This is a genomic window from Flavobacterium sp. Arc2 (assembly GCF_041431385.1).
Classification (GTDB): domain Bacteria; phylum Bacteroidota; class Bacteroidia; order Flavobacteriales; family Flavobacteriaceae; genus Flavobacterium.
On record NZ_JASMRH010000012.1, the window covers coordinates 1 to 115,343 of the forward strand.

General features: G+C 33.8%; 105 protein-coding genes, 1 tRNA gene and 2 pseudogenes (1 of these 108 running past the window's edge). 47 read left to right on the forward strand and 61 right to left on the reverse strand.

Annotated elements, in window-relative coordinates:
- Positions 1-84 precede the first annotated feature (84 nt).
- On the reverse strand, positions 85-516 hold the full coding sequence (locus QO182_RS09770) for a peptidylprolyl isomerase (RefSeq protein WP_371541933.1): 432 nt from the start codon (positions 514-516) through the stop codon (positions 85-87).
- A 597-nt stretch (positions 517-1,113) separates the two neighbouring features.
- Here QO182_RS09770 and QO182_RS09775 point away from each other — a divergent pair.
- The 11 genes from QO182_RS09775 to QO182_RS09825 all read left to right on the forward strand — a co-directional run bounded on the left by QO182_RS09775 (position 1,114) and on the right by QO182_RS09825 (position 13,371).
- Positions 1,114-2,481, forward strand: coding sequence for an NAD-dependent succinate-semialdehyde dehydrogenase (locus QO182_RS09775; RefSeq protein WP_371541931.1), 1,368 nt, complete (start codon positions 1,114-1,116; stop codon positions 2,479-2,481).
- 626 nt (positions 2,482-3,107) lie between these two features.
- A complete protein-coding gene (locus QO182_RS09780) occupies positions 3,108-3,782 on the forward strand; it encodes an NAD(P)H-dependent oxidoreductase (RefSeq protein WP_371541929.1) in 675 nt (224 codons plus the stop codon).
- Between the two features lie 90 nt (positions 3,783-3,872).
- Entirely contained in the window at positions 3,873-4,880 is a 1,008-nt protein-coding gene (locus QO182_RS09785; RefSeq protein WP_371561270.1) for a zinc-binding alcohol dehydrogenase family protein, read from the forward strand.
- Between the two features lie 129 nt (positions 4,881-5,009).
- Complete coding sequence (locus QO182_RS09790) at positions 5,010-5,261, forward strand: hypothetical protein (protein ID WP_371561271.1); 252 nt, start codon at positions 5,010-5,012, stop codon at positions 5,259-5,261.
- 12 nt (positions 5,262-5,273) lie between these two features.
- Complete coding sequence (locus QO182_RS09795; RefSeq protein WP_371561492.1) at positions 5,274-5,447, forward strand: hypothetical protein; 174 nt, start codon at positions 5,274-5,276, stop codon at positions 5,445-5,447.
- A 404-nt stretch (positions 5,448-5,851) separates the two neighbouring features.
- Positions 5,852-6,946 (forward strand): alkene reductase, encoded by a 1,095-nt coding sequence (locus tag QO182_RS09800; protein WP_371561272.1) that lies wholly within the window; start codon positions 5,852-5,854, stop codon positions 6,944-6,946.
- A gap of 123 nt (positions 6,947-7,069) precedes the next feature.
- Positions 7,070-8,125, forward strand: coding sequence for an NAD(P)-dependent alcohol dehydrogenase (locus QO182_RS09805; RefSeq protein WP_371541917.1), 1,056 nt, complete (start codon positions 7,070-7,072; stop codon positions 8,123-8,125).
- 740 nt (positions 8,126-8,865) lie between these two features.
- The gene (locus QO182_RS09810; protein ID WP_371561274.1) at positions 8,866-10,305 is read left to right on the forward strand and encodes a circularly permuted type 2 ATP-grasp protein; all 1,440 of its coding nucleotides are present in this window, start codon (positions 8,866-8,868) and stop codon (positions 10,303-10,305) included.
- 13 nt (positions 10,306-10,318) lie between these two features.
- Positions 10,319-11,284: an alpha-E domain-containing protein gene (locus QO182_RS09815; protein WP_371561276.1), complete on the forward strand. Its 966-nt coding sequence runs from the start codon at positions 10,319-10,321 to the stop codon at positions 11,282-11,284.
- A 157-nt stretch (positions 11,285-11,441) separates the two neighbouring features.
- Positions 11,442-12,287 (forward strand): transglutaminase N-terminal domain-containing protein, encoded by an 846-nt coding sequence (locus tag QO182_RS09820; protein ID WP_371561278.1) that lies wholly within the window; start codon positions 11,442-11,444, stop codon positions 12,285-12,287.
- Between the two features lie 40 nt (positions 12,288-12,327).
- Positions 12,328-13,371, forward strand: coding sequence for a putative zinc-binding metallopeptidase (locus tag QO182_RS09825; RefSeq protein ID WP_371561280.1), 1,044 nt, complete (start codon positions 12,328-12,330; stop codon positions 13,369-13,371).
- A 302-nt stretch (positions 13,372-13,673) separates the two neighbouring features.
- On the opposite strand, the gene QO182_RS09830 is transcribed toward QO182_RS09825, so the two are convergent.
- Positions 13,674-14,606 carry a sterol desaturase family protein gene (locus tag QO182_RS09830; protein WP_371561281.1) on the reverse strand — a complete coding sequence of 311 codons (933 nt, stop codon included), beginning with the start codon at positions 14,604-14,606 and terminating at the stop codon, positions 13,674-13,676.
- Between the two features lie 598 nt (positions 14,607-15,204).
- Between QO182_RS09830 and QO182_RS09835 the strand changes: the two genes are divergently transcribed.
- Positions 15,205-17,121: a DUF294 nucleotidyltransferase-like domain-containing protein gene (locus tag QO182_RS09835; protein WP_371561283.1), complete on the forward strand. Its 1,917-nt coding sequence runs from the start codon at positions 15,205-15,207 to the stop codon at positions 17,119-17,121.
- Between the two features lie 2 nt (positions 17,122-17,123).
- Positions 17,124-17,720: a PolC-type DNA polymerase III gene (locus QO182_RS09840; RefSeq protein ID WP_371541896.1), complete on the forward strand. Its 597-nt coding sequence runs from the start codon at positions 17,124-17,126 to the stop codon at positions 17,718-17,720.
- A gap of 99 nt (positions 17,721-17,819) precedes the next feature.
- Here QO182_RS09840 and QO182_RS09845 read toward each other — a convergent pair whose 3' ends face one another.
- From QO182_RS09845 to QO182_RS09910, 14 genes are all read right to left on the reverse strand, one after another.
- Complete coding sequence (locus tag QO182_RS09845) at positions 17,820-18,311, reverse strand: 4'-phosphopantetheinyl transferase superfamily protein (protein ID WP_371561285.1); 492 nt, start codon at positions 18,309-18,311, stop codon at positions 17,820-17,822.
- Positions 18,308-18,562 (reverse strand): acyl carrier protein, encoded by a 255-nt coding sequence (locus QO182_RS09850; RefSeq protein WP_371541890.1) that lies wholly within the window; start codon positions 18,560-18,562, stop codon positions 18,308-18,310. The genes QO182_RS09845 and QO182_RS09850 overlap by 4 nt, the downstream gene beginning before the upstream one ends.
- 10 nt (positions 18,563-18,572) lie before the next feature.
- On the reverse strand, positions 18,573-19,847 hold the full coding sequence (locus tag QO182_RS09855; protein ID WP_371561287.1) for a beta-ketoacyl synthase: 1,275 nt from the start codon (positions 19,845-19,847) through the stop codon (positions 18,573-18,575).
- Positions 19,848-19,969: 122 nt separating this feature from the next.
- Positions 19,970-20,398, reverse strand: coding sequence for a 3-hydroxyacyl-ACP dehydratase FabZ family protein (locus QO182_RS09860; protein WP_371561495.1), 429 nt, complete (start codon positions 20,396-20,398; stop codon positions 19,970-19,972).
- Positions 20,399-20,418: 20 nt separating this feature from the next.
- Entirely contained in the window at positions 20,419-21,471 is a 1,053-nt protein-coding gene (locus QO182_RS09865) for a type III polyketide synthase (protein WP_371561289.1), read from the reverse strand.
- The gene (locus QO182_RS09870) at positions 21,468-22,181 is read right to left on the reverse strand and encodes a methyltransferase domain-containing protein (protein WP_371561291.1); all 714 of its coding nucleotides are present in this window, start codon (positions 22,179-22,181) and stop codon (positions 21,468-21,470) included. The genes QO182_RS09865 and QO182_RS09870 overlap by 4 nt, the downstream gene beginning before the upstream one ends.
- Before the next feature lie 6 nt (positions 22,182-22,187).
- Positions 22,188-23,315: an NAD(P)/FAD-dependent oxidoreductase gene (locus QO182_RS09875; protein ID WP_371561293.1), complete on the reverse strand. Its 1,128-nt coding sequence runs from the start codon at positions 23,313-23,315 to the stop codon at positions 22,188-22,190.
- A 105-nt stretch (positions 23,316-23,420) separates the two neighbouring features.
- A complete protein-coding gene (gene acs, locus QO182_RS09880) occupies positions 23,421-25,328 on the reverse strand; it encodes an acetate--CoA ligase (RefSeq protein ID WP_371541872.1) in 1,908 nt (635 codons plus the stop codon).
- Positions 25,329-25,853: 525 nt separating this feature from the next.
- Positions 25,854-27,323 (reverse strand): ketol-acid reductoisomerase, encoded by a 1,470-nt coding sequence (gene ilvC, locus QO182_RS09885; RefSeq protein ID WP_371561296.1) that lies wholly within the window; start codon positions 27,321-27,323, stop codon positions 25,854-25,856.
- 10 nt (positions 27,324-27,333) lie between these two features.
- Positions 27,334-27,861 (reverse strand): acetolactate synthase small subunit, encoded by a 528-nt coding sequence (ilvN, locus tag QO182_RS09890; protein WP_371541868.1) that lies wholly within the window; start codon positions 27,859-27,861, stop codon positions 27,334-27,336.
- Positions 27,862-27,865: 4 nt separating this feature from the next.
- Positions 27,866-29,560 carry a biosynthetic-type acetolactate synthase large subunit gene (gene ilvB / locus QO182_RS09895; RefSeq protein ID WP_371541866.1) on the reverse strand — a complete coding sequence of 565 codons (1,695 nt, stop codon included), beginning with the start codon at positions 29,558-29,560 and terminating at the stop codon, positions 27,866-27,868.
- Positions 29,561-29,601: 41 nt separating this feature from the next.
- Positions 29,602-31,275, reverse strand: a complete 1,674-nt coding sequence (gene ilvD / locus QO182_RS09900) for a dihydroxy-acid dehydratase (protein WP_371541863.1) — start codon at positions 31,273-31,275, stop codon at positions 29,602-29,604.
- A 38-nt stretch (positions 31,276-31,313) separates the two neighbouring features.
- Complete coding sequence (leuB, locus tag QO182_RS09905) at positions 31,314-32,438, reverse strand: 3-isopropylmalate dehydrogenase (RefSeq protein ID WP_371541860.1); 1,125 nt, start codon at positions 32,436-32,438, stop codon at positions 31,314-31,316.
- A 12-nt stretch (positions 32,439-32,450) separates the two neighbouring features.
- The gene (locus QO182_RS09910) at positions 32,451-33,626 is read right to left on the reverse strand and encodes a 2-isopropylmalate synthase (protein WP_371541857.1); all 1,176 of its coding nucleotides are present in this window, start codon (positions 33,624-33,626) and stop codon (positions 32,451-32,453) included.
- 154 nt (positions 33,627-33,780) lie between these two features.
- Here QO182_RS09910 and QO182_RS09915 point away from each other — a divergent pair, with 154 nt between their 5' ends.
- Complete coding sequence (locus tag QO182_RS09915; RefSeq protein ID WP_371541854.1) at positions 33,781-35,325, forward strand: hypothetical protein; 1,545 nt, start codon at positions 33,781-33,783, stop codon at positions 35,323-35,325.
- A 58-nt stretch (positions 35,326-35,383) separates the two neighbouring features.
- On the opposite strand, the gene QO182_RS09920 is transcribed toward QO182_RS09915, so the two are convergent.
- The 3 genes from QO182_RS09920 to QO182_RS09930 all read right to left on the reverse strand — a co-directional run bounded on the left by QO182_RS09920 (position 35,384) and on the right by QO182_RS09930 (position 36,599).
- Complete coding sequence (locus QO182_RS09920; protein WP_371541851.1) at positions 35,384-35,608, reverse strand: hypothetical protein; 225 nt, start codon at positions 35,606-35,608, stop codon at positions 35,384-35,386.
- A 104-nt stretch (positions 35,609-35,712) separates the two neighbouring features.
- On the reverse strand, positions 35,713-36,003 hold the full coding sequence (locus QO182_RS09925) for a putative quinol monooxygenase (protein WP_371541848.1): 291 nt from the start codon (positions 36,001-36,003) through the stop codon (positions 35,713-35,715).
- 2 nt (positions 36,004-36,005) lie between these two features.
- On the reverse strand, positions 36,006-36,599 hold the full coding sequence (locus tag QO182_RS09930) for an NAD(P)H-dependent oxidoreductase (RefSeq protein WP_371561298.1): 594 nt from the start codon (positions 36,597-36,599) through the stop codon (positions 36,006-36,008).
- Positions 36,600-36,693: 94 nt separating this feature from the next.
- On the opposite strand from QO182_RS09930, the gene QO182_RS09935 reads away from it, so the two are divergent.
- The gene (locus QO182_RS09935; RefSeq protein WP_371561301.1) at positions 36,694-37,584 is read left to right on the forward strand and encodes a LysR family transcriptional regulator; all 891 of its coding nucleotides are present in this window, start codon (positions 36,694-36,696) and stop codon (positions 37,582-37,584) included.
- Positions 37,585-38,079: 495 nt separating this feature from the next.
- Here QO182_RS09935 and QO182_RS09940 read toward each other — a convergent pair whose 3' ends face one another.
- From QO182_RS09940 to QO182_RS09995, 12 genes are all read right to left on the reverse strand, one after another.
- Positions 38,080-38,706, reverse strand: a complete 627-nt coding sequence (locus QO182_RS09940) for a hypothetical protein (protein WP_371561304.1) — start codon at positions 38,704-38,706, stop codon at positions 38,080-38,082.
- A 308-nt stretch (positions 38,707-39,014) separates the two neighbouring features.
- Positions 39,015-39,146: a hypothetical protein gene (locus QO182_RS09945; protein ID WP_371561306.1), complete on the reverse strand. Its 132-nt coding sequence runs from the start codon at positions 39,144-39,146 to the stop codon at positions 39,015-39,017.
- Positions 39,147-39,192: 46 nt separating this feature from the next.
- Positions 39,193-40,059, reverse strand: a complete 867-nt coding sequence (locus tag QO182_RS09950) for a tyrosine-type recombinase/integrase (RefSeq protein ID WP_371561309.1) — start codon at positions 40,057-40,059, stop codon at positions 39,193-39,195.
- Positions 40,060-40,067: 8 nt separating this feature from the next.
- Positions 40,068-40,985 (reverse strand): tyrosine-type recombinase/integrase, encoded by a 918-nt coding sequence (locus QO182_RS09955; protein WP_371561311.1) that lies wholly within the window; start codon positions 40,983-40,985, stop codon positions 40,068-40,070.
- Positions 40,986-41,096: 111 nt separating this feature from the next.
- Positions 41,097-42,776, reverse strand: a complete 1,680-nt coding sequence (locus QO182_RS09960; protein WP_371561314.1) for a hypothetical protein — start codon at positions 42,774-42,776, stop codon at positions 41,097-41,099.
- Positions 42,777-42,780: 4 nt separating this feature from the next.
- A complete protein-coding gene (locus QO182_RS09965; protein ID WP_371561316.1) occupies positions 42,781-43,344 on the reverse strand; it encodes a hypothetical protein in 564 nt (187 codons plus the stop codon).
- 414 nt (positions 43,345-43,758) lie between these two features.
- The gene (locus tag QO182_RS09970; RefSeq protein WP_371561317.1) at positions 43,759-44,436 is read right to left on the reverse strand and encodes a recombinase family protein; all 678 of its coding nucleotides are present in this window, start codon (positions 44,434-44,436) and stop codon (positions 43,759-43,761) included.
- Positions 44,437-44,720: 284 nt separating this feature from the next.
- Complete coding sequence (locus QO182_RS09975; protein ID WP_371561319.1) at positions 44,721-45,365, reverse strand: hypothetical protein; 645 nt, start codon at positions 45,363-45,365, stop codon at positions 44,721-44,723.
- A 485-nt stretch (positions 45,366-45,850) separates the two neighbouring features.
- A complete protein-coding gene (locus QO182_RS09980) occupies positions 45,851-46,375 on the reverse strand; it encodes a hypothetical protein (RefSeq protein ID WP_371561322.1) in 525 nt (174 codons plus the stop codon).
- Between the two features lie 14 nt (positions 46,376-46,389).
- Complete coding sequence (locus QO182_RS09985; protein ID WP_371561498.1) at positions 46,390-47,220, reverse strand: RHS repeat domain-containing protein; 831 nt, start codon at positions 47,218-47,220, stop codon at positions 46,390-46,392.
- A gap of 48 nt (positions 47,221-47,268) precedes the next feature.
- Positions 47,269-49,017 carry a DUF885 domain-containing protein gene (locus tag QO182_RS09990; RefSeq protein ID WP_371561324.1) on the reverse strand — a complete coding sequence of 583 codons (1,749 nt, stop codon included), beginning with the start codon at positions 49,015-49,017 and terminating at the stop codon, positions 47,269-47,271.
- A gap of 68 nt (positions 49,018-49,085) precedes the next feature.
- Positions 49,086-51,062 (reverse strand): thiamine pyrophosphate-dependent enzyme, encoded by a 1,977-nt coding sequence (locus tag QO182_RS09995; protein ID WP_371561327.1) that lies wholly within the window; start codon positions 51,060-51,062, stop codon positions 49,086-49,088.
- Positions 51,063-51,235: 173 nt separating this feature from the next.
- On the opposite strand from QO182_RS09995, the gene QO182_RS10000 reads away from it, so the two are divergent.
- From QO182_RS10000 to QO182_RS10025, 6 genes and pseudogenes are all read left to right on the forward strand, one after another.
- Positions 51,236-52,186: an isopenicillin N synthase family dioxygenase gene (locus QO182_RS10000; protein WP_371541835.1), complete on the forward strand. Its 951-nt coding sequence runs from the start codon at positions 51,236-51,238 to the stop codon at positions 52,184-52,186.
- Between the two features lie 171 nt (positions 52,187-52,357).
- The gene (locus QO182_RS10005) at positions 52,358-52,741 is read left to right on the forward strand and encodes a GxxExxY protein (RefSeq protein WP_371561330.1); all 384 of its coding nucleotides are present in this window, start codon (positions 52,358-52,360) and stop codon (positions 52,739-52,741) included.
- Positions 52,742-52,980: 239 nt separating this feature from the next.
- Positions 52,981-53,310: a translation initiation factor gene (locus QO182_RS10010; RefSeq protein WP_371561332.1), complete on the forward strand. Its 330-nt coding sequence runs from the start codon at positions 52,981-52,983 to the stop codon at positions 53,308-53,310.
- 148 nt (positions 53,311-53,458) lie between these two features.
- A complete protein-coding gene (locus QO182_RS10015) occupies positions 53,459-54,328 on the forward strand; it encodes a nucleoside phosphorylase (protein WP_371561335.1) in 870 nt (289 codons plus the stop codon).
- A 132-nt stretch (positions 54,329-54,460) separates the two neighbouring features.
- Positions 54,461-54,991 (forward strand): GNAT family N-acetyltransferase, encoded by a 531-nt coding sequence (locus QO182_RS10020; protein WP_371561338.1) that lies wholly within the window; start codon positions 54,461-54,463, stop codon positions 54,989-54,991.
- A 24-nt stretch (positions 54,992-55,015) separates the two neighbouring features.
- Positions 55,016-55,108 (forward strand): annotated as a pseudogene (locus QO182_RS10025) (ABC transporter substrate-binding protein); the annotation flags it as partial.
- A 231-nt stretch (positions 55,109-55,339) separates the two neighbouring features.
- Here the strand turns inward: QO182_RS10025 and QO182_RS10030 are convergent.
- The gene (locus tag QO182_RS10030) at positions 55,340-56,146 is read right to left on the reverse strand and encodes an AraC family transcriptional regulator (protein ID WP_371561340.1); all 807 of its coding nucleotides are present in this window, start codon (positions 56,144-56,146) and stop codon (positions 55,340-55,342) included.
- A gap of 170 nt (positions 56,147-56,316) precedes the next feature.
- On the opposite strand from QO182_RS10030, the gene QO182_RS10035 reads away from it, so the two are divergent.
- The 3 genes from QO182_RS10035 to QO182_RS10045 all read left to right on the forward strand — a co-directional run bounded on the left by QO182_RS10035 (position 56,317) and on the right by QO182_RS10045 (position 59,755).
- On the forward strand, positions 56,317-57,834 hold the full coding sequence (locus QO182_RS10035; RefSeq protein ID WP_371561343.1) for a succinate CoA transferase: 1,518 nt from the start codon (positions 56,317-56,319) through the stop codon (positions 57,832-57,834).
- Between the two features lie 114 nt (positions 57,835-57,948).
- Positions 57,949-58,800 (forward strand): substrate-binding domain-containing protein, encoded by an 852-nt coding sequence (locus tag QO182_RS10040; RefSeq protein ID WP_371561347.1) that lies wholly within the window; start codon positions 57,949-57,951, stop codon positions 58,798-58,800.
- A gap of 22 nt (positions 58,801-58,822) precedes the next feature.
- A complete protein-coding gene (locus QO182_RS10045) occupies positions 58,823-59,755 on the forward strand; it encodes a transglutaminase (protein WP_371561349.1) in 933 nt (310 codons plus the stop codon).
- Between the two features lie 6 nt (positions 59,756-59,761).
- Here QO182_RS10045 and QO182_RS10050 read toward each other — a convergent pair whose 3' ends face one another.
- On the reverse strand, positions 59,762-60,763 hold the full coding sequence (locus QO182_RS10050; protein ID WP_371561352.1) for an LLM class flavin-dependent oxidoreductase: 1,002 nt from the start codon (positions 60,761-60,763) through the stop codon (positions 59,762-59,764).
- Positions 60,764-60,930: 167 nt separating this feature from the next.
- Between QO182_RS10050 and QO182_RS10055 the strand changes: the two genes are divergently transcribed.
- The gene (locus QO182_RS10055) at positions 60,931-63,189 is read left to right on the forward strand and encodes an acyl-CoA dehydrogenase (RefSeq protein WP_371561354.1); all 2,259 of its coding nucleotides are present in this window, start codon (positions 60,931-60,933) and stop codon (positions 63,187-63,189) included.
- Between the two features lie 66 nt (positions 63,190-63,255).
- Here QO182_RS10055 and QO182_RS10060 read toward each other — a convergent pair whose 3' ends face one another.
- Positions 63,256-64,173: a bestrophin family protein gene (locus QO182_RS10060; RefSeq protein WP_371561356.1), complete on the reverse strand. Its 918-nt coding sequence runs from the start codon at positions 64,171-64,173 to the stop codon at positions 63,256-63,258.
- A gap of 337 nt (positions 64,174-64,510) precedes the next feature.
- Between QO182_RS10060 and QO182_RS10065 the strand changes: the two genes are divergently transcribed.
- The 3 genes from QO182_RS10065 to QO182_RS10075 are packed head-to-tail and all read left to right on the forward strand — an operon-like array spanning position 64,511 to position 69,408.
- Positions 64,511-65,578, forward strand: coding sequence for a mechanosensitive ion channel family protein (locus QO182_RS10065; protein ID WP_371561358.1), 1,068 nt, complete (start codon positions 64,511-64,513; stop codon positions 65,576-65,578).
- Positions 65,571-68,336 (forward strand): PAS domain S-box protein, encoded by a 2,766-nt coding sequence (locus tag QO182_RS10070; protein WP_371561361.1) that lies wholly within the window; start codon positions 65,571-65,573, stop codon positions 68,334-68,336. The genes QO182_RS10065 and QO182_RS10070 overlap by 8 nt, the downstream gene beginning before the upstream one ends.
- 1 nt (position 68,337) lies before the next feature.
- Entirely contained in the window at positions 68,338-69,408 is a 1,071-nt protein-coding gene (locus tag QO182_RS10075) for a response regulator (RefSeq protein WP_371561364.1), read from the forward strand.
- A 160-nt stretch (positions 69,409-69,568) separates the two neighbouring features.
- Here QO182_RS10075 and ligD read toward each other — a convergent pair whose 3' ends face one another.
- Positions 69,569-70,474 carry a non-homologous end-joining DNA ligase gene (gene ligD / locus QO182_RS10080; RefSeq protein WP_371561367.1) on the reverse strand — a complete coding sequence of 302 codons (906 nt, stop codon included), beginning with the start codon at positions 70,472-70,474 and terminating at the stop codon, positions 69,569-69,571.
- 276 nt (positions 70,475-70,750) lie between these two features.
- Here ligD and QO182_RS10085 point away from each other — a divergent pair, with 276 nt between their 5' ends.
- Together QO182_RS10085 and QO182_RS10090 are read left to right on the forward strand one after the other, a co-directional pair.
- Entirely contained in the window at positions 70,751-71,524 is a 774-nt protein-coding gene (locus tag QO182_RS10085) for a sigma-70 family RNA polymerase sigma factor (RefSeq protein WP_371561370.1), read from the forward strand.
- A 200-nt stretch (positions 71,525-71,724) separates the two neighbouring features.
- Positions 71,725-72,084, forward strand: coding sequence for a hypothetical protein (locus QO182_RS10090; RefSeq protein ID WP_371561373.1), 360 nt, complete (start codon positions 71,725-71,727; stop codon positions 72,082-72,084).
- A gap of 14 nt (positions 72,085-72,098) precedes the next feature.
- Here the strand turns inward: QO182_RS10090 and QO182_RS10095 are convergent, their stop codons facing one another.
- From QO182_RS10095 to QO182_RS10175, 17 genes are all read right to left on the reverse strand, one after another.
- Positions 72,099-72,863: an exodeoxyribonuclease III gene (locus QO182_RS10095; RefSeq protein ID WP_371561375.1), complete on the reverse strand. Its 765-nt coding sequence runs from the start codon at positions 72,861-72,863 to the stop codon at positions 72,099-72,101.
- A 92-nt stretch (positions 72,864-72,955) separates the two neighbouring features.
- A complete protein-coding gene (locus tag QO182_RS10100) occupies positions 72,956-73,588 on the reverse strand; it encodes an NAD(P)H-dependent oxidoreductase (protein WP_371561378.1) in 633 nt (210 codons plus the stop codon).
- 124 nt (positions 73,589-73,712) lie between these two features.
- Positions 73,713-74,609: a 3-hydroxyacyl-CoA dehydrogenase gene (locus QO182_RS10105; RefSeq protein ID WP_371561381.1), complete on the reverse strand. Its 897-nt coding sequence runs from the start codon at positions 74,607-74,609 to the stop codon at positions 73,713-73,715.
- Positions 74,610-74,862: 253 nt separating this feature from the next.
- Positions 74,863-75,516 carry a BON domain-containing protein gene (locus tag QO182_RS10110; protein WP_371561384.1) on the reverse strand — a complete coding sequence of 218 codons (654 nt, stop codon included), beginning with the start codon at positions 75,514-75,516 and terminating at the stop codon, positions 74,863-74,865.
- A 585-nt stretch (positions 75,517-76,101) separates the two neighbouring features.
- Complete coding sequence (locus QO182_RS10115) at positions 76,102-76,578, reverse strand: Dps family protein (RefSeq protein ID WP_371561387.1); 477 nt, start codon at positions 76,576-76,578, stop codon at positions 76,102-76,104.
- Positions 76,579-76,645: 67 nt separating this feature from the next.
- Positions 76,646-77,287: a DUF2238 domain-containing protein gene (locus QO182_RS10120; protein WP_371561390.1), complete on the reverse strand. Its 642-nt coding sequence runs from the start codon at positions 77,285-77,287 to the stop codon at positions 76,646-76,648.
- A gap of 141 nt (positions 77,288-77,428) precedes the next feature.
- Positions 77,429-77,944, reverse strand: a complete 516-nt coding sequence (locus QO182_RS10125) for a DsbA family protein (RefSeq protein ID WP_371561391.1) — start codon at positions 77,942-77,944, stop codon at positions 77,429-77,431.
- An 11-nt stretch (positions 77,945-77,955) separates the two neighbouring features.
- Complete coding sequence (locus QO182_RS10130; RefSeq protein WP_371561394.1) at positions 77,956-78,414, reverse strand: redoxin domain-containing protein; 459 nt, start codon at positions 78,412-78,414, stop codon at positions 77,956-77,958.
- A 277-nt stretch (positions 78,415-78,691) separates the two neighbouring features.
- Positions 78,692-80,284, reverse strand: a complete 1,593-nt coding sequence (locus QO182_RS10135; RefSeq protein WP_371561398.1) for an oleate hydratase — start codon at positions 80,282-80,284, stop codon at positions 78,692-78,694.
- Positions 80,285-80,316: 32 nt separating this feature from the next.
- Positions 80,317-80,892, reverse strand: a complete 576-nt coding sequence (locus tag QO182_RS10140; RefSeq protein ID WP_371561401.1) for an HdeD family acid-resistance protein — start codon at positions 80,890-80,892, stop codon at positions 80,317-80,319.
- Between the two features lie 12 nt (positions 80,893-80,904).
- Positions 80,905-81,405: a hypothetical protein gene (locus QO182_RS10145; protein ID WP_371561404.1), complete on the reverse strand. Its 501-nt coding sequence runs from the start codon at positions 81,403-81,405 to the stop codon at positions 80,905-80,907.
- A 12-nt stretch (positions 81,406-81,417) separates the two neighbouring features.
- Positions 81,418-82,128: a 2,3-diphosphoglycerate-dependent phosphoglycerate mutase gene (locus QO182_RS10150; RefSeq protein WP_371561407.1), complete on the reverse strand. Its 711-nt coding sequence runs from the start codon at positions 82,126-82,128 to the stop codon at positions 81,418-81,420.
- Positions 82,129-82,152: 24 nt separating this feature from the next.
- Complete coding sequence (locus QO182_RS10155) at positions 82,153-82,971, reverse strand: hypothetical protein (RefSeq protein WP_371561410.1); 819 nt, start codon at positions 82,969-82,971, stop codon at positions 82,153-82,155.
- Between the two features lie 35 nt (positions 82,972-83,006).
- Positions 83,007-84,608 carry an oleate hydratase gene (locus QO182_RS10160; protein WP_371561411.1) on the reverse strand — a complete coding sequence of 534 codons (1,602 nt, stop codon included), beginning with the start codon at positions 84,606-84,608 and terminating at the stop codon, positions 83,007-83,009.
- 647 nt (positions 84,609-85,255) lie between these two features.
- Positions 85,256-85,642: a hypothetical protein gene (locus QO182_RS10165; protein ID WP_371561414.1), complete on the reverse strand. Its 387-nt coding sequence runs from the start codon at positions 85,640-85,642 to the stop codon at positions 85,256-85,258.
- A gap of 142 nt (positions 85,643-85,784) precedes the next feature.
- Complete coding sequence (locus QO182_RS10170) at positions 85,785-86,135, reverse strand: carboxymuconolactone decarboxylase family protein (RefSeq protein ID WP_371561417.1); 351 nt, start codon at positions 86,133-86,135, stop codon at positions 85,785-85,787.
- A 415-nt stretch (positions 86,136-86,550) separates the two neighbouring features.
- Positions 86,551-86,625 (reverse strand) — tRNA-Val (locus QO182_RS10175).
- Positions 86,626-86,844: 219 nt separating this feature from the next.
- Here QO182_RS10175 and QO182_RS10180 point away from each other — a divergent pair.
- A complete protein-coding gene (locus QO182_RS10180; protein WP_371561420.1) occupies positions 86,845-88,632 on the forward strand; it encodes an ABC transporter ATP-binding protein in 1,788 nt (595 codons plus the stop codon).
- Positions 88,633-88,646: 14 nt separating this feature from the next.
- Positions 88,647-89,969: a porin gene (locus QO182_RS10185; RefSeq protein ID WP_371561423.1), complete on the forward strand. Its 1,323-nt coding sequence runs from the start codon at positions 88,647-88,649 to the stop codon at positions 89,967-89,969.
- A 72-nt stretch (positions 89,970-90,041) separates the two neighbouring features.
- Here the strand turns inward: QO182_RS10185 and QO182_RS10190 are convergent, their stop codons facing one another.
- Entirely contained in the window at positions 90,042-91,211 is a 1,170-nt protein-coding gene (locus QO182_RS10190) for a proline dehydrogenase family protein (protein ID WP_371536694.1), read from the reverse strand.
- A 595-nt stretch (positions 91,212-91,806) separates the two neighbouring features.
- On the opposite strand from QO182_RS10190, the gene aroB reads away from it, so the two are divergent.
- From aroB to QO182_RS10220, 6 genes are all read left to right on the forward strand, one after another.
- Complete coding sequence (aroB, locus tag QO182_RS10195; protein WP_371536697.1) at positions 91,807-92,874, forward strand: 3-dehydroquinate synthase; 1,068 nt, start codon at positions 91,807-91,809, stop codon at positions 92,872-92,874.
- A gap of 291 nt (positions 92,875-93,165) precedes the next feature.
- Positions 93,166-94,566, forward strand: coding sequence for an arginine decarboxylase (locus tag QO182_RS10200; protein ID WP_371536699.1), 1,401 nt, complete (start codon positions 93,166-93,168; stop codon positions 94,564-94,566).
- Positions 94,567-94,658: 92 nt separating this feature from the next.
- Positions 94,659-95,630: a deoxyhypusine synthase family protein gene (locus tag QO182_RS10205; RefSeq protein ID WP_371536702.1), complete on the forward strand. Its 972-nt coding sequence runs from the start codon at positions 94,659-94,661 to the stop codon at positions 95,628-95,630.
- Between the two features lie 9 nt (positions 95,631-95,639).
- Positions 95,640-96,041: a DNA primase gene (locus QO182_RS10210; protein ID WP_371561426.1), complete on the forward strand. Its 402-nt coding sequence runs from the start codon at positions 95,640-95,642 to the stop codon at positions 96,039-96,041.
- A 117-nt stretch (positions 96,042-96,158) separates the two neighbouring features.
- Positions 96,159-98,273: a DNA helicase RecQ gene (gene recQ, locus QO182_RS10215; protein ID WP_371561429.1), complete on the forward strand. Its 2,115-nt coding sequence runs from the start codon at positions 96,159-96,161 to the stop codon at positions 98,271-98,273.
- A gap of 8 nt (positions 98,274-98,281) precedes the next feature.
- Positions 98,282-98,758, forward strand: coding sequence for a DNA-deoxyinosine glycosylase (locus QO182_RS10220; RefSeq protein ID WP_371561432.1), 477 nt, complete (start codon positions 98,282-98,284; stop codon positions 98,756-98,758).
- 1 nt (position 98,759) lies between these two features.
- Here QO182_RS10220 and QO182_RS10225 read toward each other — a convergent pair whose 3' ends face one another.
- From QO182_RS10225 to QO182_RS10240, 4 genes are all read right to left on the reverse strand, one after another.
- On the reverse strand, positions 98,760-99,275 hold the full coding sequence (locus QO182_RS10225; protein WP_371536715.1) for a DinB family protein: 516 nt from the start codon (positions 99,273-99,275) through the stop codon (positions 98,760-98,762).
- 12 nt (positions 99,276-99,287) lie between these two features.
- On the reverse strand, positions 99,288-101,873 hold the full coding sequence (locus QO182_RS10230; protein ID WP_371561434.1) for a phosphoenolpyruvate carboxylase: 2,586 nt from the start codon (positions 101,871-101,873) through the stop codon (positions 99,288-99,290).
- A gap of 99 nt (positions 101,874-101,972) precedes the next feature.
- Positions 101,973-102,452 (reverse strand): Lrp/AsnC family transcriptional regulator, encoded by a 480-nt coding sequence (locus QO182_RS10235; RefSeq protein WP_007139244.1) that lies wholly within the window; start codon positions 102,450-102,452, stop codon positions 101,973-101,975.
- Positions 102,453-102,530: 78 nt separating this feature from the next.
- The gene (locus QO182_RS10240; RefSeq protein ID WP_371561437.1) at positions 102,531-103,685 is read right to left on the reverse strand and encodes a M14 metallopeptidase family protein; all 1,155 of its coding nucleotides are present in this window, start codon (positions 103,683-103,685) and stop codon (positions 102,531-102,533) included.
- A gap of 311 nt (positions 103,686-103,996) precedes the next feature.
- Here QO182_RS10240 and QO182_RS10245 point away from each other — a divergent pair, with 311 nt between their 5' ends.
- A complete protein-coding gene (locus tag QO182_RS10245; RefSeq protein ID WP_371561440.1) occupies positions 103,997-104,473 on the forward strand; it encodes a helix-turn-helix domain-containing protein in 477 nt (158 codons plus the stop codon).
- A 67-nt stretch (positions 104,474-104,540) separates the two neighbouring features.
- Here the strand turns inward: QO182_RS10245 and QO182_RS10250 are convergent, their stop codons facing one another.
- Positions 104,541-105,092: a 1-acyl-sn-glycerol-3-phosphate acyltransferase gene (locus QO182_RS10250; protein ID WP_371536724.1), complete on the reverse strand. Its 552-nt coding sequence runs from the start codon at positions 105,090-105,092 to the stop codon at positions 104,541-104,543.
- A 62-nt stretch (positions 105,093-105,154) separates the two neighbouring features.
- Here QO182_RS10250 and QO182_RS10255 point away from each other — a divergent pair, with 62 nt between their 5' ends.
- Positions 105,155-105,820, forward strand: coding sequence for a spermidine synthase (locus tag QO182_RS10255; protein WP_371561442.1), 666 nt, complete (start codon positions 105,155-105,157; stop codon positions 105,818-105,820).
- A gap of 85 nt (positions 105,821-105,905) precedes the next feature.
- Positions 105,906-106,616 carry a potassium channel family protein gene (locus tag QO182_RS10260; RefSeq protein WP_371561445.1) on the forward strand — a complete coding sequence of 237 codons (711 nt, stop codon included), beginning with the start codon at positions 105,906-105,908 and terminating at the stop codon, positions 106,614-106,616.
- A 1-nt stretch (position 106,617) separates the two neighbouring features.
- Here the strand turns inward: QO182_RS10260 and kdsB are convergent, their stop codons facing one another.
- Entirely contained in the window at positions 106,618-107,343 is a 726-nt protein-coding gene (gene kdsB / locus QO182_RS10265; protein ID WP_371561448.1) for a 3-deoxy-manno-octulosonate cytidylyltransferase, read from the reverse strand.
- A 540-nt stretch (positions 107,344-107,883) separates the two neighbouring features.
- On the opposite strand from kdsB, the gene QO182_RS10270 reads away from it, so the two are divergent.
- From QO182_RS10270 to pgl, 6 genes are all read left to right on the forward strand, one after another.
- Positions 107,884-108,771 carry a helix-turn-helix transcriptional regulator gene (locus QO182_RS10270; RefSeq protein WP_371561451.1) on the forward strand — a complete coding sequence of 296 codons (888 nt, stop codon included), beginning with the start codon at positions 107,884-107,886 and terminating at the stop codon, positions 108,769-108,771.
- A 285-nt stretch (positions 108,772-109,056) separates the two neighbouring features.
- A complete protein-coding gene (gene hxlB / locus QO182_RS10275; protein ID WP_371561453.1) occupies positions 109,057-109,623 on the forward strand; it encodes a 6-phospho-3-hexuloisomerase in 567 nt (188 codons plus the stop codon).
- A 38-nt stretch (positions 109,624-109,661) separates the two neighbouring features.
- On the forward strand, positions 109,662-110,303 hold the full coding sequence (gene hxlA, locus QO182_RS10280) for a 3-hexulose-6-phosphate synthase (RefSeq protein ID WP_371561456.1): 642 nt from the start codon (positions 109,662-109,664) through the stop codon (positions 110,301-110,303).
- Positions 110,304-110,382: 79 nt separating this feature from the next.
- On the forward strand, positions 110,383-111,789 hold the full coding sequence (gndA, locus tag QO182_RS10285) for an NADP-dependent phosphogluconate dehydrogenase (protein ID WP_371536740.1): 1,407 nt from the start codon (positions 110,383-110,385) through the stop codon (positions 111,787-111,789).
- A gap of 17 nt (positions 111,790-111,806) precedes the next feature.
- Positions 111,807-113,327: a glucose-6-phosphate dehydrogenase gene (gene zwf, locus QO182_RS10290; protein WP_371561459.1), complete on the forward strand. Its 1,521-nt coding sequence runs from the start codon at positions 111,807-111,809 to the stop codon at positions 113,325-113,327.
- Between the two features lie 16 nt (positions 113,328-113,343).
- On the forward strand, positions 113,344-114,063 hold the full coding sequence (gene pgl / locus QO182_RS10295) for a 6-phosphogluconolactonase (protein ID WP_371561462.1): 720 nt from the start codon (positions 113,344-113,346) through the stop codon (positions 114,061-114,063).
- Between the two features lie 134 nt (positions 114,064-114,197).
- Here pgl and QO182_RS10300 read toward each other — a convergent pair.
- Both QO182_RS10300 and QO182_RS10305 read right to left on the reverse strand, forming a co-directional pair.
- A pseudogene (locus QO182_RS10300) lies at positions 114,198-114,602 on the reverse strand (dioxygenase); the annotation flags it as partial.
- Positions 114,603-114,670: 68 nt separating this feature from the next.
- Positions 114,671-115,343, reverse strand: the 3' end of a protein-coding gene (locus QO182_RS10305) for an ATP-dependent RecD-like DNA helicase (RefSeq protein WP_371561465.1). 749 nt of this gene lie beyond the right edge of the window; only the last 673 of its 1,422 coding nucleotides appear in the window; its start codon lies off the right edge, out of view; the stop codon is at positions 114,671-114,673.

A 115,343-nucleotide genomic window follows, 5' to 3' on the forward strand; every position in this document is an offset into this window, starting at 1 on the left:
TTTGAAAAAAGGGTTCAACTTTAATTAAAAAGGCAAACCCCTATTTTTTTAACTTACACACTTTACGGGACAGTGTCGTTTTTCTTATCCTTGAATATCAACTACTTCAAGATCAAAAATCAACTCTTTTCCTGCTAAAGGATGATTACCGTCAATTACGATAGTCGCTTCTTTAACTTCAACGATTAGTAAATTCATTTCGTTTCCATCAGAAGATTTAGAAACAAGTCCCATTCCAATTTCAGGTGTAATATCTTCAGGAAGCTGGCTTTTATCTACTTCTTGAATTAAATCTTCGCGAGATTCACCGTAAGCATCCTCTTTTGAAATTGTAATTGTTTTTTTCTCATTTAATTTCATATCGATTAGCCCTTTTTCAAATCCGGGAATCAATTTTCCTTGTCCTAAAGTAAACTCTAAAGGTTCTTTTCCTTCTGAAGTATCAAAAACTTGACCATCTGATAACTTTCCTACGTAATGTACCTTAACTGTGTTATTCTCTCTAACTTGAATCATAAAATTTTTTTTTAATTTTAAAAAATACAATTTGCGTAATTTTTACCCTCTTCGTATTTATATTTAAACTTACGTTTTCTTATGCGCCAAAACCACGCCAAAGAACCTATAAAGAGAAATACTTTGGAATAAAGACCAATTTGACAACTTATTCTTCTATAAACAAGTAAATAAACAACGATTTGTGAATTATATTGCCATTTTTTAACTCTAAAGCGGTCTCTAGAATTCCATAAAAAGCATGACAGTCCTGACAGTACTTCGATATTCAGTCTCTAATTACTCTGTATGTTCAACCTTTGGCCTCGATTTATGCTTATGATTACTTTATCATCTCGACCTTAGGTTACGCGTCATTAATTTATAATTTATAGCAAACAATAATAAAATTTTAAATTGTCTAGCTGACAGATCACAAGCAATTGTCGAATTTATTCTATGAAACGAGACTACAGAACAAAACGACTAAGTATTTCGTAGCAAAAAGGCATAAGAACTATCCTAAATTAAACCAAATGCGAATAATTTTTGCCTGCCTTTTTAGTACTTTTATACTTTATGCTAACAAAAAGCAGTAAAGACTTAAAAACAGAAACAATGGCAAAGACTATAAGCATCAATCCGGCAACGGGAGAAAAAATAGGGGAATATGACCGAATTACAAGTAGTGAAGCACTCGAAATAATTGCAGCGTCAAAAAAGGAATATCATCTTTGGAAACAAAAATCATTTGAGGAACGTGCTACATTTATGTATGCATTAGCTGATATCCTTGATGAAAACAACGAAGAATATGCACAACTGGCAACCCAAGAAATGGGTAAAGTAATTGGACAGTCCCGCAAAGAGATTGAAAAATGCGCTTGGATTTGTCGATATTATGCAGAAAATGCAAGTAGCTTATTAGCTAATGAAACCGTAAAAACAGAGGCGACAAAAAGTTATGTAACCTTTCAGCCCATTGGAGTGATTCTAGCCGTAATGCCATGGAATTTTCCGTTCTATCAGGCCATTCGCTTTGCTATTCCGGCTTTAATGGCAGGAAACACCGGAGTTTTAAAACACGCTTCTAATGTTCAAGGGTGTGCCTTTGCGATTGAAGATGCTTTTATTAAGGCAGGATTTCCAAAAGGGGTTTTTATGAATTTAAATATTGATGCCAAAGAGGTAAAAACAGTAATCGAAGATAAAAATATTGCAGCCATTACACTTACTGGAAGCGACGCTGCTGGACGTTCGATTGCCTCAATTGCAGGACAAAACTTAAAGAAAACGGTAATGGAACTGGGAGGGAGTGATGCCTATATTATTCTGGACGACGTAGATCTCGAAGAAGCAACTGATTTAGCTACTTTGGGCCGACTACAAAACAATGGGCAAACCTGTATTGCAGCAAAAAGATTTGTTGTTCTGGATGAAATATATGACGAATTTCTAGCATTATTTACTAAGAAAATGAAAGCGGCTAAAATGGGCGAGCCCACTAGTGAAGATTCCTATTACGGGCCAATGGCAAGGATAGATTTAAGAGATGAATTGCACGAACAGCTAAAGAAGACTATAGAACAAGGAGGCCGTTTGGTTCTTGGAGGAGTAATCCCCGAAGGAAAAGGGGCTTATTATCCTGCAAGCATATTGGGTGATCTAACACCTGGGATGGAAGCTTTTGATAACGAATTATTTGGTCCTGTAGCCTCCGTAATTCGAGCAAAAGATGATGCACATGCTGTTGAACTAGCAAACAATTCTCAATTTGGTTTGGGTTCTGGCGTGTTAACAAAAAATAGAGAACGCGGAGAAAAATTGGCATTACAACTGGAAGCAGGAAGCAGTTTTGTAAATAAATTGGTGGTTTCTGATCCAAGATTACCTTTTGGCGGTATTAAAAATAGTGGTTACGGAAGAGAATTAGCTGCTTATGGAATTCGTGAGTTTGTGAATACAAAAACGATTTGGATTGACTAAAAGTAAAATATTAAACAATAATTTTTATAAATTTTTGAATCTGTGGCAAAAAAAAAGTTGTCTTTCACAGATTTAGGGCTCAGTAAATAGTACTTCCCTTCTACATTGTCAATAGAACGCTTATATTAGGCATTATAGGAGGGAGGGCTTAGTTGTTTTCAAATAGAACCTGGAAACAAATCAATTACTAGCACAAGCAGTACGTTTTAAAAGCAAATACTCCCCCTTCATTTTTAAACTCCCCAATCGATTTACCCACATAGGATTTAAACGCTTTCGATAGAGGACTCACATCTGTAGAGCCCCATTCATCAGCGATTTCAGTGATCGTATTGTGTACCTACATCGTCCTTTACTAAAACCAGTTCAAAAAAATCATTTCTAACCGGGCGCTGTTTCCATTCTGTTAATTCTACCTATTGTATTACAAAAGGTTTATAAACTTCTAAAGCTCCATAATAATGTTGTTTTGGAGTAAAACTATATAATAATCATTAACAAAGGCTATATCAAAGTATAAAAACCTTTAAAAGTACATAAATTGCCTTTTTTATTACCTTAAAAGAACTGTGTTCTGGCTTTATCTTTGCACCCAGATAAATAAAACAACTTTTAACAAATAGAACATGAGCACACCAAACATCGCAAAACAAGATATTATCAACGCATTCAACTTTAGACATGCTACTAAAGAATTTGACGCTACTAAAATTATTTCAGATGATGACATTAAATTTATCTTAGAAACAGCACGATTATCACCAAGTTCTTTTGGTTTTGAGCCCTGGCATTTTATTGTTGTTCAGGATGCAGCATTGCGCGAATTGTTAAAGCCCGTTGCTTGGGGAGCGCCTTTAAAATTAGATACTGCTAGCCATTTTGTTTTAGGTTTGTCAATGAAAGCACCAATGGTGAAATGGGATTCAGATTACATCATGTCTATGATGAAAGATGTTAAAAAATTACCTGCGGAAGTGATTGAAATGTTTTCTAAGTTTTATAGAGAGTTTCAACAACGCGATTTTGACTTGGATACCGATAAAAAATTATTCGATTGGTCTTCTAAACAAACGTATATCGCTTTAGGAAACATGATGACTGCTGCTGCTTTAACAGGTATTGATAGTTGTCCTATTGAAGGTTTTCACCAAGAGAAAGCAGAAGCTTTATTGAGAGAAAAGTTTGGTGTTGATACTGACAAATATGGTTTATCATTTATGGTTGCTTTTGGATACAGAAAAGCAGATCCAGAATTTGGTAAATCGAGAAGAAACATAGAAGACATTGTAACTTGGAAGTAATAAATAACTGTTTCAAAAGTAAATAAAATAATTATTTTTCAGTTTCGAAGGTTACTTTTTGAATATATTTTAAACATAAATGACTAAAAGATGAAAGCAATAGGATATAAAAAGAATCTTCCGATAGAAGATGTTAAATCATTACAAGACATATTTTTAGATACGCCAAAAGCACATGGAAAAGATATTCTAGTAGAGATCAAAGCCATATCAGTTAATCCAGCCGATTATAAAGTACGTGCTAATGTAGCTGCAGAAGGTGATGCCTGGAAAGTAATTGGTTGGGACGCTACCGGAATTGTAAAAGAGGTCGGTGAAGACGTAACTTTATTTGAGGTGGGAGACGAAGTTTGGTACGCAGGAGATATAACACGTCAAGGAAGTTATGCGCAATACCAAATTGTAGACGAACGAATAGTGGGGAAAAAACCTTCTAGTTTATCGTATGCTGAAGCTGCTGCGTTACCATTGACAACACTAACCGCTTGGGAGATGTTGTTTGATAGGCTTCAAGTTGCTAAGGATGATGCTAGCAAATCAATTTTAGTTATTGGTGCTGCCGGTGGTGTGGGTTCGATTTTAGTACAATTAGCTAAAAAATTGACAAAATTGAATATTATTGGCACCGCTTCCCGCGAAGAAACTACAGCCTGGTTAAAAGAATTAGGAGCTGATACAGTAATAAACCATAGAAACAAACTAAGCGAAGAATTTGAAAAATACAATCTTCCCGCTCCAGATTACATAGTGAGTTTAAATGGTACTGAAGAGCATGCAGAAGAAATCGTGAAAGTTATCAAGGCACAAGGTAAATTTGGTTTTATAGACGACCCAAAATCTTTTAACGTAATGCCTTTTAAACATAAAGCAGTTTCTACACATATCGAATTTATGTTTACTCGTTCTATGTTTCAAACAGCAGACATACAACAGCAACACAACATTTTGAACGAAGCGTCTAAACTTATAGATGCTGGGGTAATAAAAACAACTTTAGGAGAAAATTTTGGTACAATAAACGCTGAAAACTTACGTAAAGCACATGCTTTCTTAGAAACGGGAAAAGCAAAAGGAAAAATAGTTTTAGAAGGATTTTAATTCACATAAAGCAATAATTTTCAATTAAAGATTTCGTCAGTTTAGTTTATTTCGAAGCCATTTCGAGATAAACTAAACTGACTTTTTTTGAAATGAATCAGCAATAGCTGATTTAAATAAAACAACAAAATGAATTTTAAAATAACGATAGCAGCATTAGCCTTAACGGCAATACTTACTAGCAATACAGTAAATGCACTAGTAAAGACCATAGATTCTGTTGCAACCTCAAAAGTGCAACATTTTAATTTTGATAAAATGAAATCAGAAACTATTGGTGAAGGAATTCAGCGCAAGTGGTTCCACGGAGAAAAAGGGCAAATGACTATTTTTAACCTAGAAAAAGGAGCGCACATGCCGTGGCATAAACACCCAAACTAGCAAATTACCTATATTATGTCAGGTAAAGTTAAAATTAAGACCGTTATAGACGGTAAAGAAGTATTTGTAGAAATAGGAGCAGGAGAGGTAATTGTGTTTCCAGAAAACGTACCACATGAATTTTGGGCATTGGAGCAAACCGTAGATTTAGACTTACACGTACTTGTACGTGAAGATTGGTTGTAAAAAGAGCTTCCTGATTATTTAAAAAAAAGTAAATAAAATTAAAACAAATCGTCATTCTAAGTTTTATCATAGAAGTCATGACATTACAATTATTTAAATTTATATACATACACACTTGATTTATAAATACTTAAAATGATGCTTGTTAAATAATAGTAAAACCAATCTATAAAACCAATTTACATTTTTTAGACTTACTGCTATTGTAAAAGAGGTTTCATTTGGATAATTTTAGAATTGATTGATATTAAGAAAAAGCCACTATTTTATTGTGGCTTTTTCTATTTTTAAGCGCATTTTGTTACTGTTGCAAAAAAGTTAAATAAATACTAATTGATCTAGGTCAATGATATTGGTAATGTGGTACTGTAATTTTGTTTGTATTAATTTTTAATTAAACATAAATGAACAAGCAACAGCTATTAACACCATATAATAAAAATATTAACTTAAACAACAGAGTTGTCATGGCACCCATGACGCGAAGTAGAGCAAGTAACCCAGGTCACGTACCTACAGATGATCTACATGGTTTATATTACGAGCAACGTGCATCAGCTGGTTTACTTATCTCAGAAGGCTCTCAAGTGTCTACTGCCGCGGTAGGTTATATTAATACTCCAGGTATTTATTCAGAAGAGCAAGTAGCAGGTTGGAAAAAAGTAACGAAACGTGTGCATGATAAAGATGGAAAAATCTTTATTCAGTTATGGCATGTAGGTCGTATGTCTCATCCTGATTTTCACAATGGAGCCTTGCCTTTATCAGCTTCTGCTATAAACCCACACTCTAAATCATTTACTCCAGAAGGATTCAAAGATACGGTTACGCCTAAAGCAATGACTATTGAAGATATTAAAACTACGGTAAAAGATTTTCAAAATGCTGCTGCAAATGCTGTAAAAGCAGGTTTTGACGGAGTTGAAATACATTCCTCAAATGGTTATTTGTTCCACCAATTTTTTAATGGGACTTCAAATTTAAGAACAGATGAATACGGTGGGAGTATTGAAAACAGATGCCGTTTCTTTTTTGAAGTTTTGGATGCTATTAAAGAAGTGATGCCACAAGAAAATATTGGAGCGCGTTTTAACCCTTCATTAGATGGTATGTTTGGTATGACTATGGATGAAGAAACAATCCCTACATTTGAGTACATCATTAAAAAATTAAATAATTATAATTTAGCTTACGTACATTTGTCGGAACCATTTACTGATGTTTCAGCGATACCATACGCAGTTAAAGAAATCGCTAAACATTTCCGTCCTTTATATAACGGAACATTAATGATTAACTCTAATTTTGATCAAGAAAAAGGAAATAAAGTAATTGAAGAAGGGAATGCTGATTTAGTTGCTTATGGTAAATTATACATCTCTAATCCAGATTTAGTAGAGCGTTTTGAAAATAACTTAGCAATGGCAGCTTGGGATCAAGATACTTTTTACACACCAGGAGCTAAAGGATATACGGATTACCCAACAGTTTCAAAATAAAAGGTTTTCTAGAAAGAGAATGACAAAAATTTGATGTAGAACACTTTATTAGCATACAGAGCTAATTAATTAAGTTCTGCATGTAAAGAATTAAATATAAATTAAACTTTAAAATAAATAAAAATGGCTACAACTACAGTTAAAGCATACGGTGCAACGGCACCAACAGAGGATTTAATACCTTTAAATATAGAAAGAAGAGCAGTAGGAAAAGACGATGTGAAAATTGATATTACGTACTGTGGGGTTTGTCATAGTGATATACATACTGTTAGAAACGAATGGCACGGATCAACATATCCAGTGGTTCCTGGACACGAGATAGTTGGTCGTGTTGTTGAAGTTGGTGATGGAGTTAGCAGTTATAAAGTAGGAGATTTAGTAGGAGTAGGCTGTTTAGTAGACTCTTGTCAAACATGTTCTTCTTGTCAAAAAGACTTAGAGCAATTTTGTGAAGAAGGAGCAACATTCACTTACAACAGTCCAGATAAGCACATTGAAGGTAAAGAAACTTACGGAGGTTACTCTACATCAGTAGTTGTGGATGAAAAATTTGTATTGCGCATCCCAGAAAATCTTGACGAAGCAGCAGCCGCACCTTTATTATGCGCAGGAGTTACAACTTGGTCTCCACTAAGCCACTGGAAAGTTAAAGCAGGAGATAAAGTAGGTATTGTAGGTTTAGGAGGTTTAGGCCATATGGGAGTTAAATTTGCACATGCTTTAGGTGCACATGTAGTAATGATTACAACATCTCCAGAAAAAGGAAAAGATGCTAAACGTTTAGGAGCTCATGAAGTTTTAGTATCTAAAGATGCTGAAGAAATGAAAAAGCATCAAAACAGCTTCGATTTTATCTTGAACACCATTCCTGTAGGGCATGAGATGGATCCGTATTTAGGACTATTGAAAATTGATGCGACAATGGTTTTAGTTGGAGCAGTAGAACCTTTAAAACCATTTAACGGAGGAAATATCATTATGGGACGTAAGCGTATCGCTGGTTCTTTAATTGGTGGTATTAAAGAAACACAAGAAATGTTAGATTTCTGTGGAAAACATAATATTACAAGTGATATTGAATTGATCAACATACAAGATATAAACAAAGCTTATGATCGTGTTACAAGCAATGATGTAAAATACAGATTTGTAATTGATATGAAATCACTTAAATAAAAGAGTCTTTTTATTTACTAGTTTTAAAACAGCATCTAAATTCACTTTAGATGCTGTTTTTTTTTCAACTAAGCGACAGCGGTAAGCATTTGGTGAAAATTTTATAGACATAAGATTTCATAAAAATCTTAATTTATTAGTTCCAAAGTATAAAAGCTTTGGGACTTTTTTAGTTTAAACAACAAAAAGTGAAAGCAACCGTCAGAAAATTTTTATCCCTAAAAATAGAGGTTTGTAGAAAGGCTAAAAAAACAGCAATCAAATGAGCGTATTTCTGGATTTAATATATAAGGTCCAAAATGCATTTTTAAACAAAACTTGCTACCGAAGTTGTCTTCAAAATTGGCTCTAATAATAGAGTCGGAGCGTTGCAATAAAAAAATATATTAGTACTTATTTGGGACGTTAGATACTTATTTACTTACATAATGGAAAATAATAGGTGTCTTTTCTAATTACACAAAAGAAAGCAAATAACCCTTTGATTAAAAGCATTTTACAGATAAAAAGTGTGTGAGATATTTAATTTTATAACAATTAAAATAACATTTAACTTCATATTTGTAAGATTTTATAGTATATTATTCGTATATTGAGGAATATAAATCTAGTACTTTTCTAGTTTGTTATAATTTTTTTTAAAAAAACCAATCCTCTATTTAATTCAAAATTAAACTTTATTTGCGGTTAAAAAAGCAAGTAAAAGATGTTTTAAAAAAGGAATAAATTCACTATTTTTCATGTTAAAGTTAAATTTATCAGAATACGATACCAAAGGGTATTATGACGAAATGTTTGATGAAAATAATAACGTTCGGCCCAATTATAAGTTATTTTTAGAACGGCTCCAAAAAGTGAGTCACAAGAAGCTAAAAAGCCTTCAACATGCTACTGATAGAGCCCAACTATCATTAGGAATGACCTTTAATGTGTATGACGACAATCAAGGTGTAGAGCGAATTCTTCATTTAGATATTATTCCTAGAATAATTGATAATACAGAATGGACGCACTTAGAAAAAGGCTTAGAGCAACGTATTAGAGCATTAAATTTGTTTATACAGGATATTTATAATGACCAAAAAGTCATCAAAGATAAAATTATCCCAAAGGAATTAATTTTATCCAGCGCTTCTTATTTAAAACAATTACAAGGATTTACACCTCCAAAAGACATTTGGTGTCACATTACTGGTTCTGACTTAATCAAAGGTGGTGACGGACAATATTATGTACTTGAAGACAATCTAAGATGTCCTTCGGGAGTTTCTTACATGCTTGAAAACAGAGAAATTCTGAAAAGAACATTTCCTGAACTATTCAAAAAACTAGGAGTAAAGCCTGTGTATAATTACACACACATTTTAAGAGATACGTTAGAATCACTTACTGATGTTGAAAAACCTAACGTTGTTGTATTAACTCCAGGTATTTTTAATTCGGCCTATTTTGAGCATTCTTATTTAGCGCAACAAATGGGTGCGGAGTTAGTAGAAGGTAAAGATTTAATTGTAAAAGACGATGTCGTGTTTATGATAACCACCGCTGGTTTGCAACGTGTGGATGTTATTTATCGTCGTGTGGATGATGAATTTATTGACCCACTAGCATTTAATAAAAATTCTGTATTAGGAACTCCTGGATTATTTAAAGCCTATCTAAAAGGAAACGTAGTACTAGTTAATGCACCTGGAACAGGCGTTGTAGATGACAAAGCAGTTTATGCTTATATTCCTCGAATCATCAAATATTACTTAGGTGAAGAGATGATTATACCAAATGTACAAACCTATATTTGTGATGAAGAAGCCGATCGTAAATATGTTATTGAAAATATTCATAATTTAGTGGTGAAACAAACGGATGCTTCAGGTGGTTATGGAATGCTTATAGGTCCAAAATCTACTAAAAAAGAGCAACAAGAATTTATTGCAAAAATAAAACACAATCCAAGAAATTATATTGCACAACCGATGATTAACCTTTCCAGAGTGCCAACTTTGACTGAGGACACGATTGAAGGACGTCATGTAGATTTAAGACCCTATGCGTTATATGGAGAAGATAGTATAAAAATTATTCCAGGAGCATTAACGCGTGTGGCGCTAAAAAAAGGCTCAATCGTTGTCAATTCGTCCCAAGGGGGAGGAAGTAAAGATACTTGGATATTAAACAATTAAAATTAAAAAAATTATGCTTGGAAGAGTAGCAAACACAATATATTGGATGAATAGGTATTTAGAACGTGCAGAAAATTATGCTCGTTTTATGGATGTTAACTTTAATTTATCATTGGAATTACCACCTAATGAAATGCAGCAATGGCAACCACTGGTCGTTATTACAGGAGATTGGGAATTGTATCAATCGCTTAATTCGAAAGTAGAAAAAACGAAAGTCATCTACTTTCTGACTTTTGAAGAAAGAAACCCAAACTCAATTTACAATTGTATTTTAAACGCAAGAGAAAATGCTCGTGCGGTAAGAACCGAAATCACAAAAGAAGTGTGGGAACAAATCAATGCCCTTTATTTTTTAGTGAAAGACGGTCAAGACAAAAAACAATGTTTAGATGTAAATATTAGAAATTTTTTTACCCACATAAAAAACGGATGTCAATTAGTTTACGGGATGTATGATTCTACCATATCTAGAAATGAAGGTTGGAATTTTGGTAAATTGGGACAAGTTTTAGAACGTGCAGATAAAACATCAAGAGTACTAGACGCTAAATACCATCTTTTATTAGACTCTCCTACGGAAGTTGGATCGTCGATAGATTTAATACAATGGGCAGCCCTTTTAAAATCAGTAAGTGCTTATGATATGTATAGAAAAAAATACGGAAAGCTATCGCCTTCCTGCATTGCAGAGTTTTTGATTCTAGATAAAGAATTTCCTAGATCTATACTTGCTTGTCTACTAATTGCTGAGCAATCACTTATTACGTTGTCTGGTAGTGCTGTTGGCTTTAGTAATGACGCACAAAAACAATTAGGCGCCCTAAGATCGCAATTGGAATATATTGACATTAATGACATTATAGATAAAGGCATGCATGAGTATCTGGATGAGATCCAAGGAAAGTTAAATAAAATATCTTCAGCTATTTACAACTCGTTTTTTGTGATACAAACTGATTACTCAGAAGTAAAATAGAATATCTAGCTGTTTAGTTTTTAAAATCGTCAGTTCGAGTGCATTTTGTGGAATGAAATGAAAAAAAATACCTGTTTGCCACGGGCAGGTATCGAGAACTAATCCTTAAAAATTAATTGTACCAAAGTATTAGAATACTAAAAATTAGAATCAACCAATGAAATTTAAGATTACTCATAATACAGTCTATTTGTTTAATTCAGAAGTGTTTCTGGAACCACATTATTTGAGGTTCCGACCAAGAGAAACAACTTATGTCGATGTAACAGATTATTCAATAACGATTCTGCCAGAACCGACAGGGCATAGGGTAGTACAAGATGAAGAAAATAATGTAGTAGATTTTTGTTGGTTTGAAGGGATGACGAACCAATTAACAATTACGTCAACAACCATTCTGGAAACGAAGGACTTTAACCCTTTTGATTTCCTAATTTATCCACTACACTTTAATCAACTACCATTACAATATGATGAATTGCAGAAAAAATTACTTTTTTCTACGTTAGAAGGCCAACTCATCTCACAAGAATTACTTGATTACGGAACAGCCATTTTAAAAGAATCTAATTTTAATACGATTTCGTTTTTAACAAATCTGACTAAACAATTACATGACGATTTTAGTGTTGAATATAGAGAAGTAGGATCACCATTAAAACCAGACGAAACCTTTACAATAAAAAGAGGATCTTGCCGAGATTTGTCATGGATGCAAATAAACCTGTTAAGACAGTTTGGAATCGCTGCACGTTTTGTTAGTGGTTACTATTATTTTGACATGATCCACCCCGCTTATGAACTACATGCCTGGGTGGAGGTCTTTTTACCAGGAATTGGTTGGCTAGGTTTAGATCCAAGTCACGGTATTCTTACAGGAAATACGCATTTCCCGATTGCTTCAAGTGCGCACTTCGAAAACACAATGCCAGTCTCTGGAGGTATTCGAGGTAGTGCAACTTCTAAATTAGAAACCCAACTTTCAATAGAAAAATATAAGTAAATGACAATCATATGCTTATTTTTACAACAAAATTAAATATATGAAAATATTTCAATGTGGTCATTGTGCTCAATCTCTATTTTTCGAAAGTTATACTTGTGAAAATTGCGGGCATTTATCAGGTTTTAGAGATGAAGACCGCAAGATGCTGACCTTCGACCCGCTGGGTATATCTTTGATTTCTGATCAGAAGCACATTGAGTATAAGTATTGTAAGAATAAAGAATACAACGTTTGTAACTGGCTAATTGAGAAGAATTCACCTGAAGAATTTTGTCATGCTTGCCAGCTAAACAGAACAATACCAAATCTTTCCGATACAGAAAATTTTGAAAAATGGAAAAATCTTGAAATTGCAAAGCACCGCTTGATTTATCAACTTCAAAAAATTGGGCTACCACTGCCAAGTAAAATGATCAATGACGAAGGATTGTGTTTCGACTTTGTTGTAAAACAAAACGACCCTGATCTAATGACAGGTCACGCAGACGGAGTTATTACTATCCTTTTAAGTGAAGCAGACTCTGCGCTAAGAGAGCAAATGCGAAAGCAATTTCTAGAACCTTATCGTACATTGATTGGTCATCTTAGACATGAGGTAGGTCACTATTTCTGGGATCGCTTAATATATACTAACGAGCAGCTATTAACCGAGTTTAGAGCCATTTTTGGAGACGAACAAGTGAGTTATGCTGATGCTTTACAGAAGCATTACAAGGAAGGTGCTCCCGCAGATTGGCAAAAGTCATTTGTAAGCAAGTATGCTACATCACATCCTTGGGAAGATTGGGCAGAAACTTGGGCACACTATCTCCATATTATGGATATGCTAGAAACAGCCTATTTTTTTGGTTTAAATGTGAAGCCAATCAATCCGTCAAACACTATGAAAGCTAACGTTTCTTTCGACCCTTATACTGTAGAAAATTTTGATGTGATTATAGAGACTTGTATTCCTTTATCATTTGCCGTCAATAGCATCAATAGAGCAATGGGAATTCCTGATGTTTATCCATTCATTATTACACCGAATATGGTTGAAAAAATGAAGTTTATTCATAAAATACTATTACCAAAACGATAGGAAAATTAGAAAAAAAATTTCATTTTTATATTTAAATAAGTAGCCATAACCATTTAATTATTATACTAAACAGTAAGCTGTAATACTTTATATTTTTTGAGCATGTCCCGTCAGATAACTTCGTCGTTCCTCCTCGTTACTTTCGGGCCGGGCTATTCGCTATATCTTTTATTCCGCAAGCTCCATAAAAGGATACCACTACTATCCCTCATGCAAATTTGACTACGAGAAATAATGGTTTTTTAAGACTAAATCAAAAATTTGTATTAAGATATTTTAGGTAGTAGAGTAGTAGCTGCCTTTTAAATACTACTCTTAGATGTTTTTGCTATTTCGTATCTCATTTGCTTTACAGTAAGAGTGCTTCCATCATGACTCCAGCCAGGAGCGCCGAAAATATACTTGAACTTGTGATACCAATTTTTTGATTTTTTCATGTCTTCCCAAATATTTTTGTACTCATGGGTTAAGATAATATATAGATTATAAGAGTCTGGAGGTACAGAAACCCCGTATTCTATAGCTATAGAATCATCTAGTTCTTTCCAAGTTCCAAAAATTCTATCAAAAACATTTAGGAAGCCACCATGGTTTTTATCCATATATTCAATATTGCGTGCATGGTGAACTTGATGCATGGTGTGGGTATTTAGAAATTTTTCTATAAACCCCATTTTTTTTATATACTGTGTATGCAGTTGGAATTGCCATAGAGCTTCAATAGCCATACAAACAACAAGCATTTCTGGCGGAAAACCAATGATCACAATCCAAACATAAAAAAAGGGTTTATAAAAAATAGTGAACCAACCATTTCGAACGGCTGTACCCAAATTAAAATTATCTGAAGAATGATGTACAATATGTGCTGCCCATAAAAAGCGGACCATGTGATTTTGTCGATGGAACCAGTAATAAGAAAAATCATCTAAGAGCATACAAAATAACCAAATGTACCATGCATATCCAAAAGATTCCCAGCCCATTATATTCATACGAACACCATCTACTATGGGGTTGAAGAAATCATAGGCAAAATTAAAAACAAATATTACGGCTACTGTTTTTATAAGCGCACCGACTACCGCAGATCCTATTCCAAGCGATAAACTTGAGAATAAGTCTTTCCATTTATATAATTGTTTGTCATCAAAAGTTTTGCTGTAGGTAAGCTCTATAGCGATAAAGCCTAAAAAACAAGGAACTCCATAAACTAACGGGTTCGTAAAATCCATTTAGTGGTAGTAGTTTAAATAAGTTTGTTTAACGTTAAAATACGTTCTAAATATTATTTAAGCAATATACTTTATTTTATCTTAATTGCCGCATCATCGTAAAACATTTTATAGTTAGTTTAACGTTAAATTACGTTCTAAATATTATTTAAGCAATAGACTTTATTTTATCTTAACTGCGCCGCCTCATCGTAAAACATTTTATATTTAAAGATCTGACCAGTCTTGTCAATTATAAATAGTATCCGTCGTAATAAACACCGTATCATAATTCGACGGTATATCAACAAATTATTAAAAGAGAACTTTCTTTAGAATTATAAATTTAAAGTTTAAAGACAGAAAACTATCAACAGGAAATAATCCTCCAAATAAAACAATATATATTTGAATTATAATTTATATTATGTAAAATAGAAATTATGTGCAATCTTTAACTCCCTTTAAAATATCATCAGTAAAACTGTTTTCTATTCACTCTATCCTTAATAAGAAACAATAATATCCTTTAATTAATAAAACCAAGATTTAACATTCATAATACGACCATATAAATAATAATTTTATTAATTTTACACAAAGAAACCATAACAAAATTATGAACACGATTGTAGAACGCATTGCTGATTTTTTAAAGAAATACTCGCCATTTGACCATTTAACATTTGAAGAGTTATCTGAAATTGCTGCAAATATTCGTGTCGTAAATTTGGAAAAAAACAAAACATTGTTCCAATATAATGATGTTTTACACGATAGTTTTTACGTTGTGGCCTCTGGAGTAATTCACTTATCTGTTATAGCAGATGCTGAAGAAACGATTTTGAATAAATGTCATGAAGGTGCTATTTTTGGTTTGCGTCCATTTTTCGCAAAAAACAATTATAGAATGACTGCAAAAGCGCGTGAAGAAAGTGTCGTTTATGCTATTCCTATTGCCATTTTTAGACCATTTGTAGCAAATAACACTGAGGTTTTAAATTATTTATTGGAAAATTTTGCCACTAATACGCCTGCCTCAACAGAAAACGATAATTTACGAGGAAATCACATTTCAGACACCTTATTTTATACGGACAAACAGTCTCAAATGCAATATTTCCAAACTTTATCCTATAACAATACACCGCTTATAACTACTGCTAACTCTATGGTTAGTGAAGTAGCGCAACTTATGGCTGAAATGCGACTTAATAGTGCTGTTATTTGTGATGCGAATATGCCTATCGGAATTGTTACCGATACGGATATGTCATCTAAAATTGCTACAGGCAGGTTTCCAATAACTGTTTCAGTAGATAAAATTATGTCGTCGCCAGTAATAACAGTACTAGAAAATGTTTCGCTGGCAGAAGCACAATTACTGATGTTAAAAAATAATGTCACCCATTTGTGTGTAACCGCGGATGGTACGAATAAATCGAATGTAAAAGGAGTTGTTTCTGAACACGATTTGATTGTTGCACAAGCCAGTAATCCTGGTGTTCTAATTAAAGAAATTAAGCGTACTCATACTCCGAAAGAATTAAAACAAATTCGTGTACGACTAACTGATCTTATTCAAACATCGATTTACAAAAATATTCCTCTTACACATATTTCTAATATTACTTCTGAGATCAATTTTGCCCTATTAAAGCGCGCAATCGAAATCTCTATTCTTGAAATGGGCTCCCCTCCTGCTCGTTTTGCCTGGTTAAGCATTGGTAGTCAAGGAAGAAAAGAACAGCTGCTACTTACAGATCAAGATAGTATTTTAGTTTTTGAAGATGTAGCTACCGAAAAATACAGAGAGGTAAAAGATTATTTTCTTGAACTAGGACGAAAAACGACCCTTACACTTGAAGAAATAGGCTATGAATTATGCCCTAACGGACATATGGCAAGCAATATGATGTGGTGCAAGTCATTGACGGATTGGATAAAACAATACGACAACTGGATGAATACTCCTGGTGAAAGCAGTAATAATTTGAGTAGTATATTCTTTGATTATGAACTTGTTTTTGGAGAATCAAAAATTGAAGATGCAATTAGTAATGTTGTTTTCAAAAATGCGAGCAACAATACATTGTTTTTTGACTTTTTAGGCAATGATGCGTTAAGAAAAAATTCTCCTTTAAGTTTTTTCAAAAAGTTCATTCTGGAAGAAACTGGCCCCAACAAAGATAAGTTCGATATAAAGACCCGTGCCTTAATGCCGCTTATAGATGGTGCCCGTCTATTTATCCTAAGTCAAGGCATAAAAGGGATTAACAATACCTACACTCGCTTTAAACAATTAGCGATTAATGACCCTAAATATTCAGAGATATATCTTAATTGTGCTGAAGCTTTCTTAACTTTATCGAAAATAAGAACAGTAGAAGGCTTAAAAAATGAAGATTCTGGACAATTTATAAATTTGGAGGAGTTATCAAAAATCGACAAAGAAAAACTGAAAAATGCGCTGGCTCCAATGAGAGAATTGGAAGAATTAATTAAAAATAAGTTTCAACTGACTCAATTTTCCTAGTTATGCTAGAATGGATAAAAAATATCAATAAAGAACTTCCGGAATTCTGGAAAACATACCTTGCTAAATTCGATAAAAAATCGAATCGTTACGTTGTTATCTCTACTGAAACTACAGGTATGAATCCGCATAAAGATGTAATCTTATCAATCGGTGCGTTTGCCGTTGTAGATGACAGTCTTTTTATTGGAGACAGTTTTGAAGTCATTTTATTGCAATACAAATACCTACACGATAATAAACTTTCAAATGAGTTTATTATCGAAAGCAAGATGAATAAACTTGCAGAAACAGAAGCCATAAAAGCCTTTGTTGAGTTTATTGGAAATTCTACTTTAGTGGGACATCATATTGATTTTGATGTCGAAATGATTAATGAGGCCTTAGAAAAACTAGAATGCGGCCGATTAAAAAATGAAGCCTTGGATATTGATATGATGCATCGAAAATTAAACGATATCACTGATAAGCAATTTTCATTAAACGAATTATCTGAAATTTATAAAGTCCCAAACAGCGAGAGAAATTCGTCAACTGAAGACGCCTATAAAACGGCTTTATTATTTCTAAAATTAAAGTCAAGGTTAGGTATTAAATAAACCCTTAAAGACAATAATTTGCTAGTTTTATTTTAACTGAATAAAATCATAAAGAGCTAAAACTTTCCACATATTAAACAGATTCAATCTCGTTGTTCTTTATTGTTTTAACCGTACCATAGTACTGTAACGACCATGATGACTTAATGAAACGAGATTTAAAGAATTCTTTTTCCCTTCTACAAGAAATGGAACTCCCTTCTTTTTTATTATTTTCACTGTAGGTCCGAGCTCCAAGACAAAATTAAGATCCATCTTATCAGTTACTGCAATTGTGTGAATTTTATCCTGTATTATTTCAGTTTTAGTATAGTAGGTATAACCATTACATAGAACGGAACCTATATTTCTATTTTCGTAAGTACATTCTAACTTCAGGGGAAAGTAGCCGCGTATTCCTGTGGCTCTATTGTAGATTTTGTAAGCTGCTTCTTTCCTGCTCCATAAATTCCATACCATGATGTCTGAATTTTCAGCAGTTGAAATAAGCAATTGTTCTTTTGGCGTAAATATTTTATCCAAATATCCTTGACGTTTCCAATTGCTTTCTATTCGAGCTAAAGCCAAATCTACAACATCGTTTCCAATCACCTTTTTGCTAATTTAGTTTCTATTATTTCCAATGTAGATTTCACGTCAATCATTTTTTCCATCGAATCATTATCGATATGGATTTTAAAATAGTCTTCGACATCTAAAATGATATCCACCAGATTAGCCGAATTAATATTTAAATCAGTTATGAAATCTGTGTCTTCCGTGAAATTTTCAAAAGCTTCTTCATTATTAATGTAGGGCTTTACTATATTTCTTAATTGTTCTAAAGTCTCTTCTTTGTTCATGCTATAGTTTTTAAACTGTATATTTTTTCAAAATGAGGCAACCATTAACGTCTCCAAAACCAAAACTGGCTTTGGCTATAATATTTAATTCTTTTTCAATCAAATTTTTAGGAACTCTTGAAACATCAATTATATTTTCGATTTCAAGGTTTAAGTCCTCACAATTAATATTGGGAAAAATAAATCCTTGATGTACTTGTAATACTGCAGCAACACTTTCTATACTCCCAGCTGCTGACAAGCAATGACCTACCATTGATTTCAATGAGTTGATATAGGGGAAATCGTTGCCGCTTCTGCCCAAAGCTTCACTCCAATTCTTTATTTCTAAACTGTCTTTTGATGTAGCAGTCAAGTGACCATTGATAGTGTCGATTTCATCTGCTTGGATTCCAGCATTAGCAATCGCATCTTTGATACACTTTTGAACCGCTATAGGATTTGGAGCCGTCATTGTTCCCTCACCACGCTGTCCACCTGAATTTACATTTCCACCTAACACTTCAGCATAAATTCGTACGCCACGTGAAAGCGCTGTTTCCAAATCTTCCAATACGAAAGCTCCTGCTCCGCTTCCAGGTACAAATCCAGAGGCACTGGCACTCATAGGTCTCGAACCTTGCTCTGGACTTTCATTGTGCTTAAAAGTACAAACACGCAAAGCATCAAAACCACCCCAGATATAAGGCCCACTGTCACTAGTGCTCCCAGCTAACATTCGATTAGCCAACCCCGACTTGATACGTTCATAAGCCATCAAAATGCTTTCGGCCCCAGTAGTACAAGCAGATGAATTAGTAGTTACCTGGTTCCCTAAACCTAATTTCCCTCCTAGATAAGCACTAACTCCACTATTCATTGTTTGTGCTACAGCTGTACTTCCAAGTCTACGAGTTTGCAAATCATCAATTTTGTAAATGCTTTCGCGAAATTTATCGATACCAGAAGTTCCAGTACCAAAAATCGTTCCGCTATCCCAATCAGGGTCCTCGTTATTCAATATGGGTAACTCAGCATCCTTCCATGCATCCATTCCCGCTATTACACCATACAAAATACCCGTGGAGTTAAAATTTCGCAGTTCTAATTCCGTAAAATAATCCAATGATAGTGCCTCCGAAATCTCAGGTTTTCCTGAAATCTGACACGAAAATTGCAGGCGTTCCAAGTCCGGATCTTTACGAATACCAGAAATTCCATTTTTAATCGCATGAGTAAAGGCATCAATCCCTACTCCATTTGGAGCCACCACACCAAGTCCGGTTATTACTACTCTCCTATTCATGGCATTATTATTTAAATCATTAAAATTGCATCAAGATTTCTCGATACATTTTTTTTTAAGCTCTTGCTTTTTTAATTCGAAATTAGGCAAAGCGAAAGCCACTGAGGAATTAAAAGAAATATTTAGACTATCATTCCTGCAATTTCTCCACTACAAACAACAACCCCAAATTCATTTTTCATACTCACTTTACATTTTAGTTTACCAAATCTGAAGTAGACCTTTTCTGAAAATACGGTCACTTTTTCATTAGGAAATACGGGTTTCATAAATTCAATATTAGTTGATGTTAAAGCTATTGAAGTATTTTTATTAAAGTTATTATCTAATAAAAATATACCTAGGCAAACGAGTCCTATTTGAGCCATTGTCTCTGTTAAAATCACACCAGGTGTCACCGGATGATTTTCAAAATGACCTTTGTAAAAATCTAATTTTTCATCGAAAGTAAAGGTACCTTCTACTCCATTTTCATCAATCTTAATGATTTCATCAACAAATAGGAATGGTTTAGAATACGGTAATTTTGATATAATTTCTTTATTTTTCATCATTCTTATATCTTCTTTTACTAAAACTGCAACAATACTCTTTGGGCCGAAAACCCTGGGCCAAAACTCAGCATTAATCCTTTATCTCCTTTTGGAGGCATATTATCCATGAATCGCTCCAAAACATACAGAACGGTTGCACTCGACATATTACCATACAAACGCAAAACTTCCTTTGTATCATCTATGTTTTTACCTAAATCTGAAAATAAAGCTTCCACTGTTTGAACTATCTTTTTTCCACCCGGATGAAATATGAGATGGTCCATATCATCAATTTTTAGATTGTTTTTTTCTAAAAAAGGATGGATAATCGCTGGGAAATGCGAAGCAATAGTATCTGGGACTTCAATGTCTAAAATCATTTGCAAACCACTATTGGTTAGCTTAAAGCCCATCATGTGTTCATTTTCATAAAAATGATACATCTCTTCTGCTAGAATTTCGGGACCTTCATCGTCTTCGTGAGACGAGAGTAAGACACAGGCAGCTCCATCTCCAAAAATAGCAGCACTTACAATATTAGCCATCGAAAAATCATTCAGCTGAAATGTTGCTGTCGGACTTTCTACTGCGATTACCGCTGCGCGTTTACCAGGATTAGACTGCAAAAAGTTTTTAGCATATATAATTCCAGATATTCCAGCAGCACAGCCCATCTCCGTTACCGGTAGACGCACAATGTCCTGCCGTAACTTTAGCTTATTAATTAAATAGGCATCTAATGAAGGGATCATGATACCAGTGCAACTCACCGTTATGATATAATCTAAATCTTCTGCCTTCCACCCCGATTTCAACAATGCTTTTTCCAGTACCTTTTCTCCTAAATCAATGACTTCACGAACATAAATATCATTTCGCTCTTCGAATGATGTTTTTGTAAAAACTTCGATCGGATCCATGATGGAATAGCGCTTGTCTACTGCCGCACCCTCAAATATTTTCTTTACTTTTCTGATGAAGCGCTCATCTTGTCCCGTGAGCCAAGCATCTAGAAACGGAATTATTTCCGCTGTAGTTCTGGAATATTTCGGTAATTGTTTTGTAACTGTATTTATTTTTACACTCATATCTTTGAAATTATCCATTGGTATCTAAAAGCCCATTTCCATTGGATTTTATATTTTTTAAAATTTAATTTTTTTGAAAACCGAAGTAAGTCTTCTTTTCTAAAACCTCTTAATATTGAAACCAAACCATCTTCCCTGGACATATCATTCAATTGAAAAACAAAACACAAGGACTGAAACAATCGGTAAGCGACAGCACTTCGATGTAAATCATTAATAACAACTCCGAGACTGGCATTCTCATAAAATGTTGTCATTATTTCCATAATTTCATCTTCCTTGAAATGATGTAAAGTCAAGGTGCACAATACAATATCATACTTTAATTCTTTAAAAGGTTTATCAAAGATATCTTCACAACGGTACGCTATATTGAGATATTCTTTTGATAAATTAATAGCATGCCTTACAGTGAAATTATTTGCATCAACCCCTATTAGATTAAGTTTTAAATTATGCTGCAATCCATAATCAGCAAGTGTTCTTAACATATCTCCATTACCACAACCCACATCAACAATCGTGATTTCAGTTGTTTTAGGATTATTAGCGATTAACTCCTTCACTCCTAGTAAAGTTAGTTTGTTTCCTCCTAATAGCTGATTAATTTTTGCGATTTTATCTAAAGCTTCACGTAAAATTTCGCCTTCCAGAGCAAAATCATCCATGATTTCCGGTTCATCAGTTCTATATTTTGTGTTTAATGACATATCTGATTAATTTATAATGGGTTTGCCATGGGTTTTCCTTATGATTATTTTTAAAACGAAAGGGAATCTAACTACTATACGGATTAGAGACTCGGACAGTTTTTGTTTTTCTAAAATTTTAGATAATATCCGGCCCATCTTCAACCTACTATTAAAATTATAATTCCATTGTTTAAAATATTTTTTTTCCAATGAAGTCCTAGATGTAATCTCGCCCTCAAAATAAGCACCAACCAAATCAGAAGCAATTTTAGCACTATGAATAGCCATCGCCATTCCGTTCCCGCATAAAGGATGTATCAGCCCAGCTGTGTCTCCTATCATAAGAATACCATTTTCTACTGCTCTTTTTTTTTCGAAAGAAATCTGGCTGATCGTTAAAGGCTTTTCAAAAAGCATCGTACTGGCATCTAAAATTAATTTTAAATGCGGATTTTTAGAAACCACATCTTTCTGATACTCTTGAATATTTTTGTGCTTTTTAAAAGTTTCGTAATCTGCTAAATAGCAAATATTAATTGTGTCATTTTCTACTTTTGAAACCCCACAATAACCTCCCTTAAAATTATGCAATCCCACCAAATTACTAGGAAAATCGCCAGAGTAATGTGCTTTTACTGCTAACCACGAAGATTTTTTTTGAATAAAATTTCTATTTAATTTTTGATCAATATTGGAACGTTTCCCAAAAGCACCAATTACGATTTCTGCTTTTAGCACCATATTATCTGAAGTTCGTACTGTAAATTGATTCTCGTTATAAACAATGTCTTCGACAGTATCTTGTATAACGACACACCCATTTGCAACAGCTTTCTTATATAAATAAGCATCTAGAGCAAAACGACTGACACCAAAACCTCCAAGCGGCAATTCAATTTTAATTGATTTACCATTTTCTGTCGAAAATTGAAGTTGACTAATTTTCGTAGGAGTTAATTGAGAAACATTGATATCCAGCCATTCGAGATAAGGCAATACTTCATTTGAAATGTATTCTCCGCAAACTTTGTGTTTTGGAAACTCATTCTTTTCGATCAAAATAACAGCCACCCCTATTTTAGATAAATGAATAGCTGACGTGAGCCCAGCTAATCCTCCTCCAACAATAATAACAGACGCTATCTTTTCCATAGTGGCTAATTTAGGTTATTTCTTGGAAATGAAAGTTATTAAAAAATAAAAAAACTGCTCCCAAACAGGAAGCAGTTTTCTATTAAAAATTATAAAAATAAAAACTTATTTTCTGTCTTTTTTTATTTCGTCTACAATTTCAGGATCAACTAAAGTAGAGGTGTCTCCAAAATTAGAAAAATCACCTTCAGCAATTTTTCTAAGGATTCTACGCATAATTTTACCAGATCGCGTTTTAGGTAAACCGGAAACAAACTGTATCTTATCTAATTTAGCTATAGGTCCTACGTGATCTGAAATGTATTGATTAATTTCTTTAAACAGATTTTCTTTATTTCTAATTTCGCCTGTTTCTTTTAAAATCACATAGCCATAAAGTGCATTTCCTTTAATGTCATGAGGAAAACCAACTATTGCACTTTCAGCAACGGCAGGATGTTCATTTATTGCATCTTCAATTGGAGCAGTACCAAGATTATGTCCAGAAACAATGACTATATCATCAACACGACCCGTTATTCTGTAATAACCTACTTCATCACGCAAAGCACCGTCACCTGTAAAATAAGTTCCAGGAAACGCCGTAAAATAAGTGTCTTTATATCTTTGGTGATCCCCCCAAATTGTTCTTGCAATCCCAGGCCATGGGAATTTAATACATAAACTTCCTACCACTTGATTGCCTTCTATTTCATTACGGTTTTCATCCATTAATACTGCCTGAACTCCCGGTAAAGGTAATGTTGCATAAGTAGGCTTCGTAGGAGTTACAAATGCTATTGGCGCAATCATTATTCCTCCAGTTTCGGTTTGCCACCATGTATCTACGACAGGACATTTTTTTTGTCCTACATGATCATTGTACCAGTGCCAAGCTTCTTCATTTATTGGTTCTCCAACCGAACCAATTACTTTCAAGGTTTTTAAATGATGTTTTTGTACATATTTTACATTTTCTTTGGCCAAAGCACGAATGGCTGTTGGCGCAGTATAGAATTGCGAAACTTTATGTTTTTCGATAATTTCCCAAAAACGACTAAAATCGGGATAAGAAGGAACGCCTTCAAAAATTACCGTTGTCGCTCCATTCAATAAAGGACCATACAAAGAATAAGAATGTCCAGTAATCCAGCCGATATCTGCTGTACACCAAAAGATATCATTTTCTTCGTAATTGAATACATTTTTGAATGTATAAGCAGTATAAACCATATATCCTGCCGTAGTATGAACCATTCCTTTTGGTTTTCCTGTCGAACCAGACGTATACAGAATAAACAATGGATCTTCAGAATCCATAATTTCAGCAACACAGTTATCTGATGCCTCGTCTAGTAGAGGTTGTAAATAAATATCTCTACCTTCTTTCATCGTAATTGGAGTGTTGGTTCTTTTAACAACCAATACCTTTTCTACCGATGGACATTTTTCTAAGGCTTCGTCAATTATCTCTTTTAATTCGATTGTTTTATTACCGCGGTAACCACCATCTGATGTAATCACCATTTTACATTCACTATCCGTTATTCGGTTAGCGACTGCAGAAGCAGAAAAGCCAGCAAAAACAACGGAATGAATCGCGCCAATTCTCGCACAAGCTAAAATTGAAACAGCTAATTCCGGAATCATCGGTAAATAAATACAAACTCGATCTCCTTTATTAATTCCTTGTTCGCGCAAAACGTTGGCCATTTTACCTACCCTTTGATGCAATTCATTATAAGAAATATGCAAAGCTTCCTCACTCGGATTATTTGGCTCAAAAATAATCGCTGTTTTTTCTCCTCTTTTATTAAGGTGTCTGTCAATGCAGTTTTTAGCCATGTTTACTTTTGCTTCGGTAAACCATTTTATTTCAGCTTCAGCCATATCAAACTCAACAACTTTATCCCATTGTTGAAACCAAGTAAAATTCTCTTCGGCTATTTTACCCCAAAATTTTCGGGGTTCACGGACAGATTTGTTATAATGTTTGAAGTATTGCTCGAAGTTTTGAATCTTATAGTAGCTCATGCTTGTAAATTTTTTATAAAAGTATTAAAATTCCCTCTATTCCAAAAACAAATAAATTTATAAATTCGGCGATAAATTAAAAACTCAATAATAATACTACAATATAAGTAAGTATTCTTTAAAAATGAGCTATTTTGAATAATATGATAAAAAACAAAAAAGACGAAGTAGATTTTCTACCCCGCCTTTCTTCATTAACAATCTTCATAACAATTAATCTAGCACCCAAAGAAACTATAAAAACGCATTGTAAATAACATATCCGTCTCCACCGTGCTAATGGTTCTACAACCTTACTTGCAATAGATCTTCGAATTAAAAATCCCTACAAATATTTCTCTTATCATAATAAGGAACCACTTCACTTAACTTGTCGCTCGGTCGAAGTTAAGTGAATGTAATCAGCTTCCATATCCTTTACCAATGTTTAAATACATCGTATACTAACTCAAAATATACATAGACATTTTTGATACAGTGCAAATTCCAGCACACGCTCCTGTGTGGCAATTCCTATTTTTTTTATTATCCTATTTTTTTCATAGCAGTCATAGATTCTCTCAACCATTCCCCTGTTTCTTCAATTGGGTGCTGACGAATACTTTTGTTAACAGCAATTAATACTGAGTTATCAATACCATTTGTCGTAGCAAAAGGTTTTCCTATAACATTAGTATCGATAGTTTTCATAAATTCCGTTAATAACGGCTTACAAGCATGATCAAATAAATAACAACCATATTCTGCAGTATCAGAAATAATTCTATTCATTTCGTATAATTTTTTTCTAGCTACTGTATTGGCAATTAAAGGCAATTCATGAAGAGATTCATAATAAGCTGATTCTTCAATAATACCTGTTTCTGTCATAGTTTCAAAAGCCAATTCTACACCTGCCTTTACCATAGCAATCATCAATACTCCATTATCAAAGTATTCTTGTTCAGAAATAGTATCTGTAGTCGCTGCAGTTTTTTCAAAATTAGTTTCAGCAGTGGCCGCTCTCCAAGTCAATAAATTAACATCATCATTATCCCAGTCAATCATCATATTTTTTGAAAATTCACCTGAAATGATATCATCCATATGTTTTTGAAATAAAGGACGCATAATGTCTTTCAACTCATCAGCTAATCTATACGCTTCCACTTTTGAAGGATTGTTTAAACGATCCATCATATTAGTGATTCCACCATGTTTCAAGGCTTCTGTTACCGTTTCCCAACCGTATTGGATTAATTTAGAAGCATAAGCAGGCTCTATTCCTTTTTCGACCATTTTATCAAAACATAAAATAGATCCTGTTTGTAGCATTCCACAAAGAATAGTTTGCTCTCCCATTAAATCTGATTTTACTTCAGCAACAAATGATGAGTTCAATACACCCGCTTTGTGTCCTCCTGTTGCAACAGCATACGCTTTTGCTTGAGCAAAACCTTCATTATTTGGATCATTTTCAGGATGTACCGCAATTAAGGTAGGTACACCAAAACCTCTTTTATATTCTTCACGAACCTCAGATCCTGGACATTTTGGAGCACACATAATAACAGTAATGTCTTTACGAATTTGCATTCCTTCTTCTACAATATTAAAACCATGAGAATAGGCCAATGTTGAACCTTTTTTCATCAAAGGCATAATTGCAGTAACTACCGCAGTATGTTGTTTGTCTGGCGTAAGGTTACAAACCAAATCAGCCGTAGGGATTAATTCTTCATAAGTTCCCACTGTAAAACCATTATCAGCAGCATTCATAAAAGAAGCTCTTTTTTGAGCAATTGCTTCGGCTCTTAGCGCATAAGAAATATCTAAACCTGAATCTCTCATGTTTAATCCTTGGTTTAATCCTTGTGCTCCGCAACCAACAATAACCACCTTCTTTCCTTTTAAAGCAGCTATACCATCAGCAAATTCTGATTGGTCCATAAATTCGCAAACGCCTAATTGTTCTAATTGTAATCTAAGTGGTAATGAATTGAAATAATTTGCCATTGTCTAATTTTTATTTATTTTTTAGTTCTTCTAATAGTGTTGATATTTCCATTTTTTCTTTGGAAACGGATATTCTTCCTGAACGCACAAATTGCATGATTCCGAAAGGTTTTAATTTATTATATAGTTCCTCAATGTCTGAACGTCTTCCTGATTTAGAAATCACAAAAAAGTCTCTGGACACGGTAACTATTTCTGAGTTACTTTCTTTTATTATATTTTGAATTTGCTTTTCGTCGAATAGTAATCCAGATTCAATTTTGAATAAGGCATTTTCTAAAAAGATAGTTTCGTCATCAATATGATAAAAGGCTTTTATAACCTCAATTTGTTTTTCTATTTGACCTACAATGTTTTGCACCCATTTTTCTGTGGTATGCACCACAATCACAAATCTAGAAACATTTTCTATCTCTGATTCTGAGACATTTAAACTAAGGATATTGATGTGACGCTTTAAGAATATACCTGATATTCTGTTTAATAGACCAACGTTATTTTCTGAATAAACAGAAATTGTGAATGTTTGATTTTCCATAATATTAACTTAATCTGATATCAGAAACAGAAGCTCCTGTTGGTATCATAGGGAATACATTATTTTCTTTTTCTACCATAACTTCAAGGAAGTACGATTCTTTTGAAGCCATCATTTCAGCAACAGCAGCATCTAAATCTTCTCTTTTCGTTACTTTTTTAGCTTTGATATAATAGCCTTCTGCAATAGCAACAAAATTAGGGTTAGTCATTTCAGTCGAAGCATAACGCCTGTCAAAAAACAATTGCTGCCATTGACGAACCATTCCTAAAAATTCATTGTTTAGTATTACAATTTTTACTGGGACTTTCGTCTGAAAAATAGTTCCTAATTCCTGAATAGTCATTTGGAATCCACCATCTCCAATAATGGCAACTACTTCCCTTTCTGGCATTCCCATCTTAGCACCTATAGCTGCTGGTAATGCAAAGCCCATCGTTCCTAATCCTCCAGAAGTAACATTACTTTTAGATTTATTGAATTTAGAATAACGACAAGTAAACATTTGGTGTTGCCCCACATCCGAAACCATAATAGCGTCTCCTTTAGAATGTTTGTTGATCATTTCGATAGTTTCACCCATAGAAATCCCTTCCTTTTTAGGTTTCAATTCATCGTTGATTACAGCCTCTAATTCAACTTCATATAATTCTTTGAATCTATTGTGCCAAGATTCATGTGTATTGTTTTCGATTAAAGGCAATAAAGCAGCTAATCCTTCTTTTACATCACCTAAAACAGCTACTTCCGTTTTTACATTTTTATCTATTTCAGCAGGATCGATATCGAAGTGAATTACTTTAGCTTGTTTAGCATACGTTTCTAAATTTCCCGTCACGCGGTCATCAAAACGCATTCCTAGTGCAATTAAAACATCACACTCATTAGTTAAAATATTTGGTGCATAATTTCCATGCATTCCTAACATTCCTACATTTAATGGATGCTCTGTAGGTAATGCAGAAAGTCCTAAAATTGTCCAAGCAGCAGGAATTCCTGATTTTTCAACAAATGCTTTTAATAACTCTTCAGCCTGACCTAAAATAATCCCTTGACCAAAAACAATAAATGGTTTCTTAGCCTTGTTGATTAATTCTGCAGCTTCTTTTACTTTTTCAATATTTAATTTTGGAACAGCCACATAACTTCTAATTCCGGTACATTTTTTATAGCTGAATTCGAATTCATCAAATTGTGCATTTTTAGTAATATCTACTAATACTGGTCCTGGACGTCCTGATCTAGCAATATAGAAAGCCTTTGCCATGATTTCTGGAATTTCAGAAGCTTCAGTAATTTGGTAATTCCATTTAGTTACTGGAGTTGATATCCCAATAATATCTGTTTCTTGAAATGCATCAGAACCTAATAAGTGTTTCCCAACCTGACCCGTGATACAAACCATAGGTGTTGAGTCAATTTGCGCATCTGCAATTCCCGTGACCAAGTTTGTAGCTCCAGGACCTGAAGTTGCTATGGCCACCCCAACTTTTCCGGTAGCTCTTGCAAATCCTTGCGCCGCATGTGTGGCCCCTTGTTCGTGACGCACTAAAACATGATGCAATTGATCTTTAAATTTATATAACTCGTCGTAAACCGGCATGATTGCTCCACCTGGATAACCGTAAACCAAATCTACTCCTTCTTCTAATAAGCATCTAATAACGGCTTCAGCGCCTGATATTTTTTTTGTTCCCATCGGTATTTATTTATTCGCTTAAGCCGCAAAGGCTCTTTGCTTTATTTATCAGTTACACAACCTGTAGAGGCACTTGAAACTGATCTTATATATTTTAGTAATACTCCTTTTTTTACTTTTAAATCAGGCTGGACCCAATTTGCTTTTCTTGCTGCAAACTCTTCGTCAGAAATTTTCAGATTAATAGTGTTTTTTACAGCGTCAATAGTGATTATATCCCCATTTTTAACTAATGCTATTCCACCACCATCAAAAGCCTCTGGCGTAACGTGACCAACAACAAATCCATGTGAACCACCAGAAAATCTACCGTCAGTAATTAAAGCTACACTTTTTCCTAATCCAGCACCCATAATGGCTGATGTAGGTTTAAGCATTTCCGGCATTCCTGGCCCACCTTTAGGTCCACAGTACCTAATGACGACTACATTACCTGGTTTTACTTCACCTCCACGAACTCCAGTTATAACATCATGCTCATTTTCATAAACAATTGCGTCACCTTCAAAATATTCTCCTTCGTTACCACTAATTTTAGCAACACAACCTTCTTCAGCAAGATTTCCGTAAAGAATTTGGATATTTCCAGTTGCTTTTAATGCTTTCTGAATTTCGTGTATTACTTCCTGACCGTCGTTCAAATCTGGAACAACAGCTAAATTCTCTGCTAATGTTTTCCCAGTTACGGTTAAACAGTCACCATGTAATAATCCTTGTTTCAGTAAGTACTTCATTACTGCAGGAACTCCTCCAGCTTCATGCAAATCTTCCATTAGGTATTTACCACTTGGTTTCAAATCTGCAAGTAAAGGTGTTTTATCACTAATATCTTGGAAATCTTTAAGAGTAATTTCGATATCAACAGAATGTGCCATAGCAATTAAATGCATTACTGCATTAGTAGATCCACCTAAAACGGCTACCATTGTAATTGCATTTAGAAAAGCTTCACGTGTCATGATATCTCTTGGTTTGATATCTTTTTCTAACAAGATTCTAATTGCTTTTCCAGCATCAATACATTCTTGTTTTTTCTCTTCGCTTAATGCAGGATTAGAAGAACTATAAGGCAAACTCATCCCTAAAGCTTCAATAGCCGAAGACATCGTATTTGCAGTATACATTCCACCACAAGCACCTGCTCCCGGACAAGCATTTTGAATCACTCCCTTGAAATCCTCAGGAGCAATCGTATTGTTGAATTTTTTTCCTAATGCTTCAAATGCAGAAACAATATTTAAAGACTCGCCTTTCCATTTACCAGAGTGGATCGAACCTCCATAAACCATAATCGATGGGCGATTCACTCGTCCCATAGCAATTACAGATCCTGGCATGTTTTTATCACAACCCGGAACAGCGATTAAACCATCGTACCATTGTGCTCCCATTACTGTTTCGATAGAATCTGCAATAACATCTCTAGAAACTAATGAAAAACGCATTCCGTCAGTTCCGTTAGAAATACCGTCACTTACACCGATTGTGTTAAAAATAAGCCCTACTAAATCTTCTTTCCAAACCCCTTTTTTGATTTCTTTAGCCAAACCATTTAGGTGCATGTTACAAGTGTTCCCTTCGTAGCCCATACTAACAATTCCTACTTGAGCTTTCTTTAAATCTTCTTCAGTTAAACCAATTCCGTAAAGCATTGCTTGTGCAGCAGGTTGCGTTTCGTCTTGAGTTATGGTTTTGCTATATTTATTTAATTCCATTTATATAATTATATCTGTGTGTGTATTTATTTTCTTCTTTAAACGATAGTCGATTGCCCGATGTGTACATTGTCATTATTGAAATACAATAAGTCGTCTTTATTTAAAATAAAATTAGAAACGAACTCTCCTACTTCATTAGTTCCAAAACTAGTTCCCGGATTCAAATCAATAGTAACCACATTATATTCAATAGCTTTTTCTATTGCTTCATGTACTAATTTTGCTTCTTCGGTCAAGCCAAAGTGTTCTAGCAACATGGCTGCAGCAACAATAGAAGCAATAGGATTTGCGATATTTTTACCTTTAGCTTGTGGAAAAGATTTATGAACAGGCTCAAACAATGCTTTTTTAGTTCCGAAAGAAGCAGAAGCCAATAACCCGATTGAACCGGTAATAGCACTTGCTTCGTCAGAAAGAATATCACCAAAAAGGTTCTCTGTTAAAATAACATCAAACTGTCTAGGGTTTAATATTAATTGCATTGCTGCGGTATCCACAAATAAAAAGTTCAATTGCACATCTGGGTAATCTAAAGCTACTTTTTGCACTACGTTCCTCCACAAACGAGAAGTTTCAAGCACATTAGCTTTGTCAACCATAGTAACTTTATTTCTTCTTTTTTGAGCTTCTTTAAAAGCTAAATGCGTGATTCTTGTAATTTCTTCTTCAGAATATTCACAAACGTCAGATGCTTTTGTTTTCTCTTCATTTAATGTTTTGTCACTAAAGTACATTCCGCCTGTCAATTCTCTAAAAACAATAAAATCAGCTCCTTCAATAATCTCTCTTTTCAAAGGAGAAGAATGCATAAGAGTTGAATACGTTCTAATTGGTCTTTTATTGGCAAAAAGCCCTAACTCTTTTCTTAATTTTAAAACAGCCTGTGAAGGACGTTTTTGAGCATCTGGATTGCTATCATATTTAGGGTTTCCGTCTCCTACAGTCCCTAATAATACTGCATCAGTGTTCAAACATAAATTTAATGTTTGTTCAGGTAATGATGCACCTGTTTTATCAATAGCGACAGCGCCTATAAGGGCATCTTCAAAAATAAACTCGTGATCAAACATTACGCTAATTGCATATAATGCTTTTTTTGCCTGTAAGATTACCTCAGGTCCTATTCCATCTCCTGATAATACTGCTATTTTTAAATTCATGGCTTACGGTTATTAACTTCTTATTAAATCACTTTCTATTTTACAAGCTTCAATAATTTGATGTATATCATCATCAATTACTTCTTTTTTTACATCAGCAAATCTCAAAAACTCAACGTACACTATATCTAACTGTACTTTTGTAAGTTCGTAACCTACTTTTTTTGCTCTATAAGCCAATGCTGCTCTACCACTTCTTGCTGTAAGAACAATGGAGGACTCATTAACACCAACCTCTAAAGGATCCATAATTTCATACGTAGCTCTATTTTTAATAACGCCATCCTGATGAATTCCTGAACTATGTGCAAAAGCATTTGCTCCTACAATAGCTTTATTAGGCTGTACTATCATACCCATACTTTCAGAAACTAAACGACTCATTTCGTTTAATTGTTTAGTGTCGATATCAGTATATAAATTCAGGTAAGGATGTTGTTTGAAAATCATTACCACTTCTTCAAGTGCTGTATTTCCAGCTCTTTCTCCTATCCCATTAATGGTACATTCAATTTGTCTGGCACCGTTTACCGCTCCTGCAATTGAATTAGCAGTTGCCATTCCTAAATCATTATGACAATGGCAAGAAAGGATAACGTTTTCAATACCTTTTACGTTTTCACGTAAATATTTTATTTTTGCTCCGTATTCTTCAGGCAGACAGTATCCTGTCGTATCTGGTATATTTAACACCGTTGCTCCTGATTTAATGACTTCCTCACAGACTCGAGCTAAAAATTCATTGTCAGTTCTTCCCGCATCTTCAGCATAAAACTCTACATCCTCCACATAAGATTTAGCATGAGCAACTGCAAACTTTGCTCTAACAATTATATCCTCTCTTGTTGTATTTAATTTATGTACAATATGAGATTCAGAAGTACCTATTCCAGTATGAATACGTGGTCTTTTGGCATATTTTAAAGCTGCTGCTGCAACATCGATATCATTTTTTACTGCTCTTGTTAATCCGCAAACAGTAGCGTTTTTTACAATTTTACTAATTTCAGAAACGGACAAAAAATCTCCAGGACTTGAAACAGGAAATCCAGCTTCGATTATATCAACACCCATTTCATCCAATCGATTTGCTATAACGAGTTTTTGTTTGGTATCTAATTTGCATCCAGGAACTTGTTCCCCATCTCTTAAAGTAGTATCAAATATTTGGACTTTCTCTCTATTCATTTTCATTTTTTTAATGTAATTTCACGTCTCAGTAACAAATTTAGATTTCATTAGCGTTATATAAAACTCAATTTAATGAAATATACTGTTTATAAAGACAATAAAAACTTTGTAAACTATTGATATACATACATTTAAGCTCCTATATTATACAATGGCTAACCATCAAAAAGATTTTTTATTCGTATTGATAAAATCCTTATCTAAATCAGAAAAAAGACAATTTAAGATTTTTGCGAGTCGACTTGAAACTAGTTCGAACACAAAATTTATCGAATTATTCAATATTTTAGACAAATCTGAAGTCTATGATGAAAAACTTATATTGAAAAGTGGCATCATCAAAAAGGTACAGTTATCGAACCTAAAATCGTATCTATACAAACAGATTCTAGTGAGTATTCGATTGAATATACCGAGTCAAAACATTCGTTATCAGCTAAGAGAACAAATTGATTTTGCTAGTATTCTATACAATAAAGGATTGTACAAGCAGAGTTTAAAATTATTGGATAAGACAAAAATCCAGGCATTAGAAAACGATGAGAAGTACATGGCCTTTGAAATTGTCGAATTTGAAAAATTAATTGAGTCACAATATATAACCCGAAGTATTCAAGGACGGGCAGATGAATTAGTAATCCAAGCTAAGGAGTTAAACTATAAAAACACTATTTCAAGTAAGTTATCTAACTTATCGCTACAGCTTTATGGCATCATGCTTAAAACTGGCTACGTAAAAAGTGATGAAGACCAGCAGTATATTGACAATTATTTCCATAAACATATCGCTAAATTTGATGAGGACAAATTTGGATTTCGTGAAAAATATTGGTTTTACAATGCTAACTTATGGCATAGTTTTTTAATTCAGGATTTTGTAGGGAGTTATAAATATGCCTACAAATGGGTGACCTTATTTTATGACAACCCAAATATGATTTACTTAAATCCAGTATTTTTCATAAAAGGAAACCATTATCTACTGGAATCCTTATTTATGTTGAAATACAAATCTAAATTTAAAAAATACCTGTTAAAATTAGAAGAGACGATACAAGATCCTCGTTTTCCGGTAAATGACAATATTGCTTCACTGTCTTTCCTATATCTTTATAACAACAAACTGAATTACCACATACTAGAAGGTACTTTTGAAGAAAGTGAATACCTGATTCCTGAAGTACTAGATAAAATTAAATTACATAGTGAACATCTTGATGAACATCACGAAATGATGTTTTATTATAAAATTGCCTGTATTTATTTTGGTACTGAAAAGTATGCAGAATCCATTTATTATTTAGAGAAGATCATCAACAATAAAAATTTGACGATGCGAGAGGATTTGATGTGCTTTGCACGACTTCTTTATCTGATAGAAATTTACGAAATGGGGAAAGATTTTAATTTAGAATCCCAATTAAAAAGTACCTATAAATTCTTATTGAAAATGAATGACATGCATGAAGTGCAGAAAGAAATCATTCGATTCATGAAAAACTTAAATTCGTTTTATCCAAGTGACATTAAGAAAGAGTTTATAAAAATGAGAGAACGTTTTATTGAATTGGAAAAAAACACCTACGAAAAAAGGGCATTCCTTTATTTAGACATCATCTCATGGCTAGAAAGTAAAATTGAAAACAGAAAAATTGCCGATATTATCAGAGAGAAAGCAAAACTGATTAATCGCTAGTTATATAATAAAGAGTCGGTCCAAAATTAGATTTTAGACCGACTCTTTATTTTTTGTATTATTTCAATTCTTTTCTTGCTCTAATTATGTCTTCAAAAGAACAACATTTTACTAACTCTTCTTCTCCTTCGATTGTAATGGGTAAATAAATGGTTTCCACTTCTGTTAAATCTTCGTTTAAATAAAATGCGATATCGTCCAGTTTATAAAACCATTCTTTATCAAATTGAACTTTATTTATTGTGGCATCTTTTAGTATTAATTTTTCATTTAACGGCTTCATTTGTGAAATCAATTTTTAGATTCTAATTTTCTCCAAAATTACACTATCAAACAATAGTTCCCAAATTATAATAAATGTAGCTTTTATAAAAAACAAAAATAGTTTTAAGCTAAATGATTTGTACTAAACACTGTTGGCTTTTCATCCAATAAAACTTTACAATGCTCAAAAAAATCTTTTAGATATACTTGATTATTGTGCAGCGCTAATCCTTGTTCATCTTCCCACGTTTCATGAAGGATAAAAACGGTTTCATCGTCTTTATTTTGATGTAAATCATATTGTAAGCATGCTTTTTCTTGCGTGCTTTTTTGAACTAAATCAAGTAATGCTTCACGCAAGCTAGAAACGTTTTGTTTTTTACTTTTTAAGATAACTGTCAAATGTATTTTCATAATTAATTTATAAAGAGTGTTGTTAAATGATCATTATAGGATTTTAGGTCTTTTTCAACATCGGCATTTTTTTCTATATCGTGAAAATGCATACTTTCTAAAGGTAGCATACCCGTAAAAGCATTCATTCTGTGAAAGCCAAATAAAGCCCCTTCGTCTACACTATGTTGATTAAAGAATTCCCCTGGTAAAGTAAAAGCTTCTTTTGGAGCATTCCAAGAACTAGTTACCATATATTTTTTACCGTGAAGCATTCCTCCTGTTCCGTAATTAATGGTCGGATTAGCAGAGGATCTTCCGTCACTTTTATAGATTCCCTTAGTATGACCTTCGGTAAAAACTACATCTATGTACTTCTTGAATCCAAAAGGCAATTGCATCCACCAAATTGGTGTGTGGTAAATAATCACATCAGCCCATACAAAATTTTCTACTTCCTGAGCAGGATCATAATCATCATTTATATTGGTTGATTTCACTTCAAAATCGGCATGTTTATGAAAAAAATCAGCTGTGGCATTAGCGATAGTCTCATTAAAGCGTCCACCTGAATGACTAAATTTCTGACCTCCGTTTATTATAAATATTTTCTTCATGTTGTTTCTTTAAATTTATAATGCAAAGATAAAACGGATACTTCTATTATTAAAATAACATAATTCATACCTTTGTATCATAATTATAATAGTTATGGTCAATTTAGAATGGTATCGCACTTTTAAAGCAGTTTATAAAACAGGAACATTAACAAATGCTGCCGAAGCACTTTTTATTTCACAACCTGGAGTGAGTTTGCACTTGAGTTCCTTAGAAAATTATGTTGGTTACAAACTTTTTGACCGTACGGGGAGGAAAATGGTCCCCACAGAAAGAGGGAAAGTGCTCTATAATTTTATAATCGAACCGCTTTCAAAACTAGAAGAAGCAGAAAAAAACTTTCAAAGAAGTACGGAGAAAAACACGCCAACAATAAGTATTGGTATGTGTTTTGAAACCTTTCAAATTACTTTAGAACAATATATTTCCACCTTACCTTTTAATGTTATCATTCAATTTGGTGAATACCCTGAGATGGTAGACAGATTAGAAAAAGGTATTTTAGATTTAATTATTACGCCACAAATGGTAGTTAAAAATGGTATTGAATATCAGGAGTTTTCTTCAGAAACGATTGTTTTGGTAGGTGGAAATGAAATTGATAGTACCGCCTTCAATGCTATCGCAAAAGAAGAGAACATGGAGGCCATTGAAAATTGGTTGAAACAACAAAAATGGTACGGTACTACTGGAGACATGGAACACCTGCGACGTTTCTGGCAATTGAGTTTCAATAAATACCCTGAATTTAGACCTAATTATATTGTTCCTAATATAAACTCAATTATACGCTGCCTTAGCAGTGGTAAAGGAGTTGCCGTCGTTCCTGACTTTTTATGTAAAAAAGAAATTGAAAGCAATCAGATAAAACTCCTTTGGGAAGGAAAAATACCTTTAAAAAACATTCTCTATTTTGCAACCAGAAAAAAAACGATGTACGAAAAAGAGATTGCCTTAATTAAAAAGTTGTTTCTAGAATTATAATAGTTAATAACTATCCTTTGGCAAATTGTAATCTTTGTACAACAGTAGTGTTTCAAAATTAGATGTTTTTATATCAACATATTATTGTACCAATCATTTGTATAAAAGAATAGATTATTTTTAATAAAAAAAGAAAAACTAATCAAATACTTAAAGCCATGAACGGATTCTTTAAAACAATAATTGCGGGTTACGGAGCAAAAAAAATGGGTTGCGGTTGCGTAGGAACAGTCATTATGTTTATAATCATATATTGGATACTAGGTTCTTTCTAGAATTAAAAAATAACGAAATGCTGAATTTGATTTACTTTTTAGTCGCTTTCAGCATTAATTCCTTAATGTATTTTACGGGAGCGCTACCGTAGCTCAAAAATTGCTCGTGAAATTGTTTTACATCTAAATATGTAAACTTATTTTACGACGAAACTACTATTTGCTCATGAGCTGGCTCCTCGTACACTGGAAATAAATTCTTAAATTTTATTTTGAGCTATTACCAAATCACTAACCAATAAATAACAGAATTATTTTCTAAATTGATTGCATATCCTCTACTAAATCCATCTTTCCAGTCATCAGGCATATGCCAAGAACCTTCATGAAATTTTTCAGAACAACACTGTTTAGACTCCGCTTCAATTAAATATATTGAATATGATTTATTTAACAAGTTATAGCTATTTTCATCAAAATCACTTAATGTATAAAAATTAGGTATTGGCACTGCAGATTTATGTTTTATTTGTGTTTTAAATTGCTCATAATTTTTAGTGATGCTCAATATGTTTGATTCTCTAAGATACTTATTTACAATATAATATGACGTATCTGAGTATATTATTTTTCTAGAAACTGAAATCAATGAGTCAATTATTGATTGGGATTCTTTCTGTTTAACAATTAATAGTGAAGGTGAATATTTTGACAAATAATTATAATGAAACACATATTCAGATTTTATTTCCTTTTCTATTGGAAAATGGGTTGTCAGCCTTTTTGGATACTTCTCTAATGATTGTAAATAATCTACTACCCCTACAGGCGCTTGTTCGGATTTATTTTGGCAGGATATAACAAAAAAGAGAACAAAAAACAGTAAATATAATTTCAATTTATTCATGAACTATTTTTTAAAAGATGATGTAAGATCATAAATAATTTTCACATTATCTCTGAAAAATTAAGCCCCAGCTCGTCTTGGAGTTCTTTGCCATTGTACTTATACTTATAGGGTTTTATACATTTTTCCTAATCGTATTAGCGTGATTAATCAATCATGGTATAATTCAAAGAACTTGTATTTCATTACGAAAATAGAAGTAATCTTGTAATAAACCTAACGAATAAAAATAAAAAAAACCTATCAAATTAATGATAGGTTCATGATGCTAACGTTTTAAAAGTCCTTCGATTCAAATAGTCGAAATTTTACTTTTTAGTAGAACTTTTAGAAGGTTTCAAAGAGGGTGTATTCCCTGGTGTACTTTTGTTGTCACGCTGACGTTGGTCAGGTTTCCCTGTTGAATCTGCTATTCTTTTTGGTCCTGGTTTAAGTGCCATAATTTAAAATTTTTGGTTAGTTATGTATCTCAAATATAGTCAATTTTCAAATAGGAAAATAACGATTTATCAACTCCCGTTGTTGAAAACTATCCACTTTGATATATTTCTCAGTAGTTCCAGGCCATTTGTGTCCTGCAAGTTCTTGAACTCGTTCCAATGGAATTTTCTTTTCGTTGAGCCAATTGCAAATAACACTCATGCGGATGGTTCTTGGGTTGAGGTTTCTATCTGGAAACAATGATTTCAGTGGTTCAATAATTGCGTGGATTCCATCAACTGAAATAGGTTTCCCTAATTTGCTTAACAGTAATTTATCCTTATCGCATCGTAGTAATTCAGGTCTAATTTCATTGATGTACTTAGAAAAAACTATCATTTGTTTATTTAGTAATTCTAAGGTTCTGCGGTTCTGATTCGTTGAAGCTTTGATATAAATAGTTCCTGCATCCAAATCAATGTTTTTAACTGTTAGTTCTGCCAGTTCTTCGCTAGTCAATCCCTGATAAATCAGTAGAGAAAGTAATACACTGTTTCTCGAATCTAAGAACTGATAGCGGTTTTCTCTAGTTAAAAGCAATTGCAGTTCCTCACTGCTAAACAAATCCTGAACCTGCACACTTTGATTCTGTTTGTTTTTGATAGTTAGCTGTTTGCACGGGTGTTCGTTTCTCATTCCAGCCATCACTAAAAAATCATAGTATTTCTTGATTGCGGATAGAATTCTAACTCTGTACTGGATGTTGCTTTGCTTGCGACTAACTTCTTCCATGTAGCTCACAATATTTTGAAAGGTGTATCTTTTGGCTTTGGGATTGGTTACTAAAAAATGATTGATAGTGTACAAATAGCTTTCGGCTGTTTTGATAGATAGATTCTCTTTGAGATATAATTCTAATGATAATTTTGTCATAGGCATTTTTAAAATGTTGTTACAGGTTTTCTTTTCTTGTTTTTGATAGCGTATAAGTAGGTGGTATTTATCTGTGAATGTCCTAGAAAACCTCTGATAAATTCAATTCCTGCGTTATTCTCTCCTAGATGGTACGCAATACTATGACGTAAACAATGGAGCGTTATTTCCTTTTGAATGAGGTCGTATTTATGGGTTTGTTCAATCATTCTTTTAAGAATTTCATTCAGTTGTTCGCCACTGGTTCGCTTTCCTTTAGCATTCACAAACAAAGCATCTTCCAGAACTGTTTTTCCTACAAGAAATTGATACCGTTCTTCAATGATGTATTTTTTCAGATATTCAATGACTTTATCACTCATGGGAACTTCACGTCTTTTGTTTCCTTTTCCTTTTCTAACAATGAGCATTCCTAAGCTGAGTTGAATGTCCTTTACATCCAAAGCCTCTATCTCGGAACGTCTAAGACCACAACCATAAGCTACAGATAACAAAGCTCGTTCCTGTTCGCTTTGACAGTACTCATACACCGTTTTAACTTCTTCAACACTTAAAATATTTCTTGATTTTTGATTTGCATTGCTGTAACTTGGAATGAAAAATCCTTTGTCAATGACTTTGTTTTCTAGTAGATTCAGTACAAACAATCCTAAAGCAAATAGATGGAATTTAATGGTTTTCTCCGCTAGTGTTCCAGTTCCTCGGTACTTGGGTCTAAGAATTAAATACTCAAAATATCGTACCGATTCTTTACTGGTGACACTCTTGATATTGGTGATTCCAGACTCTTCCAACCAGATAAGAAATTCCAAAACTACATTCTGATACATTTGACTGTTTCCTGTTTTGTAATTCCTAACTTTCACAAATCGGTCGTAATCGTTGAGGTGGTTTTGAAATATTGAGGTTTGTATCGTTTTTTTCATTTTCTTATCTGGTTTTTAAAGCATCATTTCAAAACGTTGCTTAGGTGCACTCTGTAAAATTGCGAACACTAGCATTATATCACCAGTATTTACTGGGTCTCTCGTGTTCTTTTAGTTGATTTCCAACTGGTCTAACTGCTTGTTTAGGTCTTCTTTAATTTTAGCTTTCATCTTTTCCATATTGTCCCAGTAGCTAATCACATATTTAAATCCTTTGTTTGGTGAACCTTCAACAGCTTGTATGTATTCCAACTCCTGTAAAGTTTGGACGTATTTAAAAGCTGAGGTTTTACTCATATTGAGTTCCTGTCTGATTTCACGGGTCGTAAAACGGTGCGTTGTTCCTCCTGTCTGGCTTCTCACAAATCCTTTTAGATTTTCAAAAAACTGTCGGGTACTTTTATCTAGTTCATCCACTTTGATAATGATGGAATTAAAGAATATTTCCACGGCTTTTCTCACATCTTCTTTGGTGGCTATCAATCTCCCTTTAGAATCGGTCTTTCTTTGGTATTGGTGTAAAATGGTAATCTGAGAAACAAAATTTTGAAACTGACTGTTTAATCTTCTCAGCATCTTTGCCTCTAATGGGAGCATTAGTTTATCAGCAAAGGGATTCACGACTTCATAACTCTTTAACACTCGGATACAATTCCTAAGGAGTTGCTTGGCTTGTTGTTCGCTCTCTGTGGTGTTTATACCTGATATTTTTAGATTCTGAGCCTTGATAATTCTTAGGGTTTGCTCTTTACTTTCATCTACTCCCAACACAACGGAACGGCTCATGTTATCGTAATACACCTCTGCTTTGGTTGTGGCGGTAAGACTTGCAAAATGGGCTTCTACTTTTTTCATCTTTCCTCTGGTGTTCCCTAGCATGTCCTTAACCACTGTTGAACTGGTCAGGAACTTAGCCGATTGCATTTCTCTAAAAGCAAATTGCGCTTCTTCGTCAAGCCCATCAAAATCCTGAATGATAATGAGTTTGTTTATCAGTTCTTTATCTCTGTAATGGTAAAGTGATTTACTGGTAATTCGAGTCATGTTCATTACGTCTTCCTGTGGCATACAGTCCGCTATAGCGTTGATGAGGTGGCTTTTTCCTTCTCCTGAACTTCCTTGTACCAGTCCGTGCATTAAATATGGCATTTTGTAGCTCGATGCTAGTGTAAACAGGAGTATTCTGTTCTCTTCTTCTGCTACAATTCCGCTTTGTCCCAGTAGTTTGTCCACACTCTCAAAAAGACGTGGTTTAGAAAGGAATTCCACTGCTTTTTCATGAGCTTGGGGCGTGAGTTCCTTCAGAGAATATTGGTCAGTTATAGGGTTCATTTCAGCATTGAATAGTGTTTCTCTATATTCTTCCAATAGGTCGGTGAACTGCATCAAATCGGCTTCCAACTGATTCCCGTCAAATCCTTGCTTTTCGCTTAGTTCTCTGCACTGGTTCTGTACGTTAGAAAAATCAAATAGGTCTATCTTTACTCGGTGTTTCTTTTGACTTTGCTTTTCAATAATTTGGAGTGAAACTCTAAGGTTTCCTAAATCCATTGGCAGACTGCCAATCGCATAAAAAGTTCCTGTTTTTCCTTTGAAACTGATTTTGTAGTCACTTAGAATCTCTAGTGTTGGGATTGTTTTTTCTCCTTTTGGATTTTGCAGGAGTTCTATAATTCCATCAGCTCCGTAGTTAAGCCACATATCATTCATGCTGTGACCTTCTGGAAGCTGAATCAGGTTTACGGGTAATTCTGGTCTTATACTCTGTATTTGTGTTCTTATGTTTTGCATGTTCTTAACGTTTAATGATTATTATTTCTTCCAATTCGTGCAGGGCTTTGATGGCTTCTTGGTACTGGGGCAATATTTCCCCATTGTGCAGGGCAATGACTGCTTCTTTGTTTTCCAGTGTTTTGGATTGCAGTAAACTGGCGCAGTCCATTACAGTGGGAGCGATATAAAGCCTTTTGGTCAACGGATTGGGATACGCTGGATAAATACCTTGGTCGTTGAGGTATTCTTCTTTTGGGGTTTCGAGCCTAAACCGTAAAGCAAAATAGTTTACGATTCTGTTTTCCTTGTCCACCAGCGGAAAAATAAGTCCATAGCTCCCAAAAACAGTATATGCCATCATCGTCTCTTCACGCACTCCTGCATCACTCTTTTTAAGCACTCCCAAAGCCTCGAATCTGTCTTTGAACTCTTGCTCTCTATTATGATGGAATTGTCCTGAATTGAAGCCTATTCTTAGCTCGTTGTAATCCAGTCCAATGCTCTTTAAATAGTCTTTTGGCTTTTCTGCCTTACTACTTCTAATACCAGTTTCAAAGGACTGGAACAGCGTTTCTAAATTTTCCATAAGCTTCATTTTTTTAAAGTTTTGACACGTAACTTTTTGGCACAAGAAGACACCCTCGGGTATTGCACCGAATCTGCCATCTGTAATATAAATTTGATTTTTGAGTAAGTTGTTTAGCTTTACAACCTACTCTTTTACCATTCTTTAGCTATTAGAATGGAGAAAAGATTCTTGCAATAATCTCTTCATTTAGATTTCTTTTGACAAAGATATGACATGTTTTAGACATTCTTTTTTAGGTAACTTAATCAAGTTATATGAAATAAGTTATTTCGTACTAAAACCACTTAATCAATTGTTTATTAGTAAATTAAGCTTTTTTTAAATATTTTAAAATAAAATAATTTTAACTATTAATTAGTACGGTATTTCTTCTTTTTAATATTTTGCTTTTTTGTAGATAAATCAATCAATTTATGTAGCCAATAAGTTAGTTCTATTATACAATTGAAGAACGGTTGGAGCATAAAATTTATTCCCATGTCTGGTTTTGAAATTGAGCTGATTAAGATAATCTGCAATTTGTCTATAGCTCATTTCTTTCTCTTTGCAATTGAGGATTATTGATTGTGCTTGTCGATTTCGGTCATTGTTTATGGCATTTTCTTTGATTTTATCAACTCCCTTGGCTCTGGCTTCGCTAGTTAGATTTTGCGGATTACCTAATTTTACTCCTTTTTTCTTAAGTTCCTCAAGTGCAAGCTTGGTTCTGGAGCTGATAAGCTTGGCTTCCTGCTCTGCAAGTGCCGAAAAAATATGGATGGTGAAATTGTTGGCTGAGGGCATATCTACCGCCAAAAATTCGATACCAGCATCCATCAAAGAACTTACAAAGCTCACATTTCGAGCTAATCTGTCTAATTTTGCTATTATGAGGATTGCTCCTTCATTTTTCGCCAGTTGGATAGCTTTATGGATTTCGATACGTTCACGTTTATTTGTACCAGTCTCAATCTCAGTAAAACTCCTTAAGATAGTTCCATCCTGTGAAGTCACATATTTTTCAACTGAACTTTTTTGAGCTGACAATCCTAAACCCGAGATTCCTTGCTCTTTTCTACTGACTCTATAATATGCTACAAATTTTTTCATTTTGATATTGATTTAAACCTTAAACGTCCGTTTGTGATTTATTACACTCCAAATGTCCAGGTCTAATTTGGATTACACAAGAAAAACCCTGGATTTCCTGGGTTTACAGCTTTTTTGGGTCACCTACAACCACAAAAAAACGAGGAGATTAGCCTCGTTCTTTGGATTGCAATAATTTTTGAAACTCTGAAAATTCATGGTTGGTAAAATCTTCTTTTTTAAAACTAATAGGTAATTTTAGCGGTTGGGATGTTAGTATCCGTTTCAATTGAGAAAGTCTAAGTCTAATTCTCATTGCTTGTGGTGCTTGTAGTATTATTTATAAAATCCCAGTCTTCACCACTTAGTCCGTCTTTGGACATGTAGAACAATCCAGCTTTGTATCGGTCATAGGCTCCAACGTCAATTCTATCATAACTAAAATACTCTTGAATATCGGTTACAATCTGCTCATGGAGCTTTTTATCTTCAATGTAAATCACAAAATGGTTGTGATAACCTTTTCTATTGGTGAAGGGTTCAGTAGTAAAAAATAGTCTGAGTTCTGTTGAAGTACCATGTTTTTCATTCAAATAATCATAAAGTCCGTGCATTTGTTTAAAACAACTGGTCTTATTACGTTCTAATTTGTAGGATACCGTAAAGAAAAAACTCCAGTCCATCTGCCAGAACGTATGTTGAAAACTCGTCTTATCTGCTAAACAATCGATAAGGTTTCTCATGGACTGGTTTTCTTGTCGTAGTATTTTGTTCTCATCGAACATGATTTCGCTGTCAAAATATCTTGCATGGTCAACTAGAAAGAATCGTTTTCCATTTTTAAATTGGGTTTCGCTCCATAGCTCTTCATTCTTTTTATAAAATCTGTAAATAGTGCTTTTGCTTGATTTTGTACTTTTTATAAATTCTTTTATTTTTTCATATTTCATTTTGTTGGTTCGTTACTCTCTCGTTATTGGTTAGATACAAGAACTCTATACAAGGAGGTTAGTCAAGCATCTATACAATAAATACAAACAAACTTTGAAAAGTGTAGCTTTTTGGCACTTTTTTTTCAAAAATATTTTTTTTTGATGGTTCAATTACTGTTTCAAAGTGAGACATTGTTTAGTGGAATTTCAAAAATTGTGGAATTTTCGAGTGAAGCATCGAAGGAATCAGTTGAAATGTGTACATGTTACAGTGCTACGGGCAGGTAATTTGAGGTTTAAATCGGGGAATTTAGTACTAAAATAGCCGATATAGGGAGGAGGTGGGGTGTGGATTTTGATTCTGATTATTTATCAGAGTCTTCCAGCGTTTACAGGAATGTCTAGGTACGAAACTTGACCTTTTCGTACGTTTTTTATGCTATAAAATCCAAAAGCCACTCCGTATAGAATGGCTTTTCAATATTTTTATTATTTTGAGAATTTTAATTTTTATTGTCTTTTTCTATTTCAAAATTTTCAGGAAAAGGAGGTGGAGTAATAATTTTTAAACTTTCATAAAATAATGATTTTTCTTTCTTATCATATATGCTCATTATATATAAAACTAACTTATCTAAAGGTTTAAGCTGTTCACAAGTTCCACTAATTAAAGTTTTTCTATTTTGCTTATCATCATTAATTATCATAATGTATCGTATTCCATCACTATAATTTTTATCAATAGTATCACATTTTGTTAGTGAAAGTCCATTTATTCTTTTTGTAATATTATCTATTTCAATTTTATCAAAATGGACTTGATAAACTGAGCTAATTCCCGATATATTATTAATTAACACTGTACCTTCTCCATTGGGTTCAATTTTAAACGAACTAATTGTTTTTTTTTGTTGTATTGATAAATCAATATAATAGGCGACTTTTTCATCTTTCGTTTGATTTTTTTTACAACTAATGAATAAATTTATAAGCACAAAAAACAAAAAAATTTCTTTTTTAAATTTCATAATAATAAGTTAAGTTATTCTGTATAATAATTAATTTCTTTCTTTATTTCTTGAGCTGTTTTTGGAATATTATTTTTCTTATAATATTCTTGCAATATTGGCAATAGTTTTATTTCTAAAGTACCATGAGTTTTTGCTTGACGGTGTTGTTTTAAATTTTCTGCCCATTTTTTTGGATAAGAGCCATTTTTTACAGCATCATCCACCCAATCTCTAATATTTTTGTCAATTTTAGAATAATTTATTGTTTTATCATCATAATAATCTTCAGCTATGTTTTCAGCATGAATAAATGATTCATGTCCAATATCATCTATTAGTCCATCTAATCTTCCCTTCCCATCTGCTCCCCCACTGAATTCCATTGAAATTTCCATACGCCCATTTTTAATTTCAGAACCAGTTCTAGCATCTGCACTACTTTTATTTTTAACAAAATTTAAATCGGTATTATTCTTGTCAAATTTGCCACTTTTTTCATACTGATGTCCTGCAATAACTTGTCCTGCTTTAGCAAAATTGCCAAGAAAAGAAATTCCTTGTTTAGATTTTGCAAAAAACTCAAAAGCCTTAACTAATCCAGGATTAACATATTTGCCTTTTTTATCTTTTTCATAAATAAATGAAACATCAATTTCCATTCCTGTTGGGTCTGTAAAAACTAGAGGATTATCAATGCAATATACATAAGGAGAAATATCAGGATATTTAAAAGCCTTAGGGTCGATATTCATCCATCTGCCGAGTGCAGGGTCATAATTTCTCGCTCTGTAGTCGTACATGTTAAGCCCCAGCTCGTCTTGCAATTCTTTTCCGTTGTATTTATACTTAATCCGCGACTGGATTCTAGGTTCTTTCTAGAATTCCAAAAATAACAGAATGCTGAATTTGATTTACTTTTTATTCTCTTTCAGCATTAATTCCTTAATGTATTTTACGGGAGCGCTACCGTAGCTCAAAAATTGCTCGTGAAATTGTTTTAGGCTAAATTTAGCACCTTGTTCTTTTTTAAGCATTTCCCTAAAATCATAAATTTCAGTATAGCCTGTAAAATAAGAACACAGCTGAACCTGAGACAGATTAACGCGGTTCCACTTCCCTTCTGCTTCAGCTTGTTGCTGAAAAGCTTCAGTAATCAACAAATTCATCGCTTCTTCCTTAGTCATGTTCTTAGTATGCACGCTATAATCTAATATCGCATTACAAGTCGTTCTTAGATTCCACTTATAATACATCAACCACATTTCAGCTGAGTTTTTGTATCCGCTTTCCAGCATCATTCTTTCGGCATAAACTGCCCAACCTTCTACCATCGCTCCATTCCCAAAAATTGCTTTAATGAGACTTGGCGACTGATTGCTATATACTAATTGAGTATAATGTCCCGGTATGGCCTCATGAATGTTTAGTATTTGCAAAATATAATCATTGTACTCCCTTAAATAGCTTTCTGATTTTTCTGCACTCCAACCTGACATGCTACCTACATTATAATAGGTGTTGGCATTTTTATCATACGGCCCAGGTGCCGAAATCGAAGCTCCTGCAACTCCAGCCATATAGCTCGGTTCCTTACGTACAACCAACGGCTTTGAAGGGTCTATATAAAGTAAATCTTTGGCTTTTACATACGCAACGAGTTCAGGTATTTGTTTCTCTATCTCCGATTGAAATTTAGCAGGTGTAGTATGTTGAAGGGAAATCTTGTCTATTACCATTTTAATCAGTTGTAACTTATCAGCTGGCTTAGCTGTTGATTTCATGTATTTTGGCCACAAGGAATCGGCCAAAGCAAACATCTTTTCGTGCAGTTCTTTTTTATGATTTACTGCCTTTACAAAAATAGTATCGGCACTATAGCTAGACTGAATATCTAAATTAAATTTTTCAGTGTACAATTTCTCACCTAACCTAAAAGAGCGAGGCGTTTTATTGTCTAAATCCTTTAACCAATTGGTGTAAACCACAATAGCATGTACTGCTGTTTTTGCTTTTTCTTTAATCTCTTTCTTCTCAGTATTGGATAATTTACTTTTAGCTAAAGCGGAAATCAAGTCTTTTTCGAAAACAGATATGCCTCCTAAATTTTGAGAAATAGCAAGAGCGGTATGTTCTAGCGTTGGGTTTTTTATATTTACTTTCGCTGCTTCATAATAAGCCGGAACCGCATCCATTTTCAAATTAAAACTATGTAGACGGACCTCTAAAGAGTCATATTTTCCATTTAATATTTCAGCGAAAGCTCCACTCACATTATATTCTGCCGGATTCCATTGGTAAGATTTTAATTTATCAATGGAAAAAATCGAGCTTTTTAATTGATTTTGTATCATGTAAAAATCAATAATATTATTGTCCGTAAGGTTTTCCAAAGAGTAGTTTTGCAGCGAATCCAGTTGAGCATGAGCAAAATCTAATTGTCTTTTTATATAACTAGAGTCTGAAACTACCAAAACACTATCCAACTTATGATATCCTTGATTAGCAGCCCAATCCGGATACAATTCCCAAAGAGAAGTAACAAAAGTTTCTTTGTATTTCTCGAAGTTTTTATTTGAATCTATTGGAACTTTCTTTTCCTCTTTTTTCTGACATGAAAACAGTAAAACTAGGAACAGAATGGAGAAAATATTTTTTTTCATTGGTTTTATTTGAGATTTTAAAGGTAAAAAAAAATGCTGTTCGATGAACAGCATTTTAAAATCTATAATTAATACGCTAAAAGAGTCAGTAAATCCTTTTCAAATCGGCCTTTTGGCAAATATTGATCTTCCAGTGCTTTTGTAAACGGAATAGGGGTGTCTAAACTCGCTACCCTCTTTACTGGAGCATCCAGATATTTAAAGCATTCTTCCATAATCATTGCCGATATATCGCTGGCAATACCTCCAAACATGGAGTCCTCTTGATATATAATTACTCTTCCTGTTTTCTTAACGGAAGCAAAAATAGCTTCGGTATCCAAAGGTTGTAGCGTTCTTAAGTCTAATAAATCTGCTGAAATTTCAGGATTACTTGCTAATGTATCCAAAGCCCAGTGTACCGCTGCTCCAAAAGCAATGATAGTAACCTCTTTTCCTTCTTTCAGCAAAGCCGCTTTTCCTAGTGGTAAGGTGTAATAGTCTTTTGGTACTTCTTGATACACGCTACGGTACAGTTGTTTGTGTTCAAAAAATAGCACTGGATTCGGGTCATTTATAGAAGCATTCAGTAAACCTTTTGCGTCATAAGGAAAAGCAGGATACACCACCTTTAAGCCGGGTGTTTTAGTAAACCAGGCTTCATTGGTCTGTGAATGAAAAGGCCCCGCTTGCGTTCCGCCACCGCAAGGCATACGAACAACAACATCTGCATTTTCTAACCAACGGTAATGTGACTTGGCCAATAAGTTCACAATCGGATTGAATCCCGTCGAAACAAAATCGGCAAACTGCATTTCGACAATCGCCTTGTATCCGTTGATGGACAATCCCATTCCCGCAGATACCACGGCACTCTCACATATAGGTGTATTGATTACACGTTCTTTTCCAAATTGTGCTACAAATCCATCGGTGATTTTAAAAGCACCTCCATATTCAGCAACATCCTGACCCATAATAACCAAGTTGTCATGACGTTCCATAGATTGCGTTAAACTGGTCGAAATCGCATCTATAAATCTTATTTTTTCTGTATCTTCTGACGGATTAATTACCTCAGGGTTATATAGTTTAAAAACATCATTTAACTCTTCACTTAATGTTGCTTCTATTTCCGGTTCTGCATTGGCAACAGCCAGATTTTCATCGATTTCATTTTTGATTTCACTTCTTAATGTAGCGTCAAACTCGTCCGTAAGGATTCCGTTTTCGATTAAAAAACTACGGTAATTTTCTACAGGATCTTTTGCAGCCCATAGATCCATTAATTCTTGAGGGACATATTTAGTACCACTCGCCTCTTCATGTCCGCGCATTCTGAAGGTTTTAAACTCTAATAAAACGGGACGCGGTTTTTCTATCATTGATATTTTTAATTCTGACAGTAAATTGTATACCTCCAGAATGTTATTTCCATCAATAATATGACTTTCCATTCCGTATCCTTTTCCTTTGTCTGCCAGATTTTCGCAACGGTACTGCTCGTTTGTGGGAGTCGAAAGACCGTAGCCGTTATTCTCAATGACGAACATAACAGGCAACTCCCAAACTGAAGCAATATTCAAAGCTTCATGAAAATCTCCTTCGCTAGTAGCGCCTTCACCCGTAAAAACTGCGGTAATTTTACCGTTTTTCTTTAGCTTATTAGCCAGGGCGATTCCGTCAGCAACACCTAATTGCGGACCAAGATGCGAAATCATCCCAATAATCTTATACTGTTGGGTTCCAAAATGGAAACTTCTGTCACGTCCTTTGGTAAAGCCATTCGCTTTTCCTTGCCATTGCGAGAACAAACGGTACAATGGAATATCACGGCCGGTAAACACCCCTAAGTTACGGTGCATAGGCAAGATGTATTCATCCCTATCCAAAACTGCCGTCACTCCAACCGAAATGGCTTCTTGCCCGATTCCTGAAAACCACTTGGATACCTTTCCCTGACGAATAAGGATCAGCATTTTTTCTTCAATAAGCCTCGGCTTAAGGATCCTTTTATATAAATCTAATAAGGTTTCGTCAGTAAGATTTTTTCTGTCAAAGTTCATTTTATTGGCTTTATTACGCGATTCAAAGATAAAAAAATATAACAGTTTTGGTTAAATTTGTTATATTATTTCATCTACTTATTGTCTTTTAAAATTCTAATATAAAATTATTTAATATATTTGTAATTGGAAGGGTTTTAAAGCCTTCTAAGTTATTAAAAAATAAGTATTATATGCAAAACATTCCTAGTGTTGACTTGCGTGATTTCCTTTCGGACGACCCGAAACGTAAACAAAAATTTGTAAATGAAATCGGAAGTGCATTTGAAGATATTGGCTTCGTAGCACTAAAAGGTCATTTTTTAGATGATCAATTGGTAGAAGAATTGTATGGTGAAATAAAAAGTTTTTTCGCCTTACCGTTAGAAACTAAACATAGCTATGAAATTCCAGGGATTGGAGGGCAAAGAGGCTATGTTTCTTTCGGAACAGAACATGCCAAAGGACGAAAAGAGGGAGATTTGAAAGAATTTTGGCATTTTGGTCAGTATGTGAGTGAAGATTCAAAATACGCTTCAGAGTATCCTGAAAATGTTGAAGTAAAAGAGTTACCACGCTTTAATGCGGTAGGTAAAGAAGCATACCAAATGCTTGAAAAAACAGGTGTTTATGTGTTACGTGCTTTAGCGTTGCGTTTGGGACTGGATGAATTCCATTTTGACAATTTCGCCAAAGACGGAAATTCTATTTTAAGACCCATTCATTACCCACCTATTACTTCAGAGCCTGCAAATGCGATTCGCGCTGCTGCTCATGGTGACATCAACTTGATCACCTTATTAATGGGAGCTCAGGGAAAAGGACTTCAAGTTCAAAACCATAACGGGGATTGGATTGATGCCATTGCTGCACCGGATGAATTGGTAATAAATGTAGGTGATATGTTATCTCGTTACACGAACAACAAATTGAAATCTACGATTCATCAAGTGGTTAACCCACCAAGAGAATTATGGGGAACTTCACGTTATTCTGTACCGTTTTTTATGCACCCTGTGAGTGATATGCCATTGAATTGTTTAGAGAACTGCATTGATGCAGAACATCCAAAACAATTTGAAGATATTACTGCTGGTGATTACCTATATGAACGTTTGGTAGATTTAGGATTAATCAAAAAATAATTCCTAAATTTACTTCAAGTAATAAAAGACATTAAGTTTACTTAATGTCTTTTTTCTTTTGTTTAACATTGCAACATTGAGAATGCTGATTTGAGTTTAAAGTAATTGGAACACTGATAATACGGATTTTAGCAGATCAATTTTATATAAAACGTTTTATTTTAAATATTTATGAGTAGTATTTTACATCGAGAATTAACTCAATATATTTTAAAACATTTTTATGATGTTTACAATGAACTTGGATATGGTTTTCTTGAGAGAGTGTATCAAAATGCTTTATATTATGAACTTAAAGAAAATAGTTTTAAAGTTGAAGCTCAGAAAAAAATTAAAGTTTATTATAAAGAAATTGAAGTCGGAGAATACTTTGCAGATATTATAGTAAATGATTTAATAATTTTAGAGTTGAAAGCTCAGGATTATCTGATTGAAGCAAATGAGTTTCAATTAATAAATTATTTAAAATCTACTGACTGTGAGGTTGGTTTGCTTTTAAATTTTGGTAAAAAGCCTGAATTTATTAGAAAAATATATCAAAATAACCAAAAATAATGCTTTCAGTATAAATAAAAGATCCGCGATTATTCATTTTAAATCTGCGTCATCCGCGTTCTATTATTCATATCATATTCATTTTAAAAACAAAGCAATAACAGAAAGTAAGATTACAAGTAAATAAAAAAAATCCGTGACCATCCGTTTTAAATCCGCGTTATCTGCGTTCAATTTAAACGCAATCTGAAAACAAAAAATAAAACACACGTCATCTGCGTTTAATCAAAACATAAAATATGGACTTACAAGACCAATTAAAAAATCTATTCCCAGACCACGAGCCCGGTCCCGAAGAGAAAGTGGAAGAAGCTCCGCATGAATTATACGTTCAAAAAGAACCTATGATTTGTAAATTCGAAAAAAGGAAAGGAAAGGCTACTACCGTAATTGAAGGTTATGAAGGATCTGACGAGGATTTTAAAATCCTAGCCAAAGAAATTAAAACCAAGTTAAGCGTTGGTGGTACTTTTAAAGACGATTCTATTATTATTCAAGGAGATTACCGCGATAAAATCATGGAAATTCTGAAATTAAAAGGTTTCAAAGTAAAACGCGTGGGAGGTTAATTCCCTCCTGACCTCCCCAAAGGGGAGGAAACGAAAATAATAAAAATCAGAATTGACATAGACTCCCTTCTATAGGACGCTCTAATAATAACAACTTTGTGAACTTTGCGAAAAACCTTGCGAACTTTGCGGTTAAACATAAAAATAAATGATACAATCATCAGAATTAATACTAAATCCAGACGGAAGCGTTTATCACTTGAATCTGAAACCAGAACATATTGCACACGATATCATCTTTGTAGGTGATCAAAACCGTGTAGAAAAAATAACTCAATTCTTTGACAGCATCGAATTTTCTACTCAAAAAAGAGAATTCAAAACCCAAACAGGAATATTCAAAGGCAAAAGAATAACAGTAATGTCAACAGGAATAGGGCCTGACAATATTGATATTGTAATCAATGAATTAGATGCCTTAGTAAATATTGATTTAGAAACACGCCAACCAAAAGAAAAGCTTATGTCGCTAAACATCATTAGAATTGGAACTTCGGGATCCTTGCACGCTGATATTCCCGTGGATAGTTTTGTGATGGCTAAATTCGGCTTAGGCTTGGATAATATGCTTCGCTCCTATCTTGTTGATGAAGTGTCAATCCTAGGGATGGAAGATGCTTTTGTAAAACATACTAATTGGGATGTGCGCAAAGGAAAGCCTTACATAATTGCCTGTTCAGAAAAACTGGAGAAAATCATCGAAAGCGACAAAATGCACAAAGGAATTACAGCAACTGCTGGAGGTTTTTACGGGCCTCAAGGTCGTGTATTGCGTTTGAATATTCAAGACGAAAGTTTAAATTCTAAAATGGATAATTTCAAATTTGAAGATAATAGAATCACTAATCTCGAAATGGAAACTGCTGCAATCTATGGCCTTTCCGCACTTTTAGGACACCATGCGTTATCATTAAATGCCATTATTGCAAATCGTGCTACAGGAACTTTTAGTGCAGATCCGTACAAAGCAGTTGATGAATTAATCGCTTATACTTTAGACAAATTAGCTAATAATTAATTTATTTAGGAGTCATTTCCCGTCTCGTCCTTTAGACAAGATTACAATCTTTTTTTCGATGAAAACCTCAAAAAAAGATTTCGAGTTCTATTAGGCCGAAAATATACAGTACAAATACCAACTCATTGTAAAATGAATGCTACTATCGAAACTAATCGTTTAACACTAAGAAAAATTATTCCTTCCGATGCCGAAGGAATGTTTCTTTTGGATTCAAATCCAAATGTACATGAGTTTCTGGGTAATCAGCCCGTTATTTCAATAGAAGAAAGCAGGGAATATATCGCCAATATCAGAAACCAATACCTTGAAAACGGAGTAGGTCGCTATGCGGTTATTCTGAAAGAAACAAATACTTTTATAGGTTGGTGCGGTATAAAATTCATTACTGAACCAGAAAATGGCCATGTTAACTTCTACGAAATAGGTTATCGATTTATTGAAAATTATTGGGGACAAGGATTTGGTTACGAATCGGCAAAAGCCTGGCTCGATTACGGATTCAATATTATGGACATAAAAACAATGTATGCGTCCGCAAATATTGAAAATGTTGGTTCGCGCAGGATTCTAGAGAAATTAGGAATGCAACAAAAAAACGAGTTTGATTGGAATGGTATTGCTTGTCTTTGGTATGAATTAAATGCAAATAATCAAGGTTGAAGAATAGACAACCTTTAGTTTTAAATTGTAGACACCATAGAAGAGGCTGTTGAAGCCTTAAGCAATGGCAGTGCCGATTATTTTATTTGGGAACACTTTATGACCAAACCCTTGGTGTAACTAGGAGTATTACGAATAATTCGAAACTAATGCAATACATTGACTTTTAGCGCTTTTAAGACACAATGCCTTATCGCTGAAGCTATTATTGCTAATCATGCTTCGAGAACTTTTAACCCTGATACATACAAAGCGGCAGATGAACTGATTCCTTCTACTTTAGATAAATTAGCGAAGTAATTTAAATTGAATATTGGAAAAAATTAAAGAAGTTAGCAAATCAAATTGTTAACTTCTTTTTAGAATTCGCTCTCCATTTATATAGTCCGACGGTCGCTGTCTAAGGATTTTGTAGAAAGTATTACTAAAAGTCGGTACACTATTATAGCCTACAGCTTGCGCCACTTCATTGACGGTAAGGTGTTTTTCTAACAATAATTCGATTGCTTTTAAAATCCTTCGAATAGTGAGGTATTGTATGAATGACATCCCTAAATCTTTTTGAAACAATCGATATAGTGAGCGCTCACTAAATCCGAATTGAACAGCTATTTTAGAAAATAAAATGCTTTCCCCTAAATTATCATCTAAGTACTTTACTATTTTTGTTAGCCGAACGTCTTTAGAAAAAGGCAAGGATAGTGGCAAGTTATTCAAACATATTGTAGGTAAAATTGCTTTAATAGCTTTCGTTATATCATAATTTCGACTTCCTTTTATTAAATTTCCATCCCATCTATTGGTAAAAAGCATCATTTGAAGTAGCAAATCGTTGATTGGATAAATCCCTTCACTTTCATAAAAAGTATGCTCATTCTTTTTAACAGGAAAATATAAATTTCTCATGATTACGTTTTCAGAATTGGTATGAATACTGTGCTCCACCCCCGCCGGAATCCACATAAAATGGCGGGCAGGCAAGAAATAAGTATTTGTTTGCGTAATCACATACACAATACCACCTTCAGTGTATAACATTTGAGCTTTGTCATGTTTATGAGTTGGAATTAGTAATTCACCCATTAAATCATGATGACAATAAATACTTTTTTTATCCGTGTCAACTTTATTTATATAATACTTTTCTTCAATCATATATTGCTTTTATGGTGTCCGAAATGGATAGCTATTTGTCTTTTTAAGATATTTTGTCAACTGTAAATTTCTGTAATATTGTAATATTAATAAATTAAAATATCTAATATTTTTAATTCATCAATAAAACACACCTATTATTATTAAATTCCTTACTAAAAATAAAAATTATGCACTTAGAGCGAATTCGATTTCAAAGTTACAAAGACATAATAATTTCTGCACAAGAAGCTGCCAGTTTTTTAAAAGATAAAATGGTAGTAGGCACAAGCGGATTTACAAAAGCTGGCGATAGCAAAGCGGTGCTTCCTGCATTTGCAAAAAAAGCAGAATTTGAAAATGTAGCTATTACACTTATTACCGGCGCCTCTTTAGGACACAACACGGATGCTGATCTAGCCAAAAATAATGCATTATATAAAAGAATGCCTTTCCAGGCCGATAGTTCACTTAGAAACAAAATTAACGAAGGTGAGGTATTGTTCATAGACCAACATCTAAGCGAGACTGCTGAATTATTGGAAAACAAACATTTACCAAAACTTGATTTTGCAATTCTTGAAGCTACATACGTCGACGAAAAAGGAAATATTATACCTACAACATCTGTGGGAAATTCAGCCACTTTTGCACACTTAGCAGATAAAATTATTATTAAAATAAACACCTCTATACCTTTAAATTTTAAAGGATTACATGATGTTTATATGCATGATAAATATCCAAATAGAGATGTTGTCAATATCAAATCTGCTGATGATCGAATTGGAGTCGATTACATAACTATTGATCCTAAAAAAGTAGTGGGAATTGTGTTTACAGAACTTCCGGATAGTGCTGCTTTAGTTAGTGCCCCAGATGAAAAAACAACTGCGATTGCTGATCATCTTTTAGCATTTTTTGAAAATGAAATCGAAGTTGGGAGACTAACAAAATCATTAATGCCCTTACAAGTAGGTATTGGAAAAGTTGCTAATGCAGTGATGTCAGGATTTTCAAGAGGGAATTTTGAAAATTTAGTCATGTATTCTGAAGTATTGCAAGACAGCACCTTTGAGTTATTCGATTCTGGAAAAATGGATTTTGCTTCGGCATCATCGATCACAGTTTCTGAAGCCTGTTACAAACAAGTGCTAGAAAATTTTGATCAGTATAAAGACAAAATGGTTCTCCGTCCTCAAAACATTAGTAATTCGGCCGAAGTAATACGCAGATTAGGAATTATAGCTATTAATACCGCTATCGAATTTGATATTTATGGCAATGTAAATTCAACACATATCTCAGGGACTAAAATGATGAATGGCATTGGTGGGTCTGGAGATTTTGCCCGAAATAGTTTTTTAAGCATTTTTGTCACGCAGTCAGCTTCTAAAGAATTCAATGCAATATCGCATGTAGTACCTATGGTCCCTCATATAGATCATACAGAACATGATGTAGATATTCTAGTTACTGAACAAGGTTTAGCTGATTTAAGAGGTTTAGCACCAAGAGAACGCGTAAAAGTGATAATTGAAAATTGTGCTCATCCAGATTACCAAGAGGAACTAACTGATTATTACAATCGGGCTTGTTTAGGTGGTGGACAAACTCCTCACCTACTAGAAGAAGCTTTTTCTTTCTATACCCGATTTGCAAAAACTGGAAGTATGAAGCAAAAGAAAGCGATTCAATTATCTAACTAAATCTATATTTTTCAGTTTTTAATTTGTTGATTCCCTATTCATTTTTCTATGTTTAGGGAATTTTTTTATTTGAAATCCTCGTTTCTCTTAGTACCTTAGCAATAAATTTGTAAAATGAAAACAATAAAAATTGCCGGAGTACCGGAGCATTTCAATTTACCTTGGCATTTAGCCTTAGAAAACAAAGATTTTGAAGCCCATAATATCGATTTACAGTGGACTGATGTACCTGAAGGAACTGGTAAAATGTGTCAGATGCTCCGCAATGGAGAAGCTGATATTGCGGTAATATTAACAGAAGGAATTGTAAAAGATATCGTTGCCGGAAATCCTTCTAAAATTGTTCAGGTTTATGTAGAAAGTCCATTGATTTGGGGAATTCACGTGGCAGCCAACTCCAAATATAACACCCTTTCCGATTTAGAAAATACTAAGGTGGCTATTTCGCGTTTAGGTTCTGGCTCTCAATTAATGGCTTACGTAAATGCCGGCAATCAAGGTTGGAATACAGACAACCTTAAATTTGAAATCATCAATACCATTGACGGCGCTGTTGAAGCTTTGACCACTGGTACTGCTGATTACTTCATGTGGGAACGTTTTATGACTAAACCATTAGTAGATAAAGGAATTTTTAGACGAATTGCAGATTGTCCTACCCCATGGCCTTGTTTTGTAATTGCTGTACGAGATGAAATATTGGAAAATAATCCAGAGATTATTAAAAAAATTTTGAGCTGTATCAATACAACTACCAAAATTTTCAAAGACATTCCTGATATAGACCAAACTTTAGCGGCTAATTATCACCAAAAAACAGCTGATATTCAAGAATGGTTATCGTTAACAGAATGGTCAGAAAAACCATTAACCACTAAAATGTTAAACAATGTTCAAAATCAACTATTTCAACTGAAAATCATTGATAAAATAGGTACTTTTGATGAAATTGTAAAACTACTCTAGTTTTTTGATTGTTGGTGGCACTATGATGAACATTAAAAATATTTCTTTTAAAAATTTTAAACAAAAACTTCGGGTTAAAAAACCCTGGGATGACGTTATCATTTTTGTAATGAATATTTTAATAGCAATCCCTCTTTTCATCATAGCTCACGAGAATTTAATAGAATTAAACTGGTTTTTTAATCTGGACAGAATTCTTTTATTTTTATTTATAATCGTTGTAATTCAGCTGATTTTAAGACTTTTAAGAACCATTATTATCATTTGCATCTTCTTATATATTTTAGTTTTATTTTACGGAACAGCATCTGGAAACTATGGGTTTAACAGTGTATATGAAGATTATGATTCGATGTTATATACGATGTCTGATAATCCAAACCCGCAAGATATCATAATTGCAAAACTGCTGCCGTTTCCCAATAAATCTAAGATTATTAATGCTATTGAATATCAAAATCCCCGAGTGCGGAACTTTGCTATTATGGCTACTTCAAAACATTTCAAAAACATAAGAGGATATTCTGATTATCGAACTATAATACAATGCTTTGCTGTATTTAAAGAAATAAACAGCCGTTGGAATTATGTTAGCGACCCAAAAGATGGAGACTATATTGCTACCGCAAGTGAATCATTAGATTATTTTTCTGGAGATTGTGACGACCATTCTATTTTGATGGCTGCGGCGGTACGATCCATTGGAGGTACGCCAAGACTTATACATACTAAAGGACATATTTATCCTGAAATACTGATAGGTACCTTAAACGATCTGGAAACCGTCAATTACTTGATTAAAAATGTGCTTTTTGAAAAGGAAAGCTATAAAAAGCAACTTCACTATCATATTGATGAACGCGGTCAAGTCTGGCTAAACCTTGATTATACGGCTAAATACCCAGGAGGTCCTTTCATGTCAGAAGAAATCCTGGGTGCATTAACACTATATTAATTCTACTTATTTTTTCAGTTGTCCCAAAATTTCATAAGAATGAAGTCGAGCGTCATGATCATAAATAGCAGAAGCGACCATCAATTCATCGACTTTCGTTTTTTCAAGAAAATAGTCTAATTCTTTTTTTACTTTTTCTGGTCCGCCTATGAACGTGTACGCAATCATTTGTTGCAATGCTGCTTCTTCCATTGGATCCATAAAACCTTCGCCAGGATCGACCGCTTCTTTAAGCTGCTGTCTATTTCCCGTTATAATCCCTAGGAACAACCTTTTAAAAGAAGTTGCTAAACGAGCCGCCTCTTGATCAGAATCGGCTGCAATTACATTGACACAAGCGATAACATAAGGTTCCTTTAATTGTTCTGAAGGTTGGAAATTATTGCGATAAATCGATATGGCGGTTAGCAATTGAGCAGGCGCAAAATGACTTGCAAAGGCGTAAGGTAAGCCTTTAGCAGCCGCTAAGTAAGCACTGTCAGTACTCGAACCTAAAATCCAAATAGGGATATCTAATCCTTCACCAGGAATAGCGCGAACACGTCCTTTTTTATTCCCTTCAGAAAAATACAGTTGTAGTTCTTCGACATTAGCGGGAAATTCCTGAGCTGCATGTTCATCTCTTTTTAAGGCTGCTGCAGTAAACTGATCCGTTCCTGGAGCACGACCTAGACCTAAATCGATTCGGTTAGGAAAAAGTGTTGCCAGTGTTCCGAATTGCTCTGCAATTATTAGTGGCGCATGATTAGGCAACATAATTCCACCAGAGCCTACTCTTAACGTAGATGTTCCTGACGCAATATATCCAATTAAAATAGAAGTTGCACTACTGGCAATTCCTGGCATGTTATGATGTTCTGCTAACCAAAAACGATTATAGCCCCATTTTTCAACATGTTGAGCAAGATCAAGACTGTTTTTAAAAGTATCAGCTACATTTCCCCCGTCTCTAACTATTGCGAGGTCTAGAACCGATATTCTTGTTTGAGAAAGATTATTTTTATCCATGATTAATTTCTTATTGTAACAACAAAAGTAAGGATTGTATTATTTGTTTTGGCACAAAGAAGTATTAATACAAAGTTAAAAAGGGCACTTGAACTGAATAGGTTTGGCCTATTTAAATTAAAATTAGTTATCTTCAACAAGTTTAAAAACGCAATTCAAAATTTATCATGGAAAACTCAAAACTTAAAGCCTTTATACCTCTTTTTTACCTTGTTTGGTCTGATGATCTCTTAAGTCAAAAAGAATTCTTGACCTTACAACAATTTATCATTTCCCAAAGCTGGCTTTCTAAAGAGGAACAGGAAACGCTTCTTTCAAAAATTGCTGTTTCTTCTCCTCCGTCCAGAGAAGCAGTCGCTAATTGGAAATCTGAAATTGAAATTATTCATCAGAAAAAACCTTTAAGTAGATCGATTTTTGACCTTTCGCTTTTACTTTCTGAAAATGACAAAAGCATCAGCGAACATAGACCTGCTTTCCTACAACTCGAAAATGATTTAGGAATTTCAGGCGAAGAAGCTATGAGAGACTTCAAAACAATTGCAAACACCTTTACTTCAAATCATCAAACCAGCAATAGATTTGAAATAGAAAAATTGACTCAAATTCTCGATGGAAAACAAGCCAATATTATTAAAAAAGTAAAAAATATTATTAGCCAACCTGAATTTGCCTATGAAACTTCGACAGATACGGCTGTTTATAGGGAAAAAGTATACGACTGGTGTAAAATCCTGGCAAAAGAAAATTTGGGGAATATGGCCTATCCAAAAGAATATGGCGGTGGCGATAATATTGAAGACTATTTTGCTGTAATGGAAACATTGAGTTACCACGATTTAAGCTTAGTAATCAAGTTTGGAGTACAATTTGGACTTTGGGGAATGAGCATTCAATCTCTTGGTACCGAAAAACATTACAAGAAGTACTTAAAGGATATTGGTACACTTCAGCTACCAGGTTGTTTTGCAATGACAGAAACGAATCACGGCTCGAATGTAAAAGGAATGGAAACAACAGCCACATACAATCATAAAGACCAAACATTTACCATCCATACACCCAATGAAAAGGCACAAAAAGAATATATTGGAAACGCCGCCGTACACGGACAAATGGCTACCGTTTTTGCTAAATTAATCATTGGTGAAACTGATTACGGTGTTAATGCTTTTATCGTTCCTCTTCGTGATGCTGACAGTAAAGTTCTAAAAGGAATTACTATAGGCGATTGCGGACTAAAAATGGGGCTTAATGGCGTTGATAATGGAACAATAAGTTTTGAAAATGTGGTAATCCCAAAAGAGAATATGCTAGATCGCTTTTCCTCGATAAATGAAAAGGGAGAATTTGAAAGTCCGATTCCAAGTGATAACAGACGTTTTTTTACCATGTTAGGAACTTTGGTTGGTGGCAGAATTGGGATTCCTAGATCTGCATTGGCTGCAGCCAAATCTGGATTAACAATTGCAATTAGGTATAGCGATCAGCGCAGGCAATTTGGACCTGAAGGCGGTTCTGAAGTTCCAATCTTAAATTACCGAATCCACCAGCGCAGACTCCTTCCATCACTGGCAAAAACATATGCAATTCATTTTGCGCTACACTATGTAACGCAAAGGTTCATTAATAAAAGTGAATCTGAAATGCCTGAAATTGAAGCGCTCGCTGCAGGTATGAAGGCCTACTCTACTTGGAGCACAACTGCTATTTTACAGGAATGTCGTGAGGCTTGTGGTGGCAAAGGTTATTTGTCTGAAAATCGTATTGATGCTTTAAAAAATGATACTGAAGTCTACACTACTTTTGAAGGTGATAATACAGTATTAATGCAATTAGTTGCTAAAAATCGTTTGTCAGAATTTAGAAAATCATTTGGCAAAATGGATGCAATGGGGATGATTAATTATGTTTATGAGAATGCTAAAACTTCAATTTCTGAAAAGAATCCAATTATAACTAGAAAAACAGATGATACTCATTTAATTGACGAGGATTTCCATTTACATGCTTTTAAATACAGAGAAAAAACGACTTTAGCCTCTGCGGCAAAGCGAATAAAAAAGTTAATTGATAGCGGACTTGATCCTTATGATGCTTTTAATGTTGTACAGCATCAAATGATAGATGTTGCTCAAGCTTATCTTGAAAGAGTTGTATTAGAACAATTTCAAGAAGCCATACAAACTATTGAAGACAAAAACAGCAAAGAAGCCCTGTTGAAATTATATCAATTGTATGCACTTTCTCAGATTGAGAAAAATAAAGGGTGGTATCTTGAGGATGGCTATATGGAAGCGGTAAAAACAAAAGCCATACGTAAGATGGTCAATCAGCTTTGTTGGGAAATTAGACCGGATGCTGTTTCTTTAGTAAATGCATTTGACATTCCAGACAGCTGTCTTGCCGCACCCATTGCATTCTAAGATTCGAAAAATTAAATCAATGTCCGATATAAATTAAAGCCAACTTATCTTTTAATGCTTTAAAGCCTAAGTGATATAATACCCTTTGGAATTTTTAATAGGTTCAATATTCTTGTTATCAATCTCTAAAAGGGTATTTTCAATCATTGCAGACATAGTGTCTAAGGCTAAGTCATTAGGCTCAACACCAAAGGGATCTTCTAACTCATCTGCAATGGCTTCAAGCGCCACAAAAGTATAGGCTATAAACACAATTACAAAGGGCAAAGTCCACAGCATACTTTCGCCAAAACCAAAAGGAAGCAAAAAACAATAAATATATACTGTACGATGCAATAAAACACTGTATGTATAGGGTATTGGAGTACTGGCGATTCGTTCACAACCACCTATAATATCTGATAATTTATTAAGATTTTCATCAAAAGCTACTTGCGTTATACTGTCTAATTTCCCATCAATTTTTGCCTTATTTACCCAAAGTCCCAATTCTTTTAAAATAACAATGGGCTTAAAAACCGCTGTTTGTAGTTTTTGATTATAAGAATCTGATAATAAGCGTTCCAAATCAGCATCTGGCTTTGTTTCTCTTAATTGGTGTTTTAAAGCATGAACAAGTGCCGCAAGCATCATTATAAAATGAGTACGTTGTTTTTGATAATCTACTCCGTCTACAAGCGTATGGGATTGACGAGCAAGTGAGCGAGTATCATTTAAGAGTGCGCCCCAAAGCTTTCGGCCTTCCCAAAATCGATCATAGCTGACCGTATTTCTAAATCCCAGAAAAATAGCTAAGGCAATTCCGAAAAGGGTAAAAATTGCCGGGTTTACATAAAGATGGTACTGTAGTAAAGAATCTCTAAAATATACAATAGCTATCGTGTATATGAAAAGAATAAGTAAGCGTGGTAATAATTGAGGGAGAACTGAGCCGTTCCATTCAAACAGCATACCGAACCAGTTTGTTTTTTTCTTTATAATCATACCGTAAATTTAGTAATTAATACCAACTCAGTTACTAATTTTACTATTGATTTGTTTTAAATTTATTCCTCTTTTTATTAGTAAAATCTATACTGAAAAAAAAAACTCATTCTTGGAAAGTTTCATAGATAATGTTTCACGATAGTTTGTTTAGCCTCCCCGACCCTATCAATTAATTTCCTTATTCGCTTTACAGTACGCAACAAAGTTATCAAAGGGAATAAAAACATTAGTAGAGTACTTCTATTAAACCCAACTCAATTTTTATTCGAATTAAAAAATTATATGATATAAATCATTTTAAATAACCAATTGTTAGTGTATTTTTGTTAAGCATATGAATTTCAACGATATAAAAACAACAATCAATTTAGAACCTATTATTACTTATAGTATAGTAATCTTAGGTTGTATTTTATTAGGTCTTCTCTTGCGATGGGGCCTTTTTTGGTTTATTAAGTTTTCTACTCAAAGAAATCCAACCATTTTAAAATCGCAACTGCTAAAACATTTAAAAAAACCTACTAAATTTTTACTTCCTCTTCTATTTATCTATAGTTCTTTTAGTATTATTGAACTAAATACATTTTGGCAAAAGATGGTTGAAAGTTTTATTATCATCAATTTCTCTTGGGTCATAATTACATTATTAAATGCTTCAGAAGAAGTTGTTAAAGAAAAGTTTACTGTTGATGGCTACCATCAGGCAAAAGAGAGAAAGGTATTGACGCAACTGCGCTTTATGAAGAGTTTTTCCATTATTATCATCGTCACTATTGCTATTGCAGTAATCTTATGGAATATTCCAGCGGCAAGAAAAATTGGTACTACCATTCTAACTTCAGCAGGTGTTATAGGTATTATAGCAGGTGTCGCTGCTCAAAAATCGATTGCTAATCTAATAACAGGTTTTCAAATCGCTTTTACTCAGCCTATTAAAATAGATGATGAAGTTGTTATACAAGGAGAATTTGGTGTTGTTGAAGATATAACTTTAACCTATGTGGTCATTAAAACTTGGGATTGGAGACGTCTCGTTTTACCCCTTAATTTCTTTAGCGATAACTCGTTTGTAAATTGGACCTTTAGTTCTAGAGAATTAATTGGCAGCGTTTTTCTGCATGTGGATTATACATTTCCCGTTGCGATATTAAGAACAAAATTATTGTCACTTTTAAAAGTTAATCCTTTATGGGATAACAAAGTAGGCGAACTATTAGTTACAAACAGTGATGATAGAACCATTGAATTACGTGCCACATTTAGTGCTAAAAATGCTACCGATGTTTGGAATATGCGCTGTGAGATAAGAGAACAGCTTATAGGGTTTATACAAGAAAATTACCCTGATTCTTTACCAAAATTAAGGCAAGTGGACGAATTTAAAAATAGTAAAAATGATTGATAATCTAAAAGATGACATCCTTTTTAAAAGTATTTTCCAGTCTTCAGTAGAAGGAATTTTAGTAATAGATGACAATGGTTTAATTATTAAAGCTAATCCTGCTAGCGAGCAAATGTTTGGTTACAAAAGCAATGAATTAATTCAAAAAGAAGTTGAAAGTCTTATTCCTGCTGAATTTAAAAATAATCACAAATCATATAGAGACAATTATTCTACAAAACCGAAGGCTAGACGTATGGGCCACAATTTAGATTTATGGGGATTAAAAAAAGATGGTTCACAATTTCAATTGGAAATAAGCTTAAGTCCCACTGAAATTGACAATAAACAAGTGGTAATTGCTTTTATAATTGATATTACGGAGCGTATGTCTGCAAAACAGGCATTAGTAGTTAGCGAAAGCAGAATGGCTGAAGCCCAGAAAATTGCACATGTTGGAAACTGGTATTGGAACTTACAAACTAACGAGAGAAGTTGGTCAGACGAATTCTATAGAATCTATGGCCTTCCATCAGGAGATGAGCGGCTAAATAAAGAAACCGTAAGAAATTTTATTAATCCAGAGGACAGAGAAAATGTTGCCAAAACGATATACGAAGGTATAATAAATAAAACACGCTATAAATACAAGAAAAGGATCATTAGGCCAGATGGTACTACGAGGTATATCCTAGCAAAAGGAAAAACAGTTTATGATGAAAAAGGCAGTGCAAAAGAAATGTATGGCACCATTCAAGATATTACTAAGAATCAAAATATTGAATTAAAACTAAAAAGCAGTAAAGAAAAAACTCAGGCCATACTAGAGGCTTTACCAGACGTAGTGATTCTTTATGACAAACACGGAAATCATCTTGAAGTTAATGCTCCAAATGATTTTCAGCTCGTAGCACCTTACAGCGAGCATATAGGCCAAAATATTGATAAGTTGCTTCCGCAAAATGTTTGCGAGAAAATAAGAATGGGTTTTACTAATTGTGATAAAACTAAAAAAAACCAAATCGTAGAATATTCACTCACTATTATGGGCGAGTTGAAACATTTAGAATCCCGAATAGTTCAAACCGATGAGGGTAATTTTCTATGTATTATACGCGATATCACCGAAAGTAAAATTACAGAAAAAAGCATCCTAGAAAACGAACAAAGATTAATACTGACCTTAGAAGCGGGTGAATTTGGGTCTTGGTACCGGAATTTACATACAGATATATTTGTAAGAGATTCATATCAAAATTATTTATTTGGCTTTAAGCCAGAAGAATATACTGTTAGCTACCTAGATTTTTTACGGAAAATTTATCCTGAAGACAGGGACAACCTGCAGTCAACTATAGCTGACGCAATAAAAAATAGTAGCAGTTATACTATTGAATATCGAATAGTACATTCTGATTTATCGGTTCATTGGCTTCATGAGAAAGGAAAGGTTTTTAAAGATGCAGACGGAAATCCGGAAAGAATTATAGGAGTAACTAATAGCATTACGAACCAGAAAAAAGCAGAGGAAAAATTAAAAGAGAGCGAAGAAAAATTACGCAATTATACTATTGAGTTAAAAGAAAAGGTAAAAGATCGAACTAAAGAACTTACAACCGTCGTACAAAAGTTAACGGAGTCTAATGTAAGTCTTCAGGATCAAATCCATGAAACCAAGGAGGCCGAAACCAAAGTTGTGAGAAATAAACAACTACTCGATGATGTCTCTCATAATTTTCCTAGGGGATTTATTACTGTGATTGACTTAAAATTTAAGATCGTATTTATTGCAGGAGAGGAATTAGTGGAATTGGGCTTCAAAAATTTAGCAGATAAAGAAACAAGAACTGATGACGTTGTGGGAGTTTCAGATTATATCAAGGCTATAGTTAAAGAGAACATCAAAAAAACGCTCAAAGGAGAACATCTCTCTTTTGAAATTGAACATAAAGACAACCATTATCTTGTCAACACTACCCCTTTATCAAATAACAACAAAAAAATTGAACAAGTTTTATTAGTTTTTAATAACGTTACCTTGCAAAAGAAGGCCGAATTTGAAATGTTTAATACCTTAAAAAAAGAGCAGGAATTGAGCGAATTAAAATCACGTTTCATTTCGATGGCGTCGCATGAATTCAGGACCCCTTTGAGTGCTATACTTTCTTCAGCTATATTAATTGAAAAGCAAAATGAAGCTGGTAAAGAAGAAAAAAGATTAAATTATGTTTCTAAAATAAGGTCAAATGTTAAAAACCTCGTAGTGATACTTAATGATTTCCTATCCCTGAGTAAACTGCAAGAAGGAAAAATAATTGCCCAACCAATAGTGTTTAATTTGGTGGATTTCTCAAAATCATTAATCGAAGAAATAGATGGAATTAAAAAAAATGGCCAGATAATTACATTAAAATGTAACCATTTAGTAATTGAGGTATTTCTAGATTTAAAACTTCTTAAACATATCATATATAATTTATTATCTAATGCAATAAAATATTCAGAAGATAATAAAGAAATAATTATTAAGATAGAAGCTAATCATCAGCTTGTATACATAGAAATTAAAGATCAAGGTATTGGTATTCCTACCGAAGATCAAAACAATATGTTTGAACGCTTTTATCGCGCTAATAACGCTGCAAATATTCAAGGAACTGGTTTAGGATTAAACATTGTGAAACAGTATACAGAATTAATGGGCGGTACTATCAGTTTTAAGAGTCAATTAAATGAGGGCACTAGTTTTTTTATTGAGTTTCCTTTAAATAAAAAATAAAATGAAGAAAATACTTTTAATTGAAGACAACCAAGACGTAAGAGAGAATACAGCTGATCTTCTTGAACTGGAAAATTACAATGTCATTACTGCCGAAAACGGTAAAATAGGGATTGAAAAAGCAATCGAGCATCTTCCAGATATTATTATTTGCGATATTATGATGCCGGAATTAGATGGTTATGGGGTGTATGAATGCTTAAGTATAAACCCAAAGACAGCAAATATTCCTTTTATTTATCTTACCGCAAAATCTGAAAAGGCCGATATAAGAAAAGGCATGAATTTAGGTGCCGATGATTATTTAATTAAACCTTTTGAAGAGGAAGATTTATTAGACGCAATAGCATGTCGCTTAAAGAAAAAGGAATTTATAACAAAGGAGTTTTCTAATAATATTGACGGCATTAGCGAATTCTTAAATGAAGCATCAGAGTATCTAAATCTTGAAGAGTTATCTAAAGAACGTACTCTTAAAAAATATAAAAACAAGGAAGAGATCTTTAGAGAAGGAAGTACTGCACTTCAATTATATTTTATTAAAAAAGGTAATGTAAAAACATATAGATCTACAGAGTCAGGAAAAGAATTTGTTATGGGTTTATATGGTCCCGGAGATTTTATAGGTCAGCTGTCCCTGCTTGCTAAAACAGGAACGTATGTAGAAACCGCCAGTGTATTAGAAGATGCTGAGATTCTAGCTATTCCAAAAGAAGAATTTACGCAACTGCTATATGGAAATAGAGATGTCTCAAATAAGTTTTTTGGTATGATATCTAATAATATCATTGAACTACAAGAGCAATTGGTAGATATGGCGTTTGCAACTGTAAGACAACGAACTGCCAAAGCACTTTTAGAACTAGACAAAAAAGGAATGATGAAAGATGACGATCATACGGGAATTAGCATTCCTAGGGAAGATTTTGCCGGACTCATTGGAACTGCTACAGAAACAGCCATTAGAATGTTGACTGAATTTAAAAACGAAGGATTAATTAGTGTTGAAACAAACAGAAAACTTGTTTTGTTAGACAAAAATAAGTTAGGACAGATTGCAAATAATCACTAGTAATTCACTTTTTAAAGAACTTAAACCCATTAAATTCAATTTCTATAAATAATTACGATTTTACATAAAAACTTAAAATATAAGTATATACGCTATTCTAATTTAACAATTACTAGAATGATATCTATTGAACTAAGAAAGTTTGAAATGTTTCAATGAATTATTTCGTACTTAATTTTTCTTCCATCAAAGCTTTAGCATTTTTAATGCTTGCTCCAGAAACATGATAATCTTTCCAAGGATCATCTTTTGTATCGAGTCTTTCAAAAATATTATTGATGTTCCAAAGCTGTGCATTCAAATTATTATCCTCTAATTCACTCCAAAATATAGGGGTAGCTACCGGCGCTTTTTCGATTGCTCTTACAGAATATGGCGCAACACTTGTTTGTCCGTAAGAATTTCGCAGATAGTCAATATAAAGACGTCCTTCACGTTTATCTTTACGAATTGTAGTTGTAAATGTATCTGGGTTATGACTAGCAATATAATTAGATATTACTTTTGCAAAAGCGTGTATTTCATTAAAGTCTTCTTTTTGTTTTAAAGGAACAATAACGTGTAATCCTCTAGACCCCGTAGTCATTAAAAAGGCCTTAAAGCCCAGATTATTTTCTAATAGTTCTCTTAAAGCCTTAGCTCCTGCGATAGCCAATGCGAAATTTTCTATTGGAGAATCTAAATCAAAAATAAGTTTATCCGGATATTCAATGTTATCTATTGTACTTAATGAAGTATGAAAGGTGATGACATATTGATTTACTAAATAAAGGAGTGTTTCATTAGTATCGCAAATTACTTGATTTAACCACCCACCAACCTTCCTAACCTCTTCTGTTTTTATCCAATCAGGAAAGAATACGGGCACACTTTTTTGAAAAAATCCTTCTTCTTCGATTCCTTTTGGAAACCGTTGCATTGTTAAAGGTCGGTTTTTTAAAAAGGGAAGTAAGTGATTAGCTATTTTTTCATAATAGACCATTAAATCATTTTTCGTTATTCCAGACTCAGGAAATAAAATTTTTTCCTTATGCGTAATTTGGATATTATGACGCTGTGTTTTCATACGATTCTGTTTTAAGGTCTAAGGGAATATATTCTCCTTTTGGTCCAATTTTAATGGCCTAAAGAAATTATTTTCAACAACTACACTACTTCTATATTATTTTGTAAAACCATGTTTTTTAGCCACATTACAAACAGCTTATTCAAATATACTTCGATTATAAAGCAAATTAAATGATGTAAGTCAGTTGCTCTATTTTCATAGACTGACCTACGTCATTTTATCTGTACCAGCAAGTTTGCACCTTTATACTTAACTTATTAAAACAGCCGTCTTATGCAAACAGATATTTCATATTATAGTAACAAAAAAGAGTTCCGTGTATTCGTAAGCGATAGTTTTCAGGATCTTATTCAACTAAAAAATGAAGGTGATGAGCCCAACTTTAATGCACTAGTATTGAAAATAATGCCTGAAATAAAAAAGTATGTCACTGGACAGCTGAATACAGCGATTAAAAAAGGACATTTTTCGAAAAATAAATTCAAAGCAGATGATATTATAGACCAACTTTTTATTACAATCTATGATAATATAGAGGACGTTAAGCATGAAAAAGATTTTTATCTCTGGTTATTTAAGAAAACGAATGAATTACTAGATGACATTATCGTAGAAGAAGAGTTTGATGAGTTTTTCTTTAAAAACATTGACGATTATTCTAAACCTGAATGGGATGAAATGCAGGAAAATTATAGTACAGATGGTGGTGGAGATTTATTAATGATTGAAGAACTAGATGATATGTCTTACAACCACAATGATTATACTTTAAACCACGTTTTTGTAGAAGATAATCAAAAGGCGTTGATTGAAAAAATTGATAAAGACATAAGTGCCGAAGAAATTCAAAACCACATAGCAATGGTATTACACAATTTACCGTACTCGATGCGAAATGTTTTTGAGTTGTTTAATAGTCAACAACTAGAACTGGAAGAAATTGCCCAGATAAGAAATAATACGCTTGAGGAAGTTGAACAACTTTTGAATGAGGCGAAAAAAATAATACAAGTAAGTTTATTGAACCGCTACTCTATTGATAATTAAACACTTGTACTAAGAATAAAATTATAACACAAATTGCAAACAATTCATAAAGAACTAGCTGTTTTTCTTAGACTTTTACGTGTGCTTTTTAGCTGATAATCAAATCACTAACATTAAAAAAAGAACAAATAGCCCGCTTTTTTTTAAAATAGACATAAATAAAAACGACGTGATTACATCTTAATTTAGAAATTATAAATATGGAACTAATACTATTTGAAAAAGGATACAAAGTAAATAATAACATTCATAATTTTATGAATTTTTACTATACGATAAATATGAAGCATTTAGCTAGTGACCTATTAGATAAAGGATTGTCACCAGATCAAATTGCAAATGCTTTTACAGCGGCGATTAAGGTTGCAAATGCTTCAGGAATCCAGGTTCAGAAACATTTTAAACCAGTTTATAGCGCAATCACCAGAGAAATAATTCAGGACTGTAAGTTATCGAAATTAGGCTATGGACTAGTATTGATGAACGCAGATTCAAATTTATCTACTGTGGGAGCATTTCAAATAGATGTTTTAAAAGAGTACCTCAACGCGCGAAGGTGAGTCATTTGATTTCACTAAAAAATAATTTCCATACTAATTGGGCAATGATCTGACCCGTAATATTGAGGCAATATTTCCACCGATTTTATCTTATCAACCAAAGAACTACTCACTAAAAAATAATCAATTCTCCAGCCCGTATTACGTTCCCTCGCCTTAAAACGATAGCTCCAGAAGGTATATGCAATATCATTGGGATGAAAATATCTAAAGGAATCTACAAACCCCGCATTGATAAAATTATCCATTCCATCGATTTCAATTTGAGTATAACCGGCTGTTTTATTGTAATTTGCTTTATCATTTTTTAAATCAATTGCTTTATGAGCCACATTAAAATCACCGCAAACGATAACAGGTTTAGTCTTCTCTAAATCTTTTAAGTAATTGAGAAAATCGATATCCCATTTTTTTCTATAGTCTAAACGATCTAATTGTTGTCCAGAGTTAGGAACATAAACATTAACCAAATAGAAGTCTATATATTCAGCGCATTGTATTCTCCCTTCCGCATCGTGTTCTAAAAAGTTCATATCATTAGTAAATGATACAGGCTTTATTTTACTTAATTCTGCTGTTCCTGAATAACCTTTTTTAGTTGCTGAATTATAATTATGATTATAACCTTGTAGTGGTGATAACGCCTTTTCCACTTCACTATCCTGAGCTTTTGTTTCCTGTAAACACAGGATGTCAGGATTCATTGCTTCGATCGATTCAAAAAAATCTTTTTTCACAATAGCCCTTATGCCATTTATATTCCAAGAAACAATTCTCATATATTTCAGTCTAAAAATTAGTTAGTCCACTTAATCGAGTCCTAGTAAAAAACAAGTTGCTTTTGAACTATTCTATTTTAATTGTAAGTCTATTAATCGATAAAAGTAACCAAATCCTCAGTACTTTTCCTAACTTTTTTTAGATTAACCAGCCAATCCTTTTCTACATCCCTATATCCTAAGGCCAGTAATACGCAGCTTCGAAGTCCTTTTTCTCTCAATCCTAAAATCTTGTCTAAGGAATCGGGATCAAAACCTTCCATAGGTGTGCTGTCAACACCTTCAAAAGCTGCTGCAACTACAGCAAGCCCAAAAGCGATATAAGCTTGTCTGGCCGCATGGTTAAAGTTCACTTCAGGATCCCTTTGCGAATAGCTATTTAATAACATTTGACGATAACTTTCCCATCCTTCATTTTTTAAATCCCGAATAGTATTGGTTAAATCAAACATTTTATTTATCCGATCGGTAGTATAATTGTCCCAAGCAGCAAAGACTAATAAATGAGAACAATCTGTAACCACAGACTGATCCCAAGCTATCTTTCTAATTTCTTGCTTCACTTCTGGATTAGTTACAACTATGATTTCAAAAGGCTGTAATCCACTTGAAGTAGGCGCTAATCTTGCGGCTTCAATAATTTCGTCTACTTTTTTCTGCGGCACTTTTTTACCGTTCATCGCTTTTGTGGCATATCGCCATTTCAATTTTTCTAACAGTTCCATATCGCGTTGCTTTTACATGTATATTGAATAATGTTCTACTTTAAGTTCATTTATTACATTAGTAATTCCAGGAGTGCTATAAACCCTAGAATCAAATGACATAATCTATAAAATCAGTTACAATCTATTTTAAGAAATCAGGATCTTTATAAGCTGGATTGGGATATTTATAAAATCCTTCGCCAGTTGAAACACCTAATTTATTTTTATCAATAAAATTCTCTTTTAAGTATTTTACTGTTTTAATTTTTAATTCATCTTGATTTTTCTCTGCAGCAATTATATTAATATTATAAGCTGTTGTGATCCCTACAACATCAAGAATTGCAAAAGGTCCTAGTGGAGCTCCCGTTGCTTTCATCCAAGTTTTATCTATCGTTTCTGGATCAGCAACTTCATTTACTAACAAGTTTGTTGCAGCACTTAACAAGGGGACTAATAAGGAATTAAGAATGTATCCAGGCTGTTCTTTGTTTAATGGTAAAGCTAACATCCCAATAGCTTTGGCAAAACTAACAACGTCTTTAAAAACTTTAGGGTCTGTGGTAGCATGACCCATGATTTCTGCTGTGTTATGAATCCAGATCGTATTTGCAAAATGCAATGCTAAAAATTTTGAAGGTCTTCCTGTTGCTTCAGCAAATTCACTTGGTAAGAGTGTCGAAGAGTTTGTCGCAAAAACAGTTTTCTCAGGAGCTACTTTTGCTAATTTATTGTAAAAATCTATTTTTATTTTTGGGCTTTCGGGTACAGCTTCAATTACTAAGTCGGCATTTGCAACAGCAGCTGCTAAATCAGAATTATAACTAAGGTTTTGAAAGGTTTTATCTAATTGCTCTTGTGTCGCCTTTAAATCTTTTTTATAAGCTTCACTCAAACTTTCAAATTTTGCTTTTGCTTTTTCTAACACGGCATCATTAATGTCGTAAACGGTTACATGAAAACCATGAAACGCTGTTTGAAATGCAATCTGATATCCTAAAACGCCACTTCCAGCTACTGTAATATTTTTATAGTTCATTTTTATAGTTTTAATTATTTCTTATTTTCTTTTTATAAAGCAGGAGTGCTATTATTTACTCCTTTAAAAAAAGTAGTACCGATTCGATTCATAATACTATTTTTATCTTCTGACACAAAATTACTACAGAAAAATTCACTAATGACTGACCTAGGTCAGTACACAAAATTGCCTTAATCCATTCTAGTGAATTAAGGCAGTTTTTATAAGAATACGTTGATATTGACTTTCTTTATCTTTTTTCAGACAAAAACTAATATTCAACTTCTAATTCATTCTCAACATCCCATACTCCTGGTGCATAAAAAGCTGTTCTTCTTGCATTATCTTTTTCTTTCAATGAATGTACTTTACCTGTCAGTTTTACGGTGTGTCCATCAGCTTTTACGGTAATATCTTTTGCATTAATATCGGCAGAGCGTTCGAATGCTTTTTTTATTTTTTCTTTAATATCGTCAGCATTAACTGTGTTTTTTAATGTAATATTGTTTACTACATATTTTACACTTGGTAGCTTTTCAACGGCTTTTTTAGCGGCATTTTTTTCAAATTCCCACATCACTTCACCCGTTAGATAAACCCAACCGTTTTCGACTCTAACGTCGATTTTATTCATCGGTACAGAGATATTCCATTTTAAAGCATTAACTGCTGCCGTTGCAATTTCTGTATCTGACTTTTGTGAATTTGTACCGTAATTAACCACTATCTCTTCAGCTACAGCTTTTACCCCAGCTACACTGCCCGCAGCTTTTTCAGCTTCTTGTTTTTTTACATAACTATCAACGGTTCCAGATAACGTTACGATACCATCTTTTACAGTAACTCCTATTTGGGTTTCATCGATGCTTGGTTGCCATTCTAATTCATCTAAAACATCTTCTTTAATACTTAAATCTGTTCTCATAATATTATTTATTTAAATTAATAATAGTTTAAAGGTATTATGACTTTAAAACACTGACACTGACCTACATCAGTATGTAATATTATTTTATATATTTAACAAAATGATAAGTTTTAGAAAGGCATCTTATACTATTCAATTATAAAAACCACTATGTCAATCATTGCATTAGACGTTTTTATAAGGACAATCTCTGCATTCTACTCACCAGTTAGTTAGTCTCGCCATAAGCTCCTACATTTTGATTCCGGCGGTATCATTAAGTTGGTTATTTGGTCTTGGTCCCTATCCCCATTAATTCCGTCTTTACATCATTTAAACAGCTCGATTTTTCACTACCCACTCATTTGTACCTCGATCAGGTTCTTTCTCTCCATCGGGTTAAAAAGCATCTATAAAAGGACTATAGAAATTAATAACGCATCCCCATTGTCTTTACTAAATTATTCATTTTTAATGCTGTTTAAATTTATAAAAACAAGACTAATTTGAAAAGCTAACTATCATAAAAAATTAAAAACCCAAACAGAATAGATACTGTTTGGGTTTTTAAATATGCTGACTAGGTAAACTTAAAACACTATTTTATTTTAAATGTGAACGCAACATCCAAGCAGTTTTCTCGTGTTGTTCCATCAATCCTGTAATATAATCACTAATACCATCAGCTTTCATTTTCTCAGCAATGGGTTGTATCTCTTCTCTAATAAAAACAATTATACTTTCGTGGTCTTCTAACAATTCAGTGAATATACTTTGACTGTCGTTCTTTCCCTTTGTTTGTTCTGTAAGATGTGTTAATTCTAAATATTTACTTAAAGTAGCGGGTACATAATGACCTAAAGCGCGTATTTTTTCGGCTACAGTATCAATGACCTCTTGTTGTTCTTCATACAAAGTTTCTAAATAAAGATGTACTGAATGAAAATCAGGCCCTTCAATATTCCAATGAAAATTAAGCGTTTTTGAATAAAGTATGAATTCGTCTGCTACTATTTTTGACAATTGGTCTGCTATTAGTTGTCTGTTTTCTGCTGAAATTCCAATATTAGGTGTTTTCATTTTTTTAGTTTTAAATTAATGATTGTACAAAGGTATTAGATGCTCAAAACAATTATACTGACCTAGATCAGTACTGGATGATTTTTTCACTACTGTTATGTTCCTTTTTAGAAAAAATATAAAAATGCATAGCTATAGCAGCAAGTACGGCGCCCAAGAAAGCTAATGCCATATCCTTTTGCGAATCCCATACATCGCCTTGCAATCCTAAATAAGAAGCTCCCTCTGCTACAAAAAATTTATCAGCGACTAACCATTCTATAATTTCATATAAAGCACTAGCCGAAATAATTATTAAAACTGGCAATTTTAAAGCAAGATACTTTGGGATTTTAATCCATTTTGAAAGCAATTCTTGTATAGGATAATACAATAGTAAGCCAAAACTAAAATGAACTATTCTATCATATTGATTTCTTGTAGTGTCTAATTTGGCTTGAAGCCAATAACCAAATAAATTATCAGCATACGTATATTTAGAACCATATACATGCAAGCATAAAAAAATACAAATCAAGAAATAGCTAAAGTTACTAAAACGATATTTTTTATAAGTGATTATTAAAAAAAGTAACGCAATAACGGTTAAGGTATTTTCTATAAACCAATTATTAATATCTGTAGTTCCAATTAATGAATTGATCCAAACAATCATAAATACAGCAATAAACCAACCCTTTTTATTGTTTAGAATACTATTCCTTTTCATTTATTACTATATTAAAATTATCCCCTTTAGGTATCAAATACTTAAAGGGGAATAATTATTTATAAGCTAAAGCACATTAAGTATGCTATTACCTTTAACTGTTATAATTAGCACGGTTTAACGGTACAGGTTTATTAGCTGCTATTCTACAGTCCCCTCAATTACCGCTAACAAATTAACAGCATCTCCATCAAATTTTTTTCCGTTAACGAAAAAAGAAGGCGTCCCATTTACACCGCTTCGAATACCGCTTTCAAAATCATCATCAATTTTTTCGGCTATACTAGTTAGTTCCATATCATTTTTGAATTTTTCAATATCCAGTCCTAATTTTTCGGCATGAGCAATAAAGTCATTCGATTGTAAATACTCTTGGTTTTCAAATATTCTATTATGCATCTCCCAATATTTTCCTTGTATAGCAGCTGCTTCGGCGGCTTTTGCAGCTTCACGAGCATTTTTATGCATTTCTGATAAAGGAAAATTTCTAAAAACAAAGCTAACTTGGTTACCAAATTCTTTTATTATTTTTTCTACAACTGGGTGTGCGGCACCACAATGTCCGCATTGAAAATCTCCAAATTCTACAATTTCTAAATTAGCGTTTGAATCTCCTTTGATATGATCTTTTTTATTAACTTCTGGATGTAAACTCATTTTCTTGTTTTTTATTTGTTCATATTTTCTAATGCTTCTAGAATACCATCAGCACCAGGGTTTTTTTCATTTGGAGAGAGAAAACTCCATTCGATAACTCCTTCTTTGTTGATTACAAATAAAGCTCGTTTAGATTGCCCTTCAACCTCATCGTAAACTCCATAAGCTTTTGAAACGGCCCCTTTTGGTTCAAAGTCGGCTAATAAAGGAAAGTGTAGGTTGCGTGAATCTGCAAAAGCCTTATGACACCATTTACTATCTACTGATATACCAACTATTTCGGCGTCATGCTTTTTGAAATACTTGAGCGTTTCATTATATAAAGCCATTTGATCGCTACAAACTGGACTCCAATCTGCGGGATAAAATGCAAGAATTACATTTTTACCTTTCATATCAGCTAAAGATATTTCTTGATCAGGTGAAGCGTATAAAGTAAAATTGGGTGCAGCATCGTTTTTATGTAACATATTTATTATTATTTAAATTAAACATTAGAAACAAATCAACTTTTCATTTGCTCCTTTAAAATCATACTCAAATGTAACCATTGTGAGTCGTTTTATGATTATGGAATTTTAAGCGTATGTTACTTCATTTCCATGTTTTTACAACTAATTGTAAACGCTAAAAAAAACAGCTAACCACTAAAGTGGTACAGCTGTTTTTAAATCAAAGCTTATGTTATAAAATTAATTTGAATTAGTAGCCTGCCTTAATTTTAAAACAGGTTAGCAACCTTTTCTTTTATCTACTAATAGCTTTAGCAGCTTTAATAAGTGCTTCTGGGCTATGAATTGATTCATATACGGGTAACACTTTTTTATCTGTTTTAAATAATCCATAGACTGCAGTTTGTGCCGTTCTAACAGAATACTCAACTGTAAATACCACATCTTTAGGTACCTCAGCAAATTGTCCTAAAAAGGCAAAATTTGTAGCCCCTTTTGGTAACACTTTTGGTCGATCTCCCATTTTTCTTGGCATAAACAAACTATCTATAAACGGCATTGCGGTAGGAATACAATTTACTTTTCCTGCAGCTGTAATTGGCTTCATAAGTTCTTGAATCTTTAAGTGAAACCATAGTTCCTCTAACATTTCTGCACCGGTACATTCTGCCATAGTTTTATTCACGTAATTTCCTTTTCGATCAGGATATAAACCATATCCCCAAAAAATCTTTACATCATCTGGTTGATTTGGAAAATGAGGTTGACGCGCAATAACAATTGACATCAGCCAATTCGAATCAGTCAATGTGACTAAACCACCTGTTCCATCAACGTTACCCGAGAAATTTTCCATGTAATCATGGAATGTATTGTCTTTTAATGTGGCCGTAAATGAATACCATTTCTGTAAATCGATAGCATCACAAAACGGACTTGGATTACCAAAAGCGGTATCTTTTTCTGCGATTTTTTTCCAAAGTTTCCAAGAACCAGATTCTTCGATCCCTTTTAATTTAGCTGCTCTGGTCCAATTTCCATTATCAGTACTATCTGTTATGGAACCATTAGTAATGAAAACATAGTCATTCTCAGTAAGTACAATTTCGTTGCTATTTTTCAGATGCAGTACTGTAGCTGTTTTTTTATCAGAAGAGATATCAAAATCAATATCTACGACTTCAGAATCCATGGTAAAATGAACCCCTTCTTTTTCTAAATAACGCTTTAACGGAACAACAACTGAATCATATTGATTGTACTTGGTACGCATTACGCCACCCAGTTTATTCAACCCATCAATCATATGAATAAAGCGTCGCATATAACGTCTCATTTCGGCAAGGCTGCTCCATTTTTGAAACGCAAACATGGAAGACCAGATGTACCAAAAATTAGTAACAAAAAACTCTTGGTCAAACCAATCTTCAATTCTTTTCTTTCCAAGTGATTTTTCAGAAGCAAATAACAATCTCAATAGCTCTGTTTGTTCTACTAATGAAAGTCCGTAAGACGAAACATCTAATTTCTGTCCGTCTTTTAACAGTCTAGCCTGTCCATTAGAAACAAACCTTTTATTGAATTCCAAGGACTCCTCTGTTACCGTGACAAGGGGATTTTCTAGAGAGGGAATATTCGATAACAGATCCCAATAACAAGTATAATGTGGTTCATGCATGCGTCCACCTCTTACTACAAAACCCTCTTCTTTGTTTCCTGCGCCATCAAGCGCACCTCCAGCGATTTTACTTTTTTCAAGGATATGTATGTTAGAACCAAGAACTTTAGCGTCTTTTATAAGGTAAACAGCGCTTGCGAGTGAAGCGATACCACTCCCGATTAAATATACTTTTGAATTTTCGGGAGTTTTATTTTTTTTATTTTTCATGAGTTTGTGTTACAATACATCAATTATGATTATTAATATTCTTTTATTTTATTGTGAAGACTTTTTAGTTCAAAGGCTAAAAATATTCTAAAAACACCTGCCGAAATAAATGCGAGTCCAGTCATATAAACTATACTTAAACCAGCAAACACAGGATTAGCCAATAACAAAAATGCAAACAGTAATGTTAAAATTCCTAGCAAAAGCAACCATCCCCAATTGGGTACATTTTCACTTTTAAATTGAAATGAAAGTCCAATTGCCATCATACTTTGAAATAACAACCAAAAACCTACATAGAATGGTAAAATAGCCATCGTCATTAATGGATGTGATATCAATAGTATTCCTACAATAAGATCAAGAATACCTCCTGCTAAATACCAACCCCAACTTTGTAACTGTTCTTTATTTGAAATAGAAAATATAATTTGTGATATTCCAGAAACAAAAATAAATAGGCTAAAAATAATACTTAATGATACGTAACTTGCTAATGGCGTTTGAAAAACCCAAATTCCTGCAAAAATATATAGAATGCCTAACATTAGGGAAATCCACCAATTTTTTACTGCAGATTGAACTGTACTTAGAATAGTAGTTGACATATTTCTCTTTTTTTATTTTACATTGTCTTTAAAAAGATCTTTTAAAGCGGTACCTAATTCATCCATATCATGAGTGAACTCTCTCTCAAACTTTTGTTCATCTTCTTTAGCTGATTCGTCAAATTCCTTAACATCTTCTTTAAATTCTTCTCCTCTTTTATCTAATTTCTCTTTTAATTCTTTGTTTTTTTGCTCTAGTTTATCCAGCTTCTCAGTCAATTTTACTTTTTCGTCTTTGTTTGCTAAAGCTATTTTAGCTCTAAGATCTTTAATCTGTTTATCTGTGTTTTCAATGGCTATTTTAGAAGTAGCCTCAAACTTTTCCCAATCTGCATTAACAGCTTCTTTAGCAGCATTGCCAGTATCCTCTGCTCCTTTTTCTAAATCTTTATTTAATATTGTGACATCCTCTTTAACGGCTGTCGCATCTTCTTTAGTGGTTTTTCCACAGCTAGTTAAAATAGTTCCTGTCATCAATGTTATGATGGTTAAGGATAAAATATTTGTTTTCATAATTAGTTTGTATTAAATTTTTATTTCGCTTTTTTTCTCTAATTTATATTGCTCTTTTAAACTCATATTATTATCAAACTCATAGATGTTTAACATTCCTGTTTGCACCGTAACCTTTGGAATATCGGCAGAAGAAATATTTTCAATATGTCCCATTAATGCTCTTATAGAATTACCATGAGCAGCAACTAGTACCGTCTTTCCTTTCACCAATTCAGGCACAATAACTTCAAAAAAATATTCAACTACGCGAATTTCTGTTTCTTCTAAAGATTCACTTGCGGGTAAATAGTTCCGACTAATTTTATCGTACAAAGGGTCAAATCTGGGATGTCTCTTATCAGTAAGTAACATACTTGGAGGCGGAGTACTAAAACCCCTTCTAACCTTCAAGAAAAGTTCTTCTCCAACTTCTCTTCTTACCTCGTCTTTATTTCTTCCCTGCCACGCACCATAATTTCGTTCATTTAGTTTCCAACTTTTAATGAAATCTACGTGCATCATGTTAGCATTTTCTAAAATGATTAATCCTGTCCTGATGGCTCTTTTTAGATAAGACGAAAAACAGATGTCAATGGATATATTATGATCCTTAATAATAGTACCAGCTATATTTGCTTCTTCTATTCCTTCGGGAGCAAGATCTATATCTGTCCACCCAGTAAATATATTGGCTATATTCCACAAGCTTTTTCCGTGTCTTACCAGTATAAGTTTTCCCATTTGAGTTTAATTCTGAAATTTTTATTAATCCATAATTTCTTCATCCAATTCGTTAAGCAGATGGACTAATTTTTCTTCTTGCTTTTTTATTCTGTTTTTTATTCTGTTTATTTTTGCTTTGCTAAATGCGTCAGAGATACCATTCTCATAACCTTTAAGACGGGATTCTAATTTTTCAATTCTGGCTTTTGTTTTTTCTCCAATTTCTTTTAAAGCTGATTTTCTTTTATCTTCTAAATCATTGATTTTTGCCTTTCTCTTTGCTTTTAAATCCGCAATTTTAGATTTAATTTTAGATTTTTCTTCTGCCGTAGCTTTTCTTAGCTTCTCACGTTCCTCTCCAATTTCATCCTCTAAATCCTCGATCTGTTCGTCGATATAATCATCAAATTCAATTCCGGCTTCACTTCTAATTATTTCTGAAGTAAAAGGCTTAACAGCATTATCAATAAATATGGAACTATCTTCTCCAACCTCGGCAATAATTGCTATAGTTCCAATGTTCATTTTATTACTAACTCTTTTAACTAGATCCTCTTCAAAATCATAGTGACTAACATCCCATGCAGCTCCTGCTAGTGTACCGGTATAAAGACCTACAAAAAATCCTAAAGGTCCGGCAAGAGCTCCTACAAGACCACCAAGAGCCATTCCTGTAAATGTTCTCCATCCCTCACCTTCTTCCTGATAGAATAATACTTCGTACTGATTGTGTGCTTTTTTACGAATCATCATATGTTCATAGAGCGTAATATCTCCATATCCATCTAGTTCTTTCATTTTGTGTAAAGCCGCGATTGCGTTTTCTTCTTCCTTAAACGGAATGACTATAATATTTGCCATTTTTCTAAATTTTAAATGTTATTACTTATTTATATTTAATGAAATGCTTTAGCGACTGTTTCAAGTTCTACTTTAAGAGTCTTGTCAAATTTTGTTATTGGAGGAATCTCGAGATCGATGTCAAGCAATTCGTATACCGCCATTTGCGCCGCTCTGATTGAATATTCAACTGTAAAAACTACATCGTCTGGGATTTCAACAAACTGACTTATAAAAGCAAGATTTTTTGAGTTTTTTGGTACAGGAAGTGGTCTATCTGTTTTTAAACGGGGCATAAACATACTAGTGATATATGGCATTCTACACGGAATGCAAATTGCATTGGCAAACACGATATCATAATCGAATTTTAAGTGGCCGCATAGTTCACGAAGAATTTCTTCACCTGAACATTCCGTCATTGGTTTACCTACAAAATTACCAACGCGATCTGGATGCAATCCATAAGTAAAGAATACTTGTACATTCTCTGGTTGATTTTTATAATGAGGTTGATTATTTAAAGAAAAACTCATGAACCAATTAGAGTCTTTTAGTGTAACCTGACTTCCTGTTCCTGCTTTGTTACCAGAGAATTTTTCCATCTGATCAAAAAATGCGGTGTCTTTTAATGTTACTGTAAAAGATTCCCAAAATGATTCGGCTATATTCGTATTAAATACTTCCGGCTTACCAAATCCAGGATATTTTTTAGCCAATTTTTCCCATAGTATCCAGCCCCGGCTATCTTCTTTTGTATAAAATTTAGGTGCTGTTGTCATAGAGCCATAACTAGAAGCGTCAGTCATGGATCCATTTTGAAAGAATACTAAATCATCTGCTTTAATTCCTATTTCTTCGCTATTACCATCAATTTCATAAACAAGGTTTTTAACTACCACTTTTTCATTTCCTGATGTTTCGTCGAGACCGTAAGCCGTATCTAAATCTGTTACCGTGCAGTCTTTCATGAAATTGACGCCATGAGATTTAAGCCAAACTACTAATGGAAGTATCATTGAATCATACTGGTTATAAACGGTACGTTTTACCCCTGTCATTGTTTCTACATTAGGAAATTCTTGCATGAATCTGTGCAAATAGCGCTTGAACTCTACTGCGCTATGCCAAGGTGAGAATGCAAAACTAGTACGCCACATGAACCAGAAATTAGTTTCAAAAAACGAAGGCGAAAACCAGTCAGAAATACAACTATTACCTAATTTTTCTTCGCTAGCCTCACTTAGTTTCAACAATTCAGCGCGGTTCTCCATTGAAAAACCTAGTTTAGAAGCATCAATAATTGCTCTGTTTTTGTCAATTAAACGTGCCTTTGCATTTGATTTTACGCGTTCGTTAAACGCAACAGTCTCCTCATATACAGAAGTATTAGGGTCTGTAAGTGACGGAATTGATTTAAACAAAGCCCAAGTACATTCATAAATATTCATGGTTAGCATACGTGAACCACGTAAAGTATAGCCTTGTTCTGGATTTCCACCCGCATCTAAACTACCACCAAGAACTGGCAAACTCTCATAGATTGTAATATTATTGCCAGGCATTCCGCCATCACGAATTAGAAATACCGCTGCCGCTAATGATCCTATACCTCCACCTATGAAATATGCTTTTCTATCTTTATTATTACTATTCATTAAAAATGTATTAAATGTTATTGTGTTTTATTATTGATGTATGTCTTAGTTGGTTAATTCACTGGATTTAAACTTTAGATTTTGTTTTAATCTCTTTCCGTTTTAAATTCATTTATGATATTCGAAACGTAACACCCCTAAGTATTCAAAGTTCAAAATTAGGCAGTTATAAAAAGTAATACACTGACCTAGGTCAGCCTAATTAAAAAAAGAAAGAGCTATTTATTAGTAATACAATTAAAGTTAGTTGCGTGAAGGATTACTAGATCAACTTCTTATTCTTTATCGGCGTTCAGTGAACTTCGCTTGAGGTAAAAACCCCACAACTCAATCCCCATATATATAAAGAGTTAAGCGAGGAATTACAGCGAAAAGCCTTCCACTTGTGGACACGCATAACCAATAAGTTAGCTGATCTAACTATAGTTTATATTAGCTTACCAATATAAAAAGTGTAACCAAAAAAGATTCTATTATAGCTATAAAAACTATTGTCAAAATGCAGGCGCTATAACTATAAAAAGCTTGACTACTAATACAAAATTAGTAGTCAAGCTTTGTCTATATTCTTCTTGGTATTGAGATAAGTTATTTAGTGGTAAATCAAACAATTTGAAAGTTTAGTATTGATTTACTGAATTCTACAGTTACATGTACTTTTCTAGAAATCTAAAAAACTCTTTTTTAAGCTCAGCATAAATATGTCTTTCTGCTTCTATTTTTTTTCTGAATTCTAAGTGCTCTTTAGTCATTCGAATATCTATTGCATTCTCACCAGTTATACTTTGCTCTGCGATACGCTCCTCGTGTTTTTCAATAATTTCCTGTAAATCTTCGATGACACCACCGTGAAGAACAAATTCATTTTGATAGTGCTCAAGTTGCGCAAGTACATCCTTATCTGTCCATCGTGTTACGAGTTCGCTCAATTTGTTATTGAAGAATAGTAATTCATCTTTCCAAAAGGCAAGTTCCCCTTTCCACAGTTCGTGTTCAAAATGCATATTAGAATTGTATAAAACTTCTTTTTTCATGACGTTGAATTTTAGTATTATTAAATTATAAATTTTATATTATATTATTTTACAAAGATTGAGGTTTACTAACCAATATAAAATGACCTAGATCATTCTAGAAAAAGCTGACTACAAATAGTTTTATTTTGAAGATCACTTTTTATGATTCCAAAACCACAAACTGCCCCAAGGCTTCCATTGCCTGACAGCCATAAACTAATGCGGGACCTCCTCCCATCATTACGGCAACACCAATAGTCTCTATAATTTCTTCAGAACTAGCTCCCGAAATCAATGCGTCGTGTACGTGAAAAGCAATGCATCCATCACATCTTACCGTAATAGCAATACCTAAGGCAATAAGCTCTTTCGTTTTTGTTGTCAATGCCCCTTCAGAAATACTTGCTTTGTGAAGATCATTAAACCCTTTAATTGTGGAAGGAATTCTTGCCCCTAATTCTCCCATCAATTTTGTGAGATCATTATAGTTTTTTGAATAGTCTTTAATCATGGTCTATAGATTTAGTAAATTAATTTGAGATTTTGTTCGCTTTTCAAAAGTATTTAAAAAAGGTATTATTCAAAATGACCTAGGTCATATACAAATGTTCAACTATCTATTTATTAAGATCTAACAATAAGAAATTATCTTTTCTTTAAAATAATGACGTTTAGGTACGTATTAATATATTTATCTCCTAAACTCAAAAAATTGATTTTTTAAAAAAAAGTCAATAGATCCTGATGAATAATTAAAGAAGCGATTTTTTAAGTAAATATCTTAATTGCAAAAAAAAAGAGAATAGAAGAAGATTTTATGGGGTCAATCCAAATGATGAAAAAAGTAACTCACTAAACAAAATATAAATACTATGTTTCATAAAATTTTGACAAAAAAAAACTCCTCAATTTCTTGAGAAGTTTTGTGGGCGATGAGGGGTTCGAACCCCCGACCCCCTCGGTGTAAACGAGGTGCTCTGAACCAGCTGAGCTAATCGCCCTATTTAGTAGCAATTCCAATAAAATGTTTTTCGTTATTGCTGGTGCAAAGATACATCTAGAATTGGTATTTACAAGCAAAAAATGAAAATAAATTAATAATATTTTCGTCTAAATCCCTTTTGTACTCAGTGACAGCGCATTAATACCAATACTCCTATTCACTATTTTTTTGATAATCAATCACTATAGTATTACATTTGCATCATAAACAGCAAATAATGGCAAGGTTCAAAGAAAATGATTTACCAAAATCAAAAATTACCGCAAGTTCTCTCAGCAAAGCAACTCTTATATTCAAATACGCAGACAATCACCGGTGGAAGTTTTATGTAGGATTACTTTTTTTATTGCTCACCGGCGCCACCGCTTTAGCCTTCCCTAAATTAATGGGTATGTTAATTGACAGCGTGAAGAATAAAAGTTACACTGACGCTAATAATATTGCTTTATTTCTGATTGGCATTCTTTTTATGCAATCCATTTTTTCATTTTTTAGATTATCCCTGTTCATTAATTTTACAGAACATACTTTGGCTAACCTTAGACTGTCATTATACAGTAACCTGGTGAAGTTGCCTATGTCGTTCTTTTCGCAAAAGCGTGTTGGTGAATTAAACAGTAGAATAAGTTCAGACATTACACAAATTCAAGATACTTTAACTTCTACCATTGCTGAATTCCTAAGACAGTTAATTTTAATTATTGGTGGAGTAGCATTACTCGCAACCGAAAGTATCAAACTTACTTTATTAATGTTGTCAGTAGTTCCCTTAGTGGCTATAGCGGCAGTTATATTTGGTCGTTTTATTCGAAAATTTTCGAAAAACGTTCAGGATCAGGTAGCAGAAAGTCAGGTTATCGTTGAAGAAACGATGCAGGGAATTAGTATCGTTAAGGCTTTCGCCAATGAATGGTATGAGATTGCCCGTTATGATGGAAAAATAAAAGAAGTTGTGAAATTAGCCATCAAAGGCGGAAAATACAGAGGGTATTTTGCTTCCTTTATTATATTTTGTCTTTTTGGAGCCATAGTAGCCGTAGTTTGGTTTGGCGTTCGATTAAGTATCAGCGGAGAAATGAGTGTAGGCCAGTTGATTTCATTTGTATTATATTCCACGTTTGTTGGAGCTTCTTTTGGAGGAATTGCCGAATTATATGCACAAATCCAAAAAGCGATTGGAGCCACCGAGCGTGTTTTTGAATTATTGGAGGAAACTCCAGAGAAAATCAACTCAAAACAAAGTACTTCTCCGATTCAAAAAATTAAGGGAAATGTTACCTTCAAAAATGTTGCCTTTAGTTATCCTTCAAGAAAGGAAATAAAAGTACTAAAGAATGTCAATTTTACTGCAAATTTTGGTCAAAAAATTGCCATTGTTGGTCCTAGTGGAACTGGAAAATCAACCATTGCTTCGTTGTTATTGCGTTTCTATAATATTGATTCAGGTGAAATATTAATAGACGGAAAAAATATTTATGATTACGAATTAGAAGACCTTCGTGGTAATATGAGTATTGTACCTCAGGATGTCATTTTATTTGGTGGAACGATAAAAGAAAATATAGCTTACGGAAAACCGAATGCAACAGAAGAGGAAATTCTTTTAGCAGCTAAGCAAGCCAATGCCTTTAATTTTATCGAAGGGTTTCCTGAGAAATTTGAAACCATTGTAGGAGAAAGAGGGATTAAACTCTCAGGAGGTCAAAGACAACGTATTGCAATTGCTAGAGCACTACTTAAAAACCCTAGTATATTGATCCTCGACGAAGCAACCTCCTCTCTAGATAGTGAAAGCGAAAGATTAGTACAAGAAGCCCTAGAAATATTGATGCAAGGAAGAACTAGTATCATTATTGCTCACCGTCTTTCTACAATACGTACTGCTGATCAAATATTAGTTCTTGACAATGGAGAAATAACAGAACAAGGTACACATCAAGAATTAATTGCTTTAGAAAATGGTAAATATAAAAACTTAAGCAACTTACAATTCACAGACTTTTAATCCAAAAACTACCAATGATACCAAAATTAACTAAAACAGCTGCTCTAATCTTCTTGCTGTTTTTAAAATCTATTGCCTTCCAAGCGCAAGAAACCAAAAACCCATTTAAAGTAAACCTATCTGAAGACGGGAAAAAATACATTAAATTTGGAGCCAATTTTCAATTGTGGGGGCGTTATACAGAACTAAACCCAAATAGTAAAATTGGAGATAATGTTGTAGCACAATCTACTGATATTGTTATTAGACGATTGCGCTTGCAAGCGATGGGAATGCTTACTGACAATGTGTTTTTTCACATTCAGTTAGGGCAAAATAATATTAATTTTACGCAAAATACCGGCCCATCAAATACTCCATTATCTGTTTTAGATGCTATAGGAGAATACCATTTTAATGATAAATTGCATCTAGGTGGTGGATTAACAGCTTGGGGAGCAGGAACAACCCGATATTCAGCTAACAGCTCTTCTTCGCATCTTACCCTCGACGCTCCTATTTACCAGCAAAACATTAATATTTCCTCCACTTTTGGAAATAGAAATCTAAGTATTTATGCTAAAGGAATGTTTGATAAATTAAGTTATCGAGTAGCGATTACAAATCCTTACAGGAATGCAACTAGCACCTTAAATCTTAATTCTACTATAAGTACTCATACCCCAAGAGCTCAATATTCAGGAATTTTGACTTATGCTTTTGCAGACAAAGAATCAAATACCGATCCTTATAACAAAGGAACTTATCTAGGTACTAAAAAAGTTTTTAATATTGCTCTCGGTTACCTGACACAGTCCAAATCAATGTGGCGAGTAGATCCTAACAATGCTGCAGCAGTATTATATGATGATATGAACGTCCTAGGTTTAGATGTATTTTATGATAAACCAATGAGCAATAAAGGAGACGCTTTAACACTTTACGCTGCTTACAACAATTGCAATTTCGGAAAAAACTACATCCGTAGTATTACGACTCCTAACCCTGCAATTGCTGATGCTTCTCTTATTAATGGTTCAGGAAACGGATTTATAGCTGTTGGGACTGGAAATATTTATTATGGACAAATAGGATATTTATTTGCTAAACCTAAAGATGCAGCTGTAAAAGGAAGAATTCAAGCCTATGCTGCGGGTCAAATCGCCGATTTGGAAGCACTAGACAGCCCTATGACTATGTATGAGTTAGGAGCAAATTATTACCTAACGGGAACTTTAGGGCCTAAATTAAGTTTAGGGTACCAAAGCAGAGCTATTTTCGAAAAAGTATCAGATGCTAAATACCCGCAAAGCGACCGCAAAGATATGGTCGTACTACAATTTCAAGTTTCTTTCTAAAATGAAAACACTAGAAAACAAAAAAGGTTTCGCCGTTAAAGCGAAACCTTTTTACTATTTTTAAAAGAATACCTAATCTTCTTTTCTTCTTTTACGTTCTGCCTTTATCAAACCTAATTCACGACTAGTTTGCCCAGCTACTGAAGTATTTTCTTCTGCACGACGAATCAAGTATGGCATAACATCTTTTACAGGACCAAAAGGTAAGTATTTGGCAACATTATAATGATGATCAGCTAAATTATAACTAATATTATCACTCATACCATACAATTGGCCAAACCAAATTTTCTCATCCTTAGTATTTATTCCTTTTTCCTTCATCAAGTCCAATAAATTATAAGTGCTTTCTTCATTATGGGTGCCTAGAAAGAGAGACATACTGTCTAAATGATCAATCATATAATTTACCGCTGCATCATAATTAGCATCTGTAGCTTCCTTTGACGAACAAATTGGTGATGGATACCCTTTTTCTTTAGCCCTGCCATTTTCTTTTTCCAAGTAAGCGCCACGAACTAATTTCATTCCGATAACAAAGCCTTCCTTTTTTGCCTGTTCATGCACCTTTTTCAAATAATCCAAGCGATCCCAACGGTACATTTGCAATGTATTGAAAACAATTGGCTTTTCTTTATTGTATTTACGCATCATATCGATAACTAATTCGTCAGCAGCATCTTGCATCCAACTCTCTTCTCCATCAATAAGCAATGCTACATTATTTTTATGAGCTTCACTGCAAACCAAATCAAAACGAGCCACAACTTTATCCCATTCCTCTTGTTCCTTTGAAGTTAACGTCTGTTTTTCTCCTAATTTTTCATACAATTCAAAACGCCCCAAACCCGTTGGTTTAAAAACTGCAAAAGGTATTGATTGACGTTCTTTGGCAAATTCTACGGTTTTTAAAGTCATTTCCAGTGCAGCGTCAAATTGATGTTCATCCTCTTTTCCTTCCACTGAATAATCCAATACAGACGAAACTCCTTTAGTATATATTTTATCAACAACAGAAAGGCAGTCATTCAAGTTTACTCCTCCACAAAAATGATCAAAAACAGTGGCACGAATCAAACCTTCTACTGGAAGATTAATATTCAATGCAAAATTAGTAACCACAGCTCCTATACGAACCAATGGCTCGTTTGAAATCATTTTAAAAAGAAAGTAAGCTCTATCAAGTTCTGTATCGCTTTTTAATGCGAAGGCCACTTGTGTATTATTGAATATTTTTTCCATGTTACTAATTTCGTAATTATTATAGCTATTATGAAGCAAAAATAAATAAAGACCTCGATAAAATAGTATGTTTTATCAATTAAAATATAAATTAACATTTGCATGAAAATTTTAAATAAAATCAACACCTATTTTTTATGCGTTTGAAAATATAATAATTTACAAAATAAAGTTAACGTTTAAGTTCTTAACGCAAACTATAATTAGTTTAAATTTATCACATTGAGTTTTATTATTATGTTATTGATTTTATCCTACAACCCAGTAGCAAATTTTAAACAATACAGCAATGCAATCCCTCTTTGAAAAAAATCTTTAAATCCCCGCACCTTAATGATAAGAACTCTGAGTATCTACTGGCAATGGGTTATTTTTTATAAAAAATAATGAAGATACATGTAAGTAAATAAGCTTGGTTGAAAACAAAAAAATGCAGCTGAAAAATAACTAACTGTCCTGCTACATTAGGAGCTTACTAATGTATTATAAAATATATTTCCCCTTATTTGTTAAATTTATAAATAAATATGAGTGTTTTTTTGAATAGAATTAGGCAAAAAATCCCTTATTTTGCACTTTCATTTAATCAAATAAGATGCAAACGATTCAAGCAAGTAATTATCCCATTTATTTTAATGAAAAGGGATATGACGCTCTAAACCTTCACTTAAAAGACAATAAGTACTCTAACTTGTTTATTATAGTAGACAGCAATACAAATGAATTGTGTTTACCTACATTTCTACCTTATATAGAGACAGACCTTACTATCGAAATTATCGAATTTGAAGCGGGTGAAGAGAACAAAAACATTGAGACTTGCGTCCAAATATGGAATGTACTAACTGAACTTGGCGCTGACAGAAAAAGCCTTGTCATAAATCTTGGTGGCGGTGTTGTCACTGATTTAGGAGGTTTTGTTGCTTCAACATTCAAACGAGGTATCGATTTCATTAATATCCCTACAACCCTACTGTCTATGGTAGATGCTTCCGTGGGAGGGAAAAACGGAGTAGATTTAGGTAATTTAAAAAATCAAATTGGCGTTTTCAACCTACCAGCAATGGTAATCATAGATACAGCCTATTTAGAATCACTACCTCAAAACGAAATGCGTTCTGGTCTAGCCGAAATGCTAAAACATGGTTTAATCTTTGACAAAGCATATTGGGAACAGTTTTTAGATTTAAAAGCGATTGACTTTGCTGATTTTGATGAGCTTATTTACCGCTCTGTTGCAATTAAAAATGAAATCGTAACATTAGATCCTACTGAAAAAAATATACGGAAATCATTAAACTTCGGTCATACTCTGGGTCATGCGATTGAAAGCTATTTTCTGGAGAATGAAAATAAAACTACCTTATTGCATGGTGAAGCCATTGCGGTAGGAATGATTTTGGAAAGTTATATCTCTTTCGAAAAAGAATTAATAAGTGAAAGCGAGTATATCCAAATTAAAACTACAATAAAGTCTATCTTTGATGATATCGTGTTTCTTGAAAATGACATAGACCCTATACTAGAATTACTCATTCACGACAAGAAAAACGAGTATGGTACCATACAATTTGCCCTAATAGAAGGCATTGGTAAAATAAAAATAAATCAATCTGTTGAAAATGAATTAATTCTTAAAGCATTTAACGATTATAAATCTTAAATATTTTTTAGTTAAAAGGATTGGATTACGTATATATTATTTTTTACATTTGCTGCAATGAAAAACAATCAAAAACAACGGAATTACAGTTCAAATGAAAACAGAAACAATAAGTCTTTTCTAAGGATATTGAAGCGTTTTTATTCGATCAAAGAATTTTTTTGTTTTGACTTGTCTAATCATTTAAAAGTAGATCATGAAAAACTTCAGATTATTTATGCAAACATTAGGGTTTGAAAATTAGTTTAATTCTTAATACCAATTTAATTAATCTACAATACTACAAGCTAAATGAATACAAAATATTCCGATCTAATAAATCAAACGTATTACTTTCCACAAGAAGAATTTACTTTAAACAAAGACAATCTAAAGTTTCACAACATTGATTTGATGAAACTCGTAGAAGAATACGGTACCCCATTAAAATTTACTTATTTACCTCAAATTTCAAATAACATCAACAAAGCCAAAAATTGGTTTCGTAAATCGATGGAGAAAAACAAATACGAGGCAAAATACTATTACTGCTATTGTACAAAAAGCTCCCATTTTGAATTCATTATGAATGAAGCTTTTAAAAATAATATTCACGTCGAAACTTCTTCTGCTTTCGATATAAATATTGTTGAAAATTTGATGGCAAATGGAAAAATAAACAAAAGTACTTACGTTATATGTAATGGTTTTAAAAGAGACCAATACATCGAAAATATTGCAAGGTTAATTAATAACGGGCATAAAAACACTATTCCCATTATTGATAATTTTGAAGAGTTGGATTTACTTCAGGCAGAAATTAAAGGAAAATTCAAAATTGGAATTCGTATTGCTGCTGAAGAAGAACCAAAATTTGAGTTCTATACTTCCCGTCTTGGAATAGGCTATAAAAACATTGTTAGTTTTTACAAAAAGCAGATTCAAGATAATGATAAATTGGAACTTAAAATGTTGCACTTTTTTATCAATACTGGAATCAATGATACAGCTTACTACTGGAATGAGTTGGTAAAATGTATTAAAGTATATATCGCATTAAAGAAAGAGTGTCCCACATTGGATGGTCTAAATATTGGTGGTGGATTTCCTATAAAAAATTCATTGGCGTTTGAATATGATTATCAATACATGATTGACGAAATTATCAATCAAATAAAAATTGCCTGCGACGAAGCTGAGGTTGACGTTCCTAATATCTTTACTGAATTTGGTTCTTTTACTGTAGGAGAAAGCGGAGGCGCTATTTATCAAATTTTGTATCAAAAACAACAAAATGATAGAGAAAAATGGAACATGATCGATTCTTCTTTTATCACTACTCTACCTGATACTTGGGCGATTAATAAACGTTTTATTATGTTGGCAATCAACCGTTGGAACGAAACCTACGAACGGGTTTTACTAGGTGGTTTGACTTGCGACAGTGATGATTATTACAATTCTGAGCAAAATATGAATGCCATTTATTTGCCAAAATACAATAAAGAGAAACCGTTATACATAGGCTTTTTTAATACAGGTGCTTATCAAGAAACAATAGGCGGATACGGAGGTTTACATCACTGTTTGATTCCTCAACCTAAACACATCTTAATCAATAGAGATGAAAATGGGATTATCGGTACTGAAGTATTTTCAGAACAACAAACAGCCGACGATGTGTTAAAAATTTTAGGTTACGACAAAAAATAAACAAATAAATACACAATTAGTCAATTTAAAAATTATTATATTTGGATCTAACCATTCAATGAATTGATTTTTAAATCTTTAAACCAAACAAAATGAGTAAAGGACCTATAAGTCAGTTTATAGAAAAGCATTATTTACATTTCAATTCTGCGGCTTTAGTAGATGCAGCAAAAGGCTATGAACAACAGCTTGCAAATGGAGCTAAAATGATGGTAACTCTTGCGGGAGCAATGAGTACTGCCGAAATCGGAAAGATTTTTGCAGAAATGATTCGTCAAGACAAAGTGCAAATTATTTCTTGTACAGGTGCAAATTTAGAAGAAGACATCATGAACTTGGTAGCTCATTCACACTACGAAAGAGTACCAAACTACCGTGATTTGACTCCGGAACAAGAATGGGATTTACTTGAAAGAGGTTTAAATCGTGTAACAGATACGTGTATTCCTGAGCATGAAGCATTCCGTCGTTTGCAAAAACACATTTACAAAATTTGGAAAGACGCTGATGACAAAGGAGAACGTTATTTACCGCATGAATATATGTACAAAATGCTTTTATCAGGCGTTTTAGAAGAATATTACGAAATTGATTTGAAAGACAGCTGGATGTATGCCGCAGCAGAAAAAAACTTGCCAATTATCTGTCCAGGATGGGAAGATAGTACTATGGGAAATATTTTTGCTTCCTATGTGATTAAAGGAGATTTAAAAGTCTCTACGATGAAATCTGGAATAGAATACATGACATTTTTAGCCGATTGGTACCCTAAAAATTCTGCTAATGGAGTTGGATTTTTCCAAATTGGTGGTGGTATAGCCGGAGATTTCCCAATTTGTGTTGTTCCAATGTTGTACCAAGATATGGAAATGCCAGAAACCCCTTTTTGGAGCTATTTCTGCCAAATTTCAGATTCAACGACAAGTTACGGTTCGTATTCTGGAGCAGTGCCAAATGAAAAAATTACTTGGGGTAAGTTAGATATAAAAACTCCTAAGTTTATTATTGAGTCTGATGCTACAATTGTGGCGCCTCTTATTTTCGCTTATTTATTAGACTTATAGAATATCATTATGAAAAGAGTAATTGTTGATTACGCAAAACTGACCAACGAAATTTTAAACCTTTTAGTAGAAAAGTTTCCTGATGGTTATGATGACTCCGATATTGTTCGTTTTAGAAATGCTAAAAACGAATTAATTGAGGCTGTTGAAGTACGAACTGAAGATACTATTTACTTAGTAAAAGTAAGTATGAAATTGGCTGACCGTATCGAAAACCACGATGAAGATGATGAAATCGATGACGTTATTGAACCAATCATCCCAATAAAAGGGCTTGATTTGGATGACGATGACGACGAGGATGAGGATGAGGATGACAATCGAGACAAACCAGATTCTGATGAAGATGATGAAGATTCAGACAAATCTGATTATTCTGATGATGACGACGAAGATGAAGATGAAGATTAACTTCAATTAAAAATACAAAAGGAACTCTTAATCGAGTTCCTTTTTTTTAGCAGATTAATAAAATTTATCTTTTTTATAATTTACATCGAAGTCATACTAAAAGGCACTACTCCCTAAATGATCACATCTCAAATATTACATGACTCTTTAAAGGAAAATTTTGGATTTGAAAAATTCAGAACCAATCAAGAGCAAATCATAAACACCATTTTATCCGGTCATGATACGCTGGCAATAATGCCAACGGGTGGCGGAAAATCAATTTGCTTTCAATTACCGGCACTTCTATTTCCTGGAATTACAATAGTAATATCACCACTGATCGCTTTAATGAAAGACCAGGTGGACAGCTTAAAAGCAAACGGAATTGATGCCTGCTTTATCAATAGCAGTCAAACGAATGAAGAACAGCAATCACACATTCAAAACCTAAAAGACAATAAAGTCAAAATGATTTATGTAGCCCCTGAGAGCTTATCCTATTTAGAAAATGCATTTAGCCAAATCACCATAAGTCTTATAGCAATTGATGAAGCACATTGTATTTCTTCTTGGGGACATGACTTTAGACCCGCATATACTAACCTTGGGTATTTAAAAAAGCGCTTCCCTTCTACTCCAATATTAGCTTTAACTGCAACTGCGGATAAAGCTACACGTAAGGACATTAGCCAACAATTAAACTTAGTAAATCCGAAGTCATTTATTTCTTCTTTTGATCGAAAGAACCTTAGCTTAGAAGTACGTCCCGCACTCGACAGAGTAAAACAAATAATTGATTTCATAAGCGATAAACCAACCGAATCTGGAATCATTTATTGCTTAAGTCGAAAGACAACTGAAGAACTTGCCGCAAAACTTAAAAAAGCAGGCGTAAACGCAAAAGCATATCATGCTGGTCTAGACATCTCGGTACGATCGCAAACCCAAGATGACTTCATTAATGATGATTGTCAAGTGGTTTGTGCCACGATTGCTTTTGGTATGGGAATCGACAAATCAAATGTTCGCTGGGTTATTCATTATAATTTACCCAAAAATATCGAAGGTTATTATCAAGAAATTGGAAGAGCTGGTCGCGACGGCCTGCCTTCTGAAACTATTTTATTCGAGAGTTATGGCGATGTAATTCAATTACAAAAATTTGCTTCACAGGGTTTAAATGCCGAAGTACAATTAGCGAAGCTCGAACGAATGAAACAGTATGCTGATGCCTTAAGCTGCAGAAGAAAGATACTACTTTCCTATTTTGGCGAATTAGTAACTGAAAATTGTGGGAATTGCGATATTTGCAAGAACCCGCCTGAATTTTTTGACGGAACAATCATCGCACAAAAAGCTTTATCTGCTATTATTCGTTTGAAAGAATCAGAACCATTGCCCATTATTATTGATTTCTTACGAGGTTCTAAGAATGCTTATATATTCGAAAATGAATATCAAAACTTAAAAACCTACGCTGTCGGAAGCGACATCTCTTGGTACGACTGGAATCAGTATATCATTCAACTGATTAATCAGGGACTTTGCGAAATTGCTTTTCACCGTCAAAATAAAATCCGCCTCACCGCATTGGCACGTGAAGTTTTATTTGAAGGAGACAAAGTACAATTGACCACGGTTATAAAAGTCAATACTGAAAAAACAGAAATCAAAGAAACCAAAAGCAAATCAGCTGCCAATTCTCTTTTTGAAACGCTACGAAAATTGCGTTATGAAATTTCTAAAGAAGAAAGTGTTCCTGCATATGTTATTTTCAGTGACGCCGCTTTACGCCAAATGGAAACAATCAGACCCATGAGCGATGATGAATTCATTACCATTGACGGAGTAGGAAAAGCAAAACTGGAAAAATATGGAGATGTCTTTATAAAAGCAATAATTGCATTTCAAAAAAACAAAGTAGTAAAACCAAAAAAAGAAGCAGGAACCTACAAAGAAACACTACAATTATTTCAAATTGGATTAACTACTCCAGAAATTGCCTTGAAACGCAAACTTGGCATTAGCACTATCATGTCCCATTTAGCAAAACTATATTTGGATGGAGAAGCAATTGACTTATACCAATTTGTTTCTGAAGATGAAGTGAGTTTAATTTCTAAAGCCAAGTTACAATTAGAAAGTCCGACTACTTTAAAACCCTACTACGACTATCTAGAAGAAAAAATAGCGTACGACAAAATAAGATTGGCTTTAGCTATTATCGAAAAAGAAAGACGTAATAAATAATCTGTTATATGATTACTTCATTTCCCCATTTTATAAACCCACAAACAGAAATCCTAATATTAGGAACGATGCCTGGCATTGCCTCTCTTGAAAAGCAAGAATACTACGCACACAAAAGGAATCACTTTTGGAAAATTATGTATCGTCTTTTTAGCACATTACCTGTTTCAGAAATTTTCGAAGAAAAAATAAAACTGCTACAGTCAAACAAATTGGGGTTGTGGGATGTTTTAGAAAATTGCGAACGAAAAGGAAGTTTAGATGTCCATATTAAAAATCAAAAAGAAAATGATTTTGAATCTTTATTCAAGGAATTCCCAGCTATCCACAAAATAATTTTTAACGGAAAAGAAAGTCACCGTTATTTCGTAAAAAAGTTTGGACAAATAGAAGGCATCACGTATTATGTGATGCCTTCAACTAGTCCTGCAAATACAATGTCTTTCGAAAATAAATTAAAAATCTGGTCCACTTGCTTCCAGTAATTTATAGATATCTTTCCTGAAATATTTTTTGATGATGTTTTTGATGCCCAATAGTGATAAAGCCAATAGCACGCACTGAAACGGCACTGTTTGAAGCAACCCCCATTCTTGTTAGTTGCTCTTCTGAAAAACTTTTAAAGAGAGCAATAGTAGATTGCCTCACCAAAGCCATTTCGGTCAACAACCCCTGCAAATTTCTTTCGTTGGCATTGGTGTTATCAACATAATCATTTTCTTCAAAACTAGGCAAAGGTGTTTTATCATTTCTAGAAATTCGCATGGCGCGGTAACTGAAAATACGCTCTGTATCAATAAGGTGCTGAATGATTTCCTTTATAGTCCATTTTCCCTCCGCATAACGGTAATCGAATTTATTCATAGGGATGTTCTGCACAAATTTAATAAAATCATGAAGAGATATTTCTAATTCTTCAATCAAATTAACATCTTCTAGTTCACTAACATAATCCGCATAAAAAGGAGCGTACTCCGTATCTGGTAATTGATTTGATTTCATTTATTTTTTTGTTTATGCCGAGTTTCTACTTGCGTTTGTATTTCCAAAAAGCGAACGCATCACTATTTTTTCGTAAACCTTTATTAAATTCTCATCTATAACACTTTCTTTGTTAAGCTCATTTATTCTTAACAAAGCGTATTGTTGTATTGTCAACAATGGCAGTACAATACGCTCCCTAATTTGAATCGAAGCTTTACCATCAGGATAATTCTCCATAAGCTCTTCATGACCTGCTATTTTTAGCAATAATCGTTTAGACTCTAAAAATTCATCATAAATAATTTGCCAAAATTCTCCAAATTCAGGATCCTTTTTCATGTAAGCCGTTAAAGGAAAAAAGGACTTCGTTATTGACATCATACTGTTTTCTAACAATGTTTTAAAAAACAGAGAGTTGTCATATAAATCCTGAACTTTATCCCATTGCTCTGTACCTTCAAAATATTTTAGTGCCGTACCTACTCCAAAAAATCCAGGGACATTTTGTTTTAACTGACTCCAAGAACCCACAAACGGAATAGCTCGCAAATCTTTAAAATCCAACTGTTCCGATTTACCTCTTTTAGAAGGTCGGCTTCCTATATTAGTTTTAGCATAATATTTCAAAGTACTCATTTGCTCCAAATACGGTATAAACTTCGGGTGATTCTTAAAGCTTAAATATTTTTCATAACCTAAATCAGCTAATTGCCCCATCACATTCTTTTCATCAAGCGACAACTCATTTTTATTTTTACTAAATACCTGATTTGTAACCCCGGCACTTAATAAATTTTCTAAATTGTAGCGACAAGAGTCTAAAGTACCAAAATTTGAACTTATGGTTTGTCCTTGGACCGTAATTTGAATTTCCTTGTTTTCAATATTTGGACCTAAAGAAGCATAAAATTTATGTGTTTTTCCTCCTCCACGTGCTGGTGGTCCACCACGTCCATCAAAGAATATTACTTTAATGCCATATTTTCTGGACATAGCAGTCAATGCTTCCTTTGCTTTGTAAATACTCCAGTTTGCCATTAAATAACCACCATCTTTAGTACCATCAGAAAAACCAAGCATAATTGTTTGCTTCATTTCTCTATTTTTCAAATGATTCGCATACATTGGATTCGTATACAATTGCTCCATAATAGTGTGCGCACTTAGTAAATCCTCAACCGATTCAAATAGTGGCACAACATCAACTGTAGGACTTTCCCAATCACATAAACGAATCATTGCAAAGGTTTCTAATACATTCAGCGCACTTTCGTTATTACTTATTATGTAGCGATTAGCACCTAGTTCTCCATTATTTGTCTGAATTACCTTAATTGCCTGAATCGATTCTATAGTCGACTTCGTTATTTCATCTTCAAAATCGCTTGAATCAATATTTCCTTTAACATTTGACAACACCTCAAATTTTTCATCTTCGGTTAAATCATAATAATTCTCAGGGAAAATATCTGAGCTTGAATTCACATAGAACCCATGAATATCTTTAAAAACAGCATCGTGTATTCTACTGTTTTGACGGATATCTAAAGTAGCAAAATGAAAACCAAATAAATTCACTTTAATAAGAAGCGCTTCCAATTGATCTAAATACAGCGACTGATGTTGCTCGATAACTATTCTCTTGATCTTATTTAATTGCGCTTTAAACTCCTCTAAAGTAATGTATATTTCACCTTTCGAATAAAAAACAGAACGGTAAAGTTTTTGTTCAAGTTCAGCCACCAAAATATCTACATTAAAGAAAGTTAGCTTTCTTTTTAAGTTTCTAATTTCGATGTAATAACATTTCAATATTGACGTTCTTAATCGCTCAGCTACATTCAATGTAATCTCAGTTGTTACGTAAGGATTCCCATCACGATCTCCACCAGGCCAGAACCCTAATTTTATCAAAGCGTTTTGAATGGACTCACCTTGAAAAACATTTTTCTGTAGGTAATGAACCATGTCTCCTGAAGTACTGTAGAATACATTCTCAAGATACCAAATCAAACTAACTGCTTCATCAAATGGATTTGGCTTCTCGTTTTTTATAAAAGGCGTTTTTCCTAATTGAGCTAAGAGTTCTTTTATATTCAATAAATTATTTCCACGTATAGCGTCAGTCAAATCATTAATAATTCCTAATACAGAACCAGGATAGAACTGAGTAGGATGAGCCGTTAACACTGTTCTTACATTAAAGTTTCCCAAGAAGTCAATTAACTCTTCTTTTTTTCCTTTCGCATCTGCTTTTTCTTTAATATCTCGCAACGAACCTCTACCTTCCATATTATTTACAATCGGAAAAGCGGCATCTTCAACCGCATCAAACAAGACGATTTGGCGTTCGATATATTGAATAAAACGAAACATGATATCAATTTTATCAGCTTCTTCAGTAATGTGCGAATATTTATTAGTGAAAAAATCCACAATTTCTTTTGGAGTCTGCTGTTTCTTAAAACCACTCTCGCAAACATCTGTAAATAAAGGAAGTAAAGCCCCTATATTATCTATAGAATCAAATGGTAAAGTAATAAATACACTATTGTAAATATTGTATTTAGAGAGGACGTTTTGATTAAAACGTTCAATTTTTGGTAGCGTGTACATAATTTTGTTATAGTTGGTTTGGTTTAACGGAAAATAGTTATAAAAAAATAACCCCAAGAACTAACTTGAGGTTATATTAAAATATAGCAATCAAGTGTATTACATGTTTTTAAATATCGTATGCATCAAGCGCTTCTTATCATTGATACTTTCCTCCAATGAAATCATAGTTTCTGTTCTATAAACACCGTCAATATCATCAATCATAAAAATAACATCCTTAGCATGCTTTGTATCTTTAGCTCTGATTTTACAGAAAATATTAAATTTTCCAGTAGTTACTGAAGCAACAGTCACAAAAGGAATCTCGTTAATGCGTTGTAAAACAAATTTAGTTTGTGAAGTATTATTAAGAAAAACTCCTACATAAGCAATAAAAGAATATCCTAATTTATCATAATCAAGTACTAATGACGAACCCATTATGATTCCCGCATCTTCCATTTTTTTAACCCTAACATGTACGGTTCCAGCAGAAATTAATAATTTTTTGGCAATATCTGTGAACGGAACTCTGGTGTTGTCGATCAACATATCTAATATCTGATGATCTACTTCATCTAAACGGAACTTACTCATATTTCTATAATTAATATTTATAATTGACTAATACAAAGTTTAAAAATATACATAAAAACATTAAATCGATTCAAAATATTATTTTTTTATCAATCCATTAACAAATTCAATGCTATTTTCTAAATAAAAATTGGCTTTTTGATTTAATTCAGGAAAATTACCGTGTTCATCTTTATACTCTGCTTCTTTCGCATCATACTCGATATGACCATAATAGCTATCCAAATCTCCAATTTCTACAAAATAAGCATTAAAAAACAGTTTGTTTTCTATTAACTCCTCTTTGTATTGTGCAGCAAAATTCGTAATTTTTTCATTACCATCATAATTTAATTTGACATTTTTATACAAAAAATCATAAAAAACGACTTTATTTTGAGGAATACTCAAATAATTATCAATTCCATTGTCAACTATATCGTTTTCGCAAAGTATAGTGAAACTAGAAAGTAACGCCATAAAAATATACTTTCTTGTGTTTTCTCTTTCATAATCATCTTGAAAATGTCCCGCTTCAAACAATAAAGTAGGAACTCCGAGCGCCTGAAAAGTATCTCCAATGCAATTGAGATTAAAAGAGTCGTCAAATCGCCCTATCTGACCTGGTATATATTGCTGCAACACGTTATTAATTCCTGCAATAAGCGCAATGGCCTTCATTCGTGATTCATTTATTTCCCGTTCTTCGTTATAAGAAGGAGCTAAAAACGAAACTGTTGCGGGCTTACCTGTACTTCCTACTCCAAAAATAGTGCGCTGATCATGCAGGTTAAAGCAATAATTAGGCAGAAAAGAATCAAATGCATCACGCAACACTCTGCTTTCCGGTTGTGACAAGTTTTGCGAGTCTCTGTTTAAATCAATTTCATTTGCGTTTACGCGGGTGTAAGCTTGCGCCCCATCCGGATTCAAAATTGGAATACAATAGAAAGTAAAAGCAGCTAACAATTCTGCAGCAAGTTCTGAGCCACTATGCAGCACATTTAAAAAGTCAAACAAGGCCTTTGTAGTTGTACTTTCGTTTCCGTGCATTTGAGACCAAAGCAAAATTCTAGTTTCTCCTTCACCAATTTGGTAGCTGTAAATTGGTTTTTTAAGCACTGACTCTCCAATAACCGAAAGTTGATTATTAGTATTTAATCTGTTCAATAAGGGCTCAATTGATTCTAAAGTAAGATACCTGCCTTCAATCGATTGCTCCTTGTTATCGTTGAATAATTGTTCTAAATCCATAGTGTATTATTTGATTTACAAAAGTAAACATCTTTATTTTTACAATTGTAAACTGATTAAAATTGATTTATTTTAGAATTGTAAACAGCTTTAAAGGATAATCCTTGCTCTCAGTAGTAGTACAATTTGACAAATGTTACCTCGATTATAAAATTGTTTTAAATTACTGTTTATCAGTGTATTAAAACGCTTCATTTAATGCTTTAATTAGATATAAATGCTCTTTTATATACAATTTACACTTGTAATATTGCTATTCTTGTCTGTTTGTGTTACATTTGTAATTAGATAAATTTTAATAGCTATTTACAATGGTAAACACTGAAGATTTTATTAAACGGCTTGAAATTATATTGGACTATTACAGTTTAAATGCCTCCGCATTTGCTGATAAAATTGGTGTACAACGATCCAGTTTGTCCCACCTTCTATCAGGTAGAAACAAACCCAGTTTAGATTTTATTCTTAAAATTCTGGATGTTTTCCCTGATGTAGATTTGTATTGGATTTTGAATGGTAAAGGCAGTTTTCCAAAAAATAGCGAGCCAATTCTAAACCAAGAAAACAAAATGGAAGACGTCATCAAACCAAATACATCTACTCCAATTCCAGAACCCATTCCTCTTCAAAATTTATTTTCTGAAGAAAAAAACAGTACAGATAAAAATAGAGCTGTTACACAAAACGAAAATATTCAAAACGTAGTCAACGAATCCATTTCTGGTGAAGTGGAAAAAATTGTGTTCTTTTATAAAAATGGTACTTTCAAAGTTTTTACGCCAAACTAAAAAAAGCCAATCCTTTTTTTAATAAAAAGAATTGGCTTTTTTAAATGCGGCTAAATGTAAACTGGAATTATTCTTTAAATCCTTTTTCGGCAATTTTACCTTCTACTCCTATAAAATGCTTTTTTAAAATAATCAGGTCTTCTTCAATATTTCCTGTCGGCATTAATGGAGCCCCAAGATTAACTTCTTTTTTTCCAAAATCAAACGCAACAGGAATTATAGGCACATTTGCTTTTAAAGCAATGTAATAAAATCCCGTTTTAAGTTGACCCACTTTATCCCGTGTTCCCTCTGGAAGAACTGCTAAACGAAAAACTTTTCTTCGATTAAAAATTTCTGCAATAACATCTACTTTGTTCATTCCACCAGATCGATCCAGTGGTTCTCCTCCCATGTATTTAAAATAGTACCCCAATGGAAAAGTAAATAATTCTTTCTTCCCTACAAAGTTCATTTCTAACCCTGTGATGCCTCGCGTAAAAATCCCCAGATAAAAATCATGGGCACTTGTATGTGGCATAACCATCATGACGCATTTTTTAATATCTGGATCAATCGAACCTACAATCTTCCATCCCATAAGTCGGAAAAAGATCCATTTATAAATTTGTTTCTTCATTACTCTCTAATTTGTTGCAAAATATATAATTTAAAACTTATTTTTGATAAAAACCATTGTTGATGCTAAAAAAAGTACTCAGTTACCTTATTCCTATTAATATTCATAGAGTAAAATCGGCTTTAAGCAAATCTCTAGAGGTAACTTGGGCAAATGGTGAATTAGTATTAGATTCTGAAAATGCTAATTATTCCTATGGTAGTTTGCAGCGCATCTTAAGATTGGGATTAAAAAACATTGGCTTCGACAAAATAATTAGAATGGATCACATTTTAGTACTTGGTGTCGCCGGCGGTAGTGTTGTGAAAACTTTAGTTGATGAAATTAAATTTAGCGGTCGAATTACTGGAGTCGAAATTGATCCTGAAATTATCAAACTTTCAAATCACTATTTTAAACTGGATGAAATTCAACAACTGGAAATTGTAATTGACGATGCTTTTGAATTTGTTTTAAAAACCAAAGAAAAATACGATTTGATTATCATTGATATTTTCCAAGATACTACGATGCCTAATTTTTTATATGAAAATTATTTTACCAATCGCATTTGCTACTTATTAAAAAGCAAAGGATTTGTACTATTTAACACGATGCTTCTCAATGAGCAACACAACCGTAGAAATGAAAAGTACCTTTCAGATTTCTGCACTACTAAGTACAGTATAAAATCGATACCTAGAATAGAAATTCACAACGAGTTAATTGTTATTGAAAAAAGAGATTAATCTGATTTTAAATCACTCCAATTTTTCTTTTTATAACTAAAACATATATTTCGTACTTTCGATCGGAATAGCAAAAATAAATTTGATGAAAAAAGTCATTCGCAAACTGCTCTTAGGTAATATTACTAAAGTAGCAAAGCCAAAGTTTAATCCTGTTCAAAAGAGAATTCAGAATATTAAAGCAATTTGGAATAACGATCATCAGGATGATAACGGAATAGAAAAAATTGTTCGCTTATTCCTTTCCTCCTCGCAGTTATTTTTCCCTGGCATTTATATTAAATATTTGGCCTCTAAAAAAGGACCTGAACATGAAGACCTGGCAGTAGATTTCTATGTTTTGCTCAAAGTAAGTTTACCATTATTGATTCTGATGAATCATTGGCAAAATAATTATTTCATTCTTGGAGTGATGGTATATGTTATGTTAGAAACAATTTTATACATTCCCACACTGATTTTTGCTTCTGATCTATTTTCAAAACCGCGTTCCTATAAGAGATCGATGTTATTACTTTTCTTTAACTATTTAGAAATGGTATTCGGTTTTGCCGTTTTGTATTCCTTCACTAATAATTTTAACAAACCCTTTACGCATTGGTTTGATGCCATATATTTCAGTACAGTAACTTCCTCCACAATTGGATATGGTGACTTCTATCCCACTGACCCTTTTGGCAAATTTTTAGTGAGTATACAATCTATGATAGTCTTGATGTTTGTGGTTTTATTCCTGAATTTTTTCTCTACTAAAATAAAATCAAAAGGATATTTTGACGAAGACAGCACACAATAGTTTATAGCATCAATCTTGCTTTCTCTAAATCTTCGGGAGTATCGATTCCAATACCTACATGCGTAGTTTCAACCATTTTGATTCGTTTTCCAAATTCGAGGTAACGTAGTTGCTCTAATTTTTCGGATGCTTCCAATGATTTCATGGGTAAATTGTAAAAATCAGACAATGCCTGTTTGCGAAAAGCATATATTCCGATGTGTTGCATATAGCGAACTCCAACATTTTTCTCTCTTGGATAAGGAATTACCGAACGGGAAAAATACAAAGCAAAACCGTTTTGATCCGTTACCACTTTTACGTTGTTGGGATTATTGATGACTTCCGTATCTTTAATTTCACGCATCAACGAAGCCAAATCAACTTGTTTGGCCGAATCTTTTCTAAAGATCTCAATCAGTTTCATCAAAGGTTCTGTATCAATGAAGGGTTCATCCCCTTGTACATTAACTACAATTTCCACATCTAGGTTCGCAACTGCTTCTGCAATTCGATCACTCCCCGACTCATGTTCTTTGATGCTCATAATGGCTTTTCCTCCGTGAGTAACAATTTCGTCAAAAATCAAATTAGAATCTGTTACCACAAAAACATCGTCAAACAATTTTGTGTTTACTGCTGCTTCATAAGTTCTTAAAATCACAGTTTTTCCTCCAAGATCCTGCATTAACTTGGCAGGAAATCGTGTTGATGCGTAACGGGCAGGAATGACGGCTATTATTTTCATTGGATTTAATTTCTAATATGCTAAGTTAGTCTGTTTTTTTTTAGTTTACTAATAATTAAGTTTAGTCATATCTTTCTCTTTTTTTTTACGATTTAGGGAAGCTTCTGTCTTCTTACTTTCTATTTTACAGCTATCAACTTACGCAATAGGTTTGCTCTGAAACGAGTACTCAACCTGCATTGAAATAGGCTTTTCAGTTTGGCCTTTTTTCAACTTAAGATGTAAAAATCAAAAGCCTTTACTACTGATCTAAGAACAATACTAAGCCTAATTTAAAACTAAATTATTCACTTAAAATTAAGAAAAGTGTATATTTGCCTAATATTTTTTTTTATTAAATTTAGTTGCATTGCGTTTTCTAATATTATACATTGATTACAAATCAATTAGCTAAATTCGAACATAAAAATAACTATACTAAACAATAGTATTCAATTTGATAAATTACGATTACGAGTATTATTTCATATTATATTTCAATGAACTTTATGCATCAGAGTTGCTTATTTGAGCGCCCTGGGCAGTTATACAAAAAATCCTATGTCCCTAAAGAGGCTTGAAATCAAGAAAAATATTCGAAAAACTGATGACAAAAATTTGTCCTTCCGAGTTTTTGACCTCGGTATGGCAAGTATTGAAGATTATTTGAAACCACATAAAAAGGATCATTTTTTTATTATTATAGTGGAGTCTGGAAATATTAAAGTACATATCGAAGACCAGGTATATTTATTGAAATCAGGAAAAATATCTATTATATTTCCTGATCAAATCCACTTTTTGTCAAATATGAGTACTGATTTGGCTGGTAAAATTATATTATTTGAAGAAGTATTGTTTTGTTCAGATATATTGAAAAATGAACTTAGTCCTTACAACGTTAACCTATCAGTCCACCTTAATTGCACCGCCCTTTCCAGCGTTGAATTTGAAAAGGTGCTTCCTATTATAAAGAATATACAGGATATTTACAACGACCCGAGTCTTGTTAAAAAAGAACAGGCCCGTTTTTACATCAAAATTTTCCTTTTAGGACTCATAGAGTCTGTACATGGCCAGCATCCTGTTTTACATCAGGACACTCAAGGCCCAGACCAAAACACTTATATTGCCTTTAAAAAACTTTTAAACCGTCAATATAAAAGCGAGCGTACCGTACAATACTATGCATTAGAACTGGCTATCAGCAGTAAAAAACTCAATGCACTAAATAAAAGATATTCTGGTGAAACCGCAATTAATGCTATCCATAACAGAATACTTACAGAAATTAAACGAAAATTATTGTTTTCTGATCTCTCACACAAAGAAATTGCATTTGACCTTGGATTCAGTTCCCCATCTGCACTTAATAAATTTGTAAAAGCAAAACTGAAGGAAACTCCAACCGACCTTCAAAACGAACTGGCGCAAATTTATACCGCATAGTCTTGTTTATATAACATCCTTCCCTCCCTGTTGATCTATCTTTGCACAAGCAATTAACACTATTCAAATACATAGAAAGTGCTGTTGCCAAAAAGCTATTACGGGCTAACTATTTCGTTTAATTCGGCATCTGATGAATTAAAATAGAAACGTTTCCTGTAGCTTAGTTAAGCAATACCAATAAGCGGACACTCGAAAAAATATCAATCAAAATTACCTGATCTTATCGGTGTAATAAGCTGAACGATCTGACGAGCGAACGACCTTATTTAAAAACACAACAATATGAACAGCAATACTTTGACAAACAAAAATCTGCTTGTTATTTTGGAGGAAAACCTGCAATTAGCAAATGATATTAATCCGCGAGAGATAGCGGTTTTGGTCGACGAAATTAAAGCAGCTAAACGAATTTTTGTTATGGCTGCAGGAAGGAGCGGGCTTGCATTAAAAATGGCAGCCATGCGGTTTATGCACTTGGGGTATACTGTATTCATAGTAGGAGAAACTAATACACCTGCTATTCTTGAAGGAGATTTGCTACTTGTAGCATCAGGTTCAGGTACAACCTCTTCAGTAGTCTCATCAGCAGAGAAAGCTAAGAGTCAAAAAGCTACAGTTATTGCTATTACTGCCGATGCAGAAAGCAAAATAGCTGGACTGGCAGACAATATCTTACTAATAAATGCTGCAACAAAAACAGACTTTGGGGTTTCAGTCTCTAAGCAGTATGCAGGGAGCCTTTTCGAACAATTTACATTATTAATCTTAGAAGGTGTTTTTATGACGCTATGGCAAGAATCAGAATTGACCAAAGAAGAGCTGTGGCCCAAACACGCCAACTTAGAATAATGATTTTTTATTATTAATTTTTTTTAAACATTTTAGACATGACAAAATTACAAGTCGCAATTGATTTACTTACTACGGAAGCAGCATTAGAACTGGCACATAAAGTAGCACCTTACGTAGACATTATAGAATTAGGCACACCGCTAATTAAATCGGAAGGCCTTAAAGTGGTAACAGCAATGAAAACAGCTTTCCCTGACAAATTAATTTTTGCAGATATGAAAATTGCAGATACCGGTTCCCTGGAGGCAGAGATAGCATTTAAGGCTGGTGCAGATCTAGTAACCGTTATGGGTGCTGTAGATGATGAAACCATAAAAGGTGCTGTAGAAGCTGCAAAAAAATACGGCAAAAAGGTAGTAGTTGATACTATTGGAGTTAAAGACAGGGTACAAAGAGCCAAAGAGGTAACTGCATTTGGAGTTGCTTTTGTTGAGTTGCACGCTGGTCTTGACGAGCAGACATTAGCAGGATACTCTGTACAAACACTTATTAGTGAAGGTAGATTGGCAAAAGTTCCCTTCTCTATAGCAGGTGGTGTAACCCTTAGTACAATAAAAGATGTTGTAGCTGCTGGTGCAGATGTAGCTGTCGTAGGTGGTGCCATTTATGGTGCTGAAGATCCCGCTGCTGCTGCAAAAGCGTTAAAAGATGCTATAAGTAGTGTTACTGTAGCGTAATTGATTAATTTTGGCTGGACTTTATATATGTATATAGGGTCCAGCCTTTTTTTTGCAATAATAAATTTAGATACTAATTATGAACACATTTGATTTTGGTATAATCGGCTTGGGTGTAATGGGTCGTAACCTGCTCTTGAATATGGCCGACCAGGAATTTGCTGTGGCAGGCTTAGACTTAGATGAGGAAAAAGTTTTTTCACTCACACACGAAGCGAATCCACAACACCGAATTAAGGCCACTATAGATGTGAAAGAGTTTGTGGGACTGATAAAGCAGCCACGGGCAATTATGTTACTTGTGCCTGCAGGAAAGCCTGTAGACACTGCTATTGAAAGCCTACTACCCTACTTGGATAAAGGCGACATTCTTATCGATGGTGGAAATACATACTTTACCGATACCGACCGCAGATTTACAGAATTATCCGCCAAAGGGATCCACTTCTTTGGGATGGGTATCTCCGGGGGGGAAAAAGGAGCACGATTTGGTCCGAGCCTTATGCCCGGTGGTAATAAAGAAGCCTATGAAAGGCTGCGCCCTATTTTTGAATCCATAGCAGCAAAAGTTGACGGGGAACCTTGTGTGGAATATTTAGGCAACGGATCCGCGGGTAACTACGTTAAAATGGCCCATAACGGAATTGAATATGGTATTATGCAGCTTATTTCAGAGGTGTACGACCTTATGAAACGAGGGTACAACTTAGACGATAATACGATTCAAAAAGTATTTGAAGACTGGAATGATACCGAACTTCAATCCTACCTGATTGAAATAACAGGACAAATTTTAAAAAAAACAGATACCGACGGCCAGAAGTTAATAAATGTAGTATCCGACTGGGCTAAATCTAAAGGGACAGGAAAATGGACTTCTCAAAATGCAATGGATATAGAAGTACCACTCCCTACTATAGACGCAGCAGTTGCAATGCGTGATATGTCCAAAAACAAACCGGAAAGAATTGAGGCTTCCACGAAATTGATTTGGAATGATGAACAAATTGACACTGACTTGCCTTCGGCTATAGAAGCACTTAAAGAAGCTTTGCATTTTAGCATATTAGTTACTTATGCCCAAGGATTGGCATTGTTAACTAAAGCTTCAGAAGAGTATGATTATGACCTGAACCTTGAGACAATAGCTAAGATTTGGCGCGGTGGATGTATTATTCGTTCTGTAGCCCTTGAAGATTTCAGACAGGCTTATGCCAAGAATCCAGAACTGAAAAACATACTGCTCGATGATAGCATAGCCAAGACGTTAAACGAGAATCAATCCAGTTTAAGAACTACGGTGCAATTTGCAGTTCAAAAAGGAATACCCATTGCAGGTTTAATGAACTCCCTGGCGTATTTTGATGCTTACCGATCAGAGAACCTTCCTACCAGCCTTATACAGGCGCAACGCGACTACTTCGGGGCACATACTTATGAGCGTATTGATACTAAAGGTATATTCCACACAGAGTGGAATGACTAAATTTTAAATCGAACAAAATGAATAATCCCGATACTGTGAAGCCAACCATCATTCTTGTTTTTGGGGCAACAGGTGACTTAGCAAAAAGAAAGCTTTTCCCTGCCTTTTATAATCTTTACCTTGATGGTCGCATGCCAGAAAAGTTTGAGATCATTGCGCTAGGAAGGGCAAAAAGCAGCGATGCGACATACCGAAGCCATGTGCGCGATAACCTTACCGCATTTTCCAGAAATAAAATACCCTCCGAAGAAGCCTACCAGAAATTCGCTTCCCATATCAGCTATTTGCAAAATGATATAGACCAGGAAGAATCATATCAGCTGATGAAACAGAAGTTGGACGCCATAGATTTGTCTTTTGGTGAACGTGCCAACAGACTTTTTTACCTGTCAATAGCACCCTCTTTCATTGAAACGATCTCCAACAATATTAAGAAATTAGACCTTGCAGCCCATCCGGAACAGGATCGTATTATTATCGAAAAACCTTTTGGTTACGATAAAAGTTCTGCAGAGTTGCTAAATAAGCTATTGTCAAAAACCTTTAAAGAGGAACAGATATATCGCATAGATCACTATCTGGGAAAAGAAACTGTACAAAATATCCTGGCTTTCCGCTTTGGAAATTCTATGTTTGAGCCACTCTGGAACCGTAACTTCATTGATTCTGTACAGATTACTGTTGCGGAAGAAGTTGGTGTTGAAGACCGTGGTGAGTTTTATGAAGGCGCCGGAGCACTAAGGGATATGATACAAAACCACCTGATGCAAATTTTAACTATGGTAGCGATGGAAGCCCCGACATCATTACAGGCAGATGAGATCAGAAACCGTAAAGCTGACGTTTTAAAAGCGATACGCCGCATAACAACGGAAGAAGTAAAGCATTACACTGTCAGGGGTCAGTACGATAAGGGATCGATAAAAGGGAAACCAATACCCGGATATCTGGAAGAAAAGGGAGTTGATGAAAACTCTAATACAGAGACATTTGTAGCCATGAAATTTTATCTTGATAACTGGCGCTGGCAAGGTGTTCCTTTTTACGTTCGCACGGGCAAAAGAATGCAGGAAAAGCAATCCTCTATCGTCATACAATTCCAGCCGGTACCCCATTCTACCTTTTCTTTTGGAAAAGAAGGTATGATGCCGAACCGTTTAATCATAAACATTCAGCCAGCAATGGATATTAGGCTGCAGTTTATGACAAAAAAACCAGGTTTGTCACTTTCGTTGAAACCAGCAGAAATGGTTTTTGATTATTTTTCTTGCTCTACCCAATCACCTGAAGCTTACGAAACGCTATTATTGGATGCATTGCTTGGAGACCCTACTTTATTTATGCGTTCTGATCAGGTTGAAGAAGCCTGGGATGTGGTAACAACCATTCAGGAAGCCTGGGAAAACGATAAATCTTTAAGTTTAGATAAATATGAAGCCGGGAGTTGGGGGCCTGAAGCAGCGGATGAACTACTAGCCCGTCAGGGACATGCCTGGATATCAAACACGGATAACAAGGAAGAAGAACAAGAACAATAACAAGAAGAAGTAGCAGATGGTAAGTATATTTAATAATAAAGAGGAAATAGCAACTGATGCAGCCAATATATTTGTAGCTGCCGCACAAAATGCAATACAGCAACGGGGCCGCTTTGTCGTAGCCCTTACCGGCGGTTCATCGCCTGTAGCTATCTACAAACTTTTGGCAACACCCTCTTACAAAGCTAAAATAGATTGGCAAAGCGTTTTTGTTTTTTGGGGCGACGAACGCTGGGTGCCTCTTGATGAGGAACGCAGCAACGCGAAAATGGCATACGATTGTCTGCTAAGTCATGTCGATATACCAAAAAGCAACATATTTCCAATGTATAAAGAAGGAGTTTCTGCTGAGGATTATGCTTTGGAATACGAAAAATCTATTAAAAGTGTTACGGGAGAGGATGGGAAATTTGACCTTGTTTTATTAGGAATGGGCGATGATGGTCATACCGCTTCTCTTTTTCCAGGTCAGGCAGTATTGCAAGAACGCGATAAATGGGTATCGGCCTATTATCTCGAGTCTCAAAGTATGTTTCGAATAACCCTAACTGCAGCTATCATCAATAGAGCGAAGCAGATTGTGGTAGTTACTTTCGGAGAAAATAAAGCGCATGCATTAAACGAAGTTTTATACGGTGATTATAATCCCGAAAAATATCCTACGCAATTAATTAAACCTTTGGACGGAAAATTGTTGTTCTTGACCGATCAGGCCGCTACATATATAAGAGAGTAATTTGAATGTGAACAACAGGAAACTACAGCTTTAGTCAGGCTCCATTTTTGCAATTACCTTGATTGTTGAATGCTTCCATGGTGACAGAATTCAAAGCAAAAATTTTCTTTTTTTCGACTGAGCCGAACTTTACTATATTTATCTCTATCAAAATTCTGGAAGTCGACCAGTCTAAAATTGTGAACAATGTTTCCACTCGCTATAATTATGACAGCTTTAGTTCTTAAAGCGCTTAGCTTTTGCGCCAGTTCAAAATAATACTGCCTTGGTTTTGTATAATCAATACTCAGTTGAATCGCGAGAACATTGGCTGGATATTGAACGTCAAATAATTTTTGAGGAAATCCACCAAAATAATGGATCGTCCTTGGCATTTCCATGGCGGTGACCTTCGTCCCATTAGTAAACCAATGTTCCGAAATACACAAAATGGCATTAGGTTCCGGTAAGGTTTTGGTCATATTCCGAAAACCGACTACAAACTCATTTTCCTCAATGGTATTCATTGGGCTTCCGTGCCCTAAAAACAATACGGGCATTTTTTCGGTATTCGAAAAAGAACCTGATGTTTTATGTAAGTCGTTTAAAGTGTTTGTGATTCATGAAATTATTCGACAAAACTCTCATCTTTAAAACCGATCAAATATAATTTATTTTTTGCTCTCGTCATAGCGGTATACAACCATCGGATGTAGTCTCTATCAATTCCGTTGGGCAAATAAGGCTGTTCAATAAAAACGGTATTCCACTGCCCTCCTTGTGATTTATGGCAGGTAATCGCATAAGAAAATTTTACTTGCAAGCCATTAAAATATTCGTTGGCTTTTACTTTTTGAAATTGCTTGTATTTGGTTTCCCCTTCATAATCTTTCAAAACTTCCTGATACAATCTATTTGATTCTTCATAAGTCAAGGACGGCGATTCGCTTTTTATAGTGTCTAATAAAAGAACTGTTTCAAAGGGCTTTTGATCCGGATAATCGACCATTCTAATTTTTACATTGGCAAACTTAAAGCCGTACAGTTCTTTGATATTAAAAATTTCCAATACTTCAATAATATCCCCATTAGCAATAAAACCAGCTTCATCCGAATCTTTCAACCAAAAATAATTGTTCTTGACTACCATAAGGAAATCACCTGAGGAGAGTTCGCTTTCTTTGTCGAGAATTTTGGTTCTAATTTGTTCATTGTATTGATTCGCTCTTTTATTTGAACGAACAATAAAAGCAGTGTCTTCTATACTATAATTGCTGTAAGCCGAGTTGATAGCGTCCTGA

Bases quoted from the DNA above. Each gene is read 5' to 3' on its own strand.
- QO182_RS09770 (WP_371541933.1), bottom strand. From the start codon at position 516: ATGATTCAAGTTAGAGAGAATAACACAGTTAAGGTACATTACGTAGGA.
- QO182_RS09775 (WP_371541931.1), top strand. From the start codon at position 1,114: ATGGCAAAGACTATAAGCATCAATCCGGCAACGGGAGAAAAAATAGGG.
- QO182_RS09780 (WP_371541929.1), top strand. From the start codon at position 3,108: ATGAGCACACCAAACATCGCAAAACAAGATATTATCAACGCATTCAAC.
- QO182_RS09785 (WP_371561270.1), top strand. From the start codon at position 3,873: ATGAAAGCAATAGGATATAAAAAGAATCTTCCGATAGAAGATGTTAAA.
- QO182_RS09790 (WP_371561271.1), top strand. From the start codon at position 5,010: ATGAATTTTAAAATAACGATAGCAGCATTAGCCTTAACGGCAATACTT.
- QO182_RS09800 (WP_371561272.1), top strand. From the start codon at position 5,852: ATGAACAAGCAACAGCTATTAACACCATATAATAAAAATATTAACTTA.
- QO182_RS09805 (WP_371541917.1), top strand. From the start codon at position 7,070: ATGGCTACAACTACAGTTAAAGCATACGGTGCAACGGCACCAACAGAG.
- QO182_RS09810 (WP_371561274.1), top strand. From the start codon at position 8,866: ATGTTAAAGTTAAATTTATCAGAATACGATACCAAAGGGTATTATGAC.
- QO182_RS09815 (WP_371561276.1), top strand. From the start codon at position 10,319: ATGCTTGGAAGAGTAGCAAACACAATATATTGGATGAATAGGTATTTA.
- QO182_RS09820 (WP_371561278.1), top strand. From the start codon at position 11,442: ATGAAATTTAAGATTACTCATAATACAGTCTATTTGTTTAATTCAGAA.
- QO182_RS09825 (WP_371561280.1), top strand. From the start codon at position 12,328: ATGAAAATATTTCAATGTGGTCATTGTGCTCAATCTCTATTTTTCGAA.
- QO182_RS09830 (WP_371561281.1), bottom strand. From the start codon at position 14,606: ATGGATTTTACGAACCCGTTAGTTTATGGAGTTCCTTGTTTTTTAGGC.
- QO182_RS09835 (WP_371561283.1), top strand. From the start codon at position 15,205: ATGAACACGATTGTAGAACGCATTGCTGATTTTTTAAAGAAATACTCG.
- QO182_RS09840 (WP_371541896.1), top strand. From the start codon at position 17,124: ATGCTAGAATGGATAAAAAATATCAATAAAGAACTTCCGGAATTCTGG.
- QO182_RS09850 (WP_371541890.1), bottom strand. From the start codon at position 18,562: ATGAACAAAGAAGAGACTTTAGAACAATTAAGAAATATAGTAAAGCCC.
- QO182_RS09855 (WP_371561287.1), bottom strand. From the start codon at position 19,847: ATGAATAGGAGAGTAGTAATAACCGGACTTGGTGTGGTGGCTCCAAAT.
- QO182_RS09860 (WP_371561495.1), bottom strand. From the start codon at position 20,398: ATGAAAAATAAAGAAATTATATCAAAATTACCGTATTCTAAACCATTC.
- QO182_RS09865 (WP_371561289.1), bottom strand. From the start codon at position 21,471: ATGAGTGTAAAAATAAATACAGTTACAAAACAATTACCGAAATATTCC.
- QO182_RS09870 (WP_371561291.1), bottom strand. From the start codon at position 22,181: ATGTCATTAAACACAAAATATAGAACTGATGAACCGGAAATCATGGAT.
- QO182_RS09875 (WP_371561293.1), bottom strand. From the start codon at position 23,315: ATGGAAAAGATAGCGTCTGTTATTATTGTTGGAGGAGGATTAGCTGGG.
- acs (WP_371541872.1), bottom strand. From the start codon at position 25,328: ATGAGCTACTATAAGATTCAAAACTTCGAGCAATACTTCAAACATTAT.
- ilvC (WP_371561296.1), bottom strand. From the start codon at position 27,323: ATGGCAAATTATTTCAATTCATTACCACTTAGATTACAATTAGAACAA.
- ilvN (WP_371541868.1), bottom strand. From the start codon at position 27,861: ATGGAAAATCAAACATTCACAATTTCTGTTTATTCAGAAAATAACGTT.
- ilvB (WP_371541866.1), bottom strand. From the start codon at position 29,560: ATGGGAACAAAAAAAATATCAGGCGCTGAAGCCGTTATTAGATGCTTA.
- ilvD (WP_371541863.1), bottom strand. From the start codon at position 31,275: ATGGAATTAAATAAATATAGCAAAACCATAACTCAAGACGAAACGCAA.
- leuB (WP_371541860.1), bottom strand. From the start codon at position 32,438: ATGAATTTAAAAATAGCAGTATTATCAGGAGATGGAATAGGACCTGAG.
- QO182_RS09910 (WP_371541857.1), bottom strand. From the start codon at position 33,626: ATGAATAGAGAGAAAGTCCAAATATTTGATACTACTTTAAGAGATGGG.
- QO182_RS09915 (WP_371541854.1), top strand. From the start codon at position 33,781: ATGGCTAACCATCAAAAAGATTTTTTATTCGTATTGATAAAATCCTTA.
- QO182_RS09920 (WP_371541851.1), bottom strand. From the start codon at position 35,608: ATGAAGCCGTTAAATGAAAAATTAATACTAAAAGATGCCACAATAAAT.
- QO182_RS09925 (WP_371541848.1), bottom strand. From the start codon at position 36,003: ATGAAAATACATTTGACAGTTATCTTAAAAAGTAAAAAACAAAACGTT.
- QO182_RS09930 (WP_371561298.1), bottom strand. From the start codon at position 36,599: ATGAAGAAAATATTTATAATAAACGGAGGTCAGAAATTTAGTCATTCA.
- QO182_RS09935 (WP_371561301.1), top strand. From the start codon at position 36,694: ATGGTCAATTTAGAATGGTATCGCACTTTTAAAGCAGTTTATAAAACA.
- QO182_RS09940 (WP_371561304.1), bottom strand. From the start codon at position 38,706: ATGAATAAATTGAAATTATATTTACTGTTTTTTGTTCTCTTTTTTGTT.
- QO182_RS09945 (WP_371561306.1), bottom strand. From the start codon at position 39,146: ATGGCACTTAAACCAGGACCAAAAAGAATAGCAGATTCAACAGGGAAA.
- QO182_RS09950 (WP_371561309.1), bottom strand. From the start codon at position 40,059: ATGACAAAATTATCATTAGAATTATATCTCAAAGAGAATCTATCTATC.
- QO182_RS09955 (WP_371561311.1), bottom strand. From the start codon at position 40,985: ATGAAAAAAACGATACAAACCTCAATATTTCAAAACCACCTCAACGAT.
- QO182_RS09960 (WP_371561314.1), bottom strand. From the start codon at position 42,776: ATGCAAAACATAAGAACACAAATACAGAGTATAAGACCAGAATTACCC.
- QO182_RS09965 (WP_371561316.1), bottom strand. From the start codon at position 43,344: ATGGAAAATTTAGAAACGCTGTTCCAGTCCTTTGAAACTGGTATTAGA.
- QO182_RS09970 (WP_371561317.1), bottom strand. From the start codon at position 44,436: ATGAAAAAATTTGTAGCATATTATAGAGTCAGTAGAAAAGAGCAAGGA.
- QO182_RS09975 (WP_371561319.1), bottom strand. From the start codon at position 45,365: ATGAAATATGAAAAAATAAAAGAATTTATAAAAAGTACAAAATCAAGC.
- QO182_RS09980 (WP_371561322.1), bottom strand. From the start codon at position 46,375: ATGAAATTTAAAAAAGAAATTTTTTTGTTTTTTGTGCTTATAAATTTA.
- QO182_RS09990 (WP_371561324.1), bottom strand. From the start codon at position 49,017: ATGAAAAAAAATATTTTCTCCATTCTGTTCCTAGTTTTACTGTTTTCA.
- QO182_RS09995 (WP_371561327.1), bottom strand. From the start codon at position 51,062: ATGAACTTTGACAGAAAAAATCTTACTGACGAAACCTTATTAGATTTA.
- QO182_RS10000 (WP_371541835.1), top strand. From the start codon at position 51,236: ATGCAAAACATTCCTAGTGTTGACTTGCGTGATTTCCTTTCGGACGAC.
- QO182_RS10005 (WP_371561330.1), top strand. From the start codon at position 52,358: ATGAGTAGTATTTTACATCGAGAATTAACTCAATATATTTTAAAACAT.
- QO182_RS10010 (WP_371561332.1), top strand. From the start codon at position 52,981: ATGGACTTACAAGACCAATTAAAAAATCTATTCCCAGACCACGAGCCC.
- QO182_RS10015 (WP_371561335.1), top strand. From the start codon at position 53,459: ATGATACAATCATCAGAATTAATACTAAATCCAGACGGAAGCGTTTAT.
- QO182_RS10020 (WP_371561338.1), top strand. From the start codon at position 54,461: ATGAATGCTACTATCGAAACTAATCGTTTAACACTAAGAAAAATTATT.
- QO182_RS10030 (WP_371561340.1), bottom strand. From the start codon at position 56,146: ATGATTGAAGAAAAGTATTATATAAATAAAGTTGACACGGATAAAAAA.
- QO182_RS10035 (WP_371561343.1), top strand. From the start codon at position 56,317: ATGCACTTAGAGCGAATTCGATTTCAAAGTTACAAAGACATAATAATT.
- QO182_RS10040 (WP_371561347.1), top strand. From the start codon at position 57,949: ATGAAAACAATAAAAATTGCCGGAGTACCGGAGCATTTCAATTTACCT.
- QO182_RS10045 (WP_371561349.1), top strand. From the start codon at position 58,823: ATGATGAACATTAAAAATATTTCTTTTAAAAATTTTAAACAAAAACTT.
- QO182_RS10050 (WP_371561352.1), bottom strand. From the start codon at position 60,763: ATGGATAAAAATAATCTTTCTCAAACAAGAATATCGGTTCTAGACCTC.
- QO182_RS10055 (WP_371561354.1), top strand. From the start codon at position 60,931: ATGGAAAACTCAAAACTTAAAGCCTTTATACCTCTTTTTTACCTTGTT.
- QO182_RS10060 (WP_371561356.1), bottom strand. From the start codon at position 64,173: ATGATTATAAAGAAAAAAACAAACTGGTTCGGTATGCTGTTTGAATGG.
- QO182_RS10065 (WP_371561358.1), top strand. From the start codon at position 64,511: ATGAATTTCAACGATATAAAAACAACAATCAATTTAGAACCTATTATT.
- QO182_RS10070 (WP_371561361.1), top strand. From the start codon at position 65,571: ATGATTGATAATCTAAAAGATGACATCCTTTTTAAAAGTATTTTCCAG.
- QO182_RS10075 (WP_371561364.1), top strand. From the start codon at position 68,338: ATGAAGAAAATACTTTTAATTGAAGACAACCAAGACGTAAGAGAGAAT.
- ligD (WP_371561367.1), bottom strand. From the start codon at position 70,474: ATGAAAACACAGCGTCATAATATCCAAATTACGCATAAGGAAAAAATT.
- QO182_RS10085 (WP_371561370.1), top strand. From the start codon at position 70,751: ATGCAAACAGATATTTCATATTATAGTAACAAAAAAGAGTTCCGTGTA.
- QO182_RS10090 (WP_371561373.1), top strand. From the start codon at position 71,725: ATGGAACTAATACTATTTGAAAAAGGATACAAAGTAAATAATAACATT.
- QO182_RS10095 (WP_371561375.1), bottom strand. From the start codon at position 72,863: ATGAGAATTGTTTCTTGGAATATAAATGGCATAAGGGCTATTGTGAAA.
- QO182_RS10100 (WP_371561378.1), bottom strand. From the start codon at position 73,588: ATGGAACTGTTAGAAAAATTGAAATGGCGATATGCCACAAAAGCGATG.
- QO182_RS10105 (WP_371561381.1), bottom strand. From the start codon at position 74,609: ATGAACTATAAAAATATTACAGTAGCTGGAAGTGGCGTTTTAGGATAT.
- QO182_RS10110 (WP_371561384.1), bottom strand. From the start codon at position 75,516: ATGAGAACAGATTTAAGTATTAAAGAAGATGTTTTAGATGAATTAGAA.
- QO182_RS10115 (WP_371561387.1), bottom strand. From the start codon at position 76,578: ATGAAAACACCTAATATTGGAATTTCAGCAGAAAACAGACAACTAATA.
- QO182_RS10120 (WP_371561390.1), bottom strand. From the start codon at position 77,287: ATGAAAAGGAATAGTATTCTAAACAATAAAAAGGGTTGGTTTATTGCT.
- QO182_RS10125 (WP_371561391.1), bottom strand. From the start codon at position 77,944: ATGAGTTTACATCCAGAAGTTAATAAAAAAGATCATATCAAAGGAGAT.
- QO182_RS10130 (WP_371561394.1), bottom strand. From the start codon at position 78,414: ATGTTACATAAAAACGATGCTGCACCCAATTTTACTTTATACGCTTCA.
- QO182_RS10135 (WP_371561398.1), bottom strand. From the start codon at position 80,284: ATGAAAAATAAAAAAAATAAAACTCCCGAAAATTCAAAAGTATATTTA.
- QO182_RS10140 (WP_371561401.1), bottom strand. From the start codon at position 80,892: ATGTCAACTACTATTCTAAGTACAGTTCAATCTGCAGTAAAAAATTGG.
- QO182_RS10145 (WP_371561404.1), bottom strand. From the start codon at position 81,405: ATGAAAACAAATATTTTATCCTTAACCATCATAACATTGATGACAGGA.
- QO182_RS10150 (WP_371561407.1), bottom strand. From the start codon at position 82,128: ATGGGAAAACTTATACTGGTAAGACACGGAAAAAGCTTGTGGAATATA.
- QO182_RS10155 (WP_371561410.1), bottom strand. From the start codon at position 82,971: ATGGCAAATATTATAGTCATTCCGTTTAAGGAAGAAGAAAACGCAATC.
- QO182_RS10160 (WP_371561411.1), bottom strand. From the start codon at position 84,608: ATGAATAGTAATAATAAAGATAGAAAAGCATATTTCATAGGTGGAGGT.
- QO182_RS10165 (WP_371561414.1), bottom strand. From the start codon at position 85,642: ATGAAAAAAGAAGTTTTATACAATTCTAATATGCATTTTGAACACGAA.
- QO182_RS10170 (WP_371561417.1), bottom strand. From the start codon at position 86,135: ATGATTAAAGACTATTCAAAAAACTATAATGATCTCACAAAATTGATG.
- QO182_RS10180 (WP_371561420.1), top strand. From the start codon at position 86,845: ATGGCAAGGTTCAAAGAAAATGATTTACCAAAATCAAAAATTACCGCA.
- QO182_RS10185 (WP_371561423.1), top strand. From the start codon at position 88,647: ATGATACCAAAATTAACTAAAACAGCTGCTCTAATCTTCTTGCTGTTT.
- QO182_RS10190 (WP_371536694.1), bottom strand. From the start codon at position 91,211: ATGGAAAAAATATTCAATAATACACAAGTGGCCTTCGCATTAAAAAGC.
- aroB (WP_371536697.1), top strand. From the start codon at position 91,807: ATGCAAACGATTCAAGCAAGTAATTATCCCATTTATTTTAATGAAAAG.
- QO182_RS10200 (WP_371536699.1), top strand. From the start codon at position 93,166: ATGAATACAAAATATTCCGATCTAATAAATCAAACGTATTACTTTCCA.
- QO182_RS10205 (WP_371536702.1), top strand. From the start codon at position 94,659: ATGAGTAAAGGACCTATAAGTCAGTTTATAGAAAAGCATTATTTACAT.
- QO182_RS10210 (WP_371561426.1), top strand. From the start codon at position 95,640: ATGAAAAGAGTAATTGTTGATTACGCAAAACTGACCAACGAAATTTTA.
- recQ (WP_371561429.1), top strand. From the start codon at position 96,159: ATGATCACATCTCAAATATTACATGACTCTTTAAAGGAAAATTTTGGA.
- QO182_RS10220 (WP_371561432.1), top strand. From the start codon at position 98,282: ATGATTACTTCATTTCCCCATTTTATAAACCCACAAACAGAAATCCTA.
- QO182_RS10225 (WP_371536715.1), bottom strand. From the start codon at position 99,275: ATGAAATCAAATCAATTACCAGATACGGAGTACGCTCCTTTTTATGCG.
- QO182_RS10230 (WP_371561434.1), bottom strand. From the start codon at position 101,873: ATGTACACGCTACCAAAAATTGAACGTTTTAATCAAAACGTCCTCTCT.
- QO182_RS10235 (WP_007139244.1), bottom strand. From the start codon at position 102,452: ATGAGTAAGTTCCGTTTAGATGAAGTAGATCATCAGATATTAGATATG.
- QO182_RS10240 (WP_371561437.1), bottom strand. From the start codon at position 103,685: ATGGATTTAGAACAATTATTCAACGATAACAAGGAGCAATCGATTGAA.
- QO182_RS10245 (WP_371561440.1), top strand. From the start codon at position 103,997: ATGGTAAACACTGAAGATTTTATTAAACGGCTTGAAATTATATTGGAC.
- QO182_RS10250 (WP_371536724.1), bottom strand. From the start codon at position 105,092: ATGAAGAAACAAATTTATAAATGGATCTTTTTCCGACTTATGGGATGG.
- QO182_RS10255 (WP_371561442.1), top strand. From the start codon at position 105,155: ATGCTAAAAAAAGTACTCAGTTACCTTATTCCTATTAATATTCATAGA.
- QO182_RS10260 (WP_371561445.1), top strand. From the start codon at position 105,906: ATGAAAAAAGTCATTCGCAAACTGCTCTTAGGTAATATTACTAAAGTA.
- kdsB (WP_371561448.1), bottom strand. From the start codon at position 107,343: ATGAAAATAATAGCCGTCATTCCTGCCCGTTACGCATCAACACGATTT.
- QO182_RS10270 (WP_371561451.1), top strand. From the start codon at position 107,884: ATGTCCCTAAAGAGGCTTGAAATCAAGAAAAATATTCGAAAAACTGAT.
- hxlB (WP_371561453.1), top strand. From the start codon at position 109,057: ATGAACAGCAATACTTTGACAAACAAAAATCTGCTTGTTATTTTGGAG.
- hxlA (WP_371561456.1), top strand. From the start codon at position 109,662: ATGACAAAATTACAAGTCGCAATTGATTTACTTACTACGGAAGCAGCA.
- gndA (WP_371536740.1), top strand. From the start codon at position 110,383: ATGAACACATTTGATTTTGGTATAATCGGCTTGGGTGTAATGGGTCGT.
- zwf (WP_371561459.1), top strand. From the start codon at position 111,807: ATGAATAATCCCGATACTGTGAAGCCAACCATCATTCTTGTTTTTGGG.
- pgl (WP_371561462.1), top strand. From the start codon at position 113,344: ATGGTAAGTATATTTAATAATAAAGAGGAAATAGCAACTGATGCAGCC.